This window comes from Vibrio pomeroyi, assembly GCF_024347595.1.
Lineage (GTDB): Bacteria > Pseudomonadota > Gammaproteobacteria > Enterobacterales > Vibrionaceae > Vibrio > Vibrio pomeroyi.
In genome coordinates this window covers 57672-173014 of record NZ_AP025507.1, presented here as the reverse complement: position 1 = coordinate 173014, position 115343 = coordinate 57672, and the positions used below count along the sequence as shown (strand labels likewise).

Here is a 115343-nt window from a genome sequence, read left to right as displayed (position 1 = left end):
ACCAATACCGGTGAGCACGGTCTACCGTTATTAGGTTTTGCAGACTGGAATGACACGGTGAACCTACCAACGGGCGCTGAGTCGATGATGGTAGCCAACATGTACGGCAAAGCCCTGCTTGATATGCTGGACCTTTGTGACCTGCGTGGCGACGTGGATCTAACTGCTAAGTTCAAAGATCAGTACCAACAGATGCAGAGCACAGTGAATGAATGCGGTTGGGATGGCGAATGGTTTGTGCGTTACTTTGATGAGCAAGGCCTGCCGATTGGTTCTCACAAGAACGAGCAAGGGCAGATCTACACTAATGGTCAAAGCTGGCCTGTGATTTCTGGTTTCGCAACACAAGAGCGTGCCACTCAGGCGCTAGATTCGGTTTACAACAAGCTAAACACGACTAATGGTATCAAGCTTTCAACGCCGGGTTACAACGGCTTTGATCCGCAATTAGGTGGCGTTTCGACATATCCACCGGGTGCGAAAGAGAATGGCGGTATATTCCTGCATTCAAACCCATGGGTGATGATTGCAGAAGCGAAAATGGGCAATGGCGAACGTGCTTACGAGTACTACCGTCAAATTAATCCGGCTTCTAAGAACGACGACATTGATACCTTTGAGTCTGAACCATACTGCTACCCACAAAACATCTTGGGTGACGAACATAAGCAGTTCGGCTTAGGTCGTAATGCATGGCTGTCTGGCACTTCATCTTGGACATACGTTGCAGGTACGCAGTGGATTCTGGGTGTTCGTCCTGAAGTGGATGGCTTGCTGGTGGATCCTTGTATTCCGGCTGAGTGGCCGGAGTTTAAAGTCCGTCGTCAGTTCCGCGGTGCAACATACAATATTCATGTCACGAACCCGAATAACGTGTGTAAAGGTGTGGTTGAGATGAAGGTCAATGGTGACCTGATTTCAGGCAACAAAGCACCGGTATTTACATCGGGTGAGCACACGGTAGAAGTGGTTTTAGGTTAACAAAGAGAAGGGCGCTTTATGCGCCCTTTATTGCTCTTTCGTTTCGTTTTTCGTTGTAGTTGTTTCGTTAGCAATGCGTTCTCTGGGGGGCTGATTTCGCATTCAGCAGTTGCTCTCGTTTAGCTCGATTATTTTTGTTGATAGGCAGCTTGGCATTGCCAAGTGAAGGTTTGAGATTGGTTCGGGCTAAGCGTCAATAAGCCAATCTGGTTATTGAAAGCATCGGCAGGGCAAGTCATTGGTTCTATTGCAATACTTTGCTCACTCGCTGGAGTGTACAGCTGAACAAATGGGTATCTCGCATCTTGTTGATAGTGAATCGCGGCAGATGAATCTGAGCGTGTGAAAGTCAGTTGGTTGGTGGCCTCCGAATCAAATTCAAAGCAGTGGTTTAGGCTTTGATTGGTCAGGGAATCACCTAAAGACAAACGGTCAAAAGCCTGTTTTTCACCATTAGGCAAGTCGTTCTCGTGTATGACCTCAGCACAAGGTGACATGGTAAGCCCACACTGTGTCAAATCAGTGCCAAGCGAGAAATAAGGGTGCCAAGCATCACCGAATGGGAAGGCGAAATCACCACAATTAGAGACAGTTGTCGTGCAAGATAGCTTGCCTGTGATGTCGATAGTGAAGGTGACTTCAAGGTTAAAAGCGAACGGGAAAGCAGGGTGCAAAGATGACGTTTGATACAGCAGCGTCATACTGGCTGACTCTTCATTGGCTACGCTGTTTGTGATTGAAAAAGGTTGGTTGTAGAGCAGGCCATGTACGGCGTGATCAGACCAAGGAAAGTTAGCAGGGAGTTGATGGTTTTGGTTATCGAAACTGTAACGACCTAAGTTTAAACGGTTTGGAAAAGGGAATAATTTAGCACTGCGGGAAAAGAACGGATGTTGGTTGATCAGTTCATCATAATTCTGATAACCACAAATAAAAGAGAATGGACTGTTATTTACAACGTATTTATTTATAACAGCACCAAATCCATTGATTATTTGAAGTTCTATACCATGCTGGTGGTTTATTAATGTGACAGAGTCAATATTTCCAAATTTTTCATTTATAATTTTAAACATGTTGATGTCTCCATTTTTGAAAGATATTAACAAGAAGAAAAAAATATTCAATGGCGGTTTTAAAATGAATAATAAAATTCCATATACAAGCTATTCAGGAAATTCAAAACACCTGTGTAAAAAAGGTGATGCAGTTGAATTTATTCAACCTTGGTACACGCCAATTTCTACAACACCAGAAAATACTGGTATGGCTGTGGGCGGTATTGGCAATACATTTACACTGACGCCAAACGGCAACACGCCAAACTTCAGCTTTATTCCAGGAATATTTGTTGACTGTTCAGAACAAGTTATTAATTTTAATGATTTTTATGCTTCGGTTATGGATGTGCCGACCATTGATACCCTTCAGATTCTTAACGAACAAGAGCTCAGTGTTCACCTGAATTTCTACCCGGCATTATTCGATGGAAAGAAAATAGAAAATAGTTCAAATGCGATTAACCTCATTCGTAACGCATTAAAAAATGGCAACTTATATAAAGAAAATAGAGAGAGCTTTATAAAGTGGAATGTTGAGTTTTCTAATAAGACTAAACTATTAATTGAATCAGATTCATCGTCGATTGATTGTCAATTATATGTAGCCTTAGATTTCTTTAATGGTTTATTGATAAATGATACAACGAGACAGCTATCACTAACTTCGGGGAATAATGGTGATATAGAGAGTGTTAACGGTAGCGATATAGAATATAAGGCTTTATATCCATTAGCTGAATATCAATATAATAGTTTTGATGGTATTAATATCAAGCGCAAGGTTGTTTCACCGCTCGTTAAAGACGATAAACGTCTCTGTTCATTACCTATGCACTGGAACCATTTCCAGCTCACCAACGAATCACAGCAAACTCGCGTGATTACGCTTGCTCAACCTCTGCAAAATCTGATTGGTTCAACCTATCGAAAAGGTCGCGATGGGATCCAAGATTCGGCGTGTACCTTATCTCAAAACCCGATAGCTCAGCAGCATCAAGCGGTGAAGGTAAACGGTGAAAGCCACGGTTTTAGTGGTGTTCAGCTCACTAGCCAGTCCCCTTATCAAAGTGATATTGAGGGTGAGGTGGTGTTTGGTGTCCAAACGGATAACCACTTACTAGAGTCTGGCAAGGTATCGGTGTCTGTTAAGCCGACGCTTTATACTTCGAAAGTGACCCAGCAAACAGAGTTCGCACTGAAAACAGGCCGTACTAACGCCGAATTCCAAACTGGGATCTACACTGGACGCGAAGCATTGAGTGCATTGGTTGTGGTTCAGGTTGAACTGGAGCCGGGCGAATCCGTTGACCTGCGTTTCGCACAGGTGATGGCACACAGTAAAGTTATGCTCAATGGTTGGCACTCAGACAAGGCTTACACTCAATTCTACCCGCAAGCAAAACCTGCCTTACCCATGTTAGAGGATGTTCTGCCAAAGCTTGAGAGCATTGAACAGCAGATCGTGAAGCAACAAACGGCTTTCCTCGAACAGGCTCAAAGCAAGATTTCAAAACCTGAATCGGCACTTCGCTATGCGACGATGGCGATGAACTCATTGTCGTTCTTAGCCGAATCTACAGTGTGGGATAAAGAAGACAAGTTCCTAGTGAAAGAGTGTGTTGACTACCCATTCTTTAATTCACTGGATGTGTATTTCTATGGATCATTTTCACTGCTCTATTTGCTGCCAGAGCTTGATGGCTGCGTGATGAAAGAGTTCTCAAAAGCGATTTTGGCTGAAGACTTCACTCAGCGCCGTTACTGGGAATACGAAGCGACACCAAATGCTGAATTGATTGATGAGAAGTACCAAGGTGTGCGCTCGATTCGAGGTGCAGTAATTCACGATTTAGGTAGCCCGTTCGACATCCAGCCTGACGCGTATAGCTGGCACAATGTTAAAGAGTGGAAGGACTTAGCACCGAAATACATTCTGATGGTGTACCGTCACTATCAAAACACACAAGATATTTCTGTGGTTAAAGAGTGCTGGCAGGCTGTGACTGAGAGCATCGATTTCTTATCGAACTTGGTTGCTGAAGGTGACGATTTACCGCTAACCCGAGGCACAGACGACACCTTCGATAACTTAGCGTCACATGGTATCTCAATTTACTGCGCGAGCCTCTGGGTTGCAGGCCTTCAAGCCGCGAGTGAACTTGCACAATTGATGGGTGAAAACGATCTAGGCGCGGGTTATCTAACACGTTCGAAAAAGGCATTAGTGACGGTTGAACAAAGCTTGTGGGATGAGAAAGAAGGCTACTACCACTTTTTCGTGACGCCAGTTCAAGCCAAGCATCTAACTGGCGAAGGCTACCAAGCTCTGGAAACCTTAGGCCTGACTTTGACGGGCGATTCGATTACTGACAAGAATACGCTCAATGCCTATCTCAATGAGACCGACATCTCCATTAACATCAGCAAGGTATCTCAAAGAGTCTCTAAGAAACGCTTGCTGAGTGAGACCGCGCCTCAAGCCTTTACTCAAGAGTATCTAGAGTTAGTACCCGATTCAGACAACAGCTTTGGCGATGCCTTGCTTGCCGACAGCTATCTAAAGTTGATTGGCTTGGAGGGTATTTTCCCGCAAGAGTGTATTCAACGCGCATTGGACTATGTTTATAAACATAACTTTGAGATCAACAGCCCTAAGTTGGGTGTGGCGAATATGACATTGGCAGACGGTTCACCACATGAGGCTTTTCAGGCTCAAGATGTGTGGATTGGTGTGCAATTTAGTGTCGCAACTGCGTTGAGCCTAGCGGGGAAATCGCAGCAAGCAGAAACATTGATGGATACTGTGTATACCGCGCTGTATGACTATTCAAAAATTCCATTTGCCGCACCAGAAGGCTTCAACTGTTCTGTCTCTTTCACTGAGCAAGATCTTACAGAATCTTTTAAATTGTCACAAAATGATGCGAAAAAGTGGCTTACTGCACTTAAATTTCAAAAGTGTGTGCTGTCTGACGGTCGAGTTAATCCTGAGCTGACTAAAGACAGTGATAAATTTGTTAGTATGCTGAAAGGCGAAATTTCCACTGAGCAGGCCATGGTTCTTCATAAATGGCTATTGAGCACAGGGTTGAAATATACCGCTGGTCGTTACTTCAGACCGGGGATGATCTTCGCCTACATGTATTAACTTAATGACACGGATTTCAACGAAAGCAGTGGTATGCAGGTTGAAATTGAAGGGGAGCTCTAGGGCTCCCCAAATGTCACTGGATTAGGGTATCGAGATGCGCACGAAAACTAAAAAAACCACCGTATACGATGTAGCTAGGCTAGCCGGCGTTTCCCCAAGCACGGTTTCTCGTTTTCTTAATCGAACCACTTATGTGTCGGATGATAAAAGTCAGAACATCGAGCAGGCCATCAAAGACACAGGCTACAAGCCCAACTTTCAGATGCAGGAGAACATCAATCGCCGTTCATTAACGATAGGCGTATTGGTGCAACACCCTGACAGCCCTTATACCAGCCGCATCCTCAACGACATGGAGAAAACTCTGATAGCTCAAGGCTATTCGTTAGTGATAGCTACCGGGCATTGGCAAAAAAAGCTTGAGATACACGCTTTAGAGTATCTGGCTAAGAGCAATGTCGATGGCATGATCATCGTGACAGGCAGCATCACCAAAGAGGATATTGCCAAGTACGCGCAAGACATCCCGATTGTCGCGGTCGGTTATGACTTCGCTGAAGACAACGTTCGTTCAATCAATATCGATAATGTACTGGGCGGTTACATGGCAACCCTCCACTTGCTCCAACAGGGGCATGTGAATATTGCTCATATCAAAGGACTTTCGAGCCAACCAGATGCGGGTAATCGCTTTGAAGGCTATAAGAAAGCGCTGCAAGAAGCGGGTATCAAGGTGATGCCAAAACTCGTCAAACAGGGTGATTTCAGCAGCGAGTCTGGTTATGAGAAAACCGTTGAGTTGATCGAATCTAAGATTCACTTTTCTGCCCTGTTCGCGGCCAATGACCAAACGGCTTACGGCGCGATTAAGGCATTGCATGATCACGGCTACAAAGTACCAGAAGATGTGTCGGTGATTGGCTTTGATGACTTGCCAACGTCGAAGTATTTCACGCCAGCATTAACGACCTTGAGACAGCCGATTGAAGAGATTGGAGAGGTGTGTGCGCAGTCGATTTTGAACTTGCTGTCAGGCGAGAGGCATGAAGCGCGATTACCACCGATTGATTTAATCGTCAGAGAGTCGACCAAGTCTTTGTATCGCTAGGTTCCGATTTTTTAGTCGAGAGACTGGAGATTATTATCTTTCAGAAACGAAAAATGTCGCATCCATGCGACATTTCTCTTTTGGCGGCCAAACCAGTTTTGCTATATCCATTCTAGAGTGCAATCCATTAGATGCTTTTTCAGAATGTACTTATAAGACGCTGTTAATCTTGATTAGTTCCCTCTAAGCGGCATTTTTTTCCGATTTATTTTCTAAGTCGAATGACGCCGCGATGAGTTTCTTGGTGTAGTCGTTTTTCGGCGCATTGAAAATCTCTTCTGCCGCGCCTTCCTCCATCACTTCACCCTTCTGCATCACTAATACACGATCAGAAAGTGCTTTCACTACCGAAAGGTCGTGGCTGATGAAAAGGAAGCCGATGTTGTGCTTGGCTTGGATATCTTTCAGCAGGTCAATCACGGTCAGTTGTACTGAGCGGTCGAGTGCCGACGTCGGTTCATCCAACAGTATGAAAGATGGCTCAAGAATCAACGCACGAGCAATCGCGATACGTTGTCTTTGTCCGCCAGAGAATTCGTGCGGGTAACGGTTAATTGAGTTTGGCTCTAAGCGAACCTCAATCAGTGCTTTACGCGCTCTTTCTAAACGTTCTTGTTTTGACAAGTGAGGTTGATGCACCGTTAAGCCTTCGGTGATGATCTCCCCAACCGTCATACGTGGTGATAAAGAACCATAAGGGTCTTGGAACACCATCTGAACATCTTTCTTAAGCTTGTGACGCTCTTTGTCGTTCAATAAGCTGACGTCTTGGCCTTTGTAGACAATACGCCCACTACTTGGTAGCAAGCCGATCAAAGCTCGTCCAAGGGTCGATTTACCGGAACCTGATTCACCGACAATACCTAAGGTTTCGCCTTGTTTCAGCTTCAACGAAATGCCTTTCACCGCTTCGAAGTACTGGTTCTTACTTTGGATAAAGTGAGATTTGATCAAGAATTTCACGCGAATATCTTCTGCACAAAGCAGTTCTGGAGCAGATGCTTCAACAGGAACCTTCGCGCCTTTCGGAATTGAGTTAATCAGCATGCGTGTGTAATCGTGTTTAGGGCTATCGAAGAGCTCTTGAGTCAGCCCTTCTTCGACCAACTCACCTTTACACATCACCAGCACGCGGTCAGCAAAGTGTTTCACCACACCTAAATCATGGGTGATGAACAGAATCGCCATGCCCATTTTGCCTTGTATCTCTTTGATAAGAGAAAGTACTTCAGCCTGAACGGTCACGTCTAATGCTGTTGTAGGTTCGTCTGCAATCAGAATATCGGGTTCATTGATCAGCGCCATCGCGATCATGATTCGTTGTAGCTGACCACCAGAAAACTCATGCGGGTACTTGGTGTAAGCCTGATCTGGCATAGGTAAATGCACAAGATTAAACAGCTCTAACACACGCTGTTTTGCTTTTGATTTCGATACCTTACGGTGACACATAATGGCTTCCGCCACTTGAGTACCGACACGTAGGTATGGATTCAAAGAGGTCATTGGCTCCTGAAAGATCATGCCGATTCTATCGCCACGAATCGACTGCATTTCTCGCTCAGTCTTGCCAAGAATCGATTGACCTTCAAACTCGATGTCTGATTGCTGATCGATAATCGCGTTATCAGGCAGCAAGCGCATTAGCGCGTTGGAAGAGACGGATTTACCTGAACCTGATTCACCAACAATGGCCAAGGTTTCGCTTGAGTTAAGGGTAAAGTTAACCTTTTTGACCGCATCAATGATTCCATCATTGGTTTTGAAACTTACGGAGAGGTTATTAACTTTAAGAATGGCCCGGTCCGACATGATATATCCTTATCAATTTAAGACATTAGGTGAAGATTGAACTTCTGACGTTGTTTTTAGTTGCCCAAAATGGTGATGAGCACGTTGAATTTGTTCTAGTTCGAGCATCCAATGCGAACTGCGCTGAGCACTGCAAAAAGCAATCAGGTGATTGAGCAGGTCTTCACTCTGCTTTTCCAATAGCCCATAGGTACGTTGAATCAACTCAGTGCTTTCAAGCGAGATAAATTGCATCAGTGCGTAAGACTGGTTCAAGGTATCAAAGGCTTGTTGATGCTGTCCTAAACGGTTGAGAATCTCAGATTGAGCAACACTCGCATCTCTCAGCCCTGCAAGTAGGCAAGCAAATTGGCAGGGTTTAATATCGCTTTGGTATGCCGCATCTTGGATGTGATGTGGAAGAGAATTGAGAACATCACCATAAAGGCGTTGTGCTTCTGGCCAGTGACCTTGCTCCATTAACTGTTCAGCTTTTAGGTAGTGCATCCAGCATCGTTCAATTTCCATGTCCACATCCTCAATTTACAATATCTGAAAATGTTAATGATATTTATTATCAATTGCAAATTAAAATCATTCACATGTTAAGTTGGTGAATTAAAACCCTCGATATTCGTAAAAATGCGCTAAATTGTGTGTTATTTGTTCAGTTGAACAGCTGTGTAGCGTAAGTCACTAAATTTATAGGAAATTACATCTACACTGATTTTATCTACACCCAAGTAATGAAGGACTAAGGAGGCGGCGATGGCGATTCAAAGACTCAATACAGAACAGCTGTATCAGGTAGCAGAACTCGAGAAGTTACCATGTAAGTCGACCAAAGAACTGGCTCCAATTGACGAGATCGTCGGGCAAGAACGTGCTCAAAAGGCCGTTGAGTTCGCGATGTCAATCAAGGAAAAGGGTTACAACATTTATGCGATAGGGCGAAATGGTCTCGGTAAACGCACCATGATCTTGCGCTATCTAAACCGACACCCTCAAGAAGTTCAGGAGCTTTTTGATTGGTGTTATATCGCGAACTTTGAAGATATTCGTACACCTAAGGTACTTAAGTTACCAAGAGGTGTCGGCAGCAGCTTAAAGCAAGACATTGAAAAGCTGATGCGTAAATTGCTGAAAGGTATGCCTCTTGCGTTTGATAACGAGATGTACTTTAGCCGTGCTGATAGGCTGAAAAACCAGTTAGCAGCCAAGCAACAAGCCGCGCTAGAAAGCATCAGCCGAGAAGCGAAAGAGAAAGGCATCAACCTGACGATCACCACTCAGGGTGATTACCAGTTTGTGGCGATGAATGGCGATGATCTTCATACCGAAGAGAGCTTCGATCTGTTGTCGGAAGAAGAACAAGACCAGTTCGATAAAACCATTGATGCCTTGGAAGTGGGTCTGCGCACCATTTCTCGTGAACTGACCGAGCTGGAAGAGACCTACACTGAGAAAATCCAAAAGCTGAATGATGATACGGCGCGCGATGTTATCACTCACTTCATCAAGCAGTTGAAGCAAGATTACAGCCAATATCCAGACATCAAAAAGTACCTCACGGCACTGCGTAAAGACATTGTCGATAACGCTGATATCTTCTTAGAAGAGAGCACTGAACAAGCCGAAGTGGCGACCGCTTCTCTGGATAAGAAAATGCCGCGTCGTTACAAGGTCAACGTGATTGTGAGCCAAAAGGAAGACACTCTGCCAATCGTGGTGGAAGAGAATCCGAATTATCACTCTCTGTTTGGCTATGTAGAAACGGCGACGTTCAAAGGCACCGTATTTACCGACTTCTCGCTGATTCGCGCAGGTAGCTTACACCGAGCTAACGGCGGCGTATTACTGATGGATGCAGTGAAAGTTCTTGAACAGCCTTACGTTTGGGAAGGCTTGAAGCGTGCGCTTCGTTCACGTCAATTGAGCTTTACTTCATTAGAGAAAGAGGTGACCTTAACGGGGGCTGTTTCACTTGATCCTGAACCTATCCCACTAGACGTTAAGATCATCCTGTTTGGTGATTATCGTACCTACCAACTGCTGCAACATTACGATGCGGAGTTTGGTGAACTGTTCCGTGTGACGGCCGATTTTGAAGATGAGATGAAGCGTACTCCCGATTCAGAAATGCATTATGCGCGCTTCATTTCGAGTATCGTGCATGACAACAATATGCTGCATTGTGATCGCAAAGCGATTGCGCGCATCATTGAGCACAGTTCTCGTCAGGCGGGTGACCAAGGCAAGTTGTCTCTACACTCAGCACACATTGCTAACCTGCTTCGTGAGTCAAACTACGTGGCGAGAGGATCAAAATCGAACCTGATTCGCGCAACGCATGTTGATCAAGCATTGTCTAACCAACAGATGCGTGTCGGACGATTGCAAGACAGCGTGATGGAAACCTTCACTAATGGTACAACGCTGATCCATGTTGATGGACAGGCGGTTGGTCAAGTTAATGCGCTTTCTGTACTTAGCACAACCGATCATATGTTTGGTGCGCCGAACCGAATCACAGCAACTACCGCTTATGGTGATGGTGAAGTGATTGATATTGAAAGAAACGTAGACCTCGGTGGCAGTATTCACTCCAAAGGCGTGATGATCTTGTCGGCTTATCTTTCTTCCGTGTTTGGTAAGACAGCCAAAGTACCGCTCACTACCAACATCACCTTCGAGCAATCGTATGGTGGCGTCGATGGTGACAGTGCGAGTATGGCCGAGTTCTGTGCGGTGGTGTCTGCGTTTTCTAAGCAGCCAAACCGTCAAGATATAGCGATTACTGGCTCAATGAATCAGTTCGGTGAATCTCAACCCATTGGTGGCGTGAACGAGAAAATTGAAGGTTTCTTCGATGTGTGTGAAATCAAAGGGCGCTCAAACGAACAAGGGGTGATCATCCCACGTTCGAATGTTCATAACCTGATGCTGCGCAGCGATATCGTTAAAGCGGTTGAAAAGGGCGAGTTCAATATCTGGGCGATTGACCATGTGACCGAAGCGATTGAGTTGTTCACGGGTAAAGCCGCTGGTGAAGCGAGTGATGAGGGTAGCTACCCAATCGATACTATTTTTGGTATCGCTCAGGCCAAACTCAACGCACTGCGTAAATAGCTTAACGCTTGACGTAAAACAGCTAAATAACCGTTAACCATAAAACGAAACAGCCATCGACATTATCGATGGCTGTTTTTTTGATTCTTACTATCTCTAGCGCTTAAGCATTACGTAAACGAAGCTTGGTGCCATCGAACTTGAGCTTACCCAATAAGTTCTTAGCGTTGGCACGGCCGATATCATCAAATTCGACGCCATAACGCGCGTAGTGCGTAGATTTCTGAAGATTACACACAATCCCTCTCAGTGGTGGAATCAACGGGCCGTTGTAGTTCTCAGGCGTGATTTCGATAGAGACTCTATCGGCAACCTGAATTGAACGAGCCGTTGGTGAGGTCACAAAGCGACAGCCACTTTTCGATAAGTCTCGAATCTCGCAGTTCATGCGTTGATCATCAAAGATAACTCGAGAGCTGAGGTTCACCTCATAGCGTGTCTCTTTACGCAACTGAGTCACTTGCATCGTACTTGGTGTTGAAAGCACGATGATAGGGAAAGGTTCGCCGATAGTATGATGAATCTGGCATCTAAAGTGGATAAGTGCGCCTTCACCTCTTAAGGAGTAAGCACGAGCCGTCATCCAAAAACCTTCTTGGAAGAAAAAGCGTAGATCATCGCTCGATACTTCCGGCACCTCAATCACAATGCAGTTATCACTGTGAGTACCGATAAATTTGGTAGTGGCAAGAAACTTGGTGCCAACAGGAGTCGAGACGTTCAACGTCAGCTCGCTGCCGTGCTCAATCATAGCCAGCGCATCGGTACTGTTTATCGTAGAAATGGTGCGGTTACGAGGATCTTGAAGTGCCTGATTATGCTCCAAAGGCTTCTTCAGTGGTGCGTTCATTATTTGTTCTCCATGCGCCAACATGCGTCTGTTAGATATATTGATAACTTGCTAACAAGGGGTTATTACGTGCTAGATTTAGTAGGCGTACTTTGCATGATTTATAGAGTGCTTTTGTTTGTCGCTGATTTTATGTAAATTCGCGAGCTCTAAAAATATTTGCTTTGTTTGTAAGTACTTAGTTTTATTTATATGCACTTGCGTTAGTCTATTACAAGGAACTCATACTTCAAACTTTAATTGTTTGTCGTATCAATTATTTGCAGGAGTTGAGAATGAAGGCAGTAAAATGGGTTCAAGAAGAGAACCAGATCACAGTTGAGTTAGAACCGAACCAATTCGCGGTTGTTAAGTATCAGAAGGATGGCGATGTATTGCACATTACCTCGACGCGTATTCCTGATGAACTGCAAGGCAGAGGCTTTGGCAAGGTGATGATGGAGTCGGTTTTGCCTGAAATTGAACAGGCTGGCTTCAAAATTGTACCAGTGTGTAGCTACGTGGTGCACTATATGAACAGGCAAAAACAGTGGTCACATCTTCTCTCCGGTAAAGCACAGTAACGAGTTATATGTCTCAATCAATACCCTCAAACAACCTTGCTCAACCACAAGCGAGTTCAGGTCAAAACCAACCTGAACTATATCAAAATGAGTTTTATCAAAAAATAGCGACCTCACTGGGTTGCCAGCAAGGGTTTGATGTTCATGTTATTCAACGCTTGTGGGGCGGATACGGCGAGCTAGTGCGTTTGGTTTTTGCTAAAGATAATAGCGCTTCTATGAACAGCGTTATCGTTAAACATGTCGCTCTGCCAGATAAAGCGGAACATCCCAAAGGCTGGAACACCAAGCTCTCTCACCAACGCAAAGTTCATTCTTATCAAGTCGAAACGGCTTGGTATCAGTCCTTCACTCAACAGTGGGACGAGCGTTGTCCTATGCCTGTTGGACTGCATTGTGAGCTAGCAGAGAATGAGTGGCTTATCGTGATGCAAGACCTCGCGGATATTGGCTTCCCGTTAACTTCTCAGTTCGATGTACTCGCCGCTTCTGATGAATCGGTTGTCAAAGGTACTCAACCTCGTTATACATCCGTCGAGATTAAACAGCGTAATGCTTGCCTAAAGTGGCTCGCTCACTTTCACGCAAAGCACATCCATATTGACAGAGAACGGTCGGCTTCATTGTGGCAAGTCGGTACTTACTGGCACCTAGACACTCGGCCTGATGAGTTGAATGCTTTGGCAGATTTCCCACTGAAGAACCAAGCACAAAACATCGACCGTCTACTCAGAGAGTGCTCATACCAAACCTTGGTGCATGGTGACGCTAAGCTAGCCAATTTTTGTTTTGATTCAGAAAGCGAAAACGCTGCAGCCGTAGATTTTCAATATGTTGGAAACGGGTGTGCGATGAAAGACGTGGCTTTGTTCATGAGCAGCGCGATTAGGCCGCAAGATTGCGCAGAGCTTGAACCACAGGTACTAGACACTTACTTCCAACACTTGAAAGAAGCATTGGCACACTATCAGCCACAGCTTTCGTTCGATGATGTTGAGAAAACATGGCGGCCAATGTTTTATGTGGCGTGGGCTGATTTCCAACGTTTTGTGAAAGGTTGGAGTCCAGAGCATTGGAAGATTAATCCTTATACTGAACAGCTGACTCAAGCGGTGGTTCAGCAGTTGGAAATGTCGAAGTAAGTTTATTCCGTCAGCAAACCAAATTTAAAAACGCCCAGTCGATGATTGGGCGTTTTTTTTTGTTTAGGGTGTGCCTAATTCGCTAAACTGGTCGGCTCAATTGTACTATTCGCAGCGATCTGATTAGCGAGTTTGAGCTTGTTGTTGAAACCCTCTTTATCAATATCTCCCATTACACGCGCAGGCTCTATTTCACCGCTGTCGGGTGAGTAAAAGAAAATGGCTGGTGGGCCGAACACATTTTTTTCGTTAAGCCATGCCATTTGTTCTGGTGAGCTCTCGGTCACATCAAGTTTTATGGTCTTCCACTCTTTCAGTTTTTGGCTCACTTGTTGGTCATTAAACACATTCGTTTCAATCAGTTTGCAAGAGACACACCAATCCGCATAAAGGTCTACCAGTACTTTCTGTTTAGCGTCGGCAGCGTTTTGTATCTGTTTCTCTAGCTGAACAATCGAGTCTGTTTTTTCAAAGGGAGTAGCCGCAATAGGTTGGGCTGACTTACGGTTTGCAAGCGGGTTAAGCGGATCGGTGTTCCCTAGGAAATAACCGACAAACAGAATCAAACCGTAGCTCAATGGAAGAAGAGCAGAGAACTTACGAGTACGCGCCCAACCCGGTTGTGCTGCTTCTAATGCGCCGAAATGGACACCAGTTCCAATAGCTAGCAGTGCCCACAATATCATGATGATCGATGGAGCAACAAAACGACTTAACAACACGATAGCGACCGCCAATAGCAGTACGCCAAACACTTGTTTTACGGACACCATCCACGCGCCACTTCTTAGCAAAAGGCGTCCACCACTGGCTCCAATAGCGATAAGTGGTACGCCCATGCCTAGTGCCATAACGAACAAAGTCGCTCCGCCAAACATCCAATCTTGAGTCGTTGAAACGTACAGCAATGCACCTGCTAATGGGGCACTGACGCAAGGTGACACAACCAATGCTGATACTGCGCCCATAGCGAACACACTGGCGATCTTACCGCCGCCCAGCTTGTCTGAACCGCTGTTGAGCTTTTGCTGCAGTGCGGCTGGTAGTTGAAGTTCATAGAAGCCGAACATGGCCAATGCAAGCAGAACAAAAACCGCCGCAAAGATACTTAATAACCAAGGCTGTTGCATCGCAGCCTGTAGGTTAACCCCTTTGGCTAACGTGGTTACTAGGATTCCAGTCATCGCATAACTGGTTGCCATACCCAGAACATAAGAGCTAGAAAGTGCCGCGCCTTTCTTACCTGTCATCGCTTTTTCACCACCGATGATACTGGCTAAAATTGGAATCATTGGCAGTACACATGGCGTGAGGGACAAGCCCAAACCGAGTAAGAAGAACACAAGCAGCGCTTGTAATTTACCGGCTTGGGATAGGAACGAAGATAAGCCATTCGTGTCTTCACTGATTTCACCGAGGGTTTGAACCAGAGAGTTTGATTGCTCCTCGACAAGTGCTTCATCTAAGGTCTCGATCATAGGTAAGTCGAGCACTAACTTTTGTGGCAGATAGCAAAGCCCTTTGTCTGCACAGCCTTGGTAACGCACGGTGAGTTTGCCACTGCCGGTGTAAGGCATAGTAACGGTGAGCGGCTCATGAAAGACAACAACGTTACCAAAGTTAGGGTCCTGTTTTTCTTCACCTGGCAGAGAGTATTGAGGCTCTCGTGTCGATAATGACGACTCTTCTTTGAACGAGAATCGAGATTGGTACAGGTAGTAACCCTTGTGCGTATCAAAGCTAATTGCCGCGCCTTGGTCTGTTGCTTCCCATGTGACAGGGAAGGCTTGTTCAACAGGAAGAAATTCGTTTTCCTGAGCATGCAAAAAGCTGCTAAACAATAAAATTAACGTGAGTAGGTAGCTTTTCATGAATGCAAAAACTCCGTGTTTTGGTGAATGTGTAATTGATCGTCGATGTAGATAACCGCGCTGTCTTCAGGCACTGAAATATTGGGATTCAGTGTGAGAGATGTGCTGAGCACGCCCGCTTCCAATGTGGAAGAAGCAATCGCGGTAACCGATAGAATCTTCTTCTCAACATCTTGCTTCGACAAAATATGAGAAGTGGTCTTGTCGCCAAATTGCATCTGACGTTCGCTATGAGCCGAAGTCGTGAGCGCTGCATTGGTTAGAGGCACTGCAAAAAATGGTGTCTTGTTGTCTCTTGGATCCAACACCGCAATGTTAAATGCCGAGCCATCTGGCTTGGTCCCCAACGCATAGATGTCGCCGCCAAAATTCACCAACATCGAAGTCGCACCACGTTGCTTGCCGAGCTCTACCGCTTGGTCGACGGCGTACTCTTTGATGACGCCGCCAAAGTCGAAGCGAGTGCGTGAATCAGGGATGTGTAGCCTTGTCCTTTGTAGATTGTCGATTCCTTGTTGCTCGAGGGCCCCTTTCAGCTCCCATGCTTGTTTGCCCAAAGCAGAAGACAGGGCTTGGAAGGCGTGGCTGTGTAGCATCTTTGGCTTTTGTTTTAAAAGATGTTTGATGCTGCCGACCGTAGTATCAAAGGTATCGAACGTCAGTTGGCTTAATCGGTCGAGATGTTGGAATACTTCGGCAGATTCAGAGTCGAGTTCGACATCACATGACTTTCGTTGATTAATGCATTGTGTTAGCCACGAGTCCTCGCAGTAGAAGTTATATTTGTTTTCTAAACGGCGTGTGTTTTGCTCTATCTCATCGGCGATTTCTTTCGCAGTTGCCCCTGGAAAGTTAGCTAAATCAATCGACAGGATTTGCACTTCACAGGGTACGGTCATCGCATGAAAACGATGTACAAAGGGTAGGTTAGAACTCATAGGTTGCTCCAACCGCCCACCATTGAGCTTCAAAACCGTTGCTCTGCTCGTAATACGCCGCAAGCGCATTCAAGCGTAATTTCTTATGGATTTTAATACTCGCACCTAGTTCATAAGCATTGGCTGTGAAGTTACCTAAGCGAAGGTCTGAAGTGGCGTAGCCTGTTGAAGCAAAAGAAGGATCAGCACTGCTTGGATCGCGATAAAAATCGGCCGCGTCTTGTGTGTACCAGAAATAGCCCGGTGCTAATGTTAGCCATTCGCTCACACGCCAAGATAATTTGCCGCCTAACTGATGAGACATCACGCCCCAATCATCCATGAACCATTTGTATCTTGGTCGGATTTTTAGGCTATCGGACAGTGAGTAAAAGGCTTGGAGATTAATACCGCCAGAGAGTCGTGTGTCTGGTCGAGAATCTTGCCCTAAGAACACTTCGTCATCATCGATTTTACCGTCGTCATTGATATCAACTTCACGCAGAACCGTTAAATAGTGATTGCTTAAATAGCCACTGCGGTAACCCGCATAAGCAGTAAAAATGCTATATAAATTAGGCGTGAAGGTTTGTGATAACCCAGCTTCCAAGCTACCAGTGAAAATATCTTCCCAGCTCTGGCTATTGGATGAGCCCAATGAGTACTTGCCGAACGCTTGAGTCTTATCGAAAAGGGCTGAGCCACCCAGACTGTACGAACGGTTTTTCGTGCTGTCGGCATAGACTAAACCTTTACCATTGATACCAAGGCTTTCATAGTCTTCTTCTTGTGAAGCATTACCACCGAGTGTCCATTCGTTACGTAAGGTGTCGCGATAAGTCGCGCTTAAGCTGATGGATTTTCTGGTGTCTTCAAGTCCTACTTTTTGGATTTCATAACCACTGCGGTGAGGATCGTACCCCGCACGAATCACTTCGTTGGTTTTGTCTTGTGCTTGTTGAGTTTTCAAGGCGCGATTGATCTGATCGGCATTGGACGCGGGAGGTGTCGTCGGCCCCCAAGCTGGTGAGGCTCCAGAAACACTGTCGTAGCTTATCTCTGCGTTTAATGTCCAATCTAAGCCGATGCTTTTCTCAATTGAAACCATGGTGTCATTGGCTGATACTCTGTCATCGTATTCCTCATAGCTGAGGTAGTGAACAGAGATATGATCTTCAGCTAATGCCACGTTAGCCACTGCCGCTGCACTGAGCAGCGTAATTGGTAATTTTTTCATTTTGTTCTTATTTTGTTTTTAAATACTGATTTGTTCGTTGATGGTTCGGTTAGTTACAACCACAGCCACCGCCACCAACACCACTGCCGCCGACGGAACCTTGTTTGTAAGCGAAGACCTTTTCAGAAAAGACGTCGAACTCAGGTACTGGACCACCGGGTTTCATCTCTTTTTGAGCTAATGTGCCTTTTTCCCAAGGCTTTACTGGTTCAATACCAAGAAACTCATCAACGAAAGCCAGAGCAGAGGGTTCGTTGTTTATTTCTGGTGCTTTCTCTTCGAAGACCAGTTGCTTTGCTTTGGGCTTCACCATTTCAATATTTCGTCTGGTTGCACGTTTCGCTTCTGGGTTTGAATAATCACCGCCACTTGAATAAACGGTGCTGGAGATGATCTCTTCTTCAATGATTGGGCCTTCGCTTTTCCCGCTATCGTTGGCTTGTTGTTCAACGGGCTTTTTGCCTAAACCACTAAGATCGAGTTCAAGAGCCGCGTTTGCGGTCATCGGAATAGCGAGTAGCCCAATAAGGGTGGCTTTGATTAGCATTACAGTTGCACCCCCATCTTGGTGAGGTCGTCAGTAATGACGTCGCCAATGTGGTTAATGGCACCAAAGCGAATCTTGATAACCTTGCCTTGATAGATGTAGTAAAGCGCAGGCATGCCGATCGGCTTGAACTCGGCAATCAACGCCTGTTCAGGGTCGTTAACAACAGGGAATTCCAGCCCTAGCTGCTTTTGAAACGCCAAGCCAACATCAACATCTTCATCAACATCGACGCCTTTAAATGTGACGCCTGTGCCTTTGAGTTCGGTGTAGAGTTGATTGACTTCCGGTAGCTCTTCACGGCAAGAGACACACCACTCTGCAAAGAAGTCGATAATGGTCAGCTCATCGTTGTTTAGTTGCAGTTTCTCGATAACGTCTGGTGATAAAGAATCGCCTTCTTGATAAGCCAATGCAGGTAAAGAAAGGCACAGCGCCAATAACGCTAAGGCTCGTGTAAACATGTTGTTCTCCATTGTTTTTAATTGTGTTTAAAATTCAGTGTTTCTAATTAAGAAGTGCTAATTAGATGCTTGAGTGAGTTTGATGGTTGCCGAGTATTCAACGGCGAGAATGTCGGAAAAATACTCGTTGAGTTGGACGGTATTCGTGGCACTAAACACACGTGATGGATTCCCTGCGCAACGCTCGAATTGGGCGATTCGAGACGAGCTGACGCCATAGCCGATGAAGTTCATTTCGATGCCATATTGATTGATTGCGGTAGTACAGAACCCAGCGTTAACCAGTTGGTCAAACGTGTCTCCCTCGTCAGCACCATCGGTGAAGAGCACCAGCTTTCTTCTGGTTTCAGGTACTGTACTTACGTTGATTCCCCATGCTTGTTGCCAGCTCGGGATCAGCTGTCTCACTCCCCATAACAAACCGTGAAAAGAGCGAGTGCCGCCATTCGCCGTTAGGTTGTTTATCGAGTTTTGGACGCGAGAAAAGACGCTGGTTAATGGCAGCATTGGTGAATCTTGGTTACAGTCGCTTAACCATTGGCTTGGAGGTGTAAACTTCACAGGGCGTTCTGAGTGCAGCGTCGCTAGGTTGTCGACGGTCAGTGCCGCAGAAAAATTGCCATTGCGATAGCTAAGCCCATCAATACAGTAGATTCCTGCGGCTTCTTTGGATATCCAAGGTGGGCGCTGCGCTGCGACTCCAGAGTCGAAAGGAACGATTGAAATGCTTACAGAATCTAAATCGTTAGCATTCCTACTCTGAGATTGAATCGTATTCAAAGCATCGGACAAAATGGATTTCAACGACTGGATGTTTGAACCCATAGATCCAGACACATCAAGGACTAAAACCAGCTCTGTTGGAATCGAAGAGTGCTTGCTTTCAACTACACCTTTATAACCACCACCTGTCGCTGTTACTTTTTTTGCGTAGCTTTCATATTCAAAGTTGGGCAGTAACGGTGACAATGAATAACCAAGGCTAATACGACAGCTTGATCCTTGGTTTTGTGGTGTTAATCCACTCACACCTTTTAGGGTTGGCTTATAGTACTCTTGGTAAGCCCGCATCATTGGGAGTGTGGCTGTGTCAGCAAAAGCACACGCTAATGCGGCCGAATCGGCGGCTTGCGCTGCTCGATTTGAAACCATCACTTGTGCGGAGATCATCAGGGTGCCAACAGCGATGAAAAGCGCTGGAAACAGTAACGCCAAGAATGAAATGGTCATGGAGCCTTGCTGCTTTTTAAGCGCAATGCTGCCGAATATTGGTTTAACCATAATGCTTTCCTATCACAACTGATGAACTTGAGAGTGTTTTAGGAAGATCGAGCCGCTTGTAGTCAAACGGTGTATTCACACATAAAGTGAGTTGAACCAAGGTGGATGGTCTTCCAACTAACGCAGGGTCGCCGCTTCCCTCAACGATAAGTGTCTCTAGTTGATCGATGGGTGTGTACTTTTGGCAGGTGATCCCGGCATGGATGTTCTTGTATTCCCAGTTCGAAGTAGTGGTATCAAATACACGGCTTTCAAGTACCAGCCCAATATCGCTGCGCTTGATGTCTTGCGGAAGATAACGTTCGGCGAGATCGAGAAGCTGATCCTTTAACGTATTAGGTAATCCGTTTGGGCCTTGCTCTGGTTTCAGTTGCGTTAGTGAAACGGCGTTGACTAGGTTATATGCCACGTTGTCGAGCTGAGTCTGTAGGTTGAATAAGCGGTAGGTAGCAACAAGTCCCCACAAAATGATCATGAGTGCGAGTACAACGAAGGGGAATTCAATCGCTGCTGAACCCGCTTGTTTTTTTCGAGGTGTTTTATTTGTTGTCATAACTAACCAGTACCTTTCTTTTCAACGTTGTCATGTTGCCGATAGGCTCAGATAACTGGGCGGTTAGGCTTGGTAACAGGGCAAAAGAAAATGAGTAAGACACGTCGTACTCTCCCAACACTGCTCTGCTTTTGGAAACCGATTTGTTATTGACTAAATCTGAGAAGTTTTCGGCGTATAGTGGCGATCGATCCAAGACGAGCTTGCTCTTATCTATCAGTGGGAACTTTGCGATAGTCTCGGCAAAAGCTTGGTCTGAAATAGGACTAATCGGCCGTGTCTTGGCCTCACGAACACCCGCATTAACGGCTACATCAAGGATGATGTTGACCAACAGCAGGCGGCAGATCTCAAAGAAACCGATGATCAGTATCAGGAACGGTACCACCAACATTGCAAACTCGACGCTCTGCGCCCCTTTCTGACGAGAGAGCATTACTGTGCTCCTTTATCAGCTTGAGCTGCAAGCTCTTGGTAATACAGGCTATTGTTGGCGTACTCCGGTTGAGATAGGTGCGCGCGAGCGATACTTTTCGCTGAATCACTGTCTCCCGAAAGAGCGTAAGCCAGTGCTAGGTTGAGTTGGAGTTTTACACTCGCTTCGCCTCGGACAAAGATCGGGTGCAGGATTCGGATCCCTTGATCTGGTTTACCATCGAGTATCCAAGCCATAGCGAGGTTGTTTCGGTATTCGTTGCTTGAAGGCATTAAGCTAAGCGCATTTGAGTAACACTCTCTGGCTTTGGAATACTGCTTATTGAGCGAATAACTGACTCCTAAGCTATTTTGAGCAACGTCATCGGAAGCTTCTAGTCGAACAGACTCTTCAAGAGCTGAAGTCGCTTGTTCAAGCTCTCCCAAAGCTAGCCATGAACGGCCTAACTCACGGTAAATTGCACTCGATTGGTTAAGCTCGATACCACGCTGTAGGTAATGCAGAGCTTCATCATAACGACTGGCTTGATTCGCGGCAGAGCCCATCAGCAATAGCAGCTGTGGATCATCGGGATTCGCTGCCAGCAATTTTCTATAAAGATCCATGGCACTTTCTGGCTTGCCATTCATCAGTGCCACCTCGGCGACTTTCATATCTTCAGTGGTCTCGGTTTCAACATTACTAGTTGATTGGCAGCCAACTAGAATCAGCGCCAAACCCAAGAGATAAATCTTGTTCATAAGCCCCCCAGAGTTTGTTTTAGGGTTAACATGATTGGCGCAACAACAATGATGACAAAAGGGATCATGATGAGTATCACCAAGGGAAATGACATCTTCGCTGGTATTTTTCCTACCCACTCTTCGAGCTCAAGAAAGTGATACTGACGACTATCAGAGGCAATCAGTTTTAATGCCTCTGCGAGAGGAGTACCGTATTGAAGCGCTTGATTCATGGTGGTCACAATATTGTTGATGTCCGGAAGCTGCACTCGCTTGTCTAGGTTTGAAAGTGCCGTTTGTGGTGAATCAAGAACCGATATTTCAGTCGCAGTGAGTAACCATTCGCGTGATAACGCTGGAGAGATAGAACGCATCTCTTCACCGACACAGCGAAATACGGCTTCAAGTGTCAGACCTGATGCAACACACACCACCATCAAATCGAGCGCATCAGGAATCACGCGGCTAATTTGCATTCGGACTTGGTTCACACGCCAATCTAGAAGGCGATCGAACAGGATGCCGACCACAATGGCGATAGCGATACATTCGGCCGCAGAGTTGATGCTAAGCACTTGGATTCGAGTGGCATACCAAGCAATAGAGCCAGTCATCATTGCCAGTAGTCTCAAGCCAAGAAAATAGATCTCCGCATTCGGGTTCAACCAGCCAATGAGGATCAATTTCTGGCGTCGTGGTTTTGCACCTTGGAAGCGCCATTTACTTGAAGCCGCAGTGTATTTAGAGGAGTAACTCGATACGCGAGTCAGTCGCTCGGCTACAACATCTCGTTTGAAAGAAGATAAGTGCGCGATAAGCGTGAGTAGTAATGCACACCCCAACAGAAGCAAGGCAACATAGATCATGACGAGAACCTCTTGTTACGAGTTAGGGAGTTCAAGACTAGGGTTCCCAAGCAGACGCTGCATAACGCATAAACCAATACATCTTGTCCTGATTTTGTATTGACCAAGCGATCTATCATCGTTGGTTCCATTACCGCGATCGCGGCTAATAAACCAATTGGCAGTAGAGATAAAAACAGGGCAGTCATACGAGGCTCTGAGGTCAAGCTCTTGACCTTTTTTCTCATCGCTCGGTTGTCATGCATGGTTCGGCTTAAGCTTTGAAGAATGTCGCGCAGTTGGCCACCATTTGATTGGTTCAGGATTAACGCGACCGAGAAGTAGCGGAAACTGCTGTAAGGAAGGCGAACACATGCATCATCGAGGCTTTGGCGAAGGCTTAAACCAAGCGCTAAGTTATCGCGAATGTAAGAGAACTCACGCCCTAATAGCCCAGGCTGTGTCTCTGAAACTTGCTCAATCGCTTGTGGAACAGAAAGCCCCGCTGCCACAGCCCTAGAAATTAAGCCCAGCACATTGATGATGCCTTGTTCGAATTCCTCTACCTGCACTTTTCGGCGATACATCACCAAGAAACATGCGCATACAAACCAAAGCCCAACAGCGGCCAATAGTTGATGATGCATTGCCAGTTGGGGAAATAACATGTGACCCGCGACCGGGAAGCCGACAGCTGATAAGGCAATAAAATATTTATCCCAAACCGGCAGCAACGCATTAACTCGTAAGAAGAAAGCGTGCAGCTTGTTGTTTCGCTGGTGGTTAGTTTTTTTTATTGAAACGTCTGCTGAGAGTGATCGCTGACCACCACTGACTAACAACAAGCGCTTATTTACAATGGCTTGCTTTGAGTTCAAACGGAACAACGCGATCACGACCAGCAAAACGAAAACAGTGAGAACTAGAATCATCCGGCTTCAAGCTCCATAGCGACTCTAAGTTGAGCATCGAGTTGGTGGTACTTAGCTTTTTCATTGAAGCTCGGTACGCACTTAGCACTCTTATATTCGCCAATCAGGTTACCTTGTTGATCTTCCGATAATGGCTTGAAGGCGAACAAGTCTTGAGTGATGTATTGCTCTCCTTCCAACCCTTGCACCTCGGTGATCGAAACAATGCGCCTTTTGCCATCACGCATTCTTTCGACTTGGATAACGACATCGATGGTGTCTGCGATTTGGCGGCGTAATGAGAACAGAGGTAGAGTCGCTTGGCTCATCATCAGCATGTTTTCCATACGTACCAAGGCGTCAGTCGCCGAGTTTGCGTGCAATGTACACAGTGAACCATCATGGCCAGTGTTCATTGCTTGCATCATTTCAAAGGCTTCATCACCACGAACTTCGCCTAAAATGATGCGATCTGGTCTCATACGTAACGCATTTCGTACTAACTCTCGCTGAGTAATCGGCATTAAACCTTCTGCATTGGCAGGGCGTGTTTCTGCGCGCACAACATGAGGTTGTTGTAGACGCAGTTCTGCGGTGTCTTCAATGGTAATGATGCGCTCTTGAGGTGAAATGCTAAAAGACATCGCATTGAGCAATGTGGTTTTACCAGCACCAGTGCCTCCTGCGACAAGTACATTAAGGCGGGAGCGCACAATAATATCGATAAGCTTAATCATCGACTTCGACATTGCGCCAAACTGCGCCAATTGGCTGAGTGTGAGCTTATTCTCGTTGAATTTTCGGATGGAAATGTAGGTTCCATCAAGCGCCAGCGGTGGGATCATCACATTGACACGGCTACCATCATCCAGTCGTGCATCGACTAACGGGTTTGATTCATCGATTCTTCTCCCAACTTTGCTGACGATGCGTCTCGCTAGGTTGAGTAGCTGCTCCTCGTTACGAAATTGAACCGCTGTCTTTTGTAATTTCCCAGAGCGCTCTACGTAAACTTCACGGTAACCATTGACCATGATGTCGGTAATGCCTTGGTCTTCAAGCAAGGGCTGCAGTGGGCCTAAACCGAGAAACTCATTGAGCAGTTGTTCCACCGAATGAGCGACGTCTTTGTGACCAAGCGGTAGCTGCTTAGAGATCACGATATCTGACACCATTTCGGCAATTCTAGCTTCAAGATCGGACGCACTTAAGCTCACTACAACCGATGGGTCGATCGCCTTAATCACTTCTTCATGAATCACATGATAATGCTCACGAACTGAAGGTGTTGATGTCATGGATTTATGCGATAGAGAGCTATTCACTTCAATCGGATCAATGGTTTGCGTGTTCTGACCAAACATTATGCGCCTCGCTTCCAAAAACGGCGGCTGCCTTGCTGCGGCTCACCAGTGACCAATTCAAGTAGAGAGTTAAAGGCGAGTTTCACTTTCCGGTTGCCTTTATGGGCCGGTTGACCAAGCGATGATTTGCTCAAGAAATGGTTTGGTAAAAATGGAATCTCGACATCTACCGATGTTCCGAGTGATTTCTTCACATCATGGGCTGAAATCAGGGATGCAGAATCGGATTTACAATGGTTCAGCACCACAATCGTTTGTGAGTCTGCTTGGTTTTGAAGTCGTTTAATTATCTGACCTGCATTGCGGATCGAGCTGAGCGTAGGTTCCACCACAATTATTCGGATGTCGGCACTTTTTAGTGCTTCAAAGCCAACCTGGTCACGCAATGAATAAGTTGGAATGTCGATTAACAAGTAGTCTGAGCTTTGCAGGCAGAATTTTGTAAACTGATCGAATGCACTCTTTTGTGGCCAAAATGGTGTTGTGTCTAAAGGCAGATAACCAGTAAAGAGCGTGTGCTCGGGTGACACACTGATCCCGCTGCGCTCGAACACGAGGGGTTCTAATCTTTCTGGATACTGTAAAAGCTCAACCAACGCCGTGTTGCCTTCAACATTGAGTAGCAGATCCAAATCGCCCATCGAGAAATCGAGATCCATACAAGTCACTCGTTTACCGAGTTCGGCAAGCTGCTGAGATAGCGTCGCGGTAATGGTGCTGCTTCCTGAACCCCCTTTCGCACTGACAATAGAAATGACTTTTTCATGGCGTTGTTTGCTATTGAGTTGCAAAGCAGCAAACGAGATATGTTCAAGATCTTGTGATGTCACAGGATTGACTAAGTAGTCACTGGCACCTGAGGCGAGCATTCCACGGTATGCAAGAATTTCGGTTGAATGCCCAATCGCGATAACTTGGCACCCAGTACGTTTGATCAAACGTTGCACAACCTGTTTCGACTCTGACAGATCCCAATTCAGAACATCGAGGAATAGGGTTTTAATGTCGTTCTTGAGTACCTGTCTCACTATGTCATCTTCTTGAATCGAAGAGGTCGTGATGTTGTTGATACCACAGTCATTTAATGTGTATGTGAGAGCTAATGTATCGAGTTGCTCCGATGCCGCGATGAGTACCGCTAAGTTATGTACTTGATTCATTGCGAGCCTCCTAATGTGGTATTCGAAGAACCAGAGTTGGTCTGTTGGTTTTGTGCTGGTGGCGCAAAGTAATTGTCGATGCTGGACACCGCTTTTTGTCCTTGTGCGCTGTCGATGGGTTGACCAACAATCAGGTCTTTTGGATTCGCGACCATTTGTGCAAGTGCGCTCGTATTCGCACAACCAAAGTTGCGCTGAGTGCGATAAGCGTTGAGTGTGGTTCTTGGCGTTTTCCCTGCGTCACATTCAGGGACTTTCGCACGGTAAGATTCCACTAAAATTGTGATGTCGCCTTTACCTTCTGTTACTTCGTCTGACACTGAAATTTGCGCAGGGTAGAGACCTGATTCGATAAGGTGAAGCCTTACTTTCTCTAGTTGGCTTTCACCTTTCGGAGTCGTATTTTCGATCTTGACCATTAAGTTGGACAGCGTGCCTCGACGAACAATAAAGTCAGAGATGTCTGCTTGTTCTTGAGCCGACAACGTTTTGCCCGACAGTGTTAAAGTCAGTTTGTTTGTCACGGACACGACATCGACAGAAGGTTGCTGTGGTGTAAGCGTTGGCGCACATCCCGCAAACACAAATAGGGCAGGGAGCAATAAGGATAATTTATTCATGATGGCCTCAGTAATAGAACCCGTTATCACCCAGTAAGCGAGGCTTCTGGTTGTCGGTGTAAGTCGCTTTATTATTTGATGCTTTTTGTTGATTACTTGGCCATGCCAGTAATCGTTCAACATCGCTCAACGGGATTAATCCATCGGTTGGTAGTGGCATCGAATCTGAACGCGTCGGTTGCACCAGATACGCGGTTACTATGATGATTAGCTCAGTTTCTCTGCGAGTGAACTCACTTGAACGGAATAGTGAACCTAGAACGGGAACCTCGCCAATCAATGGGACTTTCTGCAGTTGTTCGATGTCTTCCGATTTCAATAACCCACCCAACGCAAAGCTCTGCCCACTGGCCAATTCAATGGTGGTGGACGCACTACGAGTCGTAAACGATGGGAAGTTAGTCCCGTGTATGACTAGTTGGCTTTCGATTGAGACGTTGCTGACCTCAGGGTTCACCTTCAAACTAATACGGTTTTGGCTGAGTACGGTTGGGGTGAAGTTCAGTTTTACACCGAAATCCTTGTATTCGATTTGAGTGGTATCAGCAGTAATCAATGGTAAGGGAACTTGTCCACCCACCAAGAACTCAGCATCTTCGCCTGACATTGCGGTCAAGTTAGGCTCTGCAAGTACAGACATCATCCCATTGGTTGCAAGTGCATCAATCAGAGCAGTAATGCTCGGCTTGCCCCAGCTACTGACATTAGGCAGCTTTGAAAATGAAAATTGCCCCACACCATCTGCGATCGAGCCCCATTTCACTCCCAACTTGTTGGACACATTTCTTGAGACTTCTGCGATCTTCACACGAATGTTGACCTGATTTGGCATGGTCACAACTAACTGATTGATCAGCTCATCATCATTGGGTTGAGTCTGCTGGTTTTGGTTGGTCGAATTATTGCTGTTGTTACTGTTTCCCTGTGAATTCGAGCTCTCTTGTTGTTGGGTAGAACCGACAATAGGGGATAAGTAGCCCTTCGCTAGCGCTACGATATTGTGTGCCATCATAGGAGAGGGAACACGACCTTTAAGCCATAACTTTCCGCCCAGAGATTCCGCGTTGACTGACGCTTCTGGGAACTTGTTTTTAACCAGTTCATTGAACTCACGGCTATTATGCGTGACGCGAATCTTGTTGGTATAAATCACGCGTTCTTGTTCATTTAAAACGGTGATCGTAGCGCTGCCCGCTCGCTTACCGAATATCATCACCTTAGTATTGGTCAAGGTTTGGTAATCAGCGATATGGGTGCTCGAGATGAAAATGGATTTCGCTTTTTCTGGTAAGTGAATCATTCTTGCCTCATTGATCGTCACATCAAATGTTGATGCTGCAGATGCAAAAGAGACACATAGGCTTGAGAGCAGGAGAACACCCCACCAACGACAGATATTAGCCATTGTTATCAGCTCCAGTATTAGTTTTAACCGTTTTATTGTCGGCTCTAAATTCCACCAATCCCACGTCAGGTAATACCTGAGTTGTGTCTGGAGAAATGACTTTCAGCGTCACTGCATTTGCGTGTTGAGGTTGATCTTGAGCCTCGTTTTGCCCACGCAATACAAGCGTTAACTTTCCTAATTGTTTCGCAAGTACCACTTGGTTTGCTTGCTCGGGTGTCACTTCTAAAGAGACACTGCTGTTGTCAGGGATACCATTTTCGAAACCATTCGATTCCCGAGCCTTTTGATAAGATTCTGCCGTTTGCTTGTTATTAAATGCCAAGACTCTTGCATCATGCACTATCGTTGTAACGTACAATCCTTGAGATGAATTGCCGTAACGGAGTAGCTCACCATCTTGTGAACCGAGTAGGAGAATATCCACTCGGTCGCCCGGTTCAATGAAGCCTGAATTAGACGTGACTTGATCGACAGGAACCGAAATCGCGCGATAGCCCGGTTGCAACTTCAATGAGAGCGAGTAGCCACCTTTAGGTTCTGTAATATCGGCCTTCGATAGCACTGAGTCTTTGACTAACTTGGTACGTGCTAGCCCTGACATCGTGTGGTCGGCAGAAATATCTTCCGGCGTCACATGGTCGATGTAGTTCTCCAACTCTTGCTGTGGAACTTCTTTCCATCGGAACGAGTTTGGAGTGTAGGCTTGGCCTATCTCAATCGTGCGAGTTGGAACCAGCACTTTGACCGTTTGCTTAGCGGCGTGTTTAGAAGAGGTGGTCGCAGACTCGCTATTGGTTTGGCTCAACAGTAAAACGGACAATCCGAGCACCGAGCAAAATAACGAAAGCAACATGAGTCGCTTGGCAGTCATAACTATTCCTTTAATTTACGGTAAACGGACTTATTCTGATTCTTGAGCTTCGCGGAGCTGATCGACGACAGTTTGGTAAGCGCCAGTAATGGCTTCGGTTAGATCACCATTTTCGCCGCCTACAAAATTAAGCAAGACCACAGACATTGCTGCCGCGAGAATTGCGTATTCGATAGCGGCCGCGCCGCGCTGCTTTTTCTTGTTAAACATGTTGTTATTTCCTAGATGAAAGCAGCCTCAGCTGAGGCTGCTGTAGTCATTAATAAAGGTGTTTTGAGTGCCTATTTGGCAACGAGTCGGTATAGGTAGCGGCCGTCGTAACTTTGAGTGCCAACTTGGCTTTCATCCATGGTTGTCATATTCAATCCGAGGACTCGACCGTAAGGAGCGGGGTCGTTGGTGATATAGGAACTATGGTTGGAATAACCTCCACCAGTCACTTCGTTAAATTTAAAGACATCCGCATTGATCGGTAGCAACCCGTATAGCTCTGCTTTCGATGGGTAGCGCCAACTCGCCTTGCCACATACTGTTTGTGTATTTCGTGTTGAAATTAACGGCGTTACCTCTACGTACTTCTTGAAACGGCTAGTGTCTCCGTTGGTAAACAGTTGCCAAACAAGGTTACTGTCAGTGTCTTGTACGCAAATGGCATTTTGGCGATCGGCCACGACGTTCCCTTGCATATCTAGGTACTGGTATGTGGTCGCTTTTTCTCTGACAAGACGTCCTAAGATGACAGCATCTTCAGTACCGTCGATTTTCGAACTACGTACATCTTGGTAGCTGCGTTCAGAGCTGTAGTTTGTTACGTATTGCTTAGTGTCCTTTGCTTGATTCGACCAGTAGTAAAAGGTCACGCCACCGTAATAGCTAGACTTGTCATACTCCGGATCCAACCCTCGGTGATGAGGGAATGCATCTGTATCGATCGTTATGGTCGAGTTTGAACTAGAAATAGCTTTAGTCTGTAGTGATAACAGCTGAGATAGCCCTGGTACCTTCCAATCATTGAAGCCACATAAGTTAGCGTTGTTAGTACTCTCTAGCAGACCATTACTGCCCAAGACACTCGCTACACCTGATGCCGAAGCGTCATAAGCGAGATCGTCAGCACCATTTGGTCGGCCGTCTTTAAGCAGTGTCCACACGCGGCGTTTGCCCGCTATTTGGGTGTCTTCAACACAGCGCCAACCTTGTTGGTAGGTGGTGCTTTTCGGTAGGTAGTTACCTAGCTCATCCAATTTAGCGAAGCGGCTGATTATGGTTGCGTCTGCTTGCGAGACACTATAGCCATTGTCCTTTGCCAGCTTTAGTCCGTCTTTTGCCAACACTTTTGATTGCACTAGATTGTGGGCTTGGGCTGTGGTGTTCATCTCACTGATAAACTTCTGGAACAGAGCGGCAAGAGTGTCAAACTCTGAGCCCATCAATTGTGTCGAGGTATTCAGCTCGTTTACGAACGTATTAACCAAGCCATATTGGTGTTCCAAATCTGAAATCGCGTTGTACAGGTCTAAACTTGCTTGGTGAATATCTTTAGCGAGTGAGGCTGAACTGAGTGTGTTGGTTGCGTTGGTTAGGGCGACGGATTTCTGTTGCAAGAACGCCAATTTTTGAGCAAATTCAGAACCAGATACTAATGCGCTTAACGCAACTGTGTTTTGCTCTAATTGAGCGACCTGTTCCTTGTATGCTTTCACTTTGGTAATGAATTCAAGGCTTTCTGTATCGGTTCGGCTTTGAGCGACAGATGCCTGAAACTCAAGAGCTTTTAGCTTTAGCTTCGTATTCTTAAGATCATCTGCCCATGGTTGGGTCAAAGCTTGCAGTTCTACTACTTTAGCTTGAGCTTCGGTTTCTAATGCAGCGTAACCTTTACTCTTAGATTGGTTGGCTATTAGCCAGCTTTCTAAATAAAGCTCCGTAGCGTTAATCTTCGTATCTTGTGTACTCAAAAAGGCGGTTATTTCAGTCGTCGCGCTATCTACACCAGTGAGTAACTCTGCACCTGATGGCAATTGCCATTTAGCGTATGCGTATTTACTGTAATATTGCTCAACAGATTCTTGGCCTTTGTTGATAGTGACAGCGACGCCATTTTTATCCGCTAATACATTCACTGACTTATTCGATACCAAGTAACCACTTCTTAGATTTGATGGCAGTGTTGCAGGATCTCTCTGCGACAACGTGAATACTTCACTGGTGTCTGGAAGTGTCCAACCCGCAATACCACAATCATCCAGTTGTGTGACTTTATCGAATACAGTATCTATTTCTGAAGAGAATCGTTCCGCCCAGAACGTCGGTTCCCCTTGTCCTTTATCATCGTATTCAGCAATACAATTGAGGGAGTAGGTATTCCATGATCCACCGTAATTAAAACCAGCGGCCTGCGAACGGGTTTTCATCGGTACGAATTTTAATGCCGTGAAGCGACTACTCGCCGCTGTAGCCCAAAGGGTGTCACTAATTGAGTTTGATACACCTTGTTTCGCATTCTCTTTTAGTCGAACACCGACATTGGCTTTGTCGTACGCTTCTGGGCCAATAAATTGAGGAATCGAAACAACAGGTTGCCAGGTCAGGCCTTTGTCGTTGGTGAACTCATAGTGTTCGGCTTCATCAAAGCGAACAGATTGACCATCAACGTTGGCAGTTAAGTAGTCCCACTCAAAACCATTGGTCTTGATTGGGTTTGAGCCTGTGAAAGTGTTGGTAATCTCAGGCGATGTTGGTGCTGGAATCTCAAACACTTTGGTGAAGGCTTGTGTTGTTAATGCTGACTCACCGTGAGGCATACCATTGTTAGGGTTTGCACTTACTCGTAATTGCACTTCACCGATACTCTTGTCGACATTACCAATCACAACAGGTTTTGTGGTGACTTTTGTCCAAGTTGAACCGGAGTCGAGTGTGACTTCGAAGTGCTCGGGCTGAGTGAAATCGCCGAAGTATGCCCAATCGAGTGTATTGTCGGTGTCGTTAACCACCAGACCTGTCGGGGCAATTGGCGCTGACGGACGAACAGTAAACGCGACATCGTTGGTCAATTCTGAGCTGCTAGGGCGACCGGTAATTGGGTCTCGCTTAACGCGCACTTGAATCGAGCCAATAGCGTAGGCTTGGTCGCTTAACTGGTATGGTTTTTGGGTCACCACAGCCCAACCTGCGTTGAGTACATTGATCTCGTAATCCGTTGCTTCTGAAAAGCCAGTTACGAATGTCCAATCAAATGTATCTAACCCATCATGGGTGGTTGGTGATGTCGGTGCGGCAGGCATACTAGGAGTCACAGAGTAGCTCTTGTCTGAACACAATGCTTCGCCAGGATCATGTAGAGGATCAGATTCTGCTCTCACTCGAACGCAGACTTGCCCCTTGGTAAGCATTTCATCGGGGATAGCTTGTGGGTTGCTAGTCACAGGAGTAAAAGTAATGCCTCTATCCAGTGAGTATTCATAGGAATCACTCCCCGTGAACCCTTCAACGTTCGTCCATGCGAATGTGTTTTCTGCATCGTCAACAATCGGTGAGGTGGGTGCCACAGGCTGATTTTCTGAGCGAGTGAATGCCGAGCTGATAACCAACGGAACACCTGCAGGGCGAGCATCCAGTGCATTTGACTTAACGCGAACCGAAATCGAGTTCGCAGGAAGTGACACATTACCAACCAGGTACGGCAGTGAGGTTACGTCCTTCCAACCGCTACCTAGATTAATTTCGTAGAAAGATGGCGCATTGTATCCTGTGACCCAAAGCCAGTTGATTTGATTGGTGCTGTCGTTAGCAAATTCCAACACCGGTTTTGCTGGTTGGGCTGGTGTTACTGTCATCGGCTTCTCTGACATTGCACTTAAGCCAGTTGGGTCACCCAGAGAATCATTTTTAGCAACACGAACTTTTAAGTGTCCAAGAGGAATATCCAGATCTTGAATGTTCTGTGGCTTTTCAGTCGCCTTTGTCCAGCTTGAACCGTTGTCCAATGAATACTCATAAAGATCCAGTTCATTAAATGAATCGACCAATGCCCAATCAAATTGATTGATTGCGTTATTCACCGTAATCCAAGCTGGAGCAGCAGGCACGGTAGTTAACGTAAACGCTTTGTCTGAGAGCATGGGCTTTCCGGCAGGAGTATTGCGAACGTTAGACGCGGCAACCCGAACTTGAACGGCTCCTTTTTCGAACGCTAGCTTTCCTACAACAATCGGTTTACGAATTACTGTTGTCCACGTCTTACCTGAATCCAATGAATATTCGTAATCTGTGTTTTGGTTGAAGCCACGAACAAACTGCCAATTGAAGGTGTCTGAGGCGTCATTGACCTGACCGTGCTTAGGCGCTGGCGGTCTAGTGATGATGTCATTGCCATCGACGTCTTCTTGGGAAACTTTGAGTTGATCTCGGTATTCCTTACCCAGCTGTTTCAACGCATTGTCGGTTCCAGATGCGCCATGAGACAGTAAATCGGTCTTGGTTTTAAACTCTGCCAAGTCAAGCTCGGCCAGTTTGTACATTGCGCCTTTACGAGCATTGACTTGGTCGATACCAGCGTCGACAGAAGCTATTTGTGCTTCTTGAAGTACGCGAGTAACGCCGCGCGCAAACATGTGTAGTTCGCGGCTTTTGGTTGAATTCGAGGCTGAGTAATCACTAACTGCCAGTTGTGTATCGATACCTAAGTCATCGGCAACAAGCTGAGTTGCTTCATCAAAGCTGATTCCACTGGTTCTCGACACACTGGTAATGAGAGATGTCACGGGGCTGATTACGTCCGAATTGTTGTTAGGCACTTCTAACGTAAACCCAGATTCGATAGGTTGATTCGGTGAATCCATATCGATGGTTACACCTGCAACCGCTTCGACCAATATTGGGTATTGCGTGACATCATTGTCGACGTCTAGCTGAAATCTACCTTCGGCGTCCGTAGTGGCAATCTCTCCATCAGCAGAGTCACACATGGCATTGCTGTTTTTGTCGAAACAAACCTTCGCATTGTGTAAATAACCATCCAAAGCTATCCCCGAAACATTTTGAGAATTTGGCTGAGTTTGTGACTGTTTAAGCTTCGGATCTGACTCTGCTCCGCCACAAGCAATGAGCATTGTGGAAACGAGTGAAACACTCATTAATTTGTATGGATTCCTGACCACCTGAACTCCAAATAATTTATAAATTACCCATAGGAAAGGCGGAGGATATTAATTTAAATGATAGTAATTATCAATATCATTTGATCTTTTATTTCGTTAAGTGATTTAATAGCAAAATAAAATACTATCAATCCAATAATAAACTAGGTGAATCGGTCGAAGAAATGCACAATAAATTTTTAATATGCAAATTGTCACTAGCTATCTCTAGTGTCTTAATGGTCGCTGGATGTGGGGGAGGTTCAGACGGGAATAGCTCAGTTGGAACGCCTGCCTCAGGCTATGCCTATCAAGGTTCATTAGTATGTGCTGATGCAGATCTGAATGGCGTATGCAGTGACCAAGAAAAACAGCTTGAAGAGGTTTCTGGGTACGCTAAACAGAGGCAATATGATGGTGCAATTTTAACCGCTTCTCCCAGCATGGAATTGGTGACACCCTTCACGACTTTGATTCATAGCGAGATGATGTTTAACCCCGGCGTAAGCAATGATGTTGAACAAGCAAAAGCATCACTTCAGAGTAAATTAGGGGATCATGTTGGCATCAATTTCAGTGTGCTTGATACTACCTATGGACCTAAAGATTTATCTGATTTGTTGCTAACTTCTTTGAAAAAGGCACAAACGGACGGTAAACAATCTTCCTACACAAATATTGCTCACGCGTTAGATATGATGATCGAACATAAAACTCTGGATTTATCGGCGATTGATGTTGCTGGAGCGGTGTCGAGACACCTGCAAATTGAAAATTCATTAGTGGTAAGAGGCTCTCAGTCAGTACCAGAATTATATGCTGCTAAGTCGATTGCGTTGAATCCTGCGAACAGCCAGATAGTGTTCGTAACGGCGGACGATGTGGTTATGCAGATTGATAGTTCGTCACGCAATAAACCGGTGACAATCAATGGTGACCCAGCTTCTCAAACGGCTTCTGATTTGGTTAGCATTCGTTCATACGACGATGATGATGATGATGATGATGACCACGATGGCGATCATGGAAGTGGTACTGGCGGTGGGGAAACTACGGTAGATGCAAATGAAATAATCCAGTTAGTGCCAGCGTTAAATGGTGTTCAGGCTTACAAAGTTTACAAGCCGACAGCTTACGTTTCACCGACAGCGAGTGATATTTGTAATAGCCAAGGCGCTAATGGTGTTTTCCTCACGAGTCTCAATGATTCGAATAACAACAATGTCGGCGTCAAAGCTTTTGCGATTGATACATACAGCAGCCGTAGTGGAGGTACGCTTCCGCCCATACCAAAACCTAACCCTGCAGTTCAGCCTAAATCGAGTGAATCGTGCATTAACGATAACTTTGCGGCAGTGATCCCTCTGTTACAAAGCGGCTCGTTGTTGGCGATTAAAAATACTGGAAGCTCGATATACTCACAGCAAGAACTCAAATCGTTAAGTGCTAATAAGCTTGATATGAAAAGCTGGAGCCATGCGTTGAAAGCTTCTTCGCCGCAAGTCATGCCATCTTATGACGAAAGTGAAGCCGTGATTGTCTATAAAAACTACTTCTCAAACAGCAATTTAGCCGCAGAAATTATCGATACTTCGAACCTTTCTACTAAGATGACCATTGATAAGTTGAACCTCAAAACAGCCAATATTGTCGTGAACCAGCAGATACTGTTGGGGCTGGATAGCAATAAGGTTGAGTGGGTGTCTAATTCAATACAACAAACCGTACTTGGGGAGCTGATCGTTGATGCTGAAATTAGCAAGATAGCGACATCTCGTGATGGAAAAACCAGTGCTATTACAACCGCAAACTCTCTTTATATCGTAGATAACCAGACGAGAACCTTATTGGCCAAAGAGTCGTTGAGTAGCAATGGCATCAAATCTTTATATGTGTTGTCTGAGAAGGTAATCGCTTTAACGTCTTCAGGCGCTGACTATTATCAGTTCCGCAATATCAGCGGCCCAGCCCTCAAGGTTGGTAGCCAATTGGTGACAAAAGAACTCCTCAAAAAGTGGGAAGACAGCGGTAACTCTAGTTGGAGCTCAACGAACTTGGGTTACATTCTTTCTCAAACGGGCACGGAAAGTGAAATCTCCGATCAATTTAAAAACGTAAACCTGTCATTCTTGCCGACGAACGCAACGACCTCTAGTGGTATCTCTGGGGTACATGTGAGCGGTTTAGAGCGTGGAGAGTGGTTAACTTTCTATAAAGGTCTTTAACGGTTAATTACCTTGATGAAGGGAGAGTTTCTCCCTTCTTATTCCTCCTTTTTCATTGCATCCTTCTCTCTACACATAACCACTCATTTCTCCTGTTTATACCTTCTTGTCATATGCATTTTTGGGTTCTATGAACATGAGAAAACAAAAGTTAATCGTTTGTTAATCACCATAAAAGCGGAGTATGATACTGGATTATGATTTAGGATTTGGCTGCTATGAGAGCATCACCTGCGAGCTGGAAAACGCCGCAAAACTTTTTATTACTGATTTCGATTGTTGTACCTATCGCGTTTTCGAGCTGGATGGCTCTGCTTAATAATTTCGTGATAGAGAAAGCGAACTTTGACGGTGCTGATATAGGCTTGCTGCAAAGTGTTCGTGAGATACCCGGCTTCTTAGCGTTTACTGTGGTGTTTGTTTTAGCTTTCATCCGTGAGCAACGCTTCATGTTGATATCGCTAGCGATGCTGACCGTGGGCACGGCGATTACCGGTTTATTCCCTTCACTGACAGGCCTTTTGCTTACCACTATTTTGATGTCGACGGGTTTCCACTATTTTGAAACGCTGAAGCAATCTTTGTCACTGCAATGGCTAAGCAAAGAAGAAGCGCCAGAGATGCTAGGCAAAATGATCTCGGTGGGTGCACTTGCCTCTCTTCTCACCTATGGATCTATTTGGGTGATGTTAGAACAGCTAAAACTCGATTTCGCTTGGGTATATGGCATTACCGGAGGCATCGGCTTCGTTCTGGTGTTGGTGATGACCTTTGGTTTCCCTGAGTTTCAAACCAAGACCCAACAAAATAAGAAATTGGTGCTAAGGAAGCGTTACTGGCTCTACTACGCGCTGACGTTTATGAGTGGCGCGAGAAGACAGATCTTCACCGTGTTTGCAGGCTTCTTGATGGTAGAGAAATTCGGTTACTCTGCTGCAGATGTCACGTTACTGTTCTTAGTGAATTACCTATTTAACTTCTTGTTCGCGAAACGTATTGGACGATTCATTGGTGTAGTTGGTGAGCGCAAGGCGTTGATCTTCGAATATGTTGGTTTGATCGGTGTGTTTGTTGGTTATGGCTTGGTGCAAAGTGCTGAGTGGGCGGCTGCGCTGTACGTGGTCGATCATCTGTTCTTTGCTTTGGCGTTAGCGATTAAAACCTACTTCCAAAAAATTGCAGATCCAGCAGACATGGCATCAACCGCAGGTGTCTCTTTCACCATCAACCATATCGCGGCGGTTGTTATTCCTGTCGCGTTTGGTGTGATTTGGTTATCCTCTCCTGCAACGGTTTTCTATATTGGTGCGGCGATGGCGGCGGTTTCTTTGGCGCTATCTTTAAACATTCCGAAGAAGCCTGAAGAGGGCAACGAAGTACGAGTGTTTAGCTGGCGCTAGACTGCGATAACTCTGGCGAGATAAACAAAAAAGCTCCAATAGCGATATTGGAGCTTTTTTGTATGTGCTAGCCAAAAGTGTAACGCTCTAAGCTGCTTGCTCTTCTAACGAACCCGAGAAACGCTTCTTGTAGGCTCGCAGCATGCTTAGGCTGAATATCGCAGTGACAGTTTCTGCAAATAAGATGCTCGCCCAAATTCCTTGTTCTGGGAACAGCTTTGGCAAAATGATGATGCCTAATGCAACGAATACAAAGCCTCGTCCGAGAGATATCAGTGTTGCTTGCTTAGGTTTAGCCGTTGCCTGAAACAGGTTGGCGATCACCAAGTTGACTCCCATCAGTGGTACTGCAAAGAAGAAGAAGGTTAACGCTGTTGCTGATAGTCCAATCAAGTCACTTGAGGCACCCAAATAAAAGGCAGCGATTTTCGGTGCAAACAGATACACCAAAATCATAAAGACTAAGGCACTGCCTACCGCACTTTTTAGCCCAAGGCGGAAGATTTCATCGACACGTTTAGGCTGGCTTGCACCATGATTAAAGCTGATAATTGGCTGGCAAGCTTGTGCGATTCCGACCATCACAAATAGGGCAAATACACCTACATTTGCTGTTAAGCCGTAAGCAATAATGTGGTTCTCACCGAATTGATGAAGTAACACATAGTTGAACAACAAAATGGTCATTGCCGCCGTCACTTCGATGAAGAAGGTCGGGGTACCGATCTTGAGGATACTTGGTACTTTATTGAAACCAATCCCTTTTAAGCTCAGCTCTAAGGTACCTTGTTTACGTACGAAGTGGCTCAATAAAATGCAGGCGATCACGACTTGTGAGATGGCTGTGCCGTAGGCTGCCCCTTTCATGCCCCAACCAAAATCCAAGACGAAGAAGTAGTCCAATACAAGGTTAACCACAGCGCCGATCGACATAGCATACGTCGCCAGTTTCGGGTTGGTATCGTTACGCACAAAACACGACATGACCCATGCCAATGAATACAACACAAAGAATGGCAACATGACGGATAGGTAATCGTGAGCAAGTTCAGCCATGTAACCCGTCGCGCCCATCAACACCACCATTTCATCCAACCAAAACAAAGCAGCAGTGACTGTTACGGTGCTAAACAGAGCAGTAACCAGCATGGATTGGCTAAACAGAGTTTGTCCTGAAGACACATTACCTTTGCCGACTTCGATCGACATAAGTGCAGCGCCACCAATACCTACCATCATTGCGATGGCAGTAAATATAGAGAAAGCAGGGATGGTTAACGCGATAGCACCGAGCCCGTCTGGGCCAACACCATGCCCCACGAACCAAGCGTCTCCCATGATGAAAAGAGACTTGATCACCATGCCGGTTAGCGCAGGCCAAAGGTACTGATAAAAGGATTTAGAAATTGGATCGGTTTTTAGGTTGATGGCCATTTGAGCAAGCTCCCAACAAATTGGATGTAACCAAAGTGGATATAATAAAGAGGGAGCATTATCGGAACTTAACTGGATTCTAAAAAGGGATTATCTGCGTGTTATGTTGCACTATCTGCACATCGAGCTCGAAACTCTGCGGGGGATTCGTTCATCTGCCCACGATAAAAACGGCTGAAATAGGCAGGATCTTCGAAGCCGAGTCCAAACGCGATGGTTTTGATGGTCTTGGTGGAAAATATCAATTCTCGATTCGCTTCTAAGATGATTCGGTCGTGAATTAGCTGGGTAACGGTTTTGCCTTTGTCAGCCTTGACGATTTCGTTGATGCGTTTGTTGGTTATCGACAGCGCTTGCGCATAAAAGTCGCAATGTTTGTGGGTGGTGTAGTGTTGCTCAATCAAATCGACAACCTTGTTTACTCGGCTGTCACGCACTTCGCCTTTCAACGAGGATTGGGTTGCGAAGCGCAATATATAGCGTAAAAAGCTATTAACGAGCGACTCCACTAAATCCCAGTCGCTGTCCTCTCGCTCACACTCTTCTTTGATCATGGTGAAAATAGGCAGCAAGTAGTGGTTGCCTTCTTCGTTGCAGTCCAAATAAGGCGGTCGACTTTGATGCATGGCAAAAACGGTATCGACCAGCTGTGTGTTGCGATGATTGGTTTTGACAAAACCTGGGGTAAATACCAGTAAACGAGCATTTTCTCCCACCAGTTCAGAGCGGTGAACCTGACCCGGAGCAATGGTAAAAATACGTCCGACTTTGTTGTCGTAGTCAACGAAATCAATACTCTGACTGCCATGGTTATCCACGCACCACACCAACTCCCAATACTCATGTCTGTGTGGTTCTAAGAACGTATCATCACTGTTAGATAGCTCAGCAGCGCGACAGGGCTGACCTTTGATTAGACGAACGTGTTTAATGGGAGTTCTCATGACATTCCTTTGTTGGAGTGAGTGCTGTGTAGATAACGGTAACAGTCGCTGCTCAGCTGACTCTAATGTAGTCGATAGTGACTTTTAAGTCATTTACTTGGTGTGATTAGCTATGAGTGACGAAACAGGCTAGAGCATGTACAGAGGGAGTGAGGCGGAAGTTTAACTATGCATAACGATTAAACCCCTAGAAGCTCATTGCAAGCTTCTAGGGGGAACTAACACAGAGCTTAGTTGCTGCTCGCTGTTTTCAGCGAAGAACGTAGCTTGAAGATGCCCTTAGGTGCCTTGGTCAACAAGATGCCACAAAGCAGCGGAATCATCATAACCAGTGATTGTTCAGATAGAACTTCACCATTGATGTAGCAAGAGATCAGTAGCGCCACCACTGGGAAGATTAGAAAACAAATAGATGCTTGGAACGGCGTCGAAACTTGACCTAATTTGAAGTAAGCCACAATGCCGCCGACACTCGCTACAAAGCCTAGGTACACGACCGCTGAGATTGAATCCCAAGTGAAAGATTCAACATTCACGTTTTCGCCTGCTGCCGAAACCGCAAATAAGAATAGAGAAGCAATTAAGCTCGGAACAGCGTTGTAGGTCAGTACTTCGATACCTTTACAGTGCTTTTGTACCAACACATACATCACCGCGTGAATAGCAACCGCAAGACCTAAGCAAACCGTACCGATAAGGTAGTCATCGCCACCCATCTGCATTTCGTTACCAAGGATTAAACACAGGCTCACAACAGCAGTAATCAGGCCGAATATTTGATGCTTAGCTAAGCGCAGGCCAAGGAACAACCCCGACATCAGCATCACCGCGACTGGCATGTTGGCGAAGATGATCGACGCCAAACCAGAAGAGATGTATTGCTCACCGTAGATCATCAAAGTGAACGGAATAGCAAAATACATCAGTGCCACAATCAGCAGCCATTGACGTTTACCCTTAGGAAAAAGCAGAGGTTGGTTGAACACTTTCGCCAATACCGCAAGCAACGGTGCGGCCAGTAAAAAGCGTAATGCAGTGGCAAAAATAGGTGGGATAGAATGCAATGCCACTTCCATAGCGAACCAAGTGGTTCCCCAAATTAAGCAAACAGAGACAAAAAGCAAGATAGTTAGCGACTTCGAATTCATGGTGACTACTCATTAATAATTATTTTAAATCATAGGCTTGTAGCGCCTTAATGACGTGGCACAGTATAAGTAGGTCACAGGAGAAAAATTTTGCCTTTTTGTCTCTAATTGAAATGAAATGGAGAAATTAAATCTCTAATATAATCTTTCAGGGTAAATAATTTTCACAAAAAGAGATTAAGATAAAGGCATTATTCTTTGTAAGGTCTAATTTTGACGAGTAGATGTATGATTCCGCAACGTAAGATAATTGACAGGTTTTCTCGATTTCGGAGTCTTGTGGGCAGTGGTGTTTAGATAACGTCCGTAAAAAACGCTACTGACAACAAACTTATAGCATAGAGTGTTGAAGGTTTATTTGGTTCATGTTCATACTGAACTAAGAACGGCAAAGCATGGAAATGAGGTAGGGCATTTGAAAAACACAATCGACTTAAATTTGTATCGATTTTTGGATTTGCTTTATGAGCAACAGTCTCAGGCGAAGGTATGCCATATTCTGGATATAAGCCGTGCAACGTTTAATCGTCACCTTTCGGATTGTCGAGACTTGTTTGCTAATGAGTTATTCATTGCAACCAAAGGTGTTTATGCGCCGACCCTGTTCACCACTCAACTAATGCAGGTGGTGAAAGAGCCGCTAGAAAAGCTAGAGCAAGCGCAGCAAATATCGCAGTCGTTTATTGGTACCGATTCGAATATTGAGTATGTTTTTCATGCTGCGAATCCATTGAGCACACTGTTTACGGTTCCTCTGTTGCAAGGTCTTACCAATGAGGAGTCAAAGCCCAAAATATCGATGATGGATTGGTCGTTAGATGGCGTTGAATTTCCCAAAGCGGGCACCTTGGCGATTGGTGTTTCAGGCTATCCAAATGAACTCAATGATCGCATTGTTGAGCGAAAAATGGGGTCGTTAGAATTGTTTGCTTATGTGGCCGATACACATCCTCTAGCCAAAAATGAGACCATCGACCTCAACCAGTTAGAGAGCTTTGATACGGTGCGTGTTTCGATGGGGTCATTGGATGCGAACTCCTACTACGAGCGCCTAAAAAAGCGCACAGGCTTGGTATTGCAGCAGAAGCTGACTGTGGCATCGGTCTCCTCCGCGTTGGAATGTGTGCAGGTGAGCCAGTATGTGTACGTTGGCTTTGATATGGATTTGGCTTCTATCCCAAGTGGGCTCAGTAAACGTCCTGTGCTATTCAATGGCGAAGCGGTGACTTTTGATGTTGGTATTCAGTATCACCGTGCTTGTTATCAGCACCCAATAGTCAAACGGATTGAGCAGATCTTGAGTGAGAGCCTAGAGAGCAGTTGTTCATATAGATGACAACAACAAAAAAACGCGCCGATGAAGGCGCGTTTTTTAGTCTCTACAGCTTGTTTCGTTAAGTCTGGTTAGTGTTACAGCTTAACTTCTTCAATGTCGCTTGGCTTCCATGTTTGGTCATACCAAGCTTCTTGAGGGCCGTAGAGTCTTAGAATCGTGAACCAACCTTTGCCTGGAACCGTTTCTATCCAGTTCGCTTCTTTGCCTTTTGGCGCGGTAGGGCCAAAGTACAGATCAACCGAACCATCTTTGTTTTCGATAAAATCATCGCGCTGATTATTCTTACTTGGCAGCGGTTGGCTGGTTTGTAGCTCTGAACGCGTTTGCGTGTCGTAAGCCACAATAGACCAGAAGTTCTTAGCCGGAACATTCGCTGGAATATTCAATTTATAGTGTTTGCCACCATCGAAGTATTCACCGTCTTTCGCTTGGTCAAGCAGCGCATATTGAGAGCCCTTTTCGATAAGCTTTAGAGCCATCGCGGGTGTATTTACCGTCGCTACATAGAAGAAGTAAGAGCGTGCATCTAGGTTGCGTCCACCTTCACCTTGGTCGACTAACCATTGGTAATCTTTGCCGATAAACGCCGTTTTCCATAGACGGTCTTCATAGATGTAAGCTTTCTTGTCTCTTGGCTGGAAGTACAGGGATCTAGCTGTTGCGTTACCAATCGCGACACCATCTTTCATCAGCTTTTTCATGCGTTCATCGGGCGCAAAAGGTTTGTTCTTTTGAATGCCAATGCTCGACATTAAACCACGCAGCTCAGGGTCGATGAATGAAATCGGCTCTTTATCTAGCACGGTTTTAATCTCTGTGTAGAAGTGCTCGTCATTTGCATGAATGGTATTGAACGATTTACCACTCCCCGAGATGAACTCCATTTTCGGTTGGTCATCTTTCTTCGCTAGTGGGTAGATTTTAAGTTTCTCTTTATAGGCTTTCACTGCGGCATCGGTCTTGCCATCTTTCAGGAATCCGCGAGCAATGAACCAGTTGGTGTAACTGGTCGATTGTGAAACAAAGTAGCCTTCAGGTACTTCGCCTTCGTAACCTGGAGGAAGAATCAGGTATTTACCGCCTTTGCCTTTGTCTGGTCCCACGATGCCTAGGTCGGTAACAAAACGGAAGAACGCATCGTTCACCGTCGTTGGTCCCATACCTTCGGGCACTTCAATGACGGTTGGGCCATCTTTTTCAAGGTCGAGGAAAACTGAAGCATAAACGGTGTCGGTGTTACCGGTTAGAAATAGCGGATTCGAATCCATCAAGTTATTAAACACCACTACTTGGTTTGATGATGTTGAACCAATCTCAGCATGACCAACGCGCAGTGCTTCAACCGAAGCCATTGGAATCGCATTGAGGAACACCTCTGTTGAGCGAAGCGTATCTAGGTTGTCATACAGCTTTTGCGCAGTTTCAGCCGTTGGTGCACCATCTTTAAAGTTCAGCTCACCGATGCTGGTTTGCACCGTATCCGGCGTCATAATGCTTGGCGGAATATCGGTATTGTAGTTTTCCGTAGCCAGTACTTGGTGTGAGATAAATAGACTGCTCGCCAACACAAGTGCTTTCAGCTTCGACTTAATCATGATGTCACCTTTCAGTTTCGTTTCGATGTACTTACTTTATGCTAGTCGAAAAAACATGTCTGATACGCGATAGGCTCAAAAATGAGCTTCAAAGTGAGGAGCAATGTGCAAGGGTTGGAAGACGCTCGCAGAACGGTTTGGATACGCTGTAATAAACAGTTCTATAGACAAAACAAAGCCCGCACTTGGCGGGCTTATTCGTAACTGCCTAAATCTTTTTATTGCGTAACGGGTTTGACCGTTTTGGTTTGTCTTATTGCAAGAATCAGTTGTGGTAGCAGTGACATCACGATCATGCCTGTCATCAGCGAGTATTGCACCGCAGTGAAGGATTCGCCCATCAACACCATACCTGTAACGATACCTGCCACTGGGTTAGCGATGCCACCGAAGGTGAAGTCAACCACAGACATACGTTGCAGCAACCACACATACATGCCGTAACCAAGCGCCGTATTGAGCCCAATCACCCAAACCAAGCCCATCGCATTGCGAGTGTCGAAATGAGTCACAGCGTTAACATAAGGTTGTGGGTCGATGAAGGCGTGAACGCCAGAAGCGACAGACAAAATTGTACCGCCCAAAATCAGCTGCCATGTGAGTACCTTCCACCAGTGCATGCGATTACCCAGTGATTTGGTAATGCTGCTGCCGATAACGATACACATGATTGCGGCAAACATTGCGCCTAAACCGATAGGGTTTAATGCTATTTGGCTTGGGTTGAATAGAATCCAAGCTAAGGTGATCAAGCCAATACCAGAAAGGGCTTGAATCAAATGCGGGCGCTGCTTTTTCACTACCCAATGGAAGATCATTGCGAACACAGGTACGGAGATCATACCCACGCCTGAAATCGCAGAAGGCAGGGTTAATGCCATCACAAAGATCAAACCAAAGAAGGTCGCGATGTTGATAAGGCCTAGAGTGAAAATGATCTGCCACTCGCCTTTTTTCGGCAGTGTCTGCTTTACCGCTAGCAATAACAAACCAGCAGGTAATGCACGCAAAGCACCTAATAATAATGGTGGCCACTCCTGTAGCGTAAATTGCGTCACTGCATAAGTTGTTCCCCAAAAGAATGCGGGAATCATTGCTAATAATATGTTCATCTAAAATATCTTTACGTTAAGATAACTATTGTGTGAACTGTATACTGAGAACTAGTGGTTGTAAAGTATCTTTATGTTAAACTAGTTTAAAGTAATCAGACTAATAACGGAGCTAGATTGCAAATGGATGCTATCGACCGCGTTGTAGAGCAATGGGCAAAGGAAAAGCCCGAATTAGAAACTGAGCCTATGGCAATGATGGGCCGGATTATGCGTATTGCCAAGTATATGGAAACGCAAGTTGCTGACCTTCATAAAAAGTACGACATGAAATTGGGCGAGTTTGATGTATTGGCGACCTTACGACGCTCTGGAAAGCCTTACCGACTAACGCCCTCTGAGCTTATTGGGTCAATGATGCTGACATCCGGTGCGATGACCAATCGTCTTGATAAGCTAGAAGCCAAAGGGCTAATTAGCCGAGAGCACAGTAAAGAAGACCGACGAAGCGTGAGTGTTAAACTGACCAAAGATGGCCTAGTTCTGATCGATGAGATGATGACTGAACATGTCGAGATGCAGAAAAAGCTGGTTAAATCTTTATCTGCTAGTCAGAAGAAAAACACCAACCAACTTTTAAAAGCGTGGTTGAGTGCTTACGAGTAATCACTGGTTGAATCGGTTTACTGAATTTAGTGAACTGAACGAGCTTCATTTGATTTGAAAACCGAAGTGATGAGCTTCGGTTTTTTTGTGGCTTCAATTTGGTGTCGCGCTGTTTAGGATCTTTTTAGTCAGTTTGAGCCGATGCTCTCCAGCACTTTTCTAACTTTTTTAAAGCGAGTGTTTTTGCCTTCCCCATGTTGCCTATTTGCCACGCAAGCACGATATCAACGGTTCTCGCGTGGCCAATTTCTACTAAACTTCCAGCTTCTAACTCGGCGGTTATAAGTTGTTTAGGTAGAGTGCCAATGCCAAGGTTACGTTGAATTGCCGTCAGCTTACTAGTCATTGAACTGACCGTACTGGTTTTTTGGTTTAGTAAGATGTTTTTGGTGACTTTAGGCGCTGACTTAGCGGTATCGGCCACTGCGATGATTGTGTGCTCACGCCGTGTAGATTCACTGAGCGGATTTGGTTCATCTAAAATGGGTGCGTTTTTTGCGGCGACCCAAATCATTTCTACACTGCCGATAGTTTTAATATTCACAGTATTCGGTAGCTCGATATTGGGCATCGATGAGATGAGAATATCTGCTTTTCCTGAGGTTAATGCCTCCCAGCCTCCCGACAAAATATCCTCTTGGACATACAGTTGCGTGCTGCATTCTGTTGCCATATCAGCGATTAACGACAACGCAATATTTTGCCCGATAATGCCGTCATAGGACACAAACAGCTCACTTTCCCAACCACTGGTAAAACGTTGTATTTGGTTTATGAGCTCATCTGATCCTGCCAGCAACTGTCGACCATTTTCCACCAACATTTGTCCTACCTGAGTAAACACGGCTCTGTGTCCTGACCTATCTAAGATCAAGATGCCAAGTTCGTCTTCTAATTTTTGAATCTGGTAACTTAATGCAGAAACGGAACGATTGAGGTGTGCAGAGGCTGACGAGTAAGTTCCCTCTCGTTGTAGAACATCCAATATTTGTAAGGTGTCGAGCGGCAGTGTCTTCTTCAGAGTCTTCATAAAATCAATAAAAATGGGGCAAGAGTTTCAATGAATTTAAGGCAATGGTAACAGCATTGAGGTTGTTCAATCTTCGGAATTAGTCAGTAATTTGTATGCGAGTATGTCTACTAAAATTTCAAACAAGTTGTTCTATTTTTCTCGTTATCATCTTAATGCTAAGTCGAATAATCTATCGGCAATGAAACTTATCAAGGCTTAGAACTAACTATGAACACCAGATTGAACGACACACTGACTTTTTTCGCTCGTATTTTATTGGCTTACTTGTTTATTCAAGCCGGTTGGGGAAAGCTATTTAGCTATGAAGGAACTGCGGGATACATGGCATCTCAAGGCGTGAGCGCTTACTTGTTGCCTTTGGTTATTTTGCTTGAACTCGGTGGCGGGCTTGCGATTCTAGCTGGATTTATGACTCGCTTTACCGCGTTCTCGATTGCGTTTTTCTCATTGGTTTCTGGTGTTATGTTTCATTTCGATCCAAGTTCATCGGGTCAAATGATTCACTTCTACAAAAACGTCTCTGTTGCTGGTGGGTATCTGGCGTTAGCGGCACTGGGCGCAGGGTCGTTTAGTCTTGATTACTGGCTGTCTAACAAGTTGAAGCAAGAAGCCAAATGGACACGTTTAATGGTTTTTGTTCGTTAGTGGTCTTAATCCAATTAAAGTTTATTCGTTCGTGTTGTTGGCGCAACTTATGAATAAAAAACCGAAGCTCAAGGCTTCGGTTTTTTCGTTTGTGAGTTCCGTGAATGACTGAACTTAAGCTTGCAGCATCTCGTCACTGAACAGCTCTGCGCAGCCAATTCCGTTGATGGCGCAGCTTTCATCGATGTCTGAGATATCACCGCTGACGCCAATGGCTCCGAGTACCGTTTTATCTTTGTCTCTTATGAGCAGCCCCCCAGGTACAGGCACCATGTTTCCGTGTGCGAGTACATTTACGGCGGAGATAAATGCTGGTCGGTTGTCAGCATCTTGGGCGAGTTTTCTCGAAGAACACCCCAGTGCGAGTGCGCCCCAGGCTTTAGCAATGGCGATATCAGGTCGCATCATGCTGGAGCCATCTTGACGTTGCAGAGAAATCAGTTTGCCACCGCTATCTAAGACGGCGACCGTCAAAGGTTCTGTGTGAATCTTGTTTCCTGCTTTTAAGGTGCCATCGATGATGGTTAACGCTTGTTGTAGAGTCAAACTTCCCATGTTATCTCCTAGTTTTTCAAGGGGCTGTGTACCAAGCTAAGTCAGCCAATTATTACTCTTATTCATGAATACCATTGACTGATTCAGCTTGGTACAAGAGTCCTAACTGGACTCTTGTAATAGCCCATAGCTGGGTAAAGTTAGGAAGGCAGCGAACTCTTCGGCTGTAGAAAGTTGATAGAAAAGATCGGCTGTCTCTTCAAATCGACCTGCTGCATAGCGCGAGTCTCCGACTTCGTGTTTTATTGTGTCTAACTCTTGGTAAAGCCAAGAGTGGAAAAGTTGTTTGGTAAAGGTTTGCCCGTCATCCAGCGTGACGCTATGATGGATCCATTGCCAAATGTTGGCTCTTGAGATCTCCGCGGTGGCGGCATCTTCCATTAGTCCGTAGATAGGTACACAGCCGTAGCCTTGGATCCAAGCCTCGATGTAATACAGCGCTATACGGATATTCTTGCGCACGCCCGCTTCGTCGCGACTGCCTTCACATGGTTTGAGCAAGGTGTCGGCATTGATGGTGTGTTCAGGGCTTTGGAAATCCATTTGATTCACTTTGCCATCAAGATGCTTGTCGAAGATCGACATCGCTAAATCAACTAGGGCAGGGTGCGCGACCCATGTGCCATCGTGTCCGTTTTGCGATTCTCTTTGTTTGTCTTCAATAACTTTGGCGGTCACACGCTCCATCTCTTGCGGATCTTTTGCTGGAATGAAAGCAGACATGCCACCCATCGCCAGCGCACCACGAGCGTGACAAGTACGAACCAGCAGCTGGCTGTAAGCGTTTAGGAACTCTTGATCCATGCCGATCCCGTGACGGTCGGGCAAGATACGATCTTTATGATTTTTCAGTGTTTTGATATAGCTGAAGATGTAGTCCCAGCGGCCACAGTTCATCGCAACGATATGATCACGCATTGCGTACAAGATCTCTTCCATTTGGAAGACGGCCGGCAGCGTTTCAATCAATACGGTCGCGCGGATGGTGCCTTTTGCTACGTTGAAATAGTGCTCGGTGAAACTGAAAATGTCGTCCCACCATTGTGCTTCTTCCATGCTCTCAAGCTTGGGAATGTAGTAGTAAACGCCTAAGTCTTGCTGCGCACGTGATTGATAGTTGTGGAAAAAGTACAGCGCAAAGTCCATCAAACAACCAGCGATAGGTTGATTGTTGAATTGAATGGACTGTTCAGGCAAATGAATCCCGCGAGGACGAGCAATCAATAGAGCAGGATCGTTATTTAATTGGTAGCTCTTCTGTTTCTTCTCATCGAAATAGCTGATGGTGCCCAAGTTGGCATCTCTTAGGTTAATTTGCCCTTCGACCATGTTGGCCCAAGTTGGAGAAGACGCATCCTCAAAGCAGCACATGAAGACTTTCGCGCCCGAGTTTAATGCGTTGATCACCATCTTTCTTTCGATAGGACCAGTGATCTCTACTCGGCGATCCAGTAATTCTGGCGGCGGTGTTGCGACTTTCCACTCTTTATTCTGACGAATAGAGATAGTGTCCTTTCTAAAATTGGGTAACTCACCGTTATCGTATTGAGCTTGTTTAATGTCGCGATCATTTAGCAGGGCATGACGGCGATCTCCAAACTTGTTAACGATAGCTTCTAAGAATTTCAATGCATCTTTAGACAAGATCTCTTTGTACTCGGGGTTGTCCATATTCCCAAGTACCTGCATACACAGCGTTTCTTCTCTTTCTTTCACGTCATTCATCATTGTTTGTCTCCTTTACACAATGTGATGTCATTTTGTATACAAAATGCTCTTTTTAACGATATTTATATTGTAGAAATTGTAAACAAGCAAATGGTATTTAACATTTATTTATCATTTAATCTTTTTGTGATTTATTTTTACGTAAAGATATTTTATGTAAAGCAATGAATTGTAAGCTTTTCAGGCTTAATTGCTGTTCAATAGGATAGGTTGATGTAACAAAAATGTTTCAAATTGGACTTGATAAATGCTGAGGATGATTCATAGTACACAAAAGTTAGTTTAATTGTATACAATCTGAACTGGAGGTTCGAATGGCAATTATGAAAGCGATTGAAGCAGCGGTAGAAGTGCTTAAACGTGAAGGAGTAGACATCGCATTTGGTGTTCCCGGCGCAGCGATAAACCCAATGTACGCAGCGATGAAAAAGCTCGGAGGAATCGACCACGTCTTAGCTCGACATGTAGAGGGTGCCTCACATATGGCTGAAGGCTACACACGTACTAATCAGGATAATATTGGTGTGTGTATTGGTACTTCTGGCCCGGCAGGAACGGACATGATCACAGGTCTTTATTCTGCATCAGCTGACTCGATCCCTATCCTATGTATCACTGGTCAGGCTCCGCGTGCTCGCCTTCATAAAGAAGACTTTCAAGCGGTCGACATCGAATCGATTGCTAAGCCAGTCACTAAGTGGGCAACCACGGTACTGGAACCTGCTCAAGTGCCGCGCGCATTTCAAAAAGCCTTTCATTTGATGCGTTCTGGACGCCCCGGCCCTGTGCTGATTGATCTACCTTTAGATGTGCAGTTGGCTGAGATTGAGTTCGATATTGATACCTATGAACCGCTAGAACCTTACAAGCCACAAGCAACACGCGCGCAGGTTGAGAAAGCATTAACCATGATGTCTCAATCGGAGAAACCTTTGATTGTATCCGGTGGTGGTGTGATCAACGCAGGTGCATCTGAGCTGCTACAGCAGTTTGCTGAGATCACGGGTGTACCAGTGATTCCAACCTTGATGGGGTGGGGTTCTATCCCAGATGACCACGAGTTAATGGCAGGCATGGTGGGGCTACAAACTTCTCACCGTTACGGTAATGAAACCATGCTGAACTCTGATTTCGTGTTTGGTGTGGGTAACCGCTGGGCTAACCGTCATACCGGCTCTGTCGATGTTTACACCGAAGGTCGTAAGTTTGTTCATGTCGATATTGAACCGACCCAAATCGGCCGCGTGTTCTGTCCTGATTTAGGCATTGTTTCTGATGCAAAATCAGCACTTGAGCTAATGGTTGAAGTGGCGCAAGAGTGGCGTGATGCTGGCAAATTACCAAATCGAAATGCTTGGGCAAGTGAGTGTCAGGAACGAAAATCGACCATGCTGCGTAAAACCAATTTCGATGAAGCGCCAATGAAACCGATGCGCGTTTATGAAGAGATGAACAAGGCATTTGGTCGTGATACTTGTTATGTGAGCACGATTGGTTTGTCGCAAATTGCTGCCGCTCAGTTCCTGCATGTTTATAAGCCGCGTAATTGGATCAACTGTGGTCAAGCAGGCCCGCTTGGTTGGACAACACCAGCCGCATTAGGTGTACGAGCGGCCGATCCAAATCGCGATATCGTTGCTATCTCTGGTGACTACGACTTCCAATTTATGATTGAAGAACTTGCGGTAGGTGCGCAGTTCAACTTGCCATATATCCATGTGCTAGTGAACAACTCCTACCTAGGCTTGATTCGCCAAGCGCAGCGTCAGTTTGATATCGATTACTGTGTACAACTGGCATTTGATAACCAAAATGCGCCAGAGCTTGAGGGCTACGGTGTCGACCATGTAGCGGTTGTTGAAGGCTTAGGTTGTAAGGCGATTCGAGTTCGTGAACCAGACCAAATTGCAGCAGCGTTTGAACAAGCCAAAGAGCTAATGAATAAGCACAAGGTGCCTGTGGTGGTTGAGCTGATTCTGGAGCGAGTGACTAACATTGCGATGGGCGTAGAGATCAACGCCATCAACGAATTTGAACCACTTGCCGAAAGCCGAGACGATGCGCCAACCGCGCTAGCGTACAAATAATCACAAAATAATGTGTATCTGTAGAGCCGAGATTGGGCTCTACGGAAAGCCTCCATTAGAGCGAGGCTTTATTACCAATAACCAGATTTTCAAAAATAAAGAATAAGGACAGAGTCATGGCAAAATTTGCAGCAAACTTGTCAATGTTATTCACGGAAGTTGATTTTATGGATCGCTTTGAAGCTGCCGCTGAGGCGGGTTTTCAAGGTGTGGAATACCTTTTCCCATATGCCTTTGATGCGGATGAGATTAAACAAAAGCTTGATGCTAATAATCTAGAGCAAGTGCTATTTAACTTGCCTGCTGGGGATTGGGATGCTGGCGATCGTGGTATTGCGGTTGACCCAGCACGCGTTGAAGAGTTTCAAGCGGGCGTGCCTAAAGCGATAGCCTATGCCAAGAAACTTGGTTGTAAACAGGTGAACTGCTTAGCGGGTATTGTCCCACAAGGCGTTACTCCGCAAGACGCTCAGGCGACCTTTGTGATTAACCTTCACTACGCCGCAAATGCGTTAGCTGCAGAAGGCATTAGCCTAGTGATTGAAGCGATTAACACGCGCGATATTCCAGGCTTTTTCTTGAACACCACGGAGCAAGCGAAAACCATCATTAAAGAGGTGGCAAGCGATAACCTTTCTATCCAATACGATATCTATCACATGCAGATTATGGAAGGCGACCTTACGCCGACCATGCAGCAGAACATTGGTCAAATTGCTCACGTGCAGTTGGCAGATAACCCAGGCCGACACGAGCCGGGTACCGGAGAAATCAATTATCCATTCGTACTGAACTACCTTGATGAGCTTGGTTATCAAGGTTGGGTTGGCTGCGAATACAAACCGAAAACGACAACGACAGAAGGCCTTGGTTGGCTAAACCAGTACCGTTAATTGCGTCTGGTAACCCTCAAACGTTAAGGAGAACAATATGTCTAAAATTGCATTTATCGGAACTGGCATCATGGGTAAACCTATGGCGAGTAACCTTCAAAAAGCGGGTCATGATTTGATTCTGTCGGATCACTTCAACGCTGCTCCTGCTGAGCTGGTTGCAGCTGGCGCTACGGTTTGTCATTCCCCAGCTGAAGCCGCAGAGCAAGCGGATGTCATTATTCTTATGGTGCCAAACACACCTCAAGTGGAAGAGGTCCTATTTGGTGATAACGGTGTCGAGCAAGGCCTCACGGCGGGCGGAGCAACGGGCAAGCTCGTTATCGATATGAGTTCAATCTCGCCTATCGCGACTAAAGCCATTGCAGCACGTATCAATGAAGGCGGTGCTTCATACTTAGATGCTCCAGTTTCTGGTGGTGAAGTAGGCGCGATCAATGCCGCGCTAACTATCATGGTGGGCGGTGAGCAAGATGCTTTTGATAAAGCACGCCCACTGTTTGAAATCATGGGTAAAAACATCACACTGGTGGGTGACAACGGAGCGGGTCAAACTTGCAAGGTTGCTAACCAGATTATCGTTGCACTGAACATTGAAGCGGTCTCTGAAGCACTGGTGTTTGCATCAAAAGCCGGTGCTGATCCTGCGCGAGTTCGTCAGGCGCTATTAGGTGGCTTTGCCAACTCTAAGATCCTTGAAGTGCATGGTGAGCGAATGGTGGAAGGCACCTTTGACCCGGGCTTTAGAATCTCGCTACACCAAAAAGACTTAAATCTTGCACTAACGGGTGCACAAGAGTTAGGGGTCGCGCTGCCGAATACGGCTAATGCTCAAGATTTGTTTGGTGAGTGTGCCGAGATGGGCGGTGAAGGCTGGGACCACTCTGCGCTTATCCAAGCGATTGAGAAACGTTCTGACCACTCGATTCGTTAATCTCTTTCAACGATTAATCCGTCTCAGTTCATTAGCCTTTTCGCCTACCACTTTTTTGGGGATTAAGGCTCATGAATACGGGCTTACCATCGCAGTTATGTCGAACAGTAAACCGACTTTCAGGCCTCGATAGGACTGCGATGCGCTAGCCAACAGTTTCAAACAGTTTGTTTATAAATCGCGTAGTTTCGTCTCCTTTTATACGCGTTCCCGGTACGAGGCAAAGGTTGAAGTTGTTCCTTTCCAACTTGATCTTAGCAGGCACCCTTTCGCCTTGTATTGGGGTTCTTTTTTTCTCCGTCAACTAAGGAGTGGCTGATGGACATTGATGCTAAGCAGTTTCTGCAAACCCTTTTCTCAAGTGCTGTAAATCAGGCTCTACCCAAAAACCACATCGAACCTTTTCTTCCTCAAGACATATTTTATCGCTCGGCTAATCAAGCTGGGCGAACGGTCGTTATTGGGGCTGGGAAAGCGGCAGCATCGATGGCCGCTGAATTGGAAGCCGTGTGGCAAGCCAAGAAACAGCAAGACCTTGCACTACGTGATTTAGAAGGTTTGGTGGTGACTCGTTATGAACACCTCGCGCCTTGTGAGTACATCGAGGTGATTGAAGCGGCGCATCCAGTTCCAGATGCGATGGGATTGGAAGTCAGTCAGCGGATGTTGGAATTGGTGAATAACCTCAGTGAAGACGACACCGTGATATGTCTTTTGTCAGGAGGTGGCTCTGCATTACTTAGCTTGCCCGGTGGTGATATTAGCTTGGCAGAGAAGCAACAAATCAACAAAGCACTGCTTAAATCTGGCGCAGCCATTGATGAGATGAACTGTGTGCGCAAGCATCTATCTTCGATAAAGGGCGGCCGACTTGCCAAAGCAGCCTATCCAGCAAGAGTGGTGTCATTGGCGATTTCTGATGTGCCGGGTGATGACATCAGTGTGATTGCATCTGGACCAACCGTACCGGACACTACCACGCGTTTTGATGCGATGGCAATCTTAGAACGCTACCAAATAGAAACACCACGCTCGGCATTTGAATGGCTCAATAATCCAGAATCAGAGACCGTTAAGCCAGATGACGTCTGTTGGAAGAACGCCGAGCATCATATTATCGCGACCCCAATGTCAGCATTGGAAGCTGCTGCTGCAGAAGCCGAAGGTTTGGGTATCCCCGCGTATGTGCTGAGTGATTGCATTGAGGGGGAGGCGCGAGAAGTCGCGAAGGTGCACGCTGCATTAGCCAAGCAAGTTGCTAATAACAAGCATCCATTCGAGACCCCTTGCGTGTTGCTATCTGGCGGTGAAACCACAGTAACCGTAAAAGGCAATGGTCGTGGCGGGCGCAACTGTGAGTTCCTCTTAAGTTTGTATAACGAGCTAAAAGGACAGGACAACATATTCGCTTTGGCCGCTGATACCGATGGTATTGACGGTGTGGAAGACAATGCCGGGGCATGGATAACCCCACAAACATGGCAAGAAGGGACTCGCTTGTCACTTAAAGCTGATGATTATCTAGAGGCGAACAATAGTTATGACTTTTTCAAGCAAACGGGCGTGCTACTGACGACGGGTCCAACGCTTACTAACGTAAATGACTTTCGTGCACTATTGATTCTCTAAGCTGACCCGCTAGAAAACACACGGTTGAATGGTCGTTCTTCTGCACATAAGAGCGGCCATTTTATTGCTATCAATGCGGTGACCTCGAGTTCTGAGATTAACTTCTGGACTAATGAAGCACGTTGATTACTATGGTTTAAGTAATGAGCTGTAAAGGAAGTACTATGTCTAGGATCAGACAAAAGAATCAAGATTTAATCATCGAGGTCGCGTGTGAACAATTCGCCACTCATGGTTATGCCGCAACAAAAATGGCCGATATCGCGAAGGCGGCCGACATCCCCAAACCCAACGTATTCTATTATTTCAGCTCGAAAGACAAACTCTACAATGCCGTTCTAGAAACCGTTACGCAGCCGTTACTTGAAGCGTCTCGTCCGATTGAAGAGCTCAGCGATCCCGTTGAAGCTTTATCTCAATATATTCAAACCAAATTGATCATCTCTCGCGACCATCCACACGCTTCTAAGGTATTTGCCAATGAAGTGATGTCTGGTGCCAAAGTGTTGCCAAAAGAGATCGGCGATGAGCTGTATAACCAGTCTCAGATGATCCTCGATAAGTTCTCCACTTGGTCAGCACAAGGCTTAATGGATGACGTACCAGCACACCACCTGATGTTTACCATCTGGGCGGCGACTCAAACCTATGCCGATTTTGGCTGGCAGATTTGCAGCGTGATGCAGAAAGATAAGCTCGATGACAAAGACTACGAAGAAGCCGCGAAGTTCATCACTCAGCTAGTGATTAAAGGTTGCGGTGTGAAAGGAAAGGCAGAGTAGTTTATTGTTCAGGTCATTAAAAAAGGACATCACACGATGTCCTTTTTTGTATTCGTCCTTCTGTATTTATATATCGTTTCTAGCAAAGGTCGCAGTGCAGCCAGAACTTGTTGATGTTGCGTTTGAATGCGCGTTATCTATCAGTGTGGATGCCCAGCCGTAGCTGTCTCCGATACGCTTGACGATGATTAAACCAAGACCGTGTTCGGTTTTTGTATCATCACTTAAGCCCGAGCCAGTATCAGAAACTGAAATCGTATTTGAGTTGATAGTCACCGTTATCTCACCTTGTGTGGTAAATCGGATCGCGTTTTCAATGTAGTTCTTCAGAACCATGTTCACCAGTGGCAAGGGCATGTTGAGCGTGGTGTCTGGCTCAACGTGCAGCACCAGCTCAACGCCAGGGGATAGCATCGCTTGGTATTTAGATAAGTCGATAGAGCTGTCGTCGATCTCAGTTAACGTTTTTTCGGTTGAAGAGTTCTCTTGTTTCACAATATTGAGCAGTACCTCGACCGTGTTACTCATCCCATTGGCTGCGCTTAAAATACGCTCGCGTTGCTTAGTTTGGAATGCTGGGTCATCGGGCTTCATAGCTTGTAGTTCGGCTGCACCAATCACAATTGCTATCGGTGTTTTTAATTCATGACTCGCGTATTTGGCAAACATCATCTCTTGCTTGGCAAGCCTGTCTTTCATTTTTGAATAGCTGTTGAGGTGTGAGGTGAGCATCTGCAGCTCGTCAATCGTGCGGTCAGGTACTTTGAAGTTATCAGATTCATGTTTACTGAGTTGAGTACTGAGGTCTGAAATCGGCGCCATTAACTGGTCAAAGACTCGCTTGAGGGTAACCCGCAATACGATGATCAGCCCGAGCATCAACAGAGTCGAAATCGCCATCAATACGCCCCAACTGTCATCCCACAGGTCCATATCAAATGAGCTGATGGTGATGTAAGTCGGAATGGTTTTCCCTTGGTCTTCAAAGGCAAAGTGGTAAACGAGCACGCCGGGAATAAGAATGTGTTCTTCAGAAAGTCTAATTTCAAAGCGTTGACGATCGACCGTTTCCAACGCCATTGGCGGTAGCTTTTTGAGTTGGTCGGTAAAGTCTGCTTTACCATAATAAACCGTCACGCTGTCCGACAGTTTGAGACTGCCAGTTGGCGACAACTGGTGATAGAACTGTTGTGCTACACCCTTGAATGACTTGAGGTGATTTTCGATTTGAGCTTCTTCTTGCCAAACCAACCGTAGCGAGAACACGAAAAATACGATGCATGATGAGACCAGAGCGATGACAGAAAAGGTACGCATGGTACGGATTCTGACATCTTCGATTGAGTTACCTAGCTTGGTTCGAATCTTCATCTTTATTGAGGCTCACTAGCAGACGAGAGCAACTGAAATCCATGCTTTGGAATGGTCTTGAGCATTGGAAAGTCGAAGGGTTTGTCGAGTACATTTCGCAGCAGGTAAATATGGCTGCGGAGTACATCTTTGTCTGGAATGTCATCGCCCCAAAGCATGTAGATTAGGCTTTCACGAGACACAACCCCGCCTTGAGCTTTGACTAACTCTCTCAGAATTTGGAACAAGATAGGTGTAAGAGTTAGCGTTTGTCCGTCTCTTGAAGCGGTATGCGTTTTTTCATCAATAATCACTTCACCAAAGCTCAGTGTTTTTTTCGCGACTAAGCCTTTATTGCGTTTGATCAGTGCTGATAGGCGAGCTTCTAATTCAGGAAACTGAAAAGGTTTGGTAACGAAGTCGTCGGCACCGGAATCAAAGCTGCTTAACAGGTCTTCTTGGCCATTCAACGCAGTTAGCATCAAAATCGGTGTCGTTATGCCATTTTGACGTAGTTTCGAAGCCACCTGCATACCATCTAGCTTAGGCAGCATGACATCTAAGACAATCGCATCGAAGTCGTTTTGCATTGCTAAATTAAAGCCTTGTTCGCCATCGGAAGCAAAATCCGCAACGGCTTCTTTAACCTCTAAGAAGTCGGCAATAATGCCTTGAAGTTCGATATTGTCTTCAACAACTAAAATACGACTGCGCTCAAGCATCTCTCGTTCCCACCTAAAACTCTACGGTCAGTAAAAATGTAGCCTATCCAAAATTATGTCGAATTTATGTCTAATTGATAGTGTTGCACACAAAAATACAGCGTCATCCGATTATTTTTCAATGTCGAATACACTTCGACTTTAATTCGACAAAGCGAATTCAACAATAGTTCACATCAATAGGTGAGGGTTGAATTATGAAAACTAAAATTATCGCGCTTGCAGCACTTCTTGGGGTCTCAACAACTCAAATATCAATGGCTCAAGCAACCGAGCTAATCGGTCACGTTCAAGGGTTGAATAAACACAGCGTTGTGGCAGAAGTGCCCGGTGTTGTAGAGATGAATAACCTTGAAGTGGGTGATGCCGTAAACCAACAACAAATACTGGCTCAGATTAAAGCCGATGATTTTAAGTTTAGCGTCAATAAGGCCAAAGCCAATCTAGCGCTTGCAGAGGCGGATCTTGCATTACGAAAAGCAACCTACAACCGTTATCAAGCACTCATTAAGAAGAACAGCTTGTCAGTCGGGGAACTAGATACGGCAAGAGCGGAGTTTCTCAGTGCTAAAGCTGCGGTTTCTGTCGCTCAAATTGATTATCAACAGTCTCAAGTTGACCTAGAAAACACTCAGATTGAATCCCTAATTTCGGGCTACATCTCCAACAAACCCACGCAATCTGGGGCTTGGGTGAGCGAGGGGGATTTGCTCTATGAAGTGGTCAACATCGACAAAGTGACTCTGTCGTTCATGGCGAGTGAGTATGACTTAAAGCATTTCAGCGTTGGTCAAGAAGTGGTGGTGTGGTCTGAAACCAATCCAGAATTCAAGATGGAAGCAAAAGTGCAGCGCATTGGTGTTGAGATGCAAAATTTGACCTACCCAGTATTGGTCGAGATCACCAACCAAGGCCATGAGTTTAAGCCAGGTATGTCGGTTTACGCCTCGACAGATCTTTCCATTCAAGGCATCACAACCGCTCAAGTCGCATTGGATCAAGCAGCATCAAACGAAGGTAAAGGGCAGTAACGATGAACTTCTTAGCATACTTCGCGAATCGTCAGTTTTTGGCTCGCATCATCACGGTTATGGTGTTGCTAACGGGCGTTATGTCGTTAATGCAACTTAACTTGCAAGAGTACCCAGATGTTGCGATGGACACGGCGGAAATCGAAACCAGTTATCCCGGCGCAACAGCTCAAGACATTGAACTGAACATCACCAATCCTATAGAGAAAGAACTTCGTTCCGTCGATGGTATTGCCTATTTTTCGTCAGAATCTTCAGAAGGGCGATCTCGTATCGAGGTTGAGTATTTGCCCGGTGAAGACGCCGCGGTGATCTTGCGAGATATACAGCAAGCAGTAGATCGAGTCGGGAACCTGCCGAAAGACATAGATTCGCCGCCGGTTGTGACTCAGCAGAAAACCTCTTCTTTAGATGTGTATCATTTTGGCGTGAGCTTAACGGATAGCAACTCAGATACCGCGTCTTTGCAGCACTATGCTTATCAATTAGAAAAGAAGATCAACAACCTTGGCGGCGTTGGTTCTATCACTATGTCCGGCTTTAACGAGCGAGAGTTTTGGGTTGAGGTCGACCCTGAAAAAGCGCGTCGTTATCAAGTTGCCTTTGATGATATCAGCACCGCGATAGAGCAGCATAACCTGTCACAGTCGGGCGGATTTGTAGAGTCATGGAGTCAAGAACAGAAGATCGTCACCATGACCAAAGTAGAGTCGACGGGGGATGTGTCTAACATCGTGATTAAGGCCTTAGATTCCGGCCAAGTTGTCCGTGTGTCTGATGTGGCGACCGTTATCGATACTTTTGCACGAGCAACCGAAGATCCGGTGATGAGCGGGAAGCCTGCGGTGATTTTCTCTATCACCAACAGTGGCAGTGCAGATGTAATCGCGACCATCGACAGCATTAAGGCGTTGTTGGACAAAGAAAGCGAACGCATTGGTGACCAATTCATCTTCCAAACGAGTCTCGATCTTGGCAAAGACATGGGAGAGAAGTTCTCTATCGTGGCAACCAATGGTGCGATAGGCTTGGTGTTGGTTCTGCTTATCTTGAGCATGATCCTGCAACGTCGTGTCGCTTTCTGGGTGTCGGTTTCTATCCCATTTTGTGTGTTCGGTGTGATGATGGTTCTGCCAACTATGGGGCTGAATTTAGACAGCATTACATTGGCAGCATTGCTTTTGGTTATCGGTATTATCGTCGACGATTCAGTGATCATCGCCGAAAGTATTTTCCAAGAAAAGGAAGCAGGAAAAAAAGGTGTCGATGCTGCGGTGTCGGGGACTTTAAAAGTAATCAAGCCCTTGATGGCAAGTTTAGTGACCACTGCTTTGGTGTTTATCCCGATGATGTTCATTCCGGGCACCATGGGTAAAGCTGTCTCAGTGATCCCGATTACCGTTATCGCAGCGCTCGTGTTCTCATTCATTGAATGTACGTTAACACTGCCTGCGCACTTGTCTTCTGCGAAAGAGAGCACCAAAAAAGTCGAAGAAAAAGACCGTTTTGAGTGGGTTTCGAACCGCTATCGCTTACTGCTGAATATTGCACTGAACTACAAGAAATCAGTGATTGCAGTGGCTATTGTTGGGTTTGTAGCTTCTGGCTATTTAGTCTCTTCGTTGAAAGTGGATATCTTCCCTACTGAGGCGGGAAAGTACATCGATGTGTACACCGAAGTGAAAGCGGGTACGCCATTATTAAAGGTGCGAGATGCTCATAAAGCAATAGAGCAAGCAATCGAATCTCTACCAGAAACGGAACTGGTCAGCTACGAATTGGTTTACTCATCTCCAGTATCGCAGGGCATTATTAACCTGACAAACTTTGACCAGCGCACCCGTTCAGCCGAACAGATTATCGCGTCACTTAACGAAGAGTTGGCAGCTCTGTCTGAAGACATGTTTATCAAGTTCTCAATTGACGCTGGTGGCCCGCCTCCCGGTGACCCGGTTGAAGTTCGTGTGCTCGGTGGAACGGAGAGTGAACGCAATCAAACCGTTGAGTTAGTGATGGCTTGGCTAGAAGACTACAAAGGCGTGACCAGCATTAATCACAGTGAGGCACTGAAAGATCCTCAGTTAAACATTGTTCCTCAATATCACTGGTTGGCGAAATACAACCTCACGGTGAGTGATCTATCGAACGCGCTGCGTGTTGGCTTTGATGGTAACAGCGTGACATCCACTTGGCTTGGCGATCAAGAAGTCGATATTCGTGTGGTATTAGATGAGCAATTTCGCGACCTTGAAAAGTTGAAAACCACCAAAATCTACACGGCTGATGGGCAGCAAGTACCATTGAGTCGTTTGGCTACGGTTGAGCAGATAGAAATCCCGCGTCTTATTAAGCACTACAATGGCGAGCGTGAAGTTACGGTATCCGCTGCCTTATCTGACGAGAGCATTAGCCCTGTCGCATTAGCCGATGAGTTAGTCACAGAGCTTACCGGTCAATACCCATCAAGCGTGACCATTAACGTAGGCGGCGAGGCGGAAAGCACTAACGAAACCATGAGCGGCTTTATGGTGGTGTTCCCTGCCGCTATGGTAGCGATCTACTTTGTATTGGCGGTAATGTTTAATTCATTACTGCAACCACTGCTCATTATGGCGGTTATCCCGTTCGCAATTATGGCTTCGTTGATGGCGCTTGTGGTTCACATGCAGCCGATGTCTCTGTTTGGATTGATTGGCGTACTTGGGATGACGGGTGTTGTGGTCAATAACTCCTTGGTGCTGATTAACCGAATCAACGAGTTAAGAATCGAAGGTTTGAACGCGATAGACGCGGTAACTCAAGCGGCTGTCAGTCGTCTGCGTCCGATTGTGATGACATCGCTGACCACGGTGGCTGGTTTGTTGCCTCTCGCCTACGGGTTAGGTGGAACGGATGTGTTTATGGGGCCAATGTCGCTCACGCTGGGCTATGGTCTGTTGTTCTCATTGCCCGTTGTACTTTTGGTGATTCCTGCCATGTATGCGTTGTTCTTTTCAAGAAAGCCTAATAATTCATAATCATATTAAATGGGCTAGAAATGAGTGGTTGAAACCTGAATAGAAATACAATTAAAAACTCCGATGTACATCGGAGTTTTTACTTAGAGCGAAGGTCTAGCTTTTATAATTTGAAGCGTTCTAGGATTTGTTGTTGTTTATCGATCTCGCTCAATTGCGTATCCATACCACTGCTCATCTCCATAGCTTGTTCTGCTACTTGTTGGCTCAATTGACTGATTTGTTGTGTATTACGATTTATCTCAATAGATACAGAGCTTTGCTCTTCTGCTGCTGCCGCTATTTGATCGTTAAAACCAGAAATATGGGTGATGTTTGCTTGTACAGAACTGAGTGCTTCAGTGGCTTTTTTAGCACAAGAAATAGCATCTCTTGCACTTGCTTCACTGACGGTTATAGCTTGTGCCATTGAGCTCGTTCCGTTCTTTAACTGGTTTATTTTGGAGTGTATCTCTGTTGTTGATTCTTGTGTTTTCAAGGAGAGTAAGCGTACATGGTCAGCAACTACCGCAAAACCTCGACCAGCTTGTCCCGCTCGTGCTGATTCAATCGTTGCGTTCAAAGCCAATAAATTGGTTTGATTAGCAATCTCACTTATGACATCCAAAATACTAGTAATGCTATTCGTAGCTTCGGTTAGGTTGTCGGATTGAGTGGAGGCATGTTTAATACTGAGCGATAGGCTTTTGATCGTTTGTTCGGTTTGCTGAACAACATCGACACTCTCAATGACATTTTTTTCAGCAAAGTTGGCACTTTCTGCCGCATCTTGGGCACTTTGGGCTGTATCGCGAGCAGAAGCCGACATCTGCTCCATGGCGGTTACTAAACTTCTTAACTCTGACATCTGATGATTCACATTGAACCCTGTCTCTTGCGTTGTCTTTTGAGTTGTATCTGCTTGGCTTTTCAAGGTTGATGCCACTCTTTTTGACTCCAACATTTGAACCTGTAAGTTTTCAACGAATTGGTTAAAGTTCCCTGCCAATTCAGCAAACTCGAGGTCGTTGTCTGTTTTTAAGCGATGAGTTAGGTCCGCTTCACCAGAAGCAATGTTCTTGATTGCTGAATTTAATTCTTTTACCGGTCGGAATAGGTAACCAATCACCCAGTACAAGAGAATGGCAATAATAATGATCGAAATTGAAGCCATCAATATTAGGTGGGAGGTTAGGTCATTTAGGCTAGAGAAAACACGTTCCTCATTTACGAGCGCACCAATATACCAATCTTCTCCTTTCACTTTTTGTAAGCTGATCAGATGCAGTGCGTCATTAATTATAACTTCCTTTACGCCCGTTTCGAGTTCTACATCTGGAGCAAAATCGGTTAAAGGTTGACCATTGTAATCACTGTTAGGGTGAGCAATCGTTGTGCCATCACCTGTCACCATGAAAAGGTAACCAGAGTCGAATAGGTTGGTTTGATTGACTAGTTGTGCAAGGGGGGTTAATGACACATCAAATACTACATTTCCCAAAAATTGCTCATTGGTGTCGTTGATTGATGAAGAAATAGAAATGATCATATCGCCGGTAGATGAGTCAACATAAGGTTTGGTCACTACTATGCTATCTGATTGGCTTGCTGCGATGTACCAAGGGCGAGAACGTACATCATAACTTTGGTCAGGAACCCAGCCGTCATTTGAGATGAGAAGACCATTATTCTCGTATCCGATACCAACCGCTTGAAAGCTACTCTTCAACGTCGAGGTCGATATTGCTTCGTACGCAAGGTCGTGATTAGTAGCATCAATCATATTCAATGAATGGACTACTGAACCCACTAACTCACGGCTAGCGTTGAGTTGGTATGAAACTGTATAGCCGACGCTTTTGATTAGTTCTTGGACACTAAGGTGTATATTTTCTTTAAAAGTATTGCTGGTGGCTTGTTGTTGAATGAAGCCGATACAAGTAATAACTGATAAGAACAGAAGACTGGTCGTTAGTATGATTTTAGATTGGAATTTCATCGAAAAAATGCTGTATAAAAAGGTTGTTTTCAATGTTACAGGTCAGATGAGGGTATTTCTGTAATAAGCAATATAACCTTACATTAATTGATTATGGCCCTTCTTTCAGGATGAAAAGATAAATTTAAATACAAGTTTATACTTTGTAGGTGATGGGTTATCGGTATGTGGTTTATAAGAAACTCAAACGTTTATTTTTTAATGTTTGAAAGGGTCAAGGAGCCAATGGACGTAATCTGTTCGAAATTTTACCTATGTTTATAGTCGCTGGTTGGATTGAATACTTGTATTGAATTTGACCAAGTCAAATGATCTAGAAGCCGCTGTGTGATGTTCGTTTTGTATTTTTGTGACTTGTTGTGCAATAACTCATTTATATTGGATTTGGCTCGATTAGGTATGCCATTTTATTTAAACAACAGGTTATAGTGTCGCAAAAATGGGCGGCACTTACTGGTTTCAAAAGCAAATAACTCAGAACACCAGAGTGAAGCTTCTAACAATATTACACGCACAACATATAGGTTTAGCAATGACGCTTAAAAGCTTGGCATGCACCATCAGCGCAGTTCTACTGGCAGGTTGCGGTTCGACGGTCGCGACTCAAACATACAACGCCGATCTGATCATCAAAAATGGACAGGTTCTGACGATCAATTCTGAAATGGATGTGATTGAAGACGGTGTTGTCGTCGTGAAAAACGATAAGATCATCGCTGTTGGTAACGAGGATTTGATTACTCAATATCGCGCTGAAAAGGTTATTGATGCTCAAGATGGGATTGTTATGCCGGGCATGGTTAATGCTCACAACCATCTACCTATGATTGCGTTTCGTGGTTTAGGAGAAGAGGGCATTTCGAATCGTCTGTTTGCTTACTTCTTCCCGCTAGAAGCCGAAAAGCTAAGCCGTGAACTGATTTACAACGCGACTAAGCTTGGCTCTATCGAGTTGGCGCAAAGTGGTGTAACAACTTACGTTGACATGTATTACCACATGGATGAAATGGCAAAGGCGACCAAAGAAGTCGGCCTGCGCGCGGTGTTAGGTGAAACCGTGATTAAATTCCCAGTGGTTGATGCCAAAGAACCTTACGGCGGGATTGAATATGCCAAAGGCTTTATCGAGCAGTACAAAAACGATGAGTTAATCACACCCGCTTATGCACCACACGCGGTGTACACCGTGAGCAAAGATAAGCTGCAAGAAATCAATAAGCTGTCGGCTCAATATGATGTACCTGTGTTGATTCACGTTGCTGAGTTCCCGAATGAAGAAAAGCGCATCAAGGACGAAACCAAAGCGACATCACCAGTCGAATACATGGACGAAATTGGTGTGCTCGATGAACGTGTCGTGATTGCTCACGGGATCCACCTTTCAGAGAACGATCAAAAGCTATTGAAACAGGCCGATGCGGGTATCTCATATAACCCAATGGCTAATGCTAAAGGCGCGACGGGCATCGCACCTGCGTGGGAGATGTACCGTGCTGATATGCGAATTGGTTTGGGAACAGACGGCCCGATGAGCTCTAACCAAGTCGATATCATGCGTACACTAAGCTACGCTGCAAACATGCAACGCTTAAAGCACTCTGATCGCACGATCATGATTCCTGAGCAAGTTATCGAGATGGCGACATTAGGTGGCGCGAAAGCCCTACACATGGAAGACCAAATCGGTTCTCTTGAAGCAGGTAAGAAAGCGGATATCGTGATCGTAGAGACAACATCGGCGAACATGATGCCGAATTACGACCCATACGCGACCTTGGTTTATCAAGCGAATCCGAGCAACATCGACACCACTATTGTTAACGGTCAAATCGTAATGGAAAATCGAGTGATGCAAACCGTTCAGCTGGATGAAATACGCCAAAGCGTCGATGAGTTTGAAACTGATATTAAAGCGTTTGCCAAAGAGCTTTCTAAGAAAGCGATTAAATCTAAGAGTTTGATGGATTAAGATGTAAATCGGTTTCTAAAAATCGAACTGAATGAACAAGGCCGACATCATGTCGGCCTTTTTGTAGCTGGCTTATCCCTTTAACCTCGGTTCCTTGGATTAAAGCAACGCTCGGTTAGTTAGAGAAGCACTTGGTTAATTCGAGCAGCTATTGCCATTTGGAATACCGCTGCCTAAGAACTCGACGCGAATCTGTTCGACATCTTTTAGATATTGGTTGTTGGCTTGGTCTGTCTTATCGAAATTGTTGAGTGTGACATTCCATGAGGTAAATGGAGTAGGTTGGAAATACGCGTATTCGAACTTATTCGCTACGGCACCGTCGGTGATGATGCTGACATCATTGGTGGTTGGATCATCTAGACGGTAATAAAACGCACGTGAGACGGGGTTCGAGCTGAACTGATAATCTTGGTTTTCATATCGATCGGCATAGTTGCCTGAACTTGAGACTCGCAGATTCAGTTGCTTGCCATAAGGTAAGTTTCCACCCTCTAAGAACACTCGCACCGTGGAAAGCCTAACGCGGTCAAATGAACACAATTGGACTTGCTCTAATGGAATAGAGAAATTCAGCTGTCCGGTTGTTGCAAAGTTCTCTAGTTGTTCTGGGCTAGAAATAGTGTAGTTATCGATGGTGAAATCTTGTGGCGCGGGTTGAAATGAAGACAGAGCATTCACATACTCACTTTCGATGGATGCCAAGTCAAACTGGTAGTCCAAATAACTTTTGTTTAGAGAAGGCGTGATCTCGCTTGGCTTCAATGCCCAGTATTCGTATGCCTGAACATAGTTAGACAAAGCAACGAACATCGGGCGTTTGAAGTGCATCAACACTCTTGATAGTTCACGTTCAATCGAATCGAAGCTGTCGGTATCTACTTGATAACCTCCAATTGCATCATTCAGCCTTTGCTGTTGATTGATGGTTACGTTGTTAGTTAACAGTAAGTCGACCAGCTTTGCTTGCTCCTGAGCAAAGTTAAGCTGGGTGATGTTAATTGCCTTACCCAGAAGCACCTGTTTCTCAAGCTCAAGTAAGTACTGTCTTGTCCCTTTAATCCCCAAACTATCAGCATATCTTAAGTTACTGCGGATCTCGGTGATCATTAGATCCCACGCTAGATTGCTTTCATTGATGGTTGGGATGTTGAAGTTAAAGCCATCCATCGCTTCCGAAATCTTCTGGAACTTGATGGTTGATTTAATATCCGCAGTGAGCTGAGAGATACCAGAAATCGTTTTGGTGACGCTATCAATAATGCCTGTGACCGACTTGATATTGGTCACGAGGTTTTTGGCTTTTTCTAATGCTTCAGGCGTTTTAGCTAACTGCTCGGTTAGGTCATTCACCCCAGAAAGGTTACCTGTGAACACGCCACTTACTGCGCTACCAATCTCCGCGATAGCTTTGAAAATCGCCAGTGCTGCGTTGAGTTGCTGCTGGGTTTTCCAATTCTCTACACCAACTAAATAAGTCGTTCTTGCATCGAGAGTTACTAACTCCTGAGCTTTGTATTGGCTATCTACCTCGGTCAGGCTATCGCCTATCTTGTCTATGTTGGATTGGGTTTGTGTGATGATCGAGCTTTGAGCACGAAGAACGTCTTCAATGTTAGCGAGCGCTAACTTAGCGGCTTCTATTTTGTCTTCAATGACGGTGCTTCTGTCTTGAATAATGTCCCATTGAGCTTGATACGCAACCATCGCATTCAGGTACGCTTCGTACTTGTCTTGGTAAAGTACTTTGTCGAGATAAGGTACGTAGTGGCTCTCTTTGGTACTGAAGCTAATGAACTGCTTGAACGCGACCGTTTGCAGGTAAAGGTCTGAAAGAATTGGGTCGTCTTCCACCACAGAACCTGAGTAGCGCAAGCTCTGCTCAATCCAGTTGATAAGGTCGAGGCTAAGTTCTGGGTTGGTGTCGAACAAGCTGGCCGCCATATCAAAAGAGCGGTTAATAATGTCTGTAAAAGGTTCGGTAGCCAGTTTCATTTGTCCGGTAATGTTTGAGTCTATGGTGGTTCTTCGGTAGTGCTCTCCTGCTAAGACAACGGATTCACCATCTCCTGTATTTCCTGTTAGGGCGTCTCGTGTAATGCTGCCATCGCTTTGGAAAGCGAGCACATTAATGGGTGTTTCTATTTCACCAGCAATCACAGAAATCGATGCTGCAGAACCTTGTTGTCCGAGCACAAACGTTGGCGTACCTTGGCCAACAATTTTGCGCGCAAAAATCAGGATGTTTTGGTTGTTTACAAGTAAGTTGAAGTTCTCTGGTACTTCGATGGTGTCTGCAAACACGACGATTTTTGAAGGATTGGTGACGTATAGGTTCTGCTCCGCTATCCAGTCGCTGAGGTTGATGTGTAGATCGGATGTTGAGCGAGACAATACGCCAACATCTGAATAGGCCGATTGAACCCAAGTTGGGTATTCAGTTGAATTGGGTAAATTGTTCAGTTCAAGCCAGTCGCTAGAAAAAGCCTGTGGAGAAAATGAAAGAGAAATAATAATAGGTAGAAGTCTCATATTTATATCCTGTCGAAATTAGTATTCGCCAAATTTTGGGTAGCAGAAGCCAACACCTTAATTTTCATAAGGTGCGGCTTACTATTCGGAGGGTTATTTGGCTATCTCGTTATATTGTTAGCTGTCTCGTTTTGTATATAGCGCTGCTTTTTCGTTATTCGTCGCGCTATTTCTTCGAGATGTATAGGGACTATTCCATTTCTTGAATGTACGCATTGTTTGCGAACGCTTTTGCTTTCTCGCTGATATTACTCCAGTTACTTTCTGCAACCGTTGTATTGGCAAGCGCACCTATCGCACCAAGCATTGCGTCGTCTTTCATGATGTCGGCATTATTCTGGGCTTGTTCTAATGCCACAAGCAGTGAAGTGAAGTCGGCATTCATTTTCTGCCAATTCAGTTTCAGCTTATTAATATGTGGAATCGCATTTTCAATTTGTTGAGAAATCATATCGATACTCTCTGAAGAGCGATGATAAGAGTTATATATTTTCTGGGTGTAAGTTAACTGCTCTTGAAGCTCTTTTACTTCGTTTTGTAATTCGTTACGAAGTTTGCGTGCTTTTTCTGCTTTATCGCCATATACGCCCATGATTGGACCTGCAACCAGAGGGAACCATGCATAAGTCACCGCAGTAGAGGCGACGGTAACGTAGTGAGTGTAATCTTTGTTGAGTTGAGTAATACGCGCATTGATGTCATTCACTCGCTGCTGAAGCGCGCTACCATCATCGCTTAGGTAACCGTTGTGAGTGCCTTCCAACACATCTAACTGCAATTTTTGGGTGTCCAATGTAGCTGAAAATTCTAATAGGTTGCCGCCAGCGTCAGACACTTCTTGCTGGTATCTCATTGAAAAACTTTGCAGGCTTTTCAGGTAAGCGATCGCCACCTTTCTATTGCGTTCTACCGCTTCGATATCTTCCGGGAGCGGCGAGAATGCTTTGGCCAGCATTTCATTCAAAGCATCGCTTAGTGGGTTAAGCATGAAGTCTTTAATTTGGACGTAATTGGCCAAGCTTAATGACAGGTCAACGATGCTTGGATAAAGCTCTTTTTTCCAATAGAAGGCGGTATCGTGAATACTTGAGTATTGCTGAACCAGTGCTTCGAAATTAGAGAAAGGAATGTCGTTAGGAATACTTAAAGTCGACTTCATACTGGCTTCTGTCACGGGCAGTGCCAAAGCGCCTTCAACATAGGCTTGGATCTGATACCACTCTTGCTGCTTGAGAATAAAGTTGTCGGTATCTAAATCAATAAAGACGCCATTCTCACCGATTATCGTATCGTAGGTGACTTGAGGTATGTTTTGCTCAGCTGACGCTTGGTTAATTTGAACTGGCGCTGCTTGAGAAGTGAAAGCAAAAGAAGAAAGTAGCCCAATTGAAATCGAAGATAGTACGAGTGTTTTAGTGATTTTTTTCATCGTTTAGCCCTGTTAGATTTGTTATTAGCTTTTTACAAAGACAATAATCCCCCTACCATTCGATGGCATTTTTAAATATTTATGAAGGGTTATTGAATAGTTTTATATTGTTATTCTTATAATTATTTTTTTGTTTTTAAAATTGACTCCTTTAATGTGTTTTTTGTTTTTATAAGATTTGGTCAATCTATAGTAGATTTATAATGAAAAGTTCTATTTAGATCACACATTTGAATTCATGTTGATTGATTGTTGATCTATTGAATTTAATGATATTTAAGTCACTACTCTTGTGTCTTTTGTCAGGCTAGGTATGGAAAGGTCTCGAGAGGTTTTTATTCTATTCATAAATGCGATAAGTGATAAAATTATAATTATCCTCATAATTCCCATTATTACTAAATCTGTTGATTAATTTGATGAATATATAAATAGAACGAGCGTTTTAAATTTGATCTGTGCCAGATAATGTTCAGGTTTTATATTAAGGAAAGTTTCTATTAGTGGCTTTTTATTAGCGAGTTTTTTATTAGTGGAGCTTGTATTAGATATAATTAAATTAGATTATCTTTAATTAGTGGCATTGTTTTTGGTTTATTAAGACTGGAATTATTGAAGGAAATAGATGGATACGTAGGGCTAGAGGTCATCATGTTTATGGGGTTTTAGAATGTTTGCGATATTTTCGAATCTTTGTGGATGTTCTGGATGTTTACCCATCAAAACCACTCACTTCTGCTCGCAGTGTTTGATGGGCAAGTGTCTTAGTTAGTTGTTATTCATCGCCAGCTTACCTAGCTTCATTGCAGCGGCATGGTGGCGGTGCATTAATTGCTCCATGTCTACGCCAATTACAGCTCCATCGTTAACTCGCCATTTTCCAGCTACCATCACTTTATCCGCTTGTTGAGCGCCGCAGAGTAGTAATGCAGCCAGTGGATCGTGGCTACCAGAGAAGCGAGTGTCATCGAGTTTGAACATTGCGATGTCGGCTTGTTTGCCAACTTCTAAAGTGCCAATGTCGGTTCTGCCCATTGCGGCGGCAGAGCCTGATGTCGCCCAGCGCAGTGCGTCGAAGTGTGAAACATTAGCAGAGCCATATTGCAGGCGCTGTAGATACATCGCCATGCGTACTTCGGCAATCATATTGGAGCCGTCGTTTGAAGCTGAGCCATCAACACCCAGTCCGACTTTTACGCCAGCGGCTTCGAGGTCGTTGTTCTTACAAATACCGGAAGCCAACATCATGTTAGAAGTTGGGCAGTGACTGATACCAATGCCTGCTTTGCCCAAACGCTTGATCTCTTCTGGGTTGAAGTGAATACCATGTGCGAGCCAAGTGCGTTCGTTGAGCCAGCCCACATCTTCCAGATAATCGACAGGGCGCAAGCCAAACTTCTCAATACAGAAGTCTTCTTCATCCAAGGTTTCGCATAGGTGAGTGTGCATCATGACGTTTTCACGTTCGCTGATCTTGGCGGTCTCTTTCATCAGGTCGGTAGTGACTGAGAACGGCGAACAAGGCGCGAGTGCGATTTGAATCATCGCCCCTTCATCACGCTGGTGGTAATCACGAATCAAGCGCTGGCTGTCATCAATGATGGCTTGTTCGGTTTGAATGGTGTGTCGTGGAGGTAGTCCACCTTCATCTTCCCCAAGACTCATGGAACCGCGAGTAAATATGGCTCTCACACCTAGCTTCTCTGCCGCCTCGACTTGCAAATCAATAGCGTGCTCAAGCCCATTAGGTAGCAAGTAGTGGTGATCGGATGCAGTAGTACAGCCCGACATCATTAATTCAACCAGCGCCAGTTCTGTAGCTAGGCTCATCATCTCAGAATCGAGGTTGGCCCAAACCGGGTAGAGGCTTTGTAGCCAATGGAAGAGTTCTTTATTGAGTGCGCCGGGGTAGGCACGCGTTAGGGTTTGATAGAAGTGGTGGTGCGCATTGATAAGCCCAGGAGTCACAACATGACGAGAGGCGTCGACGCTGTAATCTACGGGTAAGGTCGGCTCTTTGTGTTTGCCAACCAGCTCAATGATTTTATTACCTTTAATGACAATACCGCCTTCTGCATCAGCGTATGAGCCAGTGTAGATTGCGAGAGGATTCTTAATCCAGATGGTTTCCATTCATAGTAGTCCTTAGCCATCTCAGCCTTTTCAGGGAAGAGGGTCTTTATTTGGTATTTGTTGTTGAAAGATAAATTCGAATCAAGGGCGAAGAAACAATTAGTGTTCTAGTTACGCCCGTGATTCTACGGAAATCGGTTTTACGCTCGTTAGCGATTCATCTAGTTCGTTTTTGGCTCAGGGTTTTCTGATGCTGTTTGAACGTCAGTTTCTGTTGTTGTTTGTTGAATCTCTAACTGCTCGTTTGAGTGTAGTTCTTCTTCAGCTTGTTCTTTCATTTCTAGCTCAACTTGCGCTTGGCTTTCGGCTAACGCTTCTTGCTCTTCTGCGCGTGAAGATTTCGGTAATATAAGGTTAAGAACAACCGTCATGATGGTGCCTGTGGTAATGCCCGAGTGCAGGAAGTTCGCCAAATCATGTGGCAAGTGTTGAAGTAATCTTGGTTCGAAGGTAACAGCTAAACCAGATGCCAAACCTACACAGATTACCAAGGCATTTCGTTTGGTGTCTGCGGCTTTGATCAACATGCGGATGCCCGCGTAGGCAATCATTCCGAACATCACAAAACCTACACCACCTAAAACGGGCTTAGGAATCGTGACCGCAATAGCGGCTAATTTCGGGAATAAACCGCCTAAAATCAGCAAGCCACCTGTTGCAGCCACTACATAGCGACTTGCTACACCTGTGATACCTACAATGCCGACGTTTTGGCTGAATGACGCCAATGGCATCGCGGTGAGAATAGAAGAGAGTGTGCTACCAAGGCCATCGCCTAGTAATCCACGTTTTAGATCTTTACCGCTGACTTGGGTTTGGCAGTTGTTGCCAAGCGCCATGAAGTCCCCGGTTGCTTCAGCGATAACCACGATGTACACCAAGCTCATGCTGATGATGGCACTGGCAGAAAAGGTAAAGCCATATTTAAAAGGTTCAGGACCACCGACCCAAGCTGCAGAGCTGATTTGTTCAAGGTCGACCATGCCGAGCGATAGCGCCACAATGTAACCGCCTGCTAGGCCAATCACGATAGCGGAGGCCGCAACCGCGCCTTTACAGTAAACCGATACGCCAATCACGATCCCCAAAGAGACCAGTGCGAGAAACAGTTTAGGTAGCGTGGCGAATTGTTCCGTGTTGGCAGGAGAATCGCCGACCCAGTTCATGGCAACCGGTAAAATGGTTAAGCCGATTAGGGTAACCACCACACCACTTACCACGGTCGGGAACAGCTTTCGAACCTTGTCCATGTAGAAGCTGGCACCAATCACCACAAACGAGCCGATCAGCGCCGAGCCCATAATGGCGGCGACACCACCTTCGTTACCGATCGAAATAGCCACACCTAAAAAGGCAAAGCTTGAGCCCATAACAACGGGCAATCGAATGCCAACAGGACCAAAACCAAGACACTGCGCGACAGTCACAATACCAGACGCCAATAGCGCCGCATTGATCAGTGAAACGATCTCTGTGTTAGGTAGGCCGATAGAGGCACCGACAATAAGAGGGACAGCGACGATGCCACCAATTGAGGCGAGCATGTGCTGTAAAGCGAGTAGAAGGGTTAGCCCATGAGGCGGTCTTTCATTAAGGGTGTACAGAAGTTTCATTTGATATTCCTCTGCCTGCGTTTCCGTTTACAGGCGATTGGCGGTCAAATAATGACTTCTACAAACTGCGTAGGGTCATAAAAAAGGTGCACTGGATCGGTAGGGGGTCTGCTCTCTCGTCATCAATGCAATTAGCTTTCTTAAAAATCATGTGTTGCTTGGCTTGCGAACGAGCCAAGCAACGTTGTGGGCAATCAAGAAATGACTGCTCAGGAGCAATAGGGTTAGCCGATGAACACTAACTTGGCGATGAAAATAGCCGCTAGGAAGTACATCGAGATAGACACATCTTTGGTTTTACCGGTCGCGAGCTTAAGCACGGTGTAGGTAATGAAACCCAGTGCGATACCATTAGCGATAGAGAAGGTCAGTGGCATCATCAGTGCGGTAATCGCAGCTGGTGCGCCGTTAGTGAAGTCTTTCCAATCGACGTGTTGCATGCTGCTCATCATCACGAATGCGACGTAAATAAGAGCGCCAGATGTTGCATAAGCGGGGATCATGCCGGCTAGCGGTGATAGGAAAATAGCCGCTAAGAACAATACGCCAACCACTATTGCTGAAAGGCCAGTACGTGCGCCTGCTGCAACACCGGCTGCACTTTCAACATAACTGGTTACTGGCGGACAACCCACACACGCACCCGCAACACTTGAAATACTGTCGGCTTTCAGTGCTTTGCTCAAACCTTCAATCTTGCCCGTTTCAGGATTGGTCAGGTTTGCACGCTCAGCTACGCCCATCAACGTACCGGCAGTATCAAACATGTTTACAAAAAGGAAAGCCAAGATAACGCTGATCATCGATACGTTCAGTGCGCCTGCGATATCCATTGCCATAAAGGTTGGCGCTAGGCTTGGTGGTGCAGCGAAGAAGCCATCGTAGTGAACTAGGCCAAGCATCATGCCGACTAGCGTTACACTCAAAATGCCGATAAGTACCGCGCCAAATACTTTACGCTCACTCAGAACCGCAATGATCAAGAATGCAATCGCAGCAAGCAGCGCCTCTGGTTTGGTGAAGTCACCCAGTGAAACCAAAGTTGCTGGATTTTCGACGACGATACCTGCTGTTTTTAAGCCAATTAGACCTAAGAACAGACCAACACCTGCAGTCATGGAATAGCGCAAGCTTTCAGGAATACTCTCGATGATCCATTGGCGGACTTTGTAGAAGCTCATCCCGACAAACAAGATACCGGAGATAAACACCGCACCTAGCGCCACTTCCCAGCTGTAACCCATCTCGCTTACTACTGTGAACGAGAAGAAGGCGTTCAAGCCCATACCTGGTGCAAGGCCGACAGGCCAGTTCGCGAATAAGCCCATTAACAAACAACCAATCGCGGCACCAATACAGGTAGCGACAAATACTGCCCCTGCATCCATGCCTGAAGCGGCCATGATTTGTGGGTTAACGAAGATGATATAAGCCATGGTTGCGAAGGTGGTGACACCGCCGACTAACTCATTTTTTACGCTGCTTCCGTGTGCCTTAATCTTAAAGAGTTTCTCTAAAATTCCGTTATTCGCATCTTGGTTGAGTATTTCTGTTTTACTCTCACTCATGTCTGCAAGTCCTTTTATGTTGTGATCCATTTATTGAATACAGCGAGATTTCAATATTAAGTTTTAAGGTTTTTCCTAGCTCTAACTCGTTATTGATGAGCTTTGTGTGGCTCATTTTTTAACTGTTAACGTTGTTAGTATTTTTATGTGAGCGTGCTTAATGAGCGCGCATCTTTTTAGATGCACGCATGAATCTGTTTATTACTGGGTGATTGAGCCTAGATCGGGATTCTAAGCGTCGGGACTAACTGCCCCGATAAGTCGAGAAACTGTATGGTGAGACTAAAAGTGGAACGTGGTAGTGCGCATCGGGATCATCCAAGCCGAAACGAATCACCACATCGTCTAGGAAAGGCACACCATCCAATTCCACACCTTTGCTTTTGTAGTAGTCGGCTACATAAAACACCAATTGATATTTCCCCGGTCGGAACTCATTCCCAGCCAGAATCGGCGCATTGGTTCGGCCATCTGAGTTGGTGAGTACGGTCGCCAGCTTTTCTGTTGAGTCTTCGTTGACCTTATAAAGCTCTACCTTGATCTCTGCGCCAGGCAAGCCGTGTGTGGTGTCTAATACGTGTGTTGTTAATCTTCCCATAGTCCTTTAATAGCGCTTTTGGCGCTCCTCTGTTCCGTGGTTTGTTTGTCCATATCGACCTTGCAAAAGAGTGCAACTGGTCACTTTGTTATCACTAACTATGTACGAACTGTACACAATTAGTAAAGCGAATTGTTGGAAAAATGTTAACTATTGTGTCTTTTTTTCTGACTTTATAGATCCTGATTATCGTTTTTTGGTGAGGTTGTGATTTATTAAGTTGTTGTTTTTAAATTGTAAAAGTATCTAAATTTAACTCGAATAACAAAATCTTTACATTGAGATAAATAATTGTATACAATAAATGTACAGGGGTAAGGTTGCTCGGTTTTGAAATAACCAATAGCGGAATCACCAATAGAAGAATCATATTGATGAACCAGCTAAACAGCGGCTAAGCCAACCACTTATGTTAGGAGTACTTGGATGAATAAGGATTATTCAAGAAATTTGATCGGTTACGGAGCTAACCCTCCAAACCCTCAATGGCCAGGTAATGCGCGCGTCGCGGTTTCTTTTGTATTGAACTATGAAGAGGGCGGTGAGCGTTGTTTGTTACATGGAGACGAGGAGTCTGAAGCCTTTCTCTCAGAGATCCCGTCAGCACAGCCGATCAAAGGCGAACGTCACATCAGTATGGAATCCATCTATGAATATGGTAGCCGAGCGGGTGTGTGGCGTGTTCTTCGCTTGTTCGATGAATATGAAATCCCACTGACTGTGTTTGCGGTCGCTATGGCAATTGAGCGTCACCCAGACGTAGCGAAAGCCATGGTCGAAGCGGGTCACGAAATCTGTAGTCACGGTTATCGCTGGATTGACTATCAATACATTGATGAGTCTGAAGAGCGCGACCACATGACCAAAGCGATTGAGATCATCCAACAAGTGACGGGTCAACGACCACAAGGTTGGTATACCGGTCGTACAGGGCCAAATACGCGTCGTTTAGTCGCAGAAGAGGGCGGTTTTCTTTACGACTCAGATGCCTATGACGATGACCTGCCTTATTGGCATACCGAAACCGGTCATCCACAACTGGTGATCCCATACACTCTCGATGTAAACGATATGCGCTTCTCAACCGCGCAAGGTTTCAACTCGGGTGAGCAGTTCTTCCAATATCTAAAAGACACGTTTGACACCCTTTATATGGAAGGCGAAACCGCACCGAAAATGATGTCGGTTGGGTTGCATTGTCGTCTTATTGGTCGTCCCGGTCGTATTGCTGCATTAAGACGTTTCTTAGATTACGTAAAACAGCATGACAGCGTGTGGCTATGTCGTCGAATCGATATCGCCAACCACTGGCACCAACATCACCCATACAACGAACAACAAAATTAGAACGAACAGCAAGGAGGCTTAACGTGACTGAATTTCGATCTTGCCAACCAACAACCATGAACCGCGATACCTTTGTCGCGCACTTTGCTGATGTGTACGAACACAGCCCATGGGTTGCTGAAGCGGTGTATGACCAAGGTTTGAATGCCGAAGATGATCATATCGAGAATCTTCATCTGAAAATGGCATCCACCTTGTTAAATGCCGATCAAGGCAAACAGTTGGCTTTGATCAACGCTCACCCAGATTTAGCAGGCAGAGCAGCAGTAAACGGCGAACTCACCGAGTCGTCGACCAAAGAACAAGCGGGGGCGGGCATTGACCAATGCAGCGCCGAAGAATTTGAAAAATTCACTTCTTACAACAACAGCTACAAAAGTCGCTTCAATTTCCCTTTTATCATGGCGGTGAAGGGAGCCAATCGTTACCAAATTCTTGAGTCGTTCGAGATGCGATTAGGAAATGATAGTGAAACTGAGTTTGCTACGGCGATTCAAGAGATCAACAAGATCGCGATGTTTCGTCTCTGGGATATGTAAGTTAACGGAGTTAACAGCTATCTCAGCCCAGTCTTAGTGCGCTAAAGGTTTGATTTGTAAAAACATAAGCCACTAAGTTCTCATTTTATTATTACTTGATTAATTTCATAGGATTACACGGACATGACCCATAAATTTGAACAGTACATAAACCTTGCAGACGAAAAACTCGGCGCAGAAGCTATCTTCGCAACCGACGATTTTTTCGCAGATAAAAGCCGTCTACTCAGCCACGCAGCGCCAGAGTGGAAAGACGACTTATACGACGACAACGGCAAGTGGATGGACGGTTGGGAAAGCAGACGTAAACGCGGCGAAGGTTACGATTACTGTGTCGTTCGCCTTGGCCTAGCTGGCACCATTGCTGGCGTTGATATTGATACCTCATTCTTCACAGGTAACTTCCCACCTTCGGCATCAATCGACGCGTGTTATTCACCACAAGGTGAGCCAACTGATTCAACAGAGTGGCAAGAAATTCTGCCTTCAATGGCACTACAAGGTGATCATCATCATCTTGAAGGCATCGAAAGCGACCAAGTATTTACGCACCTACGTTTGAACATCTACCCAGACGGCGGTGTCGCGCGCCTACGTGTTTATGGCCGACCAAGCGTGGATTGGGACGCAATAGATTCTCAGCAACAAGTCGACCTAGCAGCGGTTGAGCACGGTGGCCGAGCACTCGCATGTAGCGATGAGCATTACGGCAACAAAGCCAACATCTTAGGCCCAGGCCGCGGTGAAAACATGGGTGATGGCTGGGAAACAGCACGTCGTCGTACACCGGGTAACGACTGGGTAATCGTGGCATTAGGTCACCCAGGACACATCGAACGTATCGTTGTGGATACGGCACACTTCAAAGGTAACTACCCAGACAGCTGCTCAATCCAAGCGGCTTACGTGAAAGGTGGTACCGACGACCAAGTGGAAACACAAAGCCTATTCTGGCGTGAGCTCTTGCCAGCACAAAAGCTGCAAGCGCACGAGATTCACGAATTCATTTCTGAGGTAAACGACCTTGGTGCGATTACCCACGTACGTGCAAACATATTCCCAGATGGTGGTATTAGCCGTTTGCGTCTATTTGGTACGAAAGCGAAATAGGTAAGGAAATCAGATATGAGTAATGGAATACGTCGTTTATCTATCGAACCGTTAACCAAGCAAGCTTTTGCTGAGTTTGGCGATGTTATCGAGTCCGATAATAGTGATTTCTTTATGATCAACAGTGGATCAACACGTCGCTACCACAAGCTAGCGACAACGGATGTGCAAGACCAAGACGGAGAAGCGATCATCAGCATCTTCCAGGCCACACCGTTGAGCTACCCACTGACCATCAAAATGTTAGAGCGTCATCCACTTGGCTCTCAGGCATTCGTTCCATTACTTGGTCAACCCTATTTAATTGTTGTCGCGCCAAAGGGCGAAAATCCGACATTAGCCAATAGCCGAGCTTTCTTGAGCAACGGCCGTCAAGGAGTGAACTATCACAAAGGGGTGTGGCATCACCCAGTTCTCGCGCTCACCGATCAAGACCAGTTCTTGATTGTCGATAGAGGTGGAGAAGGACATAACTGTGATGAAGTTTATTTCGACAGCGACCGAGTGGCATTGCATTTGGAAGATTTGCCAACGGAAGACAGCAAGGAAGAGCAACGCTTAGCTAAAGCGTTGTGATACAGGAGGTTATTATGGATCCGCATATTACAGAGTGGTTGAATTTAGCGATTCGCTGGATTCACATGATTGTTGGTGTTGCGTGGATAGGCGCATCATTTTACTTTGTTTGGTTAGAGAACAACCTTAACCGAGTTAACCCTAAAACAGGCCTTTCAGGCGACTTATGGGCAATTCACGGCGGTGGTATTTATCACCTAGAGAAGTACAAACTCGCGCCACCAGAAATGCCAGAGCACCTGCACTGGTTCAAATGGGAAGCCTACTTCACGTGGATCACCGGTGTGTGTTTACTGGGTGTGGTTTACTACCTTAACGCTGAAATCTACCTGATTGCACCGGGCTCTGGCCTTGATTCAACAACGGCAATCGCGATTGGTATTGGTTCATTCGTTGCTGGTTGGTTTATCTATGACTTACTGTGTGACTCACCATTAGGTAAAACCCCAGTACTGCTTGGCGTTGTGCTGTTTGTGCTGCTCGTCGCTGCAACCTATGGCCTAACTCAAGTGTTCAGTGGGCGTGGTGCTTACATCCACGTGGGTGCCATCATTGGTACCATCATGGTGGGTAACGTATTCCGCGTTATCATGCCTGCACAGCGTAACTTGGTGAAAGCGATTGAAGAGAAGCGCGAACCGGATCCGGCATTGCCAGCGAAAGGTTTACTGCGCTCTCGTCACAACAACTACATGACACTGCCAGTGCTGTTCATCATGATCAGTAACCACTTCCCAAGCACTTATGGCTCGGAATACAACTGGTTGATCCTTGCTGGCTTAGCGATCTTCAGCATCTTAGTGCGTCACTACTTCAACACCCGCCATGGTAGCCAGAAGTTTGCATGGACAGTGCCAGTAGCGGCATTGGGTATGATTACGCTTGCGTTTGTTACCTCACCTTACGCGCAAAAGCAGATGACTCCGGTTGTGCAAGCGCCAGTGGTTCAAGAAACGCAAGTGAGCGCGACAGAATCAGCGACAGAAGAGCTTGCTGCAAATGGTACTGCTTCAACTACGGCTGTTGTTCCAGCTGGTCATGCAGCGCAAACCGCTAGCGCAGGCGTCAGCTTTGAAACTATCAACAAAGTCATTCAAGAGCGCTGTTCTGTGTGTCACTCATCAACCCCGAGCCACGCAGCTTTTGCTGCCGCGCCAGGTGGTGTGATGTTTGATACCCCAGAAGAGATTAAAGCTAACGTCCCAAGAATTGTTGCTCAAACCGTAACAACCAAGGTGATGCCGCTCGGCAACATGACTCAAATGACAGATGAAGAGCGCGCACTCATCGGCACTTGGGTAGAGCAAGGCGCGACGCTTCAATAACCGTACTTTTCAATAACAGTACCCAGCATCCTTTACCTAAGAGCATGAGTCTTAGGTGAGGCTTGGGGAGAGTTTGGTTTACGGGCACGCGCCAAACTCATCCCACCCTGTTTCCCCGGTTCCTATAACCGGGGCTTTTTGTTTTTGGACAATCGGGTATTAGGAAAGGCGAATTAAGCGGATTTTCGAGATTGGATATTGCAAACGGCATAGCCAATACAGTGATAAATACAGTCGAGCACTTCTTGCTCTTCACCTTGGATTCTGGATTGCAGCCCTTTGATGCCTTTCTCGGTTGGCATAATAGGGCCGAATGCGACAATGGCCGCTACAAAACTAGGTTCGTTATCAATGGCTTTCTGCCACGTCTTAGAGAAGACCGCGGTTGACTCGTAGTTTAAGTGCTCATTGATGATCTTAGCAAAAAGAGGCTCAAGCTCTTTAGCAATATCAGCTTTCCTATCGAAGTGAGCATTAATCCCTGACTTAGATACTCCAGCTTTTTTAGCAATATAAGCAAAGGTTGCCTTATCGAAGCCTTCATTTAATGCGATATCAAATGCAGCATCGATGATCTTTTGTCGTGTAATAATCGCTTGTGCAGCGCTTGCTCTTCCCACTCTTGCCTCCGAACGTTGGATGATGGTTGTATTTTATGTGCCATCGATAATAAGCAGTAACAGGCCGTAGAATAAAGGCACAAAGCTTGCGATACAATCGATCGTTGAGTAACTGGACATTAATGGGCTCAAACAGGCCTCATCGAGTTCATGCTATTGAAATTATACATTTAGCATATAGAATAAAGGTTGTTAACCTTTATTTTTTGAAAGGCTCGAAATGATGACCAACCTGATACATTCCCCATTGAGCAGTCACAAACTAAATAGCGCCACTGATTACATCAACACGACGTTTTCAGCGAATAAGGCCGGCCTGTCAGCCAAGTTAGATAGCCACAAGCAAATTGTTATCTCATCGTCGAATGGAACGGTATTAAAAAGGATTCAAGGGGAAGATGTGGTTAAGAAAATGAATAAAATAGATCTGTACGTATAGCGGTTTCAACTTGCGTTCAGGTTGTAGAAAGTCCTTTTTCTAAACCGGTTTCATTGATATTCAGTCGCGTTAAATGCGCTCAAGCACATTAGAAAGTGTAACTTACTCCAACATTCCCAATAACCGATGTTGTACTTTCAAGTATCGGGCTTTTCTCGATTTCAGAGTCGAGGTTTTCATATCTAACCCCTCCCGTTAAACGTAATTGCTTTGATAAGTGCATGTACCCGGTCAAACCGACAAAGTAACGTCCACTCCAGTTTGGGTTAAATTTTTCAAAGCGAGTATTGGCTGCTTCAGATGCCGAAACACCATACAAATGCTCATTCAATTTATCGCTATTGAGTGAATATCCTATCGCTGGGATCAAACCAAATGGCCCCATATTGATGTGGTAGCTGTAACGAGTTTCTGCATAAAGGCCATTGTGAACTGAACCAATATCGGTACCCACACCTGCTCTGAGCTCTCCAACATTCGTCGTCAATACATAAGCGACCCCACCCATGAATGAAGGATCGCGATCATTCAGCTTCTTGATATCGGGATCATCGGATTCCTTCGCGTCTAAGGTGCGAGGATCGTAGGCCGCAAAGATAACGAGATTGTTCACGCTGCCTTTTGGAGCCAAGCGATAGCCAGCTTGGACACCTTCAATGAAAAAATGGCCGTTGTCGTAACTAATCAGAGGGAACGGAGTAACTTTGGTATCGCCTCCTTTATAAACATTTGGCGAGTAACTAGTGGTTAGGCCTACGCCAATTTCAGCGTTAATTGGTGCCGATAAAGACATAGCGAAAATGAGGGTTGTGAGTGCTGCTTTGTTCATGTTTTGCTCTTGTAAGGGGTGACCCTATATTCAAATTTAGGAATCCAACTCCAATAGAGTTGAGCGGTTATTCTGACTTTTGGTTACGAAGTCGCTTGACGATAAGTGTGACTAAACGTAGACTTAAAAAATAAAGGGCGACGCCCTTTATTTTGGGCGAGTATAACAACAGTTCGTTGGCTTTGGCTAATTAATAATTAGCGGTAAAACAAAAATTACGACCAAATAAAGGGCGATGACCTTTAAAATATCTATAAATATTAGTGTGTTACTTATGTGTTTAGAGCCGGTAAGGCTTATTTCTGGAGAGAGTGATGGGAGAAGAAGTGGAACCAATTTACGTATTTCTTTGTATTAGCAGCATCGTGATGAGTGTTCTATGCATTGTCGCTGCATTTCTGGTTTATCGCATGATTAAGCGGAACATAGAGGACAGATGATGGCTCTCCCAGATTGGATCGTTAGCAAAGTAACACACGGTATTCCAACAACCATTTGCCAATCCCTCAACTAGGACATCAGCTTTAGATGAGGTTTCGGGGGAGTTTGATCGCAGGCATACGTCAGACTCATTTTCCCTATCTTCCCCGGCTCCTATCGCCGGGGATTTTTTGTTTAGGGGAGCTGTTTCTGGGGTAAATGGTTAACTTCAGGTATCTGTCGCTGTCCAACTCTTTATTAAAGTTGAAGTGAACTGACCGAAACATAAGTTAATGAAATTGCCGATATTAAGTAATGAGCATTCAAGCCTTGTATTTCTTGTGTTATTTGAGGCTTTACGCTCGCGACTAGCAGTACCAATGCCATTGGTAGCATCGCTGCGGATTGAGCATGCACAATAAGAGTATCTAACTCTAATCCTTTAAATGAGAAGTCATTAAGCCAAAGTAGGCGAGTACAAGCTGTGCAGGCACAACTAATCGAACTTATATGAACAACGCTACTCAATTCCATGCTTACCTTCACTAAGAATATACAAGTCAAATTTGATAGGTTTTATCTATCGATATCAATCAATAATACCATTTAACTTTAAGATAAGTCTATTGAAGCTTGAACTTTGATAGTTAAAACCTATCAATGTGAACTGGGATGTCTGTATGAAGTGTTCTTAACGAGTGTTATTCCTCACTGAAAAGTGATCTTCAATTATTTCATCTTAAAGGTTCGGAAAATGTTTTAAGCAGACTGTCCTGTATAAGGTTCTTGATATGAATCTCTACCCGTGGCATTTTCTGTTCCAAATTGACTTTAATTAGGACAGAAAATGGAAGAGGTGATAGTCGCGTATTTTAGGGCGCTAAACGCATTCTTCAGATATATGCTTCAGTCGCTAGTGATCGAATTTATTGGTTACAGTTCTGGCTGGATAGTCTGTAAAGTATTCACATTAGGACGCTTCCCTTCATTGCTTCCAACTGAAAAAGAGCGAACCAGAATCTCTTATATCGGAGTAATTAGCATCGCGCTATTTCTGTTAGCTATCGGTGTGTTCAATAGTTTTTAATACTTAGAACCAGTCATAGAAGTGAGGAAGTATGAAATTTTACCCTGCAGAACAATACCAAACGGCTTGTCATGAAATGTTTGCTCGATATGAGCGTGACATCAAAAAGCTAATCCCTAATGCGAGAGTTGAGCATGTAGGCGCATCTTCGATTCCATCTGCATTATCTAAAGGTGATTTGGATATATTCGTTGGTATTGAGTCGAGTGAACTTGAGTACGCCGCTGAACAACTCACAACACTCGGCTTTAAAGAGAAACTCGATACGTTAAGAACACCTGAACTGTGTATGTTGGAGTCTACATCTGGGGACGATGTTGCGTTGCAAGTTGTCGGTGTTTATTGGCTATGGTGGAACTTAAATGTTGATAGTCTATTGAAGTTAGACTACCAACATTTATTGATTATGATTTTGCGGATTCTGCTTTATCAAGAACCGAATCGTTATAAGCTTTGGTGCCCTTGTAACCTAGGAAAAGTGAAACTATCCATAAAATAAATGATACTGGGGAAGCAATAACGGTGATCGCACAAACTACGATGAGAATTAAGTTAACAACTCCCCACATTACGCTCCCAGCATACATCTGAGCACCTCCAGGTATTACAAAACCTAACAGTAGCGCTATCATAGGATTTTTCATTTTGTTTTGTATGCGAGCTTGTTGAATTGCGTCATTCATAATTATGCTTCCTTATGCATTTAGTTGTTATTCGCGCACTCTATAGTTATCTTATTTTTAGTCAAGAATTTAGTTAACTATTTGATTTGATTGGTTGGTTTTTGATCTGGTATTTTTCATAGTAATGAATTTTATAATTTCATTACTATGGTTTATGGCTTAATCTGGGACATAGGGAGGACTATCGCTCTATTGTTTATTACATTACTTTTTGTGCTGTTTTTACTTTCCCCTTACACTCTTTTCTAATATCGAACCTAGTATCAAATTACTCTTTGTCATACAGGCAAGTAACTCATTATGAAGCACTTCTTCGATAGCGAACTCATGCTCTCTAGCTCCTTAAATTTCGTTTTGCTATCCCTTGGGCTAACGCTCCTCTTACATATTCCGATTTGGTGTGGGTTCAACTTGAGCCGACGCAAATGGAAGTTGATGGATTATTTATGGCCGCTGCTGGCAGGTATCGGCATGCTGGGTGCGGTGTCTGAAATTCGGGCATCGGTAGCCGGTGATTGGGTCGAGACAGAACAAACCAGAGCAGTCACTATTTTAGAGTCGATTCAGCAGTTCTCTTTGGATAAGTTAAGAAGTGATATCTGCACAGGTCAGCCGTCTTTAGACACTCATGGCCAGCACCATGAGGCGTGTTTGTGGTATTTGGATACAGCTATCACATTCAAAGATGTTGATTTCACCTTGCTACCGAACGCCGCTGATTTTACGGTTCCTGCGCCTAGCGTATCGCTGGTGGAAAGCGACGCCGTGTGGGTGAGTGGCATGTTGAGTCAGTATGAAAAACAAAAGAACCAATACATTAAAACCAGAGAAGCGCAGGTGAAGCAGCCATTAGAAAGCATCTTCTGGTATGTGAGTCCTTACTTAGTGTGTTTTGCGATTGCGTTGCGTTTGACGAAAGTCACCGCAGAGCTCAAATTAGATAAGTGCGCATAGTTTGAGTTCCTAGTACTTATACCAAGATAGAAAAGGTGAAGTAATGAATGTGAGTGAGTTTTCTCGGTTGGTGGGTTTGTCCGCCCATACGCTTCGCTACTACGAAAAAATCGGCTTGTTGAAAAATGTTCAGCGGAACAGTAGCGGTCATCGAGTCTATACATCGAAGGACGTTACTTGGATTGAGTTTGTGAAGCGACTGAAAAACACCGCAATGCCACTGGATGAAATTTTAGAATACGCAAAGCTCAGGGAGTTAGGGCCAGAATCTGTTTCGCAGCGTCAAGTGTTGCTTGAACAACATCAACAGAGTTTGCGTTCCCATATTGAAGAGCAACAAAAGCATCTGGCTGCGCTAGAGCAAAAAATTAGTTTGTATCGAGATGGAAAAGTCCGTTGACTTAGAGTCGACTCTAACTTGTAAGGTGTTCCTGTAATCCCAAAAAACAGGAACATTTCCATGAATCAATCACGTTTTGAAACTGGCTTAGAAAGACTTAATCATATCGACGGAGAAGCAGGGCAACAGGTTATTGAAAGCCTGAAAGACATCTGCCCTGATCTTGCCAAATATACTATCGAATATCCCTTTGGTGACATCTATTCACGCCCCGGTTTGGATTTGAAATCACGAGAGATCGCGACCGTGGCAGCCCTAACTGCGCTCGGTAATTGTGCGCCTCAACTTAAGGTGCATTTGAATGCGGCACTCAATGTCGGCTGCAGCGAGGAAGAGATCAAAGAAGTGATATTGCAGATGTCGGTCTATGCGGGATTCCCTTCAGCACTCAATGGCATGTTCGCTTTTAAGGAAGTGCTTGCTGAGAGAAATACAGCTTAAGATAAATAGAAAATATATTCTGAAAAGGGAGCGTCAACTCTACTAAGTTACGCTCCCTTTTTATTGATTGGCTAAGTTTTAAAAGTCGTAAACCTGAACGTTCGTGGTTCTTTAAGACGACAAAGACAGCGCGAACGACAACAAGATCGGTAAGGTAACCACGCTCAGAAAGTTACCGAACAACACCATAGACGCGACCTTGGGTGGCTCGACATTGAAGCGTTCTGCGAACAGGTAGTTCATCACGGCGGGTGGTAGCATGGTGAACAGCACCATCATTTGTAGGTGCAACGTAGGCAGCGGGATAAAGAAGTAGATGATGGTAAAGGCGATGGCTCCGGTGAACAGTGATTGAGCCGTACAAAGCAAGCCGACTTTCAATCCGCTCAGCCTCAAGTTAACCATTTGCGACCCCAACGACAGCAGCATTATAGGCACGGCTGCTTGCCCAAGTAGCGATGTGGCTTCGTAGATTGGATTCCAAACTGCAATGCCAGATAGGTTCAGCGTCATCGCTAATGCAGCGGCTAAGAATATCGGCATCTTGAGGATCTGCTTGATCGGGTTACCTTCGCTCAATAGCGCCAAACCGACACTAATGTGCACACACGCCGATACCACAAACAGTAATACCGCAGGGGCTAATGCGCTTTCACCAAAGGTATAGGTGAACAGGGGAATAGCCAGGTTGCCACTGTTGCGGAACATGTGTGGCGGAGCCCAGGCTTTGAAGTTGAGCTTAAAGATCTTACAGGTTGGAATCATCAACAGTGCGGGCACTAACACTGCGACCAAAGAAGCTGAAATCAATGGTAGTTGCTCGGTATCGAGGGGCATGGTGGTCAGCGATGCAAACACCAAAGCAGGAATACAAACATCCATGTTGATGCGATTGATCGGTTTGAAATCGGGTTTGAGCCAACGACCGACCGCAAAGCCAGCACTGGCTAAAGCAAAAACGGGAAACAGTATGCTGACGACCTGTTCGAACATAGAATTCCTTTCTAGATTGAGTGCTTCCATTTAGCTGAGAAACGATTGTTTTAGAGAGATGCTAAAGTGAAGTATGGAGTCGAGATGTATAAACATTAACCTATCAATATAATGACTTGGCGTCACCGAAGATCGTTGTTTGTGAACGGTTAATTTATATTTCTTTGAATGAAGCACAAAAAAGACCAGTGGCATTAGCAACTGGTCTTTAAAGGCTAGATAAATCTGGACGGATTTTTAATTAACGACGGCTGTCGCTGTCTAGCGATTGTTACTTGGTTTTAAGTCTAGCTAACGAGCTTTTTGTAATCTTTGAAGTTCACATCGTAGGCTTTTTCGCCGTAGATGTAAGTCTCGCTGACGGTTCTGTCGTCACCCAAGCTCATCAATACAAACAGTTTTTCTTCAAGCTTGGTGGCTTGTTCCATTCTAAAGCGCATCAGTTGTGTGGCATGAAGATCCAACACGACGAAATCCGCTTCTTTACCCACTTCCAAGTTGCCGATCTTGTCTTCTAGATGCAGCGAACGTGCGCCACCTAATGTCGCTAAGAATAGCGATTTAACGGGGTGCAGTTTCTCTTGTTGAAGCTGCATGATTTTGTAGGCTTCGCTCATGGTTTGCAGGATTGAGAAGCTGGTGCCTGCGCCCACATCGGTTCCCATACCGACACGAATGCCGTGTTCTTCCATTTTTGGCAGCTTGAACAAACCTGAGCCCAAGAACAGGTTCGAGGTTGGGCAGAAAGCGATGGCCGAATCGGTATCGGCAAGGCGCTTACATTCGCAGTCAGACAAGTGAATACCATGGGCGAATACCGAACGTTTGTGCAGTAGGCCATAGTGGTCATACACATCTAAATAGCTGTCGCGTTCAGGGAACAGTTCTTTTACCCATTCAATCTCTTTCTCGTTTTCAGATAGGTGCGTATGCATGTATACGTCTGGGTATTCTTCAAGAAGTTTACCAACGGTAGCCAATTGCTCTGGTGTACTGGTTGGCGCAAAACGAGGCGTCACGGCATAAAGCAAGCGGCTGCGGTTATGCCATTTCTCAATCAGTTCTTTGGAATCAGCGTAGCCAGACTCTGGCGTGTCGGTGAGGTAGTCTGGCGCGTTGCGATCCATTAGCACCTTACCCGCGATCATACGTAGGTTGCGCTTCTCGGCTTCTTCAAAGAAAACGTTAACCGACTCTTTGTGCACGGTGCCGAACACGAGTGCTGTAGTAGTACCGTTACTTGCCAGTTCGTCTAGGAATAGCTTCGCTACTTTGTGTGCATAGACTGGGTTTTTGAAGCGTTTCTCTTCTGGGAAGGTGTAGTTCTCTAACCAATCGAGTAGCTGCTCACCGTAAGACGCGATCATGCCTGTTTGAGGGTAGTGGATGTGCGTATCAATAAAGCCAGAGGTGATCAGCTTGTCTTTGTATTCTTTTACTTCGAGTGTTTTAGGCTGGCGAGCCAATACTTCATCGGCATGGCCTAAGTCGACGATGTGGCCGTTCTCAACGACTAAAACACCGTCTTCAAAATAGTCGTAAGACTCATCGATACCGACGTCTTTTGGGTCGGCTACGCTGTGTAAAATACTGGCGCGATAAGCTTTGCGTTGCGTTGTCATGTTTACTTCCTTTTAATGACTTCAGCGACGTGATGGCCGCTGAAGCTTTGCGACTTTTATTAGGCGATCTTCTCTTCCAATGGTGGTTCGCCTACATCGCTTGGTTGACTGTGTTGATCGGTCAAATCCTGATTTCGATATTGTTTGGTTGGGCGCTTTTGTTCAAGCGCTTGGCCTTGATAGTGTGCGATCAGTTCACCCGCAACCGATACCGCAATTTCAGCCGGATGTTTGCCATTCACGGTGCTAATGCCAATCGGGCAAACCATTGTTTCAATTTGTTCTTGGCTGTAGCCACGTTGCTCTAAGCGGAAATCGAACTTCTTACGTTTAGTGAGCGAACCAATCATGCCAAAGTAACGGCTGTCTTCACGGTCGATAATCGCTTTGGTTAAATCGAAATCGAGCTGGTGATTGTGGGTCATCACTAGGTAATAGCTGTTCGGCGGCATGTGTTTTACTTCGCCGACTGGATCGTCTGATACAAGCTTTTTCACACCGTGTGGCAGCGTTTCAGGGAATACTTCTTCGCGTTCATCAATCCAGGTCACACGGAAGGGCAGGGTCGCAACAATGTGCAGCAGCGCCTTTGCCACATGGCCTGCACCAAACAACACAAGGTGATTCTGTTGAGTGCCTATTGGTTCAAAGCTCAATGTAGCCATACCGCCACAACACTGGCCTAAACGAGCACCTAGGTTGAAGCGTTCCACTTTGAGTGATTTTTCGCTGGCAATCAGCATTTCGCGCGCCATTTTAGTGGCCACATGTTCAAGGTGACCACCACCAATCGTAGCGATGATTCGGTCACGAGTGACAAGCATCTTGGTACCCGCATCACGCGGCACTGAGCCTCTGTCTTCAAGAACCGTCACCATTACACATGGCTCGTAGTTCTCTTCCAGTTTTGCCAGTTCGTGAATCCAATTATCCTTAAACATATGTCCTCCTAAATCCCTTCTATGCTTCCTAAGCTGTTTATTACGCCCTAAGCCGTTTCTGATTGTGCATCGACCGAAGTCGGAGCCGTTTCAGTCACTTCCTGAATCGCCATCAGAATACGCTCTGGCGTTGCTGGTGTGTTGAGCTTAGGAATCGCACCATCGACAGCGACATAGCTAATCGCATCTTTCAGTGCGCTCCATACCGACATACCCAACATGAAAGGGGGCTCACCCACGGCTTTCGAGTTGAAGACAGTATCTTCTGGGTTGCTGCGGTTTTCCAACAGGTGCGTTCTGAAATCAATCGGCATATCAGCAATCGCAGGGATTTTGTAACTCGCTGGGCCATTGGTCATTAAGCGGCCTTGTTGGTTCCACACCAACTCTTCTGTCGTTAACCAACCGACACCTTGCACAAAGCCACCTTCGACTTGGCCGATATCAATCGCTGGGTTCAGTGAAGCGCCTACGTCATGCAGAATGTCGACACGCAGAATTTTGTTCTCGCCAGTTAGAGTATCGATGATGACTTCTGAACAAGATGCGCCATACGCGTAGTAGTAGAACGGGCGGCCGCGCGCTTTCTCATGATCGTAATAGATCTTTGGAGTGCGGTAGAAGCCCGTGCTCGATAGCGAGATTTGGTTAAACCAAGCCAGCTCAACAAACGAGTTGAAGGTCATGATCTCATCGCGGATCTGCACCATGCCGTTCTTAAACACCACCTCTTCAGGCCACACTTTGAAGTGTGAAGAAGCGAAGTCGATCAGGCGCTGCTTAATGGTTATTGCGGCGTTTTGCGCGGCCTTACCGTTGAGGTCGGCGCCCGATGAGGCTGCGGTTGGTGATGTGTTCGGAACTTTGTCTGTGTTTGTAGCGGTGATCTGGATACGTTCGACATCGACTTGGAACTCCTGTGCAACGATTTGTGCCACTTTGATGTTCAAGCCTTGCCCCATTTCCGTACCACCGTGATTCAAATGAATACTGCCATCGGTGTAGATATGGATGAGCGCACCTGCTTGGTTCAAGAAAGTCGCAGTAAACGAGATGCCGAATTTCACGGGTGTGATCGCTAGGCCTTTCTTCAAGATAGGGCTTTGCTTGTTGAACTCAGCGATTTCTTTACGACGTGCGTGATAGTCACTGCTGCGTTCAAGCTGTTCGGTTATCTCAGGTAAAAAGTTGTCTTCAACGGTTTGGTAGTAATGGGTTACGTTACGGCCTTCTTCGCCGTAGTAGTTCGCCTTACGTACTTCCAAAGGATCTTTTTTCAGGTAACGCGCAATCTCGTCCATGATGTGTTCGATGGTCATCATGCCTTGCGGGCCACCAAAGCCACGATAAGCGGTGTTCGATGCTGTATTGGTTTTGCATCGATGACCCACTACAGTTGCATCGCCTAGGTAATAAGCGTTGTCTGAGTGGAACATTGCACGGTCGACGATAGAGCTTGATAAGTCTGGTGAGTAACCGCAGTTACCTGCAACGGTAATGTCGGCACCTTGAATCACACCATTGTCGTCAAAACCGACTGTGTATTGATTGTAGAACGGGTGGCGTTTACCGGTCTGCTGCATGTCTTCATTACGCAGCAGACGCATTTTGGTAGGTCGGCCTGTAAGGTGAGCAATAACCGCAGCCATACATGCTGGAGAGGCCGCTTGAGTCTCTTTACCACCGAAACCACCACCCATACGACGCATATCAATCACGACTTTGTGCATCGGTACGCCAATCACTTCCGCAACCAGTTTTTGAACTTCAGTCGGGTTTTGTGTCGAGGTGTAAACGATCATGCCGCCATCTTCAGTGGGCATCACGCTACTGATTTGGGTTTCTAAGTAGAAGTGTTCTTGTCCGCCGATCTCTAGGTCGCCAGAGATCACGTGTTTTGCTTTTGCCAGTGCGGCTTTCGAGTCACCACGCTGTTGAGTGTGGCTTTCTGTTACGAAGTGCTCTTTTGCCAACGCTTCTTTTACATCAAGAATGGCTGGTAGCTCTTCGTATTCAATAATCGCAGCGTGTGCGGCTTTGCGTGCGGTTTCTAAATCGTTGGCTGCTACCGCAATCACAGGTTGGCCGTAGTATTCTACTTTGCCGTCTGCAAGCAGTGGGTCACCTGGTAGGATGGCACCAATATCCAGTTCACCTGGTACGTCTTTGGCTTGAATGGCAATCGCCACGCCTTCGAATTCGTAACACGGTGATAAATCTATCTTGGTGATGTTAGCGTGCGCTTGAGTGCTCAGGCGTGCGTAGACATGCAGCTGATTTGGGAACTCTAGGCGGTCATCAATGTATACCGCTTCGCCCGTTACTTGCTTGGCTGCACTGTCGTGTTTTACGCTTTTGCCTACGCCAGTTTTTAGGTCTTGTTTTGCAATGGTAACCATCTCTTCGTGGGTCATCGCATGCTTGTTTGAATTAGACATAAGACGTTACCCTTGTTTCGATTTGGTTGTTTTTGTTCTGCTGTTCAATGAAGTAGCGACGCAACATATTTGCTGCCGACAATGAACGGTACTCTTGGCTTGCACGGAAATCGGATAGCGGCTCAAAGTCGTTATACAGTTCCTGCATCGCTAACTTAATATTAGCGTCTGTCCACTGTTTGCCTAATAACGTGTTTTCACAACGCGCCGCGCGCTTAGGCGTTGCAGCCATACCACCAAAGGCGATACGAGCGTAAGACACCTTGCCATCTTCAATTTGAATATCGAACGCACCACACACCGCAGAGATGTCATCGTCTAAACGTTTCGACAGCTTGTAAGCTCGGAAGCTGTCGTTAGTTGGCTTAGGAATGATGATCTGTTCTATGAACTCACTCTCTTTTTGCGCCGTCACTTTGTAGCTGATGAAGTAATCTTCAATCGGCATGGTGCGTGACTCATCACCGCAACGAAGTTTGATCTTTGCGTTAAGGGCAATCAGTAGAGGAGGGGTGTCACCGATAGGTGAAGCATTGGCAACATTACCGCCAATGGTGCCTTGGTTACGTACTTGCAGGGAAGCAAAGCGGTGCAGTAGCTCACCAAAATCTGGGTAGTGTTTTTTCAGTAGTGCGTAAGAATCGCTGATAGGTAGGTTGGCACCAATGATTAAATCGGTGTCGGTTTCTTCGCACACCTTCATGTCTTCAACAAGGTTTACGCTGATCAGTGTTTCTATCTCGCGATGGAACTGTGTCACTTCCAGTGCTAAATCCGTGCCGCCAGCAACCAGCTTCGCGTTCGGATGCGCTTGAAAAAGCTTGGCCAACTCATCCGTGCTTTTCGGGGAAAAAGCGGTGAGGTGACCAAGGCGTAAGTTGGCTTCAGTGTCTTGAATATCTTCTAGCTTCTTGATGGTGTTGCGTTCAAGTTCAGCAAATTGGTCGATCAAAGGTTGGTCTGTTGAAAGCGACATCGCAGCATCAACAATTGGTCGGTAGCCCGTACAGCGACATAGGTTACCCGCCAGTGATTCCATGACGTCTTCTTTGCTCGCATCGGGTTTGTTCTTGCCTAGCGCAAACATCGACATGATGAAGCCCGGCGTGCAGTAACCACATTGTGAACCGTGAAAATCAACCACCGCTTTCTGTACAGGGTGCAGTGACTTATCTCGGTTTTGTAGATCTTCTACTGTGATTAGCTGTTTACCATGCAGCGCTGAAACGAACGTAAGGCAAGAGTTCACCGAGCGGTATTGCAGTTGTCCATCCACCACTTCACCTAAAACGACGGTACATGCGCCACAGTCACCGGACCCACAACCTTCTTTGGTACCTGTTTTATTAACCTTGGTACGAAGGTAGTTGAGCACTGTCATATTCGGCGACAGATTGTCTTCACGTCTTATTTCCTGATTGAGCAAAAAAGTAATCAAGAGACCTCCTTGTAAATCGACATTTTTCCATGTGTATTCTTTTTGACTTCTAGGTCAATAATTATCCATCTTGACCCTGCGGTCAACTATTTATTTACAAAAATGCAACAACATTGCTCTTTGGTGGATTGTGTACAATTTAATTTTGTCTGTAGTTGTTTGTTTTATTGGGATTTAAATTGGAAGTGCTGAGTTTTGTGGTGTGAATGAATTAATGGTTATGTATACAAAATAAAGACAAGAATTATGGCATTAGGGAGCAAATGCTATAGAGGATAAGAGCACTATTCTGCTCAGAATTAAGAGTGTTTTGAGGTGAAATGCGCCGATCTTCGCGTCTATCATTATGGGGAGAGCATAAAAAAAGAGAAGTAAACGCAGAGGCTTACTTCTCTCCCGTCTTGTTAACTGATTGTTGTTAACAAGAGACTATTAGCAGTTAGTCATTAATAGCTTATAGAAGCGATTATGACTTGTTCTTAAGCAAATCTGAGAACACAACATGCAGGTCGCTCGATGCGGTGCTGCTGTCTAGGTTGAGCTTCGAACGAATGTGGCTCAAGTGTTCTTTCATCAACTCGACGGCTTGCTCTTCATCGCCAGACTCAATCGCATCAAGTAACCCTTCGTGTTCATCCAAAGAACAGTTCGAGTGATTACCTGTTTCGTATTGAGCGATCAGCAGTGAGGTTTGCGACACTAGGCTGCGCTGGAAGGCAAGCAGTGGTGCGTTTTCTGCCATTTCTGCCAGTTTGATGTGGAACTCACCAGACAAGCGTAATCCAGAACCGTAGTCACCTTGGTCAAAGGCGCAGTTCTCTTTCGCGACCAATTTTCTGCACTCTTCGATTTGAGCTTTGGTTGCGTTTTTCACTGCAAGCTCTGTGATAGCAAGCTCCATCACTTCACGCGCTTTAAATATCTGTTTGGCTTCGTCTACCGTTGGCGCAGCAATCATGGCACCTCGGTTTGGACGGATCACCACAACTTGTTCTAAAGAGAGACGCAATAAGGCACGGCGAATGATCGTGCGGCTAACGCCAAAGATTTCTGCTAACGCTTCTTCGCTTAATTTGGTGGCTGGTGGAAGCCTTTGTTCTAGTATCGCGTCGAAGATATGGCAGTAAACAACATCGTCTTGAGTCTGGCCTGTTACTTTTGTTTTTACACCTTTGGAGACAGAATTTTTGAGAGCTGTCATAGAGATAAGGGCCCTTGTTTAGTCGAGTTGGGTTGGTCGAGAATAATTCATGAGTGTTACTCTATATTGTATACATTTATCTATACAATGCCACCGGATGAAAGTGCGATGCACGCTTATTTGTTAATGACTTATAACATTTAGTTTGCAGTGAACTGTGTGCAATCTAAAGCTTTAAGCCATTCTTCTTGAACTAGACGCGATTATCGCCACAGCTATAGGCGACGATCTGGCTTATTTCGCTCAGGGTACGACCTGATTGCTGCTGCCACTCGTTGAAAGCCTTACTTGCCGCGACTTGTGCTCGTTTGGTGTTGCGACCGCTATCAACCACATCGGTACTGCGCAGGTGCGCTTCTACGTCAGAAGACAAGATGAACGTGTCTTTGCCCATTTGGCGCAAGGTGTAAGCACCGGTGTTACCACCCAATCGCTTGCCGTGTTTCTTCAGGTAATCCCACAGTTCTGTAATGCGTTCTGATGGCCAGTCGGCAACCATTTGTGAGAAGGAATCGGCTTCACGCTTAGCATTGTGGATCATCATTGCGTTGGCAGGGATGGTCATCACCTTAGTGAGGTGGCGAATAATGCGTGGATCTTGCGCTTTCTGCTCCCACATCTCATTCGGCAGCATCAGCATTTTTTCGATGTCGAACTCAAAGAACACTTCTTCAAATTGCGGCCATTTCTTCCTCACCACATTCCACGAAATACCACACTGGAATACCTTCTCGGTAAAGGCTGCAAGCCAACGGTCGTCGGTGATTTGTGATAACTCGGCTTGTGAAAGAGGCGCACGAACAATCTTTTCGAGCTCTGCTGCGCCGCCTTTACGGTGAGCAGCTCGTTGATAAATGGTGTCGAATTTTTCCTGGGTCATTGAAGGTTCCAAATTACATCTGTGTAGCCAATGTTTAATAATATGGGGTCAAATCTGGCAATTAAAATCATTCCGTTAATTAAAACGATCAAGCCGAGTAAAACAAACTAGCTGAGCTTTAATTCCATTTGATATAGAGGCCAAGTGTGGCCATTGAATTCTTTGAACTTTGGTTCTTTGTCGACCACTTGAAAGCCCGCTTTGTCGTAGCAACGTTTTGCTCCGATATTCTGCTGAAAGACCGCTAAGCTGATGGTGGTGACATCAGGGATTTGTTTCGCAGCGTCTAATGCACTTTCTATCATGGATTGCCCAAGCCCTTTGCCTCGTTGGTTTGGATGAATAGCCACTCGGCAGAATCGAAGTTCACTGTCTGACATACGTTGAAACTCCATAAACCCGATCAGTTCTGAGTTATTGCCGTTCGAACTCAGTTCAGAGAGAGCACTAGACTCAGAGAAGGTATATAGCTCAACTTGAGGCTCTTGAGACCGCTCGATGATGGAGGCGGCTTCTAACGGCCAACCAAAGGTTCGCCCTCCCCAAAGTACGTAGTCTTCGAGTGATGTGAACCAAGTGACGATCTCGTCGGCGTCGGATGCTTTAAAGCGGTTTATTTCCATATCCTTGTCTTTTCCTTATCGCGTGTCTCTTTTTCTAAGCTGCTAATTCTAAGCCACTAAACTTCCGCGCCCAACTGCTCAAGAAAGCCACGCATGTAATCGGTGCGCTTGTTGGCCTCTAATTTCGCTGATTCTGTATTCATGGTTTCAGCAAGCTTAAACAGCTTCACGTAGAAGTGGTCGACGCTGTAATGCTTGTCATCTAAGTTACGTTGATTCGCAAACGGGTCTTCGTGGTTATACAGCTCGGCGTTAAAGCTCTGACCCACATACAAGCAGCGAGCGATACCAATTGCACCGAGGGAATCAAGGCGATCGGCATCTTGGACGATCTGAGCTTCTATGGTTTCAGGTGTGATGTCAGCGCTGTAGCTATGCGTGACAATGGCATGATGGATCTCATCAAGATAAGACGAGGGATAGTCGATAGATTTGAGGAAAGAGATCGCCTTGTCTGCTGCCATTTGTGAGCTTTTGGCTCTGTCTGGATGGTTCTTAGGAAAGGTGAAGCAATCATGAAGGTAAGCGGCGGGTAACACGACTTCAAGCTTAGCCTGTTCTTGTACGCACAAAGCCTTAGCGGTTTTGACGACGCGCTTAATGTGGCTAATGTCGTGCGCTGCATCTTGTGTCATTTCTCGCTGTGCAAAATCAAGCAGTTGGTCTTCAAACTTTTCCTTCACGCGTCTGTTTCTCCATATGTAGACGTTAGCAATCTTGTTGATTACCTAGCATTTATTTCACATCGACTGTAACAGTTTCAAGCGCGAGTTTTTATCTTTTATAAAAGGAATACCAACAAAAAAACCGACTCTGTGAGTCGGCTTAATAGAGAGGCTTGTCTACGTATTTGAGGAGGAGACAGATAAAAGCATTATCAACGGAAGTGAGAGCTTAAGCTGCAGCTTGTTGAAGCTGTGCTAACACATCATGCAGAGAAGGGCTGATGGTGTGTCCAAGCGCTTTTACTTCGTCACATGGCTCTACTAAATCAGGGATCTGGAAACTGATCATGTTGGCTGCCATAGAAGCGCGAATACCGTTGTTTGAATCTTCAAACGCTAGGCAGGTTTCAGGCGCAACACCTAGGCGCTCAGCCGCCAATAAGTAAATCTCTGGGTGAGGTTTACCGTGAGTCACTTCGCAGCCTGTGCTTAACGAGGTGAAGTACGAATCTAGGCCAGCCAGCTCAAGCTTCTTCTTCGCGATATCAAGCTGAGTGGAGGTCGCCACCGCGATTGGAATGTCGTTCGATTTTAGCCATTCAAGCAGCTCAATTACGCCGTCTTTTACGGGGATCGCTTGGTTTTTAACAATCGCACTGTAGCGGGTTCGCCATTCATTGTTCAGTGCTGGGTAGTCTAGGTTTTCACCGTAGCCATTTCGAAAAATCTGTTCGATGGTTTTTGCGTTACAACCAATGATGCCTAGGTAAACATCTTGCAAAAACGGAACACCTTGCGCGTGACATGCTTCTTCAAATACCTGCATACAAAGGCGCTCGGTGTCGAGCAGCAGTCCATCCATATCAAAAATAGCAGCTTGAAAATTCATATCCGTGGTTCTTTATGTGTTGTCATCGTAAGGGCGGGTATTTTGACACAGTGCTTTGGGATAGGCGAGTTAGAGTTCAGTAAAACAGCGATAATTGTATTACAAAATTTTAAGGGAGCAGGCGCAATTCGTTATAGGTTTCTGAATGGGTGATAGCGTTTAGTTATGATATTTAAATTTTATAGATTCAGGCGTTCTAAAAGAAACAATGAACATCAGAATGCATAACAATCCTTGAGTTTCACTTGAGTGAAAAATTACATTTTCGATACTTAATCGCCCGTTATCGTGACCCTAATCTTATAAAAAACAATCCATTAAAACGCTCAATAATTGTGTGACATACCAATAAGTAAAGTATTGAACATACAGACAAAATATCCCTAGTCCACATTTTTAGCAGGGTTGCTTATGTTGTATTTTGAGTTTCTATTTTTACTTGTCGTTCTCTATATCGGTTCTCGGTATGGCGGTATTGGTTTAGGGGTTGTTTCTGGTATTGGTTTGGTGATTGAGGTCTTTATCTTCAAGATGCCGCCAACATCCCCACCTGTCACCGTAATGCTGATCATTCTCGCGGTGGTAACCTGTGCTTCGATCCTCGAAGCGGCTGGTGGTTTAAAATACATGTTGCAAGTGGCGGAAAGGGTGCTGAGAAAGAACCCGAAACGCGTCACCCTGATAGCCCCGTTTGTCACCTATTCGATGACGTTCCTATTGGGTACTGGTCACGCTGTTTACTCAATTATGCCTATCATTGGTGATGTAGCATTGAAGAACGGGATTCGCCCTGAGCGCCCAATGGCAGCGGCTTCAGTTGCATCTCAACTTGCGATTACTGCATCGCCAATCTCGGCGGCAGTGGTGTACTACCTAGCGCAACTTTCAGATATCCAACATTCCATTACTTTGCTTTCAATTCTATTGGTGACGGTACCTGCAACCTTGTTCGGTACGTTGTTACTTTCTCTGTACAGCTTGAAACGCGGTAAAGAACTGAACGACGATCCTGATTATCAAGAGCGCTTAAAAGATCCTGAGTGGAAAAAGCGCATTGAAAACACCACTGCGACATCTTTAGATGAAGTGCTTCCAAGCTCTGCGCGTAATGCAGTATTGATTTTCCTATTGTCGATTGTTGTGATTGTTATTGTGGCGATGGTGCCAGAAATCAGAACCATCGTAGACGGCGACAAGCCAATCAAGATGTCGGTGATCATCCAAATGATGATGCTCTGTTTCGGCGGTATCATCTTGCTGGCGACCAAAACTGACCCACGTGATGTGCCAAATGGTGTGGTATTCAAATCCGGTATGGTGGCAGCGATCGCTATCTTCGGTATCGCTTGGATGTCGGATACTTACTTCCAATACGCAATGCCTCAGTTCAAATCGGGCATTGTGGAAATGGTAACCAACTACCCATGGACGTTTGCACTAGCGCTATTCATCGTATCGGTTGTGGTGAACTCGCAAGCGGCTACTGCACGTATGATGCTACCTGTTGGCCTTGGTTTGGGATTAGATCCAGCCTTGCTGATTGGTTTGATGCCAGCTGTGTACGGCTACTTCTTCATCCCTAACTACCCATCAGATATCGCAACCGTAAACTTCGATGTCTCTGGCACAACCAAGATTGGTAAGTGGTACTTCAACCACTCATTCATGTCGGTGGGCTTAATCGGCGTGGTCGGCGCATGTTGCTTAGGCTACGCACTGGCTCAGATTTTTATCGCTTAATCTGTTAACGAAGTGAAATGAAAAACAGCGCCTAAATTGGCGCTGTTTTTGTTTGTACTGTTTAGAAGTTTTGATTCGAATCTAAAGCGATATTAACGTGGCTCAAAAGCCAGCGACTGAATCGCTTCTTCAATGGTTAGGAAGTGGATCTTCATCAAGCACACTTCGGCTTTCTGGAACTCATGATTTCGTATCAGCTTAGTCACGCTTTCTACTGAATACTGCTCAGGTCGTTTGGTGAGAGACAGTTGATTTGAGCTCGATTGAAGTGCGTAGCTGTCACCTTCAGAATCGATGAGGTAATCATCTTCGCCCAAGATCATGTCTGAGCATTCTGCCTGAAAATCGTTCTCGGATGCGACGTAAATAAGCTCATCATCGCCGTCGAGTTTTACCAAAGATGGCCAACGGATCATTACTGCCTCTGAATCATGTGTGGTGAAGTTTGTGTCGACTATAAACAGTTTTGAAAATTGGGTCATCTATTGTTCTGCTGTTCAAAACGCTACTTACTTAAAGAGCTACTTGCTCAAAGAGCGGCCTAGCGGTGCAAAGTAGCCTTGCATCGCATCGTAGATTTCGTCTCGATGTGCGAGATCTGGATAGAGAGGGAACATGTCTGGCTTGGTCGTGCCGTCAACTAGGTACGAGTTTTCGATATCTGAACAAGATTCTATGGCGGATTCAAAAGCGCGAGCCATCATCTCTGTTGGCAATGAGAAGTAACGGGCAGAGGTTGCTTTGTCGGCAATCACGCTTCGAGCCACATAATCGTGTTTATCCAAGTTATTCTCACTGAGCAATGTGGCATCAAACAGAGACATCAGACTCTCGTTTAATGGATGAGGGCGCACCTTTCTATCGTGCAGCCAACAGTCAGTGGCAAATAAGATGTGCTTTCTTGGGCCTGAAGTATCACCAATCTCAAATGCCTTTTCAGCGATATAGTGGTCAAACGCATGCCAAAATTCATGGGCAAGCGCGCCAGCACCTGCGTTCTTGGCGAGTGCTAACTCTCGTTGGTTGGGTGCATAGTGTGCTTGTACGCCTTTCCTGCCGCCACTGCCGAAAGCCAAACCTAATGTGCCACGTAGGCCTATCGCTTCTGGTGGCAGAGCCAAGATGTAAGCTAAATCTGCTAGTGAATCGAATATCAAGTTCGCAGCTAAGTCTTTCTCTTCTTTCGTTACCCAAGCGCCCACACGAATGCTGCCCATACCGAAGGTCTGTTTGATGTCCATGAAGGACACCTGATCGCCATGTCGATAGTCGGGGCCCTTGCGCGTCTTATATTTAAAGTGGGTTAACTTCAAAGGATTCCTTGGAGCTGGGTGCAAAGTGGTGGCAAATACAGAGTCGCCATCTTGTTTGGTACACAGGGTTAAGCTGAGAAAGTTACCACTTTTCTCTGCTAATTACCGAACAAAATGAGTCGAGTTTACTTCAAAGAACTACCACGATGTTGGATCGCCTTCGCGGGTTAGCGGAAACAAGGGCTCATCGGGTTTGGCGTAACTCAAGCGGTGTAGCCTTTGGGTCACGTGGTAGCTGTCTAGCCCCGATACGGTGACAGTATCTAAAGCTTCCAAATCCAAATAGCCATCAGGCATCACAGCGCGTTTGGGTGCATGAATGGTAATGACCTCTCCAATCAACATCTGGGTTTGATTACTCTCAATTGTGATCTGTTCTTTGAAAGCCAATCCGATTTTCAAACTACTTTCTAAAACGAATGGCGCTGGAAAATCATCGTCGTAATAAGGTGTAAGATCCACCGTCTCGAATTCGGATACTGATTTTGGATAGCGAGCCGAGGTTTGATGCGCCTTTTTAACGAAGTCCGCACCAATGCTGTTAATGGTGAAGTGCTTGGTTTCAAGGATGTTCTCTAAGGTGTGGCGACGGCGTTTGCTAGGACGCACGATAAAGCCAAACAGTGGCGGGTGTGACCCTAAGTGAACTACTGAACTTATCACAGCTAAGTTTGTGCCCCCTTGGTTATCGCATGTGCCTATGAGATTGGCGCTTTTGAATCCAGACAAAGAATTGATCAAGCGAGTGCGATGACGCTGGTCCATTGCTTGGAGGTCTTGTTTTGACAGGGTGAGGTCCTTCATATCTTCTTTTCTTCCCATTTTTTTGTTTTCTAAGACTTGTTCACTAACCAAAGCACATTTACGCGGGAGCACCCTCTAACGATCAGCTGAACGTGTGTCTTTGCATAGATTTACGCATGTTGACGTTGCTTTACATCCCGCAAGCTAAAGTAATGATGTCGTCTTTAAGAGTGTTAAAAAATGAAAACAGTCCGCAATATCATTTGGGCAATGATTGCCACAATGTCAGCCTTTTGGTTTGCGATGGAACCGCAATTATTCGCTTCAAGCGATGTCTTTGAATGGCGCTCAGCCATGATTCAGTACTCAGGTATTTTGTCTCTGATGTTAATGTCCATCACCATGGTTTTGGCGATGCGCTTGCCTATGGTCGAGAATTGGCTCAAAGGTATGGATAAAGCGTATCGAGTCCATAAATGGCTCGGTATCGGTGGTGTAGCGATGGGTGTCACACACTGGTTATGGTACCAAATTCCTAAGTCACTGGTGACGTCTGGCGTATTGGATAAGCCTGTTCGACACGATGGTTCAGGGACACAAGCGGTTCTGACTGGTTGGGAATTGTGGGTCAATGAGCTGCGTGGTATCGCACAAAGTATCGGCGAGTGGGGCTTTTACTTATTACTCGTTCTACTTGTGGTGTCACTATGGGCGGCAGTAAAGTACAAACCGTTCAAATTATCACATCGCCTGATGTCGGTCGCGTATCTGCTTATCGCTTTTCACTCGGTAATACTGCTTAAACGAGCGTATTGGGGAGAGCCGATTTATTACCTAACGGTGGCATTTGCTTTGGTTGGATCTATCGCTGCGATTTACAGTTTGTTGGGTTTGGTTGGACGTCGTAATCGTCACTCTGCGACCATTGCTTCGACTCGCTATTTTCCCCAAGCTGAAGTGATGGAACTGGTGTTAAAACCGGATGCACCTTGGCAAGGTCACAAAGCAGGGCAATTCGCTTACTTGCGTTTCGGTAATGAAGATCCGCATCCGTTTACCATTGTTTCTGGCAGTGAAGATTCAGAACTGCGTTTCTTGATCAAAGAGTTGGGTGATTTTACTAATGGCCTTTATGAGCGAGTGCAAGCGGGCGATGCGGTTACGGTTGAAGGGCCTTATGGTCGACTTGATTTTGACCTAAGTAAGCCTCAAATTTGGATTGCAGGTGGTGTCGGGATTGCTTCTTTCTTTGCTACGCTTGAAGCGCTCAAAACAGAGCAAGATCATCCGCGTATCGAACTGTTTTACTGTACTCGCGGTGTTGATAAGCAATTAATCGATGAGTTGTGGCACCTGGCACATGAGGTTGGTGTGAAGTTAACCGTGATAGACACTTTACATTCACCGCGACTGAACGCCGGAAGAATTGTCAATCAATGCGGTGACCTCAACGAATACGAGGTGTATTTCTGCGGGCCAGAATTGTTCTCAACATCGTTGAAAAAAGAATTAGACACCTATCAATTTGATATTGAAAAGCACTACCACGAAGAGCTATTCGTGATGCGCTAATCGTTGTCAGTTGATGAATTGAATGGGGAAGCATCTCTGGATTGAGCTGTGGCTGAGAACAGACGGTTTAGATTTAATGTTTGATAACTGATGTTTGATAGGCATAGCCACAAGCTTCCGACCAAAAAGGTGCGAACTCATTCAATTTACTATTGCAGCGGTTTGCTATTGAGCGATACCATATACGGCTATTTCTTTGGTAAAGATTCGAATATGTCAGATGAAGAACTCGCACTAGAGTGGATGCGCCAACAAGCTCATAAAGTTGATCCCTACGTTATAGATCCATCTTTTGATGAATGCGTTGAGTTGCTTGATCCTGCTTTTAAGAAGGGTAAGAGTGTCGCGCAACTAAAGTATCTGTTATCAGAAGCGGATCGTAGAGCTGGCGCGGCAGAGCGTAAACATGCAGCCTTAAAGTATGCCAAAGAGAAAAGCCCAAATGCTGGTCAGATCTTGCGTCTGCAAAGCAAACTTCAACAAGTTCAGCTGGCACTAAAATTAGCGACCGGCGACAACAACATGACCATATCCCAGTTCTGTGCGGAGTACGATGTCTCTAAGCGTGATGGCAATACAGCATGGAATGAGAAGTTAGTTGAACAGGGTAAAAGAAAGTAGCACTTAAAAAGCCTGAGAATTTACTCCTCAGGCTTTTTCTTTAATGACTTTAGAATGAGATCGCTTGCTTAAACCTTATCTAGTTATGTTCTAGCCGCGACCAAATCGAACACTCACGCTAAGGTCGAATGTTATTGAAACTGACTGCCTGCGTGCCATCTCCAGTGTTCTTCAATTTAATCACATCGCCTTGATAGTAATACGGTTCCATTGGCATCTCGCTATTGGTTGGCCTTGAGTAGTGAAGTACAGCGGGCTTGCCTTCCTCTTGTCGAGCATATAAATAGCCAATCAAAGCATGTTCAAACTGATGGTAGCCGTTGCCCCAATGGAAAGCCTTGGTGCGCTTAGGTTCAAGCCCTACACCACCGTATTTATGATCGACCCATACATCATGAAACGTCGGTAGCGTGTATTGTAGAACTTCTTTCATTGAATCATCGATCAGCGATACCGTCATCGCAGCTTGGTCGAGTTCTGCCCACTCCCATGATGACGCCCAATTTGTGTTTGGTCTGCTTTGCCAGCCAGTAATCTCTCGTCCTTGCCATGCCTTCTGAAGTTTGTCGCTAAAGTATTGGGATACATCGGTGAAGCCTTTCTGGTACTGAGCTTGGGCTAAAGTGTGCTTCATCCCTTTCATACCAAACTCTTTCCATTCGGAGTTATCCAGAGTTTGTCCGGTAAGGTAAGTCATCCAATACGCTTTGATGGTGTGCCCAAAATCATTGTGATTGGCGTTCGGCATCATGGCTGCTTTGCTGTGAATGGCACCGTAGAAGCGTTGTTCATCTTCAGAGTGGTAGTGCTCAACCATGGTTTTTGTCAGCCAATTCAGATCATCAAGCCATTTTGTCTTGGTAGGCTCTTTCAGTAGGGGAGCAACTAACAGCATGTAACCGTTAATTTGGTCAAGCTGTGCAACCAATTCACGTTGTGTGGCTTTGCCATCTTCGCCGTCGGCAAGTACCCACGCTAGGCCGCTGTTGTCGTTCAGTCGATATTTATCAAAGATAAACGCTTGTTGGGTAATGAGCGCGTCCTCTACCTGTTTGTCTTGGGTGAGGTAGTAGTACATTGCCAATCCAACCAGTGCATACGCTTGATCTTGAGCCGTTCGCTGTTGCCATTCCAATCCAGCTTTACCGTTCTTGGTGAAGCTAATGAAGCCGCCATTTTGCTGATCTTCTAAGTGTTCAATGAGGTAGTAAGCCCCTTGCTTAGCGAGCGCTAATGCCTGCTTATCGCCAGTCAGGTGGTAGAGCACACCATAAGCATAGGTTTGGCGTGATTTCATTCGTGTGAACTCTTTACCAAAGTGTGGCGTGATCCAGCCTCGGTCTAACTCAGGACAAACGTTAGTCACATCAAGCAATGTCCCATCATCACAGCGGAAAGTCGGGAAGTTGCCTATCGGTTCTCCCTGAGCGCTAGGCATCATCCAATACGGCGCAAGCCCTTCAGAAGCATGATTGACCCAGTCTTCTCCAGAGGGAAGAGTGACATTGGCAGATACAGCGAAACTGGTCACGCTGAGTAATGCGATGGTTGCTCGTAACATGATGTTTATCTTAATGATTTGAATTTAGTTGAATATAAACAATCAGGTCTGCACATTGTGATTCGGCGATCACAATCGATCGAATTATTAGGAAGTAAATGGAAGTCTGATGAAAATGGATTATTGGGTTGAAGTTTTAGAACCCGGAGGTTGTCTATCCCATGTTATTGATAGAGAAAATACTAGATTAGCCTTATTCCATTAAACTTAAATCGATGTAAAATTATCGTTTATCAATAATTTTTTGTTGATCATCATTTGTTTTGATCTTAATATTCCCTCCGTCAATTCAACAGGAATATAAGTATGTCTAACATTCAAAAACAAAGCCGACGTGTACGTATGCTATTACAATCCCTTTTTGTACTTACCCCTATAATGGTGTGTTACTTCTGGCTAACAATTGAGACTCCCTATGACTTTATTAGTGCGACGGGCATTTTTTATCTTACTTACGACATCGGGTATTTCACAATGTTGCCGCTCACTATGACAACAAGAATCGTTGCTGCGTTCACAAGTTTAGCGATGTCCAGCATCCTGATATACGCACTAATGGTTCTGATACGTTTATTCCGCAACTATGAGCGAGGCGAAATCTTCTCTTTGGAAAACGCAATGTCATACCAGAAACTCGGGTATAGCTTGTTCTATTGGGTATTTGGGTCGGTTATCTATGGTTCATTGATGTCAGTGATTTTGTCGTTCAATAATCCACCAGGTGAGCGTATCTTTGAGATTAGTTTTGTGGGTATGGACTTTTTGACACTTATATTAGGTATAATTATTTTGATCATCTCATGGGTGATGAAAGAAGGTTATATTCTGGCTGATGAGCACAGCCAAACGATTTAAAGGACTTGTCATGACTATCCGCATTAATTTAGACATTATGATGGCCAAGCGAAAAATGCGATTGAAGACATTGGCAAAAGAGGTCGGGATTACCGAAGCCAACTTGTCGGTGTTAAAAAATGGCAAGGCCAAAGCGGTGAGACTATCGACACTCGACAAGTTGTGTGAAGTGTTAGAGTGCCAACCAGGTGATATATTGGAATTTGAAGCGAACGTTCACCACGACAGCGCTTCTGCCGAGTAGCGATTTAGTAAAGCGTATTCCCTTATGAAAACAATGAGTCTCGAAGTTATTCGAGACTCATTCGATCCAAATTAAACAGGCTCGCCCGCCTCGTCTTCTTCTACTACATCGCTTTCTAAGCTCGCCTCTGCTAGCCATTTCTTTATCGACGGGCTATTCAACATACGTTGTTGATATTGTTGGGCTTTTTCTGAAAGCTGGATGCCATAGGTTTCTGCGCGCAGCGCCACAGGTGCAAACATCGCATCGGCAATCGACCATTCACCGAACAACCATCCTTCAGGGTATTGTTCCATTTGTGCAGACCATATTGCGTCGATGCGAGCGATGTCTTTCAATGCGCCATTACTGAGCGTGAGCTTTCTTTTAGCTCGGCAGTTCATTGGTAACTCATTTCTGATGCTAAAAAAACCAGAGTGCATTTCTGCCGAGATTGCACGGGCGAGAGCGCGTTCTGCAACAAAAGTCGGCCATGCCGCACCATTCAAATAGGCATCGTTAACGTATTCGAGAATTGCGAGTGAATCCCACACCGCGACGTCGCCATCAACTAGAGTCGGGACTTTGGCTGTCGGTGTCACTTTCGCTAACGTGTCGTAAAAATCTGAGGTGAACAGCTTGAGCTTAATAATGTCTGCATCGAGGTTGTAATGGTCGAATATGAGCCATGCACGAAGTGACCAAGTTGAGTAATTTTGGTTTGCGATATAAAGCTGCATAGGTGCTTCCTTGCGTTTGGTGGGTATGCATTTGAGCTTAAGGGATTGTATTGCGGCGCACTAACGGATAATTTTGATGTATTACATTAATAAAAACGATGGGTGGTGATTTCAATATGGATATTGATGCTTTGCGAGGCTTTCTCGCGTTCGTGGAAACCAGCAGCTTCACGCGTGCCGCGAAACAGATTAATCGCACCCAGTCGGCATTCAGTGCACAGATGCGCAAATTAGAAGAAGAGCTTAACGTCACTCTTTTTCAGAAAGAAGGTCGTAATTTAGTGCTTACTGAGGCGGGACTGGCGCTGCGTTCTCATGCGGAGCAGTTGGTCGCACTCCATAATACTGCGCTTAAACAAGTGAAGCGTTATGAAGACAAACAGCCTCTGAGGTTGGGTTGCCCTGAAGATTATAACGACACTATTTTGCCGAAAGTGATACGCCTGTTGCAGCAAGCAGAACCCACTTGTTCTATCCAAGTATTCAGCCTGCCAAGTATTACGCTGAGAGAGTGGTTAGATGATGGCAGGCTCGATGCCGCGATTGTCACCAGAGCGCCTGACAGCGAAGAGGGGCATTGGCTCACCAATGATACCGGAGTTTGGATAAGCAGCCCTGATTTTGTGCTCGACGATTCAAAGCCGATTCCATTGGCTCTGTTTCAGACCGATTGTAAATATCATGCAGCCGCGGTCAATGGTTTAGCTAAACAGGGGACGCCTTATCAGTTATTTGCGTGCAGCAATACGGCTTCAGCGCAGCGCGCGATAGTAAAAGCAGGCCTAGCGATTGGTGCGATGGGCAAGCTCAGTGTGACCCCGGACCTGAAAATACTCGATGACATGCCACCACTTCCTTCGGTGGATATTGTTTTGATCCTCGCAAGCAAACATCATCCAGTTTTGGATAAAGAGGTGCTAAATAAACTTGTCGAGTTGGACTCTGATTAGCTTTCTGTTGGGAGAGCTTTGTTAGGTGAATTTCGATAGATGAGCTGTAAGGTGAGAGGATATGAGAAAATTGATAGGCCGAGAATATTACGTTTCTCGGCCTAGTTATTATGAGACGGTACTGGTAATTAAGAAAGCTTGAACTTGCTTAACTCACCGTGTAAATCTCCGGCTTTTACCGTCAACTCGTTACTGATTTCTACCGACGATGTCATAGTACCCATCACTTCCACTGCGGTATCATTGATGATTACTACATTGCGATTAATCTCTTCTGACACTGAGCTTTGCTCTTCAGCAGCCGAAGCAATCTGATTGTTCATGTCGTTGATCACTTCAATCGCTTGGTTGATTTCCGACAAGGCGAGATGTGCTGCTTGAGTTTCACCTTTGGTATCATTCGCTTGCTTCTGGCTTTGCTCCATCAATATCACGATAGATTGAGTCTCTTGTTCTAGGCGAGCCAACATCGAGCGAATCTCTTCTGTCGAACCTTGAGTGCGATTTGCGAGGTTACGCACTTCATCTGCCACGACTGCAAAGCCTCGTCCAGCTTCACCCGCACGTGCTGCCTCAATAGCAGCATTGAGCGCAAGTAAGTTGGTTTGTTCTGCAATGCCACCAATTTCGCTCAAGATACCTTGAATAGCGGTGCTCGAATCGACTAGGTTTTGTGTTTGTTGCTGCGCATCATTAACCTGAGCAGCTAAGTTGTCTACAGCACTAGCGGCATTGTCCATGCGCGTCATTCCATTGAAACTGTTGCTTTGTACTTGGCTTGCTGCCGCGGCTGCTTGAACGGCTGAACTTGCTACTTCTTGCGCAGTCGCACTCATTTCATTAATAGCAGTGGCAAGTGAGTTTACCTCGTTAACTTGAGAGTTCAGTTGATCACGAGAAACCTCTGCACGTGCCTGACCTTCAGAGGCATTTTTATCGACTTGATCGGCCGTTACCATGACGGTAAGTAGCATTTCTTGCATACGAGAGAGGAAGGTGTTGAACCAGTGTGCAAGCTGCGCGGTTTCATCTTTTCCTTTCACCTCTATGCGATAAGTTAAGTCGCCTTCACCTTGTGCTGCATCTTTAAAACGCTCCACTAAGTTGTTCAGAACCTTGCCCAGAGAGTTGGCAATGAATGCCATTGAGGCAATACCTAGAATAGCTGCGATGATCCCCGCCCACACACCTTTTTCAAGCGCTTTCGAATTCTGAGCATCACTCCATTGTGTGTACTCGTCGACGCTTTTTGTAAGGTGACTACTGGGAACGGACACCATGACTACCCAAGGTGCATCACTGGTATCAATTACTGTAATTGCATACTCATCTCCGCCGAAAGTAACAAGGCCAGCGCCTTCGCGTTTAGCGATAGATTGAATCTTCGACCATTCAGATTCCAACTCAGAGGAGACTCTTTTACCTACCATGTTTCCAGCACGACTGTTGGCCAATGTAATGCCTTTCCATGAAGTGATAAGGATCTTACCCTTGCCATCAAATAGGTTACGTGCAAACAATTCACTCTGGCTTTGCAGTTCGAACAAAGACAAATCAAAGCCAATTGAGCCAATGATTTCTCCGTCTTGTTTGATTGGTTGGCTGATAGTGGTGATGAGCTCTTGTTTACCTCGAACCGGATAGAAGTACGGTTCCATAACAAATGTCTTACCGGTTTGGTAAGGCATTAAGTGCCAGTCGTCTTTGCGCTCTCCGTTACTATTGAGTTCTGTATTGCTAAAGCTTTCCATTGCAACGGCATCAAAGCTATTTTGGTCATTTGGAGCGAAGAAAGGTGCAAGGTAACCCTGACTGTTAAAACCTAATTCTGTGTTAAAGCCAAGCTTGCTGTCCAATTCAGTTTGTTGAGGCCATGTCTTATTTTCCCAAACCATGTAACCTGCAAATACAGCTTTGTTTTGTGCTTCCAAGGCGGCAGTAAACTGTTTAACGATAAGGTCTGCGCTTGCGTTGTTTTCTGAACTTAGCTCGATGATTGAGCGTGCTTGTTTTAGGTTTGCTAGCACAGGATCAAGTTGGTTAGCGATATTTAAACCCTGTTGAAGGGCCGTGTTTTGTAAGTCCGTTGTAGTGGCATCCGTTAGCTGCATTTTTACTTTTTCAGTAACTTGTTTGTTCACATCGGTAAATGCGTTGGTCGTCATCCCCATTGCGATCAATAGAGTGAAAGCCATCGCCCCACCCGCACTCACCGCAATTCGCGTGCGTATACTGTTAAACATAAGATCCCTGTAACCAAATAGAGGTAGTTTTGCAGAGATTTTAAACAAGATAAGTGAATGGAAAATTCAAGATAATGAACACAAAAAGAATAGGGAGATCAAAATTATAAATAGGATTGCATAACGTGTAGTTTTGGCTTTGGTCGCAACGTTTAGAGGAAGATGAAAATTATCATTTATCAATCGCTAACCTTTTGTATTTATTGGTTTTAATGATAATTAGGACAGCTTGATGTTTTCCTAAGGCTGCGATTCAGCTTTTCTAGTTTGTGACCGTGTGTCGATTACTCATTATATGACAACGGTCACAATTAATTTTATTTAACCTAATGAATTACCACTCTTTTTATAAGTTATTTAAAGAGGGGACACGTTGTATTAGCTCGCCCGTGTCGATTTGCTTTGCTTCTTCGATGGCCTGACATGGCGAGCCAAAATACGGCTTCGTTCTTGTTTCACTTCCGTCTGCTTTCTCCACGACCATAAACGCACGCGTGCTTCTTTTGCGCTAGTGTCGAGATCGACGACCGGATTAAGGTAAGGTGAATCTGGTTCAAGCTCATGCATCATCACCTCCATAGGCGTCATCTTCCAAGGCTCAAATAGAAGTGGGGTGGGTATGTCTGAAAGTTCTGGTACCCATTTACGGATGAAGTCCCCATCAGAATCGTGTTCTTGGGCTTGCTTGGTTGGGTTGTAAATTCGGATGGTGTTGATGCCTGTTACTCCGGCTTGCATTTGAAACTGTGGGTAGTGAATACCGGGTTCAAAATCGAGAAACAGCTGCGCTAAGTGAGTGACACCATCACGCCAGTCCATGTTCATATGGTGAGTGAGAAAGCTCACCAACATAGAGCGCATGCGGAAATTGATATAACCCGTGTGATGTAGGCAGCGCATACAGGCGTCGACTAAGGGCACGCCCGTTAATCCCATATTCCATGCCTGTAAACGTGCTGGATCTTTTATAGTTTCATTCTGTAATAGCGCTTCATAGGCGTGATTGATGCAGCGAAATTCCATCTCGCATTCCGATTCAAACTTCTGCATGAAATGACAGTGCCAATGAAGCCTAGAGGAGAGCGCAATCAAGCTGCGACGAAACCCTGCGACTTGCCAGTGTCCCAATAGGTGTTGATAAACTTCACGCAACGATATGTTGCCCCATGCCAAATATGGGGACAGGCGAGTGCAAGCATGTCGCGAGGCTTCTGGGCTTGAGATGCTGCGGTAGTAATCTCGACCACGGCGCTCAAAGAAGTCGTGTAACGTTGCCCATGCAAGGGCGCTGCCGCCTGTTTGTATGCCGTTACCTTTGGTTAACCATGCTTGTGGAGGCTCGATTGCTAACTCAAGCTCTGCAGCATCAAGGGTATGCAGTGATTCTGTGGTCAACTGACTCTCTGCGATGGGAGCACGCATGACACTGTTCCAGTGTTTGTCCCAACCGATTCGGTCTTTCGACCCTCTCACAACAGCGCCCTGTGCGAACTCTTGCCAATGGATGTTGTGCTCTTGAAACCAGTCAGATATTTGCTTGTCACGTTCAAAGGTGCAATTTAAGCCTATCTCTTGGTGGGAGAATACATTTTGGATGTGGTAACGCGATTGGATCGCTTCGAAGCAGTCCATAGCACTGCCATGAAGTATTGAAACTTTATGTCCATGCTCTTTCAACGACTGGTTCATGCATTGCAGTGACTGCCAGACAAATCGCCAATGTCGCTCAGAATAGTGGGCATTGTTTAGCAGCATGGGTTCGAAAATGTAGAGCAATATCGTCGGGTGTGGATCTGATAAAGCGTGTAGTAAAGGTGCGTGGTCGGTGAGCCTTAAATCGCGCTTTAGCCACACTATGTTGATTGTTTGCATCTGAGCCCTCATTCGTTTTGAAGCATTACGAGTCAGAGGGCAAAATGTCTCACTGGAAGTGAATTTATTTATTGATAACGAAAGGGCAGACTAGGATCTTCCATGGTGATTATTGGAGGATGCCCAAGCTTTTCAGTTTTCGATAAATGGTATTACGACTGATCCCCAGTATTCGTGAAGTCTTACTGATATTACCTTGGTTAGCTTGATAGGTTTGCAGCAAGGTTTCTTCAACGGTACTTCTTAAATCGTTATTCGCTTTGCCTTTGAGGGCATTAGAAGTCGTCGATTGATGGTGATTATCGTGTGCTAACGACGTGAGGTGTTGAGCAAGGTGGCTCGGAACATGTTCGAGTGTGAGCTGTGGTTCATCACTTGCCAATAGAGCAGCAACCTTAAGTAAGTTGTCTAATTCTCGGATATTACCCGGCCAAGAGTAGGCGCACAATAAACTCATTAGGTGCGGACAAATTGACTGCTCAGAATCGGCGTATTTACGATGAATGTTTTCAATTAAGGCGTGTTTATCTTGTCGGTGTTGCAGACTCGGCAGAGTAAATGCCAAGCCGTTCAGGCGGTAGTAAAGATCTTGTCGAAACTCTCCAGTTGAGACTAACTGCTCGAGGTTTTTATGTGTGGCAGCGATGATCTGACAATCGACTTGGTAGCTCTGATTTGAACCCACAGGCACTACGGATTTGTCTTGCAAAACATGCAGCAATCGACATTGAGCCTCTAATGGCATGTCGGCGATCTCATCTAGAAATAGAATTCCTTTATCCGCTTGGCGGATCTTACCTTGGAACCCTTTATGGCTTGCGCCCGTAAAAGCCCCCGGCGCATAACCGAATAGTTCTGATTCAATAAGGTCTTTAGGCAGCGCACCGCAATTTACCGCCACGAGTGGCGCAGATTTACGCTGGCTTTGTTTGTGTAATGCTTTAACAAATTCGCCTTTTCCAACGCCCGTTTCACCTAGGATCAACAAGCTGATCCCTTTATCGATAACCTTGTTGGCTTGCTGCCAAGCGTGTTCTATCTGCTGCTCGCCATGGTGTAAATCACACGATGCCGAAATAGAGCGCGTGCGCTTGGTAGTAGTTCGTTTGAGGTGCTGTTTTTCAAATACAAAAGGCGTGTCTAATGAGGTTCGGTTGAATAGAATGTCGATGCACTCGCCGACGATCGATGTTTGATCCAGTAGTTGAGAGGCGACCTGATTGTGCGCTACCACTTCTCCGGCTTCATTGGCTATTACAATCCCTTGCCAGCCACTGTGCAATAACGATTTCTCGCAAGCGAGATCGATGCGAGTGGTGCCTTGTGGGATATGGCTCAATAACTGATTTTCAACAAGCTGAACCATATTTTGAACCAGCAGTTGCACCGAACTGTCGTGTTGCTGCTGCTCGCTAGTGATGTCTAATACGCCAATCATTTGCCCTTGATGATCAAATACTGGGCTTGCAGAACAACTGATAAACCGATGCTGGTGGATAAAGTGCTGCTCGCCAATGATGGTCACGGGTTTGGCTTCCACAATCGCAGTGCCAATGGCGTTGGTGCCCTTGAGTTGTTCCTGCCAACACGCTCCAGAACTTAGCGCAATCGAAGTCAGCTTTTCCTTAAACCGCTCTTGCCCCCAACTTGCCAGAATCACTCCTTCAATATCGGTCAGAATCAAACGACTGTCGGTGCGTGCAAACATCTGGTTAAACAGAGGCAGTGCATTGCGCTCGATGATTTGAATCAAGCTCGAGGATTGATGACGTCGCTGCTTAAGAATCGACTGTGGCAGGCGAATATCTTCGGGAAGTCGTCTCTGTTTTAGCCCTGCTTCTGTGCTGCGGTGCCAAGAGGACGAAAGCCAATCTGAGGTGTTTGCTTGTTGAAGGTGCATGACTGTTCCATGTCGTAACAGTGAGGGTGTACCAAATTGGAACAGTTGAACACTGGAGTGCTTTCCATACGGCCGTTCAATGCCAACTCACTTTGGGTTGTAAATGTTTGGTAATCATAGTTTTACAATTTATTAACAACAAGTTTTGAGGTTGTGGCGTGTGATTTGCGTTGTTCTTGTTGTGAAGAAAATACGAAGTATCAGTGTTTTAAACAGAAAGCATAAACATAGGCGTCTTGTCATGAGTTCTTTTCTCAAGAGAAGTCGCCACAAAAATAAGACAGCTCTCGCTCAATAACGAACAACAAATCAAAGAAGGATCTAACTATGATTTACGCACAGCCGGGTAATGACAACGCAGTAGTGAACTTTAAAGCTCAATACGATAACTTTATCGGT

General features: G+C 45.5%; 96 protein-coding genes (2 of these 96 cut by a window edge). 36 read left to right on the top strand and 60 right to left on the bottom strand.

From position 1 onward, the window contains the following. Window positions 1-981, top strand: partial view of a GH36-type glycosyl hydrolase domain-containing protein gene (locus OCV12_RS16960; protein ID WP_261886634.1) — the final stretch only. 1434 nt of this gene lie to the left of the window's left edge; the window shows 981 of its 2415 coding nt (coding positions 1435-2415); its start codon lies off the left edge, out of view; it ends in the stop codon at window positions 979-981. Between the two features lie 128 nt (window positions 982-1109). Here OCV12_RS16960 and OCV12_RS16955 read toward each other — a convergent pair whose 3' ends face one another. Further along, window positions 1110-2057: an aldose 1-epimerase gene (locus OCV12_RS16955; RefSeq protein ID WP_261886633.1), complete on the bottom strand. Its 948-nt coding sequence runs from the start codon at window positions 2055-2057 to the stop codon at window positions 1110-1112. Between the two features lie 64 nt (window positions 2058-2121). On the opposite strand from OCV12_RS16955, the gene OCV12_RS16950 reads away from it, so the two are divergent. Then, window positions 2122-5190: a non-lysosomal glucosylceramidase gene (locus OCV12_RS16950; protein ID WP_261886632.1), complete on the top strand. Its 3069-nt coding sequence runs from the start codon at window positions 2122-2124 to the stop codon at window positions 5188-5190. A 97-nt stretch (window positions 5191-5287) separates the two neighbouring features. Beyond that, window positions 5288-6301 (top strand): LacI family DNA-binding transcriptional regulator, encoded by a 1014-nt coding sequence (locus OCV12_RS16945; protein ID WP_017631098.1) that lies wholly within the window; start codon window positions 5288-5290, stop codon window positions 6299-6301. A gap of 183 nt (window positions 6302-6484) precedes the next feature. Here OCV12_RS16945 and OCV12_RS16940 read toward each other — a convergent pair whose 3' ends face one another. Next, window positions 6485-8113, bottom strand: a complete 1629-nt coding sequence (locus tag OCV12_RS16940) for an ABC transporter ATP-binding protein (RefSeq protein ID WP_261886631.1) — start codon at window positions 8111-8113, stop codon at window positions 6485-6487. A gap of 12 nt (window positions 8114-8125) precedes the next feature. Next, window positions 8126-8620, bottom strand: coding sequence for a hypothetical protein (locus OCV12_RS16935; RefSeq protein ID WP_019826219.1), 495 nt, complete (start codon window positions 8618-8620; stop codon window positions 8126-8128). 240 nt (window positions 8621-8860) lie between these two features. Here OCV12_RS16935 and OCV12_RS16930 point away from each other — a divergent pair, with 240 nt between their 5' ends. Continuing rightward, complete coding sequence (locus OCV12_RS16930; protein WP_239848151.1) at window positions 8861-11221, top strand: Lon protease family protein; 2361 nt, start codon at window positions 8861-8863, stop codon at window positions 11219-11221. A 103-nt stretch (window positions 11222-11324) separates the two neighbouring features. Here OCV12_RS16930 and OCV12_RS16925 read toward each other — a convergent pair whose 3' ends face one another. Then, window positions 11325-12071: a PilZ domain-containing protein gene (locus OCV12_RS16925; protein ID WP_123300197.1), complete on the bottom strand. Its 747-nt coding sequence runs from the start codon at window positions 12069-12071 to the stop codon at window positions 11325-11327. Window positions 12072-12346: 275 nt separating this feature from the next. Here OCV12_RS16925 and OCV12_RS16920 point away from each other — a divergent pair, with 275 nt between their 5' ends. Further along, window positions 12347-12634 carry a GNAT family N-acetyltransferase gene (locus OCV12_RS16920; protein WP_261886630.1) on the top strand — a complete coding sequence of 96 codons (288 nt, stop codon included), beginning with the start codon at window positions 12347-12349 and terminating at the stop codon, window positions 12632-12634. A gap of 8 nt (window positions 12635-12642) precedes the next feature. Further along, window positions 12643-13776, top strand: coding sequence for a phosphotransferase (locus OCV12_RS16915; protein ID WP_261886629.1), 1134 nt, complete (start codon window positions 12643-12645; stop codon window positions 13774-13776). 74 nt (window positions 13777-13850) lie between these two features. Here the strand turns inward: OCV12_RS16915 and dsbD are convergent, their stop codons facing one another. The 18 genes from dsbD to OCV12_RS16825 form a co-directional block, all read right to left on the bottom strand. Next, on the bottom strand, window positions 13851-15647 hold the full coding sequence (gene dsbD, locus OCV12_RS16910) for a protein-disulfide reductase DsbD (protein ID WP_261886628.1): 1797 nt from the start codon (window positions 15645-15647) through the stop codon (window positions 13851-13853). Beyond that, a complete protein-coding gene (locus OCV12_RS16905) occupies window positions 15644-16585 on the bottom strand; it encodes an FAD:protein FMN transferase (RefSeq protein WP_261886627.1) in 942 nt (313 codons plus the stop codon). The genes dsbD and OCV12_RS16905 overlap by 4 nt, the downstream gene beginning before the upstream one ends. Then, entirely contained in the window at window positions 16575-17801 is a 1227-nt protein-coding gene (locus OCV12_RS16900; protein ID WP_261886626.1) for a DUF3570 domain-containing protein, read from the bottom strand. Before OCV12_RS16900 ends, OCV12_RS16905 begins: the two co-directional genes overlap by 11 nt. Window positions 17802-17850: 49 nt before the next feature. Continuing rightward, window positions 17851-18348 (bottom strand): DUF4266 domain-containing protein, encoded by a 498-nt coding sequence (locus OCV12_RS16895; RefSeq protein ID WP_261886625.1) that lies wholly within the window; start codon window positions 18346-18348, stop codon window positions 17851-17853. After that, entirely contained in the window at window positions 18348-18812 is a 465-nt protein-coding gene (locus tag OCV12_RS16890) for a TlpA family protein disulfide reductase (protein ID WP_261886624.1), read from the bottom strand. Before OCV12_RS16890 ends, OCV12_RS16895 begins: the two co-directional genes overlap by 1 nt. Window positions 18813-18869: 57 nt before the next feature. Continuing rightward, the gene (locus tag OCV12_RS16885) at window positions 18870-20093 is read right to left on the bottom strand and encodes a vWA domain-containing protein (RefSeq protein WP_176678939.1); all 1224 of its coding nucleotides are present in this window, start codon (window positions 20091-20093) and stop codon (window positions 18870-18872) included. Beyond that, window positions 20086-20646, bottom strand: coding sequence for a tight adherence pilus pseudopilin TadF (tadF, locus tag OCV12_RS16880; protein WP_017631087.1), 561 nt, complete (start codon window positions 20644-20646; stop codon window positions 20086-20088). Before tadF ends, OCV12_RS16885 begins: the two co-directional genes overlap by 8 nt. Then, window positions 20633-21082, bottom strand: coding sequence for a TadE/TadG family type IV pilus assembly protein (locus OCV12_RS16875; RefSeq protein WP_261886623.1), 450 nt, complete (start codon window positions 21080-21082; stop codon window positions 20633-20635). The genes tadF and OCV12_RS16875 overlap by 14 nt, the downstream gene beginning before the upstream one ends. Beyond that, on the bottom strand, window positions 21082-21822 hold the full coding sequence (locus OCV12_RS16870; protein WP_261886622.1) for a tetratricopeptide repeat protein: 741 nt from the start codon (window positions 21820-21822) through the stop codon (window positions 21082-21084). Before OCV12_RS16870 ends, OCV12_RS16875 begins: the two co-directional genes overlap by 1 nt. Further along, the gene (locus OCV12_RS16865) at window positions 21819-22670 is read right to left on the bottom strand and encodes a type II secretion system F family protein (protein ID WP_261886621.1); all 852 of its coding nucleotides are present in this window, start codon (window positions 22668-22670) and stop codon (window positions 21819-21821) included. The genes OCV12_RS16870 and OCV12_RS16865 overlap by 4 nt, the downstream gene beginning before the upstream one ends. Next, complete coding sequence (locus OCV12_RS16860) at window positions 22667-23581, bottom strand: type II secretion system F family protein (RefSeq protein ID WP_261886620.1); 915 nt, start codon at window positions 23579-23581, stop codon at window positions 22667-22669. The genes OCV12_RS16865 and OCV12_RS16860 overlap by 4 nt, the downstream gene beginning before the upstream one ends. Next, complete coding sequence (locus OCV12_RS16855) at window positions 23578-24924, bottom strand: CpaF family protein (protein WP_261886619.1); 1347 nt, start codon at window positions 24922-24924, stop codon at window positions 23578-23580. Before OCV12_RS16855 ends, OCV12_RS16860 begins: the two co-directional genes overlap by 4 nt. Further along, window positions 24924-26084: an AAA family ATPase gene (locus OCV12_RS16850; RefSeq protein ID WP_261886618.1), complete on the bottom strand. Its 1161-nt coding sequence runs from the start codon at window positions 26082-26084 to the stop codon at window positions 24924-24926. Before OCV12_RS16850 ends, OCV12_RS16855 begins: the two co-directional genes overlap by 1 nt. Further along, the gene (locus tag OCV12_RS16845) at window positions 26081-26704 is read right to left on the bottom strand and encodes a CpaD family pilus assembly protein (RefSeq protein WP_261886617.1); all 624 of its coding nucleotides are present in this window, start codon (window positions 26702-26704) and stop codon (window positions 26081-26083) included. The genes OCV12_RS16850 and OCV12_RS16845 overlap by 4 nt, the downstream gene beginning before the upstream one ends. Before the next feature lie 7 nt (window positions 26705-26711). After that, window positions 26712-28109 (bottom strand): type II and III secretion system protein family protein, encoded by a 1398-nt coding sequence (locus OCV12_RS16840; RefSeq protein ID WP_261886616.1) that lies wholly within the window; start codon window positions 28107-28109, stop codon window positions 26712-26714. Beyond that, the gene (gene cpaB / locus OCV12_RS16835) at window positions 28102-28983 is read right to left on the bottom strand and encodes a Flp pilus assembly protein CpaB (RefSeq protein WP_261886615.1); all 882 of its coding nucleotides are present in this window, start codon (window positions 28981-28983) and stop codon (window positions 28102-28104) included. Before cpaB ends, OCV12_RS16840 begins: the two co-directional genes overlap by 8 nt. Window positions 28984-29013: 30 nt before the next feature. Further along, on the bottom strand, window positions 29014-29193 hold the full coding sequence (locus OCV12_RS16830) for a Flp family type IVb pilin (protein ID WP_017631077.1): 180 nt from the start codon (window positions 29191-29193) through the stop codon (window positions 29014-29016). A 71-nt stretch (window positions 29194-29264) separates the two neighbouring features. Then, entirely contained in the window at window positions 29265-34121 is a 4857-nt protein-coding gene (locus OCV12_RS16825) for a DUF1566 domain-containing protein (protein WP_261886614.1), read from the bottom strand. Window positions 34122-34363: 242 nt separating this feature from the next. Here OCV12_RS16825 and OCV12_RS16820 point away from each other — a divergent pair, with 242 nt between their 5' ends. Next, on the top strand, window positions 34364-36349 hold the full coding sequence (locus OCV12_RS16820; RefSeq protein WP_261887137.1) for a hypothetical protein: 1986 nt from the start codon (window positions 34364-34366) through the stop codon (window positions 36347-36349). 218 nt (window positions 36350-36567) lie between these two features. Continuing rightward, a complete protein-coding gene (locus OCV12_RS16815; RefSeq protein ID WP_261886613.1) occupies window positions 36568-37749 on the top strand; it encodes an MFS transporter in 1182 nt (393 codons plus the stop codon). 87 nt (window positions 37750-37836) lie between these two features. Here OCV12_RS16815 and OCV12_RS16810 read toward each other — a convergent pair whose 3' ends face one another. The 3 genes from OCV12_RS16810 to OCV12_RS16800 all read right to left on the bottom strand — a co-directional run bounded on the left by OCV12_RS16810 (window position 37837) and on the right by OCV12_RS16800 (window position 41275). Next, on the bottom strand, window positions 37837-39183 hold the full coding sequence (locus tag OCV12_RS16810) for an MATE family efflux transporter (RefSeq protein ID WP_261886612.1): 1347 nt from the start codon (window positions 39181-39183) through the stop codon (window positions 37837-37839). Between the two features lie 101 nt (window positions 39184-39284). Next, window positions 39285-40127, bottom strand: coding sequence for a helix-turn-helix domain-containing protein (locus OCV12_RS16805; protein ID WP_261886611.1), 843 nt, complete (start codon window positions 40125-40127; stop codon window positions 39285-39287). A 230-nt stretch (window positions 40128-40357) separates the two neighbouring features. Further along, on the bottom strand, window positions 40358-41275 hold the full coding sequence (locus OCV12_RS16800) for a DMT family transporter (RefSeq protein WP_261886610.1): 918 nt from the start codon (window positions 41273-41275) through the stop codon (window positions 40358-40360). A 415-nt stretch (window positions 41276-41690) separates the two neighbouring features. On the opposite strand from OCV12_RS16800, the gene OCV12_RS16795 reads away from it, so the two are divergent. Continuing rightward, a complete protein-coding gene (locus tag OCV12_RS16795) occupies window positions 41691-42611 on the top strand; it encodes a LysR family transcriptional regulator (RefSeq protein WP_261886609.1) in 921 nt (306 codons plus the stop codon). 74 nt (window positions 42612-42685) lie between these two features. On the opposite strand, the gene OCV12_RS16790 is transcribed toward OCV12_RS16795, so the two are convergent. After that, entirely contained in the window at window positions 42686-44206 is a 1521-nt protein-coding gene (locus tag OCV12_RS16790; RefSeq protein WP_261886608.1) for a DUF1254 domain-containing protein, read from the bottom strand. A gap of 218 nt (window positions 44207-44424) precedes the next feature. Beyond that, a complete protein-coding gene (locus tag OCV12_RS16785; protein WP_261886607.1) occupies window positions 44425-45318 on the bottom strand; it encodes a DMT family transporter in 894 nt (297 codons plus the stop codon). A gap of 123 nt (window positions 45319-45441) precedes the next feature. On the opposite strand from OCV12_RS16785, the gene OCV12_RS16780 reads away from it, so the two are divergent. Next, a complete protein-coding gene (locus OCV12_RS16780; RefSeq protein ID WP_261886606.1) occupies window positions 45442-45924 on the top strand; it encodes a MarR family winged helix-turn-helix transcriptional regulator in 483 nt (160 codons plus the stop codon). A gap of 124 nt (window positions 45925-46048) precedes the next feature. On the opposite strand, the gene OCV12_RS16775 is transcribed toward OCV12_RS16780, so the two are convergent. Continuing rightward, window positions 46049-46954, bottom strand: a complete 906-nt coding sequence (locus tag OCV12_RS16775; protein WP_261886605.1) for a LysR family transcriptional regulator — start codon at window positions 46952-46954, stop codon at window positions 46049-46051. 210 nt (window positions 46955-47164) lie between these two features. Here OCV12_RS16775 and OCV12_RS16770 point away from each other — a divergent pair, with 210 nt between their 5' ends. Continuing rightward, entirely contained in the window at window positions 47165-47602 is a 438-nt protein-coding gene (locus OCV12_RS16770; protein WP_261886604.1) for a DoxX family protein, read from the top strand. 114 nt (window positions 47603-47716) lie between these two features. On the opposite strand, the gene OCV12_RS16765 is transcribed toward OCV12_RS16770, so the two are convergent. Together OCV12_RS16765 and aceB are read right to left on the bottom strand one after the other, a co-directional pair. Beyond that, window positions 47717-48157, bottom strand: a complete 441-nt coding sequence (locus tag OCV12_RS16765; RefSeq protein ID WP_008220964.1) for a GlcG/HbpS family heme-binding protein — start codon at window positions 48155-48157, stop codon at window positions 47717-47719. 102 nt (window positions 48158-48259) lie between these two features. Continuing rightward, window positions 48260-49885, bottom strand: a complete 1626-nt coding sequence (gene aceB / locus OCV12_RS16760) for a malate synthase A (protein WP_261886603.1) — start codon at window positions 49883-49885, stop codon at window positions 48260-48262. Window positions 49886-50199: 314 nt separating this feature from the next. Here aceB and gcl point away from each other — a divergent pair, with 314 nt between their 5' ends. From gcl to OCV12_RS16735, 5 genes are all read left to right on the top strand, one after another. Continuing rightward, entirely contained in the window at window positions 50200-51972 is a 1773-nt protein-coding gene (gene gcl / locus OCV12_RS16755; RefSeq protein ID WP_261886602.1) for a glyoxylate carboligase, read from the top strand. Between the two features lie 116 nt (window positions 51973-52088). Then, window positions 52089-52865, top strand: coding sequence for a hydroxypyruvate isomerase (gene hyi / locus OCV12_RS16750; RefSeq protein ID WP_239848981.1), 777 nt, complete (start codon window positions 52089-52091; stop codon window positions 52863-52865). A 37-nt stretch (window positions 52866-52902) separates the two neighbouring features. Beyond that, entirely contained in the window at window positions 52903-53799 is an 897-nt protein-coding gene (locus tag OCV12_RS16745; RefSeq protein ID WP_239848980.1) for a 2-hydroxy-3-oxopropionate reductase, read from the top strand. A 318-nt stretch (window positions 53800-54117) separates the two neighbouring features. Beyond that, window positions 54118-55428 carry a glycerate kinase type-2 family protein gene (locus OCV12_RS16740; protein ID WP_261886601.1) on the top strand — a complete coding sequence of 437 codons (1311 nt, stop codon included), beginning with the start codon at window positions 54118-54120 and terminating at the stop codon, window positions 55426-55428. Window positions 55429-55592: 164 nt separating this feature from the next. Then, window positions 55593-56210 carry a TetR/AcrR family transcriptional regulator gene (locus OCV12_RS16735; RefSeq protein WP_261886600.1) on the top strand — a complete coding sequence of 206 codons (618 nt, stop codon included), beginning with the start codon at window positions 55593-55595 and terminating at the stop codon, window positions 56208-56210. Window positions 56211-56276: 66 nt separating this feature from the next. Here the strand turns inward: OCV12_RS16735 and OCV12_RS16730 are convergent, their stop codons facing one another. Continuing rightward, window positions 56277-57527 (bottom strand): sensor histidine kinase, encoded by a 1251-nt coding sequence (locus OCV12_RS16730; RefSeq protein WP_261887136.1) that lies wholly within the window; start codon window positions 57525-57527, stop codon window positions 56277-56279. A gap of 56 nt (window positions 57528-57583) precedes the next feature. Next, the gene (locus tag OCV12_RS16725; RefSeq protein ID WP_261886599.1) at window positions 57584-58282 is read right to left on the bottom strand and encodes a response regulator transcription factor; all 699 of its coding nucleotides are present in this window, start codon (window positions 58280-58282) and stop codon (window positions 57584-57586) included. A gap of 197 nt (window positions 58283-58479) precedes the next feature. On the opposite strand from OCV12_RS16725, the gene OCV12_RS16720 reads away from it, so the two are divergent. Beyond that, on the top strand, window positions 58480-59313 hold the full coding sequence (locus OCV12_RS16720; RefSeq protein ID WP_261886598.1) for an efflux RND transporter periplasmic adaptor subunit: 834 nt from the start codon (window positions 58480-58482) through the stop codon (window positions 59311-59313). Window positions 59314-59315: 2 nt separating this feature from the next. Beyond that, the gene (locus OCV12_RS16715; RefSeq protein ID WP_261886597.1) at window positions 59316-62330 is read left to right on the top strand and encodes an efflux RND transporter permease subunit; all 3015 of its coding nucleotides are present in this window, start codon (window positions 59316-59318) and stop codon (window positions 62328-62330) included. A gap of 103 nt (window positions 62331-62433) precedes the next feature. Here OCV12_RS16715 and OCV12_RS16710 read toward each other — a convergent pair whose 3' ends face one another. Next, complete coding sequence (locus tag OCV12_RS16710) at window positions 62434-64308, bottom strand: methyl-accepting chemotaxis protein (RefSeq protein ID WP_261886596.1); 1875 nt, start codon at window positions 64306-64308, stop codon at window positions 62434-62436. Window positions 64309-64840: 532 nt separating this feature from the next. Here OCV12_RS16710 and OCV12_RS16705 point away from each other — a divergent pair. Then, a complete protein-coding gene (locus tag OCV12_RS16705) occupies window positions 64841-66277 on the top strand; it encodes an amidohydrolase (RefSeq protein WP_261886595.1) in 1437 nt (478 codons plus the stop codon). A 135-nt stretch (window positions 66278-66412) separates the two neighbouring features. Here OCV12_RS16705 and OCV12_RS16700 read toward each other — a convergent pair whose 3' ends face one another. From OCV12_RS16700 to uraH, 6 genes are all read right to left on the bottom strand, one after another. Continuing rightward, a complete protein-coding gene (locus tag OCV12_RS16700) occupies window positions 66413-68809 on the bottom strand; it encodes a hypothetical protein (RefSeq protein ID WP_261886594.1) in 2397 nt (798 codons plus the stop codon). Between the two features lie 190 nt (window positions 68810-68999). Beyond that, the gene (locus OCV12_RS16695; RefSeq protein WP_261886593.1) at window positions 69000-70238 is read right to left on the bottom strand and encodes an alpha-xenorhabdolysin family binary toxin subunit A; all 1239 of its coding nucleotides are present in this window, start codon (window positions 70236-70238) and stop codon (window positions 69000-69002) included. Window positions 70239-71006: 768 nt separating this feature from the next. Next, window positions 71007-72371: an 8-oxoguanine deaminase gene (locus tag OCV12_RS16690; protein WP_261886592.1), complete on the bottom strand. Its 1365-nt coding sequence runs from the start codon at window positions 72369-72371 to the stop codon at window positions 71007-71009. Between the two features lie 161 nt (window positions 72372-72532). After that, window positions 72533-73984 (bottom strand): nucleobase:cation symporter-2 family protein, encoded by a 1452-nt coding sequence (locus OCV12_RS16685; RefSeq protein ID WP_261886591.1) that lies wholly within the window; start codon window positions 73982-73984, stop codon window positions 72533-72535. Between the two features lie 224 nt (window positions 73985-74208). Beyond that, a complete protein-coding gene (locus OCV12_RS16680; RefSeq protein ID WP_017065002.1) occupies window positions 74209-75552 on the bottom strand; it encodes an NCS2 family permease in 1344 nt (447 codons plus the stop codon). Between the two features lie 244 nt (window positions 75553-75796). Beyond that, complete coding sequence (gene uraH / locus OCV12_RS16675; RefSeq protein WP_261886590.1) at window positions 75797-76150, bottom strand: hydroxyisourate hydrolase; 354 nt, start codon at window positions 76148-76150, stop codon at window positions 75797-75799. A 426-nt stretch (window positions 76151-76576) separates the two neighbouring features. Here uraH and puuE point away from each other — a divergent pair, with 426 nt between their 5' ends. From puuE to OCV12_RS16650, 5 genes are all read left to right on the top strand, one after another. Further along, window positions 76577-77497, top strand: coding sequence for an allantoinase PuuE (gene puuE, locus OCV12_RS16670; protein WP_261886589.1), 921 nt, complete (start codon window positions 76577-76579; stop codon window positions 77495-77497). 23 nt (window positions 77498-77520) lie between these two features. Further along, entirely contained in the window at window positions 77521-78036 is a 516-nt protein-coding gene (uraD, locus tag OCV12_RS16665) for a 2-oxo-4-hydroxy-4-carboxy-5-ureidoimidazoline decarboxylase (RefSeq protein ID WP_017061596.1), read from the top strand. Between the two features lie 123 nt (window positions 78037-78159). Further along, window positions 78160-79146, top strand: coding sequence for an allantoicase (alc, locus tag OCV12_RS16660; RefSeq protein WP_261886588.1), 987 nt, complete (start codon window positions 78160-78162; stop codon window positions 79144-79146). Window positions 79147-79161: 15 nt separating this feature from the next. Next, window positions 79162-79722 carry an ureidoglycolate lyase gene (locus OCV12_RS16655; protein WP_261886587.1) on the top strand — a complete coding sequence of 187 codons (561 nt, stop codon included), beginning with the start codon at window positions 79162-79164 and terminating at the stop codon, window positions 79720-79722. A gap of 14 nt (window positions 79723-79736) precedes the next feature. Further along, the gene (locus OCV12_RS16650) at window positions 79737-81047 is read left to right on the top strand and encodes a urate hydroxylase PuuD (protein WP_261886586.1); all 1311 of its coding nucleotides are present in this window, start codon (window positions 79737-79739) and stop codon (window positions 81045-81047) included. A gap of 173 nt (window positions 81048-81220) precedes the next feature. Here OCV12_RS16650 and OCV12_RS16645 read toward each other — a convergent pair whose 3' ends face one another. The 3 genes from OCV12_RS16645 to OCV12_RS16635 all read right to left on the bottom strand — a co-directional run bounded on the left by OCV12_RS16645 (window position 81221) and on the right by OCV12_RS16635 (window position 83889). After that, entirely contained in the window at window positions 81221-81667 is a 447-nt protein-coding gene (locus tag OCV12_RS16645; protein WP_261886585.1) for a TetR/AcrR family transcriptional regulator, read from the bottom strand. Window positions 81668-82194: 527 nt separating this feature from the next. Next, complete coding sequence (locus OCV12_RS16640; RefSeq protein ID WP_261886584.1) at window positions 82195-82935, bottom strand: MipA/OmpV family protein; 741 nt, start codon at window positions 82933-82935, stop codon at window positions 82195-82197. Window positions 82936-83613: 678 nt separating this feature from the next. Continuing rightward, a complete protein-coding gene (locus OCV12_RS16635) occupies window positions 83614-83889 on the bottom strand; it encodes a hypothetical protein (protein WP_132940613.1) in 276 nt (91 codons plus the stop codon). Window positions 83890-84202: 313 nt separating this feature from the next. Here OCV12_RS16635 and OCV12_RS16630 point away from each other — a divergent pair, with 313 nt between their 5' ends. From OCV12_RS16630 to OCV12_RS16610, 5 genes are all read left to right on the top strand, one after another. Beyond that, window positions 84203-84442, top strand: coding sequence for a hypothetical protein (locus tag OCV12_RS16630; protein WP_261886583.1), 240 nt, complete (start codon window positions 84203-84205; stop codon window positions 84440-84442). Window positions 84443-84473: 31 nt separating this feature from the next. Further along, window positions 84474-84941, top strand: a complete 468-nt coding sequence (locus OCV12_RS24935) for a GrpB family protein (protein ID WP_315972804.1) — start codon at window positions 84474-84476, stop codon at window positions 84939-84941. Window positions 84942-85560: 619 nt separating this feature from the next. Further along, the gene (locus OCV12_RS16620; RefSeq protein ID WP_123297018.1) at window positions 85561-86079 is read left to right on the top strand and encodes a hypothetical protein; all 519 of its coding nucleotides are present in this window, start codon (window positions 85561-85563) and stop codon (window positions 86077-86079) included. Between the two features lie 43 nt (window positions 86080-86122). Further along, a complete protein-coding gene (locus OCV12_RS16615) occupies window positions 86123-86479 on the top strand; it encodes a MerR family transcriptional regulator (protein WP_261886582.1) in 357 nt (118 codons plus the stop codon). A gap of 60 nt (window positions 86480-86539) precedes the next feature. Continuing rightward, window positions 86540-86920 (top strand): carboxymuconolactone decarboxylase family protein, encoded by a 381-nt coding sequence (locus OCV12_RS16610; RefSeq protein ID WP_017630716.1) that lies wholly within the window; start codon window positions 86540-86542, stop codon window positions 86918-86920. Window positions 86921-87031: 111 nt separating this feature from the next. Here the strand turns inward: OCV12_RS16610 and OCV12_RS16605 are convergent, their stop codons facing one another. From OCV12_RS16605 to OCV12_RS16560, 10 genes are all read right to left on the bottom strand, one after another. Next, a complete protein-coding gene (locus OCV12_RS16605; RefSeq protein WP_261886581.1) occupies window positions 87032-87913 on the bottom strand; it encodes an AEC family transporter in 882 nt (293 codons plus the stop codon). 287 nt (window positions 87914-88200) lie between these two features. Continuing rightward, on the bottom strand, window positions 88201-89535 hold the full coding sequence (guaD, locus tag OCV12_RS16600) for a guanine deaminase (RefSeq protein ID WP_261886580.1): 1335 nt from the start codon (window positions 89533-89535) through the stop codon (window positions 88201-88203). 59 nt (window positions 89536-89594) lie between these two features. Next, entirely contained in the window at window positions 89595-90476 is an 882-nt protein-coding gene (gene xdhC / locus OCV12_RS16595) for a xanthine dehydrogenase accessory protein XdhC (protein WP_261886579.1), read from the bottom strand. A gap of 47 nt (window positions 90477-90523) precedes the next feature. Beyond that, window positions 90524-92914: a xanthine dehydrogenase molybdopterin binding subunit gene (gene xdhB, locus OCV12_RS16590; RefSeq protein ID WP_261886578.1), complete on the bottom strand. Its 2391-nt coding sequence runs from the start codon at window positions 92912-92914 to the stop codon at window positions 90524-90526. After that, a complete protein-coding gene (xdhA, locus tag OCV12_RS16585; RefSeq protein ID WP_261887135.1) occupies window positions 92907-94295 on the bottom strand; it encodes a xanthine dehydrogenase small subunit in 1389 nt (462 codons plus the stop codon). The genes xdhB and xdhA overlap by 8 nt, the downstream gene beginning before the upstream one ends. Window positions 94296-94818: 523 nt before the next feature. Further along, on the bottom strand, window positions 94819-95553 hold the full coding sequence (locus OCV12_RS16580) for a GntR family transcriptional regulator (protein ID WP_017630710.1): 735 nt from the start codon (window positions 95551-95553) through the stop codon (window positions 94819-94821). Window positions 95554-95746: 193 nt separating this feature from the next. Then, a complete protein-coding gene (locus tag OCV12_RS16575; RefSeq protein ID WP_008221039.1) occupies window positions 95747-96433 on the bottom strand; it encodes a DNA-3-methyladenine glycosylase I in 687 nt (228 codons plus the stop codon). A gap of 107 nt (window positions 96434-96540) precedes the next feature. Beyond that, a complete protein-coding gene (locus tag OCV12_RS16570; RefSeq protein ID WP_261886577.1) occupies window positions 96541-97056 on the bottom strand; it encodes a GNAT family N-acetyltransferase in 516 nt (171 codons plus the stop codon). A 56-nt stretch (window positions 97057-97112) separates the two neighbouring features. After that, window positions 97113-97739 carry an HD domain-containing protein gene (locus OCV12_RS16565; protein ID WP_261886576.1) on the bottom strand — a complete coding sequence of 209 codons (627 nt, stop codon included), beginning with the start codon at window positions 97737-97739 and terminating at the stop codon, window positions 97113-97115. 211 nt (window positions 97740-97950) lie between these two features. Next, window positions 97951-98610: an HAD family hydrolase gene (locus tag OCV12_RS16560; RefSeq protein ID WP_008221043.1), complete on the bottom strand. Its 660-nt coding sequence runs from the start codon at window positions 98608-98610 to the stop codon at window positions 97951-97953. Window positions 98611-99021: 411 nt separating this feature from the next. Here OCV12_RS16560 and OCV12_RS16555 point away from each other — a divergent pair, with 411 nt between their 5' ends. Beyond that, entirely contained in the window at window positions 99022-100350 is a 1329-nt protein-coding gene (locus OCV12_RS16555; RefSeq protein ID WP_017630706.1) for an anaerobic C4-dicarboxylate transporter, read from the top strand. 92 nt (window positions 100351-100442) lie between these two features. On the opposite strand, the gene OCV12_RS16550 is transcribed toward OCV12_RS16555, so the two are convergent. The 3 genes from OCV12_RS16550 to OCV12_RS16540 all read right to left on the bottom strand — a co-directional run bounded on the left by OCV12_RS16550 (window position 100443) and on the right by OCV12_RS16540 (window position 102467). Continuing rightward, window positions 100443-100766, bottom strand: coding sequence for a DUF4144 domain-containing protein (locus tag OCV12_RS16550; RefSeq protein ID WP_261887134.1), 324 nt, complete (start codon window positions 100764-100766; stop codon window positions 100443-100445). Window positions 100767-100871: 105 nt separating this feature from the next. After that, window positions 100872-101663 (bottom strand): CLCA_X family protein, encoded by a 792-nt coding sequence (locus OCV12_RS16545; protein ID WP_261886575.1) that lies wholly within the window; start codon window positions 101661-101663, stop codon window positions 100872-100874. Window positions 101664-101801: 138 nt separating this feature from the next. Then, on the bottom strand, window positions 101802-102467 hold the full coding sequence (locus OCV12_RS16540; protein WP_261886574.1) for a flavin reductase family protein: 666 nt from the start codon (window positions 102465-102467) through the stop codon (window positions 101802-101804). Window positions 102468-102647: 180 nt separating this feature from the next. Between OCV12_RS16540 and OCV12_RS16535 the strand changes: the two genes are divergently transcribed. Then, window positions 102648-103979 (top strand): ferredoxin reductase family protein, encoded by a 1332-nt coding sequence (locus OCV12_RS16535; protein WP_261886573.1) that lies wholly within the window; start codon window positions 102648-102650, stop codon window positions 103977-103979. 213 nt (window positions 103980-104192) lie between these two features. Then, window positions 104193-104600, top strand: a complete 408-nt coding sequence (locus OCV12_RS16530; RefSeq protein ID WP_123322242.1) for a hypothetical protein — start codon at window positions 104193-104195, stop codon at window positions 104598-104600. A gap of 118 nt (window positions 104601-104718) precedes the next feature. Here the strand turns inward: OCV12_RS16530 and OCV12_RS16525 are convergent, their stop codons facing one another. After that, a complete protein-coding gene (locus OCV12_RS16525; RefSeq protein WP_261886572.1) occupies window positions 104719-106161 on the bottom strand; it encodes an AGE family epimerase/isomerase in 1443 nt (480 codons plus the stop codon). 306 nt (window positions 106162-106467) lie between these two features. Between OCV12_RS16525 and OCV12_RS16520 the strand changes: the two genes are divergently transcribed. Together OCV12_RS16520 and OCV12_RS16515 are read left to right on the top strand one after the other, a co-directional pair. Next, the gene (locus tag OCV12_RS16520; RefSeq protein ID WP_261886571.1) at window positions 106468-107016 is read left to right on the top strand and encodes a DUF2975 domain-containing protein; all 549 of its coding nucleotides are present in this window, start codon (window positions 106468-106470) and stop codon (window positions 107014-107016) included. 10 nt (window positions 107017-107026) lie between these two features. Then, on the top strand, window positions 107027-107260 hold the full coding sequence (locus OCV12_RS16515) for a helix-turn-helix domain-containing protein (protein ID WP_017630696.1): 234 nt from the start codon (window positions 107027-107029) through the stop codon (window positions 107258-107260). 71 nt (window positions 107261-107331) lie between these two features. On the opposite strand, the gene OCV12_RS16510 is transcribed toward OCV12_RS16515, so the two are convergent. After that, a complete protein-coding gene (locus tag OCV12_RS16510) occupies window positions 107332-107979 on the bottom strand; it encodes a glutathione S-transferase family protein (protein WP_261886570.1) in 648 nt (215 codons plus the stop codon). Window positions 107980-108077: 98 nt separating this feature from the next. Here OCV12_RS16510 and OCV12_RS16505 point away from each other — a divergent pair, with 98 nt between their 5' ends. Continuing rightward, complete coding sequence (locus OCV12_RS16505; protein ID WP_261886569.1) at window positions 108078-108929, top strand: LysR family transcriptional regulator; 852 nt, start codon at window positions 108078-108080, stop codon at window positions 108927-108929. 128 nt (window positions 108930-109057) lie between these two features. Here the strand turns inward: OCV12_RS16505 and OCV12_RS16500 are convergent, their stop codons facing one another. The 3 genes from OCV12_RS16500 to OCV12_RS16490 all read right to left on the bottom strand — a co-directional run bounded on the left by OCV12_RS16500 (window position 109058) and on the right by OCV12_RS16490 (window position 114944). Then, on the bottom strand, window positions 109058-111172 hold the full coding sequence (locus OCV12_RS16500; protein WP_261886568.1) for a methyl-accepting chemotaxis protein: 2115 nt from the start codon (window positions 111170-111172) through the stop codon (window positions 109058-109060). Between the two features lie 378 nt (window positions 111173-111550). Then, window positions 111551-113044: an FAD-binding domain-containing protein gene (locus OCV12_RS16495; protein WP_261886567.1), complete on the bottom strand. Its 1494-nt coding sequence runs from the start codon at window positions 113042-113044 to the stop codon at window positions 111551-111553. A gap of 109 nt (window positions 113045-113153) precedes the next feature. Next, window positions 113154-114944, bottom strand: a complete 1791-nt coding sequence (locus OCV12_RS16490; RefSeq protein WP_261886566.1) for a sigma-54-dependent Fis family transcriptional regulator — start codon at window positions 114942-114944, stop codon at window positions 113154-113156. Window positions 114945-115271: 327 nt separating this feature from the next. Between OCV12_RS16490 and exaC the strand changes: the two genes are divergently transcribed. Then, on the top strand, window positions 115272-115343 hold the start of the coding sequence (exaC, locus tag OCV12_RS16485; protein WP_261886565.1) for an acetaldehyde dehydrogenase ExaC. It continues 1449 nt past the right edge of the window; only the first 72 of its 1521 coding nucleotides appear in the window; its start codon is at window positions 115272-115274; the stop codon falls past the right edge of the window.

Excerpts from the sequence above, each read along its gene's own strand:
- OCV12_RS16690 (WP_261886592.1), bottom strand. The coding sequence starts at position 72,371 with ATGGAAACCATCTGGATTAAGAATCCTCTCGCAATCTACACTGGCTCA.
- OCV12_RS16820 (WP_261887137.1), top strand. The coding sequence starts at position 34,364 with ATGGTCGCTGGATGTGGGGGAGGTTCAGACGGGAATAGCTCAGTTGGA.
- OCV12_RS16605 (WP_261886581.1), bottom strand. The coding sequence starts at position 87,913 with ATGTTCGAACAGGTCGTCAGCATACTGTTTCCCGTTTTTGCTTTAGCC.
- OCV12_RS16525 (WP_261886572.1), bottom strand. The coding sequence starts at position 106,161 with ATGTTACGAGCAACCATCGCATTACTCAGCGTGACCAGTTTCGCTGTA.
- OCV12_RS16935 (WP_019826219.1), bottom strand. The coding sequence starts at position 8,620 with ATGGAAATTGAACGATGCTGGATGCACTACCTAAAAGCTGAACAGTTA.
- xdhA (WP_261887135.1), bottom strand. The coding sequence starts at position 94,295 with ATGACAGTGCTCAACTACCTTCGTACCAAGGTTAATAAAACAGGTACC.
- OCV12_RS16560 (WP_008221043.1), bottom strand. The coding sequence starts at position 98,610 with ATGAATTTTCAAGCTGCTATTTTTGATATGGATGGACTGCTGCTCGAC.
- OCV12_RS16700 (WP_261886594.1), bottom strand. The coding sequence starts at position 68,809 with ATGAGACTTCTACCTATTATTATTTCTCTTTCATTTTCTCCACAGGCT.
- OCV12_RS16845 (WP_261886617.1), bottom strand. The coding sequence starts at position 26,704 with ATGAATAAATTATCCTTATTGCTCCCTGCCCTATTTGTGTTTGCGGGA.
- OCV12_RS16610 (WP_017630716.1), top strand. The coding sequence starts at position 86,540 with ATGAATCAATCACGTTTTGAAACTGGCTTAGAAAGACTTAATCATATC.
- OCV12_RS16530 (WP_123322242.1), top strand. The coding sequence starts at position 104,193 with ATGTCAGATGAAGAACTCGCACTAGAGTGGATGCGCCAACAAGCTCAT.
- OCV12_RS16705 (WP_261886595.1), top strand. The coding sequence starts at position 64,841 with ATGACGCTTAAAAGCTTGGCATGCACCATCAGCGCAGTTCTACTGGCA.
- OCV12_RS16745 (WP_239848980.1), top strand. The coding sequence starts at position 52,903 with ATGTCTAAAATTGCATTTATCGGAACTGGCATCATGGGTAAACCTATG.
- OCV12_RS16915 (WP_261886629.1), top strand. The coding sequence starts at position 12,643 with ATGTCTCAATCAATACCCTCAAACAACCTTGCTCAACCACAAGCGAGT.
- OCV12_RS16860 (WP_261886620.1), bottom strand. The coding sequence starts at position 23,581 with ATGATTCTAGTTCTCACTGTTTTCGTTTTGCTGGTCGTGATCGCGTTG.
- OCV12_RS16635 (WP_132940613.1), bottom strand. The coding sequence starts at position 83,889 with ATGGAATTGAGTAGCGTTGTTCATATAAGTTCGATTAGTTGTGCCTGC.
- OCV12_RS24935 (WP_315972804.1), top strand. The coding sequence starts at position 84,474 with ATGAAATTTTACCCTGCAGAACAATACCAAACGGCTTGTCATGAAATG.
- OCV12_RS16930 (WP_239848151.1), top strand. The coding sequence starts at position 8,861 with ATGGCGATTCAAAGACTCAATACAGAACAGCTGTATCAGGTAGCAGAA.
- OCV12_RS16895 (WP_261886625.1), bottom strand. The coding sequence starts at position 18,348 with ATGCTAATCAAAGCCACCCTTATTGGGCTACTCGCTATTCCGATGACC.
- OCV12_RS16955 (WP_261886633.1), bottom strand. The coding sequence starts at position 2,057 with ATGTTTAAAATTATAAATGAAAAATTTGGAAATATTGACTCTGTCACA.
- OCV12_RS16695 (WP_261886593.1), bottom strand. The coding sequence starts at position 70,238 with ATGAAAAAAATCACTAAAACACTCGTACTATCTTCGATTTCAATTGGG.
- OCV12_RS16920 (WP_261886630.1), top strand. The coding sequence starts at position 12,347 with ATGAAGGCAGTAAAATGGGTTCAAGAAGAGAACCAGATCACAGTTGAG.
- OCV12_RS16570 (WP_261886577.1), bottom strand. The coding sequence starts at position 97,056 with ATGGAAATAAACCGCTTTAAAGCATCCGACGCCGACGAGATCGTCACT.
- OCV12_RS16555 (WP_017630706.1), top strand. The coding sequence starts at position 99,022 with ATGTTGTATTTTGAGTTTCTATTTTTACTTGTCGTTCTCTATATCGGT.
- cpaB (WP_261886615.1), bottom strand. The coding sequence starts at position 28,983 with ATGACTGCCAAGCGACTCATGTTGCTTTCGTTATTTTGCTCGGTGCTC.
- OCV12_RS16520 (WP_261886571.1), top strand. The coding sequence starts at position 106,468 with ATGTCTAACATTCAAAAACAAAGCCGACGTGTACGTATGCTATTACAA.
- OCV12_RS16640 (WP_261886584.1), bottom strand. The coding sequence starts at position 82,935 with ATGAACAAAGCAGCACTCACAACCCTCATTTTCGCTATGTCTTTATCG.
- OCV12_RS16620 (WP_123297018.1), top strand. The coding sequence starts at position 85,561 with ATGGATTATTTATGGCCGCTGCTGGCAGGTATCGGCATGCTGGGTGCG.
- OCV12_RS16680 (WP_017065002.1), bottom strand. The coding sequence starts at position 75,552 with ATGAGTGAGAGTAAAACAGAAATACTCAACCAAGATGCGAATAACGGA.
- OCV12_RS16785 (WP_261886607.1), bottom strand. The coding sequence starts at position 45,318 with ATGAACATATTATTAGCAATGATTCCCGCATTCTTTTGGGGAACAACT.
- OCV12_RS16945 (WP_017631098.1), top strand. The coding sequence starts at position 5,288 with ATGCGCACGAAAACTAAAAAAACCACCGTATACGATGTAGCTAGGCTA.
- OCV12_RS16740 (WP_261886601.1), top strand. The coding sequence starts at position 54,118 with ATGGACATTGATGCTAAGCAGTTTCTGCAAACCCTTTTCTCAAGTGCT.
- OCV12_RS16710 (WP_261886596.1), bottom strand. The coding sequence starts at position 64,308 with ATGAAATTCCAATCTAAAATCATACTAACGACCAGTCTTCTGTTCTTA.
- OCV12_RS16490 (WP_261886566.1), bottom strand. The coding sequence starts at position 114,944 with ATGCACCTTCAACAAGCAAACACCTCAGATTGGCTTTCGTCCTCTTGG.
- OCV12_RS16510 (WP_261886570.1), bottom strand. The coding sequence starts at position 107,979 with ATGCAGCTTTATATCGCAAACCAAAATTACTCAACTTGGTCACTTCGT.
- OCV12_RS16685 (WP_261886591.1), bottom strand. The coding sequence starts at position 73,984 with ATGAAACTTCTGTACACCCTTAATGAAAGACCGCCTCATGGGCTAACC.
- OCV12_RS16575 (WP_008221039.1), bottom strand. The coding sequence starts at position 96,433 with ATGACCCAGGAAAAATTCGACACCATTTATCAACGAGCTGCTCACCGT.
- OCV12_RS16650 (WP_261886586.1), top strand. The coding sequence starts at position 79,737 with ATGGATCCGCATATTACAGAGTGGTTGAATTTAGCGATTCGCTGGATT.
- dsbD (WP_261886628.1), bottom strand. The coding sequence starts at position 15,647 with ATGAAAAGCTACCTACTCACGTTAATTTTATTGTTTAGCAGCTTTTTG.
- OCV12_RS16720 (WP_261886598.1), top strand. The coding sequence starts at position 58,480 with ATGAAAACTAAAATTATCGCGCTTGCAGCACTTCTTGGGGTCTCAACA.
- OCV12_RS16865 (WP_261886621.1), bottom strand. The coding sequence starts at position 22,670 with ATGATCTATGTTGCCTTGCTTCTGTTGGGGTGTGCATTACTACTCACG.
- OCV12_RS16810 (WP_261886612.1), bottom strand. The coding sequence starts at position 39,183 with ATGGCCATCAACCTAAAAACCGATCCAATTTCTAAATCCTTTTATCAG.
- OCV12_RS16890 (WP_261886624.1), bottom strand. The coding sequence starts at position 18,812 with ATGTTTACACGAGCCTTAGCGTTATTGGCGCTGTGCCTTTCTTTACCT.
- OCV12_RS16940 (WP_261886631.1), bottom strand. The coding sequence starts at position 8,113 with ATGTCGGACCGGGCCATTCTTAAAGTTAATAACCTCTCCGTAAGTTTC.
- OCV12_RS16765 (WP_008220964.1), bottom strand. The coding sequence starts at position 48,157 with ATGGGAAGTTTGACTCTACAACAAGCGTTAACCATCATCGATGGCACC.
- OCV12_RS16925 (WP_123300197.1), bottom strand. The coding sequence starts at position 12,071 with ATGAACGCACCACTGAAGAAGCCTTTGGAGCATAATCAGGCACTTCAA.
- OCV12_RS16950 (WP_261886632.1), top strand. The coding sequence starts at position 2,122 with ATGAATAATAAAATTCCATATACAAGCTATTCAGGAAATTCAAAACAC.
- OCV12_RS16850 (WP_261886618.1), bottom strand. The coding sequence starts at position 26,084 with ATGAATCAAGTACATAACTTAGCGGTACTCATCGCGGCATCGGAGCAA.
- OCV12_RS16630 (WP_261886583.1), top strand. The coding sequence starts at position 84,203 with ATGGAAGAGGTGATAGTCGCGTATTTTAGGGCGCTAAACGCATTCTTC.
- OCV12_RS16655 (WP_261886587.1), top strand. The coding sequence starts at position 79,162 with ATGAGTAATGGAATACGTCGTTTATCTATCGAACCGTTAACCAAGCAA.
- OCV12_RS16870 (WP_261886622.1), bottom strand. The coding sequence starts at position 21,822 with ATGAACAAGATTTATCTCTTGGGTTTGGCGCTGATTCTAGTTGGCTGC.
- OCV12_RS16540 (WP_261886574.1), bottom strand. The coding sequence starts at position 102,467 with ATGAAGGACCTCACCCTGTCAAAACAAGACCTCCAAGCAATGGACCAG.
- OCV12_RS16615 (WP_261886582.1), top strand. The coding sequence starts at position 86,123 with ATGAATGTGAGTGAGTTTTCTCGGTTGGTGGGTTTGTCCGCCCATACG.
- OCV12_RS16780 (WP_261886606.1), top strand. The coding sequence starts at position 45,442 with ATGGATGCTATCGACCGCGTTGTAGAGCAATGGGCAAAGGAAAAGCCC.
- aceB (WP_261886603.1), bottom strand. The coding sequence starts at position 49,885 with ATGATGAATGACGTGAAAGAAAGAGAAGAAACGCTGTGTATGCAGGTA.
- puuE (WP_261886589.1), top strand. The coding sequence starts at position 76,577 with ATGAATAAGGATTATTCAAGAAATTTGATCGGTTACGGAGCTAACCCT.
- xdhC (WP_261886579.1), bottom strand. The coding sequence starts at position 90,476 with ATGTTTAAGGATAATTGGATTCACGAACTGGCAAAACTGGAAGAGAAC.
- OCV12_RS16515 (WP_017630696.1), top strand. The coding sequence starts at position 107,027 with ATGACTATCCGCATTAATTTAGACATTATGATGGCCAAGCGAAAAATG.
- OCV12_RS16725 (WP_261886599.1), bottom strand. The coding sequence starts at position 58,282 with ATGCTTGAGCGCAGTCGTATTTTAGTTGTTGAAGACAATATCGAACTT.
- OCV12_RS16505 (WP_261886569.1), top strand. The coding sequence starts at position 108,078 with ATGGGTGGTGATTTCAATATGGATATTGATGCTTTGCGAGGCTTTCTC.
- OCV12_RS16875 (WP_261886623.1), bottom strand. The coding sequence starts at position 21,082 with ATGCTCTCTCGTCAGAAAGGGGCGCAGAGCGTCGAGTTTGCAATGTTG.
- hyi (WP_239848981.1), top strand. The coding sequence starts at position 52,089 with ATGGCAAAATTTGCAGCAAACTTGTCAATGTTATTCACGGAAGTTGAT.
- OCV12_RS16805 (WP_261886611.1), bottom strand. The coding sequence starts at position 40,127 with ATGAGAACTCCCATTAAACACGTTCGTCTAATCAAAGGTCAGCCCTGT.
- OCV12_RS16800 (WP_261886610.1), bottom strand. The coding sequence starts at position 41,275 with ATGAATTCGAAGTCGCTAACTATCTTGCTTTTTGTCTCTGTTTGCTTA.
- OCV12_RS16770 (WP_261886604.1), top strand. The coding sequence starts at position 47,165 with ATGAACACCAGATTGAACGACACACTGACTTTTTTCGCTCGTATTTTA.
- OCV12_RS16790 (WP_261886608.1), bottom strand. The coding sequence starts at position 44,206 with ATGATTAAGTCGAAGCTGAAAGCACTTGTGTTGGCGAGCAGTCTATTT.
- OCV12_RS16815 (WP_261886613.1), top strand. The coding sequence starts at position 36,568 with ATGAGAGCATCACCTGCGAGCTGGAAAACGCCGCAAAACTTTTTATTA.
- OCV12_RS16715 (WP_261886597.1), top strand. The coding sequence starts at position 59,316 with ATGAACTTCTTAGCATACTTCGCGAATCGTCAGTTTTTGGCTCGCATC.
- tadF (WP_017631087.1), bottom strand. The coding sequence starts at position 20,646 with ATGACAACAAATAAAACACCTCGAAAAAAACAAGCGGGTTCAGCAGCG.
- OCV12_RS16775 (WP_261886605.1), bottom strand. The coding sequence starts at position 46,954 with ATGAAGACTCTGAAGAAGACACTGCCGCTCGACACCTTACAAATATTG.
- gcl (WP_261886602.1), top strand. The coding sequence starts at position 50,200 with ATGGCAATTATGAAAGCGATTGAAGCAGCGGTAGAAGTGCTTAAACGT.
- alc (WP_261886588.1), top strand. The coding sequence starts at position 78,160 with ATGACCCATAAATTTGAACAGTACATAAACCTTGCAGACGAAAAACTC.
- OCV12_RS16735 (WP_261886600.1), top strand. The coding sequence starts at position 55,593 with ATGTCTAGGATCAGACAAAAGAATCAAGATTTAATCATCGAGGTCGCG.
- OCV12_RS16840 (WP_261886616.1), bottom strand. The coding sequence starts at position 28,109 with ATGGCTAATATCTGTCGTTGGTGGGGTGTTCTCCTGCTCTCAAGCCTA.
- xdhB (WP_261886578.1), bottom strand. The coding sequence starts at position 92,914 with ATGTCTAATTCAAACAAGCATGCGATGACCCACGAAGAGATGGTTACC.
- OCV12_RS16905 (WP_261886627.1), bottom strand. The coding sequence starts at position 16,585 with ATGAGTTCTAACCTACCCTTTGTACATCGTTTTCATGCGATGACCGTA.
- OCV12_RS16900 (WP_261886626.1), bottom strand. The coding sequence starts at position 17,801 with ATGAAAAAATTACCAATTACGCTGCTCAGTGCAGCGGCAGTGGCTAAC.
- guaD (WP_261886580.1), bottom strand. The coding sequence starts at position 89,535 with ATGACAACGCAACGCAAAGCTTATCGCGCCAGTATTTTACACAGCGTA.
- OCV12_RS16550 (WP_261887134.1), bottom strand. The coding sequence starts at position 100,766 with ATGATCCGTTGGCCATCTTTGGTAAAACTCGACGGCGATGATGAGCTT.
- OCV12_RS16580 (WP_017630710.1), bottom strand. The coding sequence starts at position 95,553 with ATGACAGCTCTCAAAAATTCTGTCTCCAAAGGTGTAAAAACAAAAGTA.
- uraH (WP_261886590.1), bottom strand. The coding sequence starts at position 76,150 with ATGGGAAGATTAACAACACACGTATTAGACACCACACACGGCTTGCCT.
- OCV12_RS16885 (WP_176678939.1), bottom strand. The coding sequence starts at position 20,093 with ATGGTTAAACCAATATTCGGCAGCATTGCGCTTAAAAAGCAGCAAGGC.
- OCV12_RS16495 (WP_261886567.1), bottom strand. The coding sequence starts at position 113,044 with ATGCAAACAATCAACATAGTGTGGCTAAAGCGCGATTTAAGGCTCACC.
- OCV12_RS16855 (WP_261886619.1), bottom strand. The coding sequence starts at position 24,924 with ATGTTTGGTCAGAACACGCAAACCATTGATCCGATTGAAGTGAATAGC.
- OCV12_RS16535 (WP_261886573.1), top strand. The coding sequence starts at position 102,648 with ATGAAAACAGTCCGCAATATCATTTGGGCAATGATTGCCACAATGTCA.
- OCV12_RS16825 (WP_261886614.1), bottom strand. The coding sequence starts at position 34,121 with ATGAGTGTTTCACTCGTTTCCACAATGCTCATTGCTTGTGGCGGAGCA.
- OCV12_RS16730 (WP_261887136.1), bottom strand. The coding sequence starts at position 57,527 with ATGCGTACCTTTTCTGTCATCGCTCTGGTCTCATCATGCATCGTATTT.
- OCV12_RS16830 (WP_017631077.1), bottom strand. The coding sequence starts at position 29,193 with ATGTTTAACAAGAAAAAGCAGCGCGGCGCGGCCGCTATCGAATACGCA.
- OCV12_RS16500 (WP_261886568.1), bottom strand. The coding sequence starts at position 111,172 with ATGTTTAACAGTATACGCACGCGAATTGCGGTGAGTGCGGGTGGGGCG.